Below are 111,217 nucleotides of genomic sequence, written 5' to 3'. Positions count from 1 at the left end.
CCGGTCATTTCAAGAGACTTCTCATGCATTCATTCTTCTCGCGCCTTTTCGGCGCGGCGGCGCCCGTGCGCGAAGCCAAATACTCGCGCGCGGCGAAGCTGCTCGCCATGCATTCCATCGGCCTGCCGCAATGGACCTCGCGCAACAGCGCCGCCATGACGCGCGAAGGCTATGAGCGCAACGCCGTTTGCCACCGTTGCGTGCGCATGGTCGCGGAAGCCGCTGCTTCGGTCCCCTGGCTCATGTATCAGGGCCGCGAGGAGCTGATCGACCATCCGCTGCTTGCTTTGATCGAACGGCCCAATCCGCTCGACACCAGCGTCTCCTTCATCGAGGCGATCTGCGCCAATCTGCTGCTCTACGGCAACGCCTATATCGAATCCGTGCAGATCGACGGGCAATTGCGCGAACTCTACGCGCTGCGGCCCGATCGCATGAGCGTCGAACCGGGACGCAACGGCTGGCCCTCGGCTTACGTCTATCGCGCGCTCGGCGACGAGATCCGCTACGACATGCGGGGCGAAGGGATCGAGCCCATTCTGCATATACGCTTCTTCAACGCGCTCGACGATTATTACGGCTTCGCGCCGCTGGCCGCCGCGCAAGTCGCGCTCGACACGCATAACGCCGCGAGCTTTTGGAACAAGGCGCTGCTCGACAATTCTGCGCGACCTTCCGGCGCGCTCGTTTATGCAGGGCCGGAAGGCGCGCATCTCACGGACGACCAATTCAACCGGCTGAAGGAGGAGCTGGAGGAAAATTTCTCCGGCGCCGAAAACGCCGGAAGGCCGCTACTGTTGGAGGGCGGGCTCGATTGGAAGGCGTTGTCGCTGTCGCCAAAAGACATGGATTTTTCCGAGTCGAAAGCTTCCGCCGCGCGCGAGATTGCGCTCGCCTTCGGCGTGCCGCCGCTGATCCTCGGCCTGCCCGGCGACAACACTTTTTCCAACTACAGCGAAGCGCATCGCGCCTTCTGGCGCCAGACCGTGCTGCCGCTTGTGACCCGCGTGCAGAAGAGTTTTCAAGTGTGGCTGCAGCCGGGCTATGGGCCGTTCCGCTTCGACTACAACGCCGATCGGCTGGAAGCTTTGGCGAGCGAGCGCGCCGCCGAATGGGACCGCATCGGCAAGGCGAATTTCCTGACGCTCGGCGAGCAGCGTGAGGCGGTGGGCTACGGCCCGGCGCCGAAGGAGGCGCTCTTCGGCAAGGACGCTGGCGAAGGATGATGCCGAGACGCGGCGCGGTAAAATTAGAGGAAATGAATCAGCTGATATTCTTTCGCTCAACGGGCACAATGTCGAGCAGCTCCATCAGCGCTCCAACGCTCAAGGCGTCAAGCAACCTGACTATCGGATCGATAGCGAAATCTTCGACGCATTCGCACCGCGAACGGATCGGGCCCGGAATGTGTGGAGCTCCGCAAGATACAAAGTGACTACAGATCAGTCTGAGAATGTTGTAATTAACCTTATGGACTCGCCGCTGACGATTGAGGAGATCATCGCGCAGTTCCGAGCTTTTCCGATTCCGGGGCTGAGGCGCCTTTGGCTTATCGACCGGTATGGCAAGCGTTACTACCTTTTTTGAGGCCACAATGTCTATTTGCTTTGCTCTCAACAGTGCGCTATCGCCCGATCAGACGAAGGAACGAATCTCACAGGCCCAGGAAAAATATGGAGACATCCTCCGCTACTTCTGGATTTCAAAAGTCGGAGAAGCGGAGTCCTACAATCGCGAAGACGACGCCGAATTCGGTTTCGAACCGAAAAGCACATTCCTGATTCAATGGAATAAGGAGCGTTCGGAACTGATCCGGCTAATTCCCGTCATCTTTTACGACATCTTCGGAAAGGACAACGTCCTCATCCGTGACAATAACTACGACGTCGTCCCGCCTCCGTAAGCCTTAGAAGCTCCGGCGCGGAAAACGCGGGGCGTCCCTCGCTGCTCGAAGGCGGGCTCGATTGGAAAGCGTTGTCGCTGTCGCCAAAAGACATGGATTTCGCCGAGTCGAAAGCTTCCGCCGCGAGAAGCGATCGCTTCGAGCAATTGATTGCGATTAAAGGCCTCGATGGCCGTACCGTGACCGTAAAGTTCATATGGTCACGCTGATAACGGGGAAGCCGCCATGAAGACAAAATTCAACGAACTCGAACTCGTCCGGACGACATGCGCCGTCGAAGCTCAGCTTATCAGGGACGAGACGACAAATATCACGTTGCCTGAAGGTTCTGTTGGCACGGTTGTTGGCGTGCACGACGCTGACCCGACCAATGTCGGCTATACGATCGAGTTTCCCGCGCCGGACGTATACACGGCCGTCTTGGCCACGCTTGCAGAAAAATATATTGCCTCAGCGTAACAATCTCAGCGCCCCGCAAAGCAGCGACACCAAAAGGAGAACAGCAAAGGCTAGATGCGGCGATAAGGGAGTCTCTGTCGTATTTCGAGCTTCCTGGCCTCGAAAAATTGCAGACCTTCATTTCTGTTGCCCTCGAGAGCCAGAACGCCGCACCCGAGATCGAGAACCTCTGGCTTGGTCTCAAGCCAAATAAGGTGTTTTTCAGTCTCTCGGAAGATTGGTGATTGGGGTCCTGCATACATTTTCATCGTTAAGAGGATTGCAACTCCTAGTGGTCCGAAAATATCTTGATCAATCTGATGGACACGCCCGTGACGATTGAAGAGGTTATCGCGCAATTTCGGACGTATCCAATCCCGGGCTTGAAGCGTCTCTGGGTGATCGACCAAAGCGGCAGACTCCACTATCTCTTCTGAGGCTCATGATGTCGATTTCATTCTCTATCGCTAGCGCGTTACCAGTCGAGCAGACAATCGAACGCATCGCGCTGGCCCAGTCAAAATACGCCGAAATTCTCCATTATTTCTGGATTTCCGACGTCGGCGAGCCGTCTGCTCGCGGGATCGAAATCGACGCAGACTACGGATTTCATCCCAAAGCCAACTTCATGGTCCAGTGGAACAAGGACCGCTCGGAATTCATTCGGATGATCCCGGAGATTTTCTGGGAGGTTTTCGGAGAAGAGAATCTCCTGATCCGCGATGACACCTGCGACGTCATCACGCGGCCTTATATACGGTAACGCCGCGCCGCGTCGGGACCGGCGTCCCGCCGCCGATCCTCGGCCTGCCCGGCGACAACACTTTTTCCAACTACAGTGAAGCGCATCGCGCCTTCTGGCGCCAGATCGTGCTGCCGCACGCGCGTGCAGATTCACGTGTGACTGCAGCCGGGCTATGGCCCCCTCCCCTTCGATTACAACGCCGGTCGGCTAGTTACCTTTTCTAATGATACGCCTTCCCTGCTGGAAACCACGCTTTCATGTCCGACATACTCGACGCCATACTCGAGCGCGGCGATCTTGCTCATCTCGCGCTCTTTCTGTGGGCCTGCGTCGCGACGGCCCAGGCCCATCTCGCCCTGCGCGAGCTGGGCGAGGCGACACGGCGGATCGACGCCTTCGTGCGCGAACTCGCCAGATTCAACCGACGCTGTGGGAGCGACTCATGACGCATCTCAAACGACTTCTTTTCGCCAACCGCGTCAAACGACGCATGACGCGCCGCGCCGACGATCCCTCGGACGTGTTCAAGACCTTCGTGCAAGTGCTGATGCGCATGCATGCGCGCGGCTCGGCAGCTCATCCCGCGTCGGGAGAGAAAGCTTGAAGGCTCCGCCAGAAACCAAACGCGCCGACACGCCGCTCGCGCGCACGAGCGCGGCGGGGACTATCGAAGGCTATGCCTCGCTCTTCGGCGTCGCCGACACGGGCGGCGACATTGTGATGAAAGGCGCCTTCGCGCGCTCTCTCGCCAAACGCGGCGCCGCCGGCGTGAAAATGCTTTGGCAGCATAACGCGGCCGAGCCGATTGGCGTCTGGACCACGATTGTCGAGGACGCCAAAGGCTTGAAGGTCACGGGCCGCCTCGATCTCTCCGTGGCGCGCGCCCGCGAAGCGCTGTCGCTTCTGCGCGCCGGCGCCGTCGACGGGCTCTCGATCGGCTTCAAGACCGAGCGCGCGACGACGGATAAGGCGAGCGGCCTGCGACGGTTGCAGGCGATCGACCTTTGGGAAATCTCGATCGTGACATTTCCCATGCTCACACAGGCCCGCATCGAGGCCGTGAAACGCATCGCCGCGCGTACGCCCGACGATATGCGCGCGGCGCTGGCCCGCTTGCGAGCGCAGGAGGCGGCGCTGCGCTTTCAGCATAGGCTGCAAAGCGCGCGGCTTTGACCGCCATAACCGCGACGCGCCGTCGGTCGTGGGAAGAGAGTGCAAGACGGTTTTTTCAACATGCGCAGAACATTTTCACGCTGGCCGCCGCCGGCGCGATTTTCTGTGCGCTGCTCGAGGCCCCAATGTCATCCATCGAAATAAAATCCGCCGGCGCGCCAATCGTCGACGATCTCAACCGCGCCTTCTCCACCTTCAAGGAAGCCAATGACGAACGTCTGGCGCAAATCGAAACGCGCATGAGCGCGGATGTCGTCACCGAGGAAAAACTCGCACGCATCGACCAGGCGCTGGATGAAACCAAAAGCCGTCTCGATCGGCTGGCGCTCGACCTCGCGCGACCGCGCATCGGCGGCGCGGCTCCGGAGGAGCATGGCGCGCGAGAACACAAATCGGCCTTCAACCATTATATGCGCTCGGGCGAAGCTGGGGGCTTGAAGGCGCTCGAAGCCAAGGCGATGTCCGGCGCCTCTGGCCCTGACGGCGGCTATCTCGTGCCGGTTCCGGCCGAACGCGAAATCCTGCGCCGCCTTGCGAAACTGTCGCCGATCCGCGCCATCGCCAGCGTGCGCGAGATTTCGACGCAGACGCTACGCCGCGCCTATTCGACGACCGGACCGGCCGCCGGCTGGGTGGCGGAAACCGACGCGCGTCCACAGACCGCAAACCAGCAAATCGCCGACATGACCTTTCCGGCGATGGAGCTTTACGCCATGCCCGCAGCGACCCAGGCGCTGCTCGACGATTCAGTCGTCGATATCGAGCAATGGATCGCCGACGAAGTGCAAGTGGCTTTTTCCGAGCAGGAAGGCGCCGCCTTCGTCAGCGGCGACGGCGTGAACAAGCCGAAAGGCTTCCTCTCCTACACCACCGTCGCCGATACGAGCTGGTCGTGGGGCAATATCGGTTATGTCGCCACCGGCGTCTCAGGCGCCTTTCCGGCGACCAATCCTTCCGACGTGCTGTTCAATCTGGTTTACGCGCTGCGCGCCGGATACCGCCAGAACGGCAAATGGGTGATGGGCCGGCGCACGCAGTCGCTGATCCGCCAGTTCAAGACAACGACGGGCGACTATATCTGGGCGCCGCCGGAAAACGCGAATGGCCTGGCGTCGCTGATCAATTTCCCGATTGTCGAAGCCGAGGACATGCCGGACCCCGGCGCGAACAGCCTCTCCATCGCCTTTGGCGATTTCGAGCGCGGCTATATCGTCGTGGATCGCGTCGGCATCCGCGTGCTGCGCGATCCCTATTCCGCAAAGCCCTATGTGCTCTTCTACACCACGAAACGCGTCGGCGGCGGCGTGCAGAATTTCGAGGCGATCAAGCTTTTGAAGCTCGGCGTTTCATGATCCCGCGACCCGCGGCGCCGGCGCCGCGGGTCTCTCTCCCATTATTCAACAGGAGCCGGCATGCGACCGATGCTCATTGGCGCGCCCGCGATCGAACCGGTCGCGCTCGCGGAGGCGAAGTCATGGCTTCGCGAAGACGCCAGCGACGAAGACCCGCTCATTCAGGCGCTGATCGTTTCAGCCCGGATGACTCTCGAAGCCTATACGCGGCGACTTTTCGTTACCCAAAGCTGGCGGCTCGTCTATGACGCTTGGCCCAAAAGCGTCGCGACCGCATCGCGCCTCATCATTCCTTTTGCGCCGTTCCGGTCGGTCGGCGCCATCCGAATTTATGACGCCAGCGGCGTAGCGAAAGCAATCGAACCGCAAAGCTATCGCGCGTCGGCGGCAAATGACGAGGGACGCGTGATCTTTTCCGTCACGCCGCCGGCTGCAGAACGCGGCGCCGATGCGATCGAAATCGACTTCACGGTTGGCTATGGCGACCTTGCAAATGAGACGCCCGAGCCGCTGCGGCGCGCCATCCTGACTCTCGTCGCACATTGGTGGGAAAAACGTGGCGACGAAGCCGACGATGCGCTTCCGAGTTCTGTCCTGCAGCTTGCGGCTCCGTTTCGGCGCAGGCGGCTGTCATGAGCGCGCGCCCCACAATTGGAGCCATGCGTCAGCGCGTGACGCTGGAGGCGCCTACGGACGCTCGAGACGACGTCGGCGGCTTCATGCGCCTTTATACGCCGCTCGCCCGGCTGTGGGCGCAGATCGAAACGCAGGGCGCGGAAGAGCAATTTATCGAACAGCGCCTCGAACAATCGCGCAAAGTTACCGTGACGATCCGTTGGCGCGCCGACGTGCAGAGCCAGATGCGTTTCGATTTCCGCGGCCGCAAGCTCATCATCAAGAGCGTCGCCGACATCGACGAGAAGCGACGCTTTTTGAGATGTCTTTGCGAAGAATTCTCATGAGGAAAAGCCCATGAGCGGCTCTCCCATCCTTGCGCTGCGCAAGGCAATCATCGCGCGGCTTGCGGCAAATGCGGCGCTCGTCGACGCACTTGGCGGCGCGAAAATATACGACGAGGCGCCACGCGGCGTAGAGACGCCTTATGCGCTCTTTGCCGACGCCCAGATGCGAGATCGGTCCGCGCAATCGTCGCGCGGCGCCGAACACTATTTCACGCTCGCAATTGTAACGACGCAACGCGGGACGAGCGCCGCGCTCGGCGCGGCTCAGCAGATCATCGACCTGCTCGATGATGCGCCGCTGGCGCTCGACGGCCATGCGCTCGTCGATCTGCGCTTCGTCTCGCTGGAGACGAAGCGCGATCAGAACGGGCGCTTCGCGCGCGTTGCAATGACATTTCGCGCTGTAACGGAATATCTCGAACCCGAGGGACCATGATGGCCGCCCAGAAAGGCAAGGACCTTCTTCTCAAAATTGGCGACGGCGCCGGCGTCTTCGTCACCATCGCCGGGCTTCGCACGCGGCGCATTGCGCTCAACGCTGATACAGTCGACGTCACCGACGCGGAATCCACCGGGCGTTGGCGGGAGCTGTTGGACGGCGCCGGCGTCAAGCGCGCCAGCGTCTCCGGAACCGGCATCTTCAAGGACCAATCGTCGGACTTGATGCTCCGCCAGACATTCTTCGACGGCCTGCTGCGCGACTGGCAGATCATTATTCCAAATTTCGGGATTTTGCAGGGTCCGTTCCAGATCTCCAATCTCGACTATCGCGGCGAGCATGCGGCAGAGATCACCTTCGACATCGCCCTCGATTCCGCGGGCGCGCTTACCTTCAGCGCGATGTGAGGCTTGCGATGGCGAATGCGAAACGCGGCGAGATCGACGCGCTGCTCGACGGCAAAGTCTATACCCTCTGCCTGACCCTCGGCGCGCTCGCGGAGCTCGAAAGCGGCTTCGGCGCGCAAGACCTGGTCGCGCTCGCGGAACGCTTCGAGGCGAACAGGCTCTCGGCGAGAGACATTCTGCGCATCATCGGCTGCGGTCTGCGCGGCGCCGGCCATGCGCTGACCGACGATCAGGTCTCACTCATGAAAGCTTCCGACGGGCTTGCAGGCTATGTGCGGATCGCAGCCGACCTGCTGGCTGCGACATTCGGCGATGCGCCGGAGCCGCCGCCCGCAAACCCTCGGACGCCGCAGGACGCCCGATAGCGAAAAGCGACGTAGCGGCGCACTCGTCCTCCCCGCGCGCGCCCTTTCCGTTTTCGCGCGCCATGGCCTTCGGCCTGGGCGTCCTGCGGCTTGCGCCAAGAGATTTTTGGTCGATGACGCCGCATGAGCTGTTTCACGCGACGGAAGGCGTTTATGGGCGCGCGGCGGGACCGCCGAGCCGCGCAATGCTCGACGCGATGATGCGGGAGTTCCCCGACCGGAGCCGAGATGAACAACGGCAATAATTTTCCCGACGTCTTCAACCAGCCGGACGCCGCTTTACCGTTCGCAACGCAGAATCTCGAGTCGACGAAGCTGCTCCTCGACCAGATCAACGCCTCGAGCGACAAGGCCGCAAAGACGCTGACAAACGGCCTGATGGCTGCGGCGGCGAGTGGAAAAAGCCTCAACGATACGCTCGCCACCGTCGCGCTGTCTGTGGCGCGCCTGGCCTTGCGCGATGGAACGCGCGCGCTGACGAACGGGCTCGTCGGCAATCTCTCGAGCCTACTGGCCAGTTCGTTCGGCAATCAGCAAATAACGCCTTTCGCAGAGGGCGGCGTGATCGCAAGCCCCGCCTATTTCGCCAATGGCGCCTCGACCGGGTTGATGGGCGAGCGCGGGGCGGAAGCCGTCATGCCGCTCGCGCGCGGCTCCGACGGACGGTTGGGCGTCGTCGCGCCGCAGGGAAATGGGCGGCCTGTTTCGGTGACAGTGAACATCGCGGCTCAGGACATGGAAAGCTTTCGCCGCTCCGAAGGACAAATCACCGGCGCGCTTGCGCGAGCCGTCGCGCGCGGCCAACGCAATCTTTGAGAGACGGCATGAACGACTTTCATGAAATTCGATTTCCTCTCGACGTCTCCCTCGACGGACGCGGCGGGCCGGAGCGGCGCACGGAGATCGTAACGCTGGGCTCGAACCGCGAGTCGCGCAATGCGCGATGGGCGCATTCGCGACGTCGTTACGAGGCCGGCTATGGCGTGAAGACCTTGGCGCAGCTCGCGCAGGTGATCGATTTCTTCGAAGAACGGCGAGGCCGCCTCTATGGCTTTCGCTGGCGCGACCGCGCCGATTACGCCTCTTGCGCGCCCGGCGTCGCGCCGGCGCCGATTGACCAGAAACTCGGGACAGGCGATGGCGCGCGTGCGTCGTTCCCGCTGGTGAAAACATATGGCGGCGCCTTTTCGGCCTATGTGCGCGACATCGCCAAGCCTGTCGCTGGAAGCGTGCGCGTGGCGGTGAATGGTGTGGAAAAAACGGCCGCCAATTTTTCGGTCGATCATACGACGGGAGTCGTCGCTTTTACGGCCGCCGCTATTCCGCCGCCGGGCGCCGTCGTGACCGCCGGTTATCTCTTCGACGTGCCCGTGCGCTTCGACGCCGACTTTCTCGAGATCGACATGCAGGCCTTCGAGGCCGGCGCGATTCCGAGAATCCCCATCATTGAAATCGCTGTTTGAGTAACCGACGATGCTGACGCTTTCCGCCGCCATGCAGGCAAAATTAGACGCCGTCGCCACGACCTTCTGCCAGTGCTGGCGCCTCACGAGGAACGACGGCGCCGTCCTCGGCTTTACGGATCATGATCGCGACCTGATTTTCAACGGCGTGACCTTTCGCGCCGATACGGGACTTTCAGCCTCGCAGCTCGAAACAAATCTGGGGCTCGCCGCTGGAACCGCCGAGGCATCCGGCGCCTTGCGGGACGATGGCCTGACCGAAAGCGATCTGCTCGATGGTCTCTATGATGGCTCTTCGATCGAAACATGGCTCGTCGATTGGTCGAATGTGAGTGATCGCGTGCTGCTCGACGTGGCGACGATGGGAGACGTCCGGCGCGGCGAACGCGCTTTCGCGGCGGAGCTGCGCTCCAACGCCCATGTCTTCGACCAGCAGCAGGGCCGCGCCTTCCAGCGCGGGTGCGCCGCTGATCTCGGCGATCCGCAGTGCGGAGTAGACCTCGCCGCCTTCGAGACGGCGGCGACTGTCATGGGCTTCTCAGGGGGCATATTGACGCTCGATCTCGCGAGCGTTTTCGATAGCGCATATTTCTCCGGCGGCGCGCTCACCTTCACGAGTGGCGCAAACGACGGCGCCAGATTCACAATCAAATCGCACGGACAGGACGGTCTGCGCGCCTCGGTCGCTCTCTGGACTCCGCCGGGCGGCGCAATCGCCGCAGGCGATAGGGTCTCGCTTGTTGCAGGCTGCGACAAATCCGCGGCGACCTGTCAGCAGAAGTTCGACAATATCGTCAATTTTCGAGGCTTCCCGCATATGCCCGGCAATTACCGCGTGATCGCCTATCCGAGCGCTCTCGCGCCCGCGATGGACGGGGGGAGCTTTTTTCGATGAACCGCCAACGCTCGATGATTATCGCGGCGGCGCGGCGCTGGATCGGCACGCCTTACCGCTATCAAGCGTCGCTCATTCATGTCGGCTGCGATTGTCTGGGCCTCGTGCGCGGCGTCTGGCGCGAAGTGGTCGGCGACGAGCCGGAAGCCGCCCCGCCCTATACGCCCGATTGGGCGGAAAGCCTGGGCGGCGAAACATTGCTCGACGCCGCGCATCGCCATTTCAGCGCCGTCCCGGTTCGCGATTTGCGTCCCGGCGACGTTCTCGCATTTCGTTTTCGCGACCACCTCCCCGCCAAGCATCTCGGCGTCGCGACCTCCGCCACGCATATGGTCCACGCCCACAGCGGCGCTTGCGTGACCGAAGTCGCAATCGGCGCGCATTGGGGCAAGCGCATCGCTGGCGCATTCGCTTTCCCCGGCGTCGAAGACTGACATTTGCCGTTCCGCTTGAACGACTGGCAACGGGCTTGGTCTGGATTCCCGATCACTCGCTGCGCGAGCGTCGCGAATGACACCAGTCCGAGCGGATTTCACATAAGAACACACAGAGATCTGCATGGCGACGCTCGTTCTACAAACCGTCGGCTCCGTCGTCGGCGGCGCGGTTGGCGGACCCGTCGGTTCGATCGCCGGCCGTCTTGCGGGCGGTCTGGGCGGCTCGCTCATCGATCGGGCGCTCGCGCCGCATGCGTCGCCGCGCTACAGCGTCGGCCCGCGTCTCGAGTCGATGGATGGGATCGCGTCTACGGAGGGCGCCGGCGTGCCGCGCGTCTATGGCCGCGCGCGGATCGGCGGGCAGATGATCTGGGCGACGCGGTTTCTCGAACGCGTCAACGCCACTTTTGAAAGCGCGCCGCGCAGCGGCAAGGGCAGCAGCAGCGGCACGCAAAGCGTCACCTTCACTTATGTCTATTCCGCAAGTTTTGCGATCGGCCTCTGTGAGGGCCCGATCGCTTTCGTGAGGCGCATCTGGGCCGATGGCGTGGAGCTCGACATGTCGACTCTCCCCATCCGCATCTACGCGGGAACACAGGAGCAGGAGCCCGATCCGCTCATCGTCGCCAAGGAAGGCGCGGGCAATGTGCCCGCCTATCGCGGGCTCGCTTATATTGTTTTCGATGGATTGGCGCTGGCGTCTTTCGGCAATCGGATTCCGCAGTTCACCTTCGAGGTGGTGAAACCCGTCGCCGGCGTCGGCGAGATGATCCGCGGCGTCGACGTCATTCCCGGCGCGACGGAGGCCGGCTACCTTCCCACGCTGAAACTCAACTTCTGGACGTCCGGCGTCACCAACGCCGAGAACCGCCACCAACTGACCGCGCAGACGGATTGGCAGGCCTCGATCGATGCGCTGCAGGCGCTTTGCCCCAATCTCGAGAGCGTCGCGCTCGTCGTGACATGGTTCGGCGACGATCTGCGCGCGCAATATTGCAACATCGAGCCGCGCGTCGACTCGCGCTTCAAGACCATCGGAGAGTTCGACTTCATTTTCGGGCCTTTTTGGCCGCCGGATTGGAGCGTCGCCGGCAAGTGGCGCGCCACCGCGACGCTCGTCTCGCAGATCGACGGACGTTCGGCCTATGGCGGCACGCCGAGCGACGCCTCCGTGTCGGCGGCGATCGCGGACTTGAAGGCGCGCGGGCTCTCGGTCGTCTTCTATCCGTTCTTGATGATGGACGTTCCGCCCGGAAACGCGCTGCCGAACCCCTATACGGGCCTCAACGGACAGCCGGTCTTTCCCTGGCGCGGCCGCATCACCTGCGATCCTGCGCCGGGCCAGCCGGGGACGCCGGATGCAACGCCCGCGGCGGCGACGCAGATCAGCGCCTTTGTCGCGCGTTACCGCGACTTTGCGCTGCACTACGCTGCTCTTTGTAAAGCGGCCGGCGGCGTCGACGCGTTTCTGATCGGCTCGGAGCTGATCGGGCTGACGCGCGTGCGCTCAAGCGCGGGGCAGTATCCTTTCGTGAGCGCGCTCACGACATTGGCCGCCGATGCGAAAGCTATTCTCGGCGCCGCAACCAAAGTGTCATACGCGGCCGACTGGACAGAATATGGCGCGCATGTTCCCGTCGCTGGCGAGCTGCGCTTTCCGCTCGATCCCTTGTGGGCGTCGCCTTCCGTCGATTTTATCGGCGTGGATGTCTATTGGCCGCTCTCCGATTGGCGCGATGGGGACGCGCATCTCGACGCGCAGATTGCGACGTCCGTCACCGACCTCGACTATCTCGCTTCCCGCGTTGCGGCTGGCGAAGGGTACGACTGGTATTATGCGCATAGCGACGCGCGGCGCGCGCAAATCCGCACGCCGATCACCGATGGCCTCGGCAAGCCCTGGGTCTATCGGCAGAAGGATTTCCGCTCCTTCTGGTCACTCCCGCACTATGAGCGCGTCGGCGGCGCCGAGCTCGCGCAATCGACCGCATGGGTTCCACAATCGAAGCCGATCTGGATCACGGAGACCGGCTGCCCGGCGGTGGACCGCGGCGCGAACGCCCCCAATGTTTTCCCAGACGCGCGATCGAGCGAAGGGGGCCTGCCTTATTTCTCCCGCGACGGGCGCGACGATCTCATGCAGGCGCGCTTCATCGAGGCGACGATTTCGCATTTCGATCCGTCACGGCCCGGCGGCGCAGCGGCCAACCCTACGTCGAGCATCTATGGCGGGCCGATGGTCGATCCGGCGCGCATCCATATCTGGTGCTGGGACGCGCGTCCCTTCCCAGCGTTTCCCACGCAGAGCGCGGCATGGAGCGACGGTCCCAATTGGGAGACCGGCCATTGGCTCAACGGACGCCTGGAAGGCGCTCCGCTCGACCGTCTCCTGACGACGCTCGCGGGCGCCGTCTCGCCCCCGGCGCTGGAGATCGAGCGCCCCAACATCGGCGGCTTCATCGACGGCTATACGCTCGACCGGCCGATGTCGCCGCGCGACGCGATGGAGTCGCTCGCGGCGCTTTATGGCTTCGACCCGATCGTCGCGGGCGGCAAGCTGCGCTTCGTCGATCGGCGTGCGAGTCCCGCGCGGGACATTGGCGAAGACGATCTTGTCCCCGGGAAGGATATGTCGCTCGTCACGCTGACGCGCACGCAGGAAAGCGATTTGCCGCACGAGATTGCGCTTTCCTACGGTGACTCGGAAAACGACTATCAGACCGCGCGCGTTCTCTCGCGTCGGCTCGAAGGCCGCTCGGCGCGGCAGAGCGAAGCCCAGGCGGCGGTGATGATCCATCGCTCCGAGGCGCAAAGGCTTGCCGACATATGGCTGCAAGATCTTTGGGTGGGCCGCGATACGGCGGAATTTACCTTGCGCCCCGGCCTCGTCGGCCTGCAGCCGGGCGACATCGTGCGCCTCGGCGCCGCTGGCGGCGGGCGGCTGTTCCAGATCCAACGGATCACGGACGGCGCTGCGCGCAGCGTCAGCGCGCGGGCTGTCGATCCCACCGTTTACGATGTCCCTCCGCCAAAACTATATCGTAACGCGGTGGCCTCTCCACAGATCATCGGCCCGCCGCGCGTGGTCGTTCTCGACCTCGCCCTTGTGCGCGACTCCTCGGCGCTGTCTTATGTCGCCGCCTTCGCCGATCCCTGGCCGGGCCCGCTCGCCATTGTGAAAGGCGCAAACAGCGGCGCCTCGCAGGTGATCGGAACCATCGAAAAGCGAGCGACGATCGGCGACACGCTGGACGCGCTGCCGCCGGGGCCTGTCGGGCGCTTCGACAATGGGTCAAGCGTTACGGTGCGGCTTGGCGGCGGCGCGCTCGCTTCCGTAGACGATCTCGTGGCGCTCAGCGGCCGCACGTCAATGGCTATTCGCGGCGCCGATGGCGCGTGGGAGATTTTCGCCTTCGCGCGCGCGGAGCTCGTCGCCGAAAAAACCTATCGTCTCTCCAGACTCATTCGCGGCATCGGCGGCGAGGAGAATCTTGCGGCGCGCGTTGCGCCGGCAGGCTCGACAGTCGTCCTGCTCGACGACGCGCTCGCGCCGCTGGCGCGCAACACATCGGACATCGGCGCGCCGATAACTTATGCAGTCGGCCCCGCTGATCGCGACATGGCCGACCCGCTCTATGTGCGCGCCACTGTGACGGCGACGGGAAAGGCGCTCCGGCCCTATGCGCCGACACAGGTCCGGGCCACTCGGACCCCGGCGGGGATTGTCATCGACTTCAAGCGGCGCTCGCGCATCGACTCGGATGCGTGGGAAGCGGTCGACATACCACTCAGCGAAGCGAATGAAGCCTATGAGGCGGAGATCGTCCTGCCGACAGGCGTCCGCAGGCTTTCCGCCACGGCGCCCTCGATTGTCTATCCGACCGCGCAGGAGCTTGCCGATTTCGGCGCGCCGCAAAGCACGCTCACCCTCTCGCTCTATCAGATGAGCGCCACGGTCGGCCGCGGCTTTCCTTTCATTGGCGCGCTCGCCGTTCAATAGGATTTGCAGCACATGCAGACGACCCATCTGGCGCTACCGCTCATCGATGCGGCGCAGGCGCAAAAACACGTCACGCATAATGAATCGCTGGCGCTCGTCGACGCGCTGACGCATCTCGCCGTTTCGGCGCGCGGCGTTGCTGTCCCGCCGGCGACGCCGAGTGAAGGCGAGCGGCTTCTGATCGGCGCGGGCGCTGCGGGCGCTTTCGCTGGCAAGAGCGGGCAGATCGCGACATTTCTGGCGGGCGGCTGGAGCTTTCTGACGCCGCGGCCGGGCTGGCGCCTTTATGTCGCCGCCGAGTCGCTCCTGCTGCTCTATGACGGCGCGAATTGGGTCGACCTCGGCTCCAGCCTGCGAGATTTGGGGAATCTCTCGCGGCTCGGCGTCGGCACGAGCGCCGACGCCGGCAACCCGCTCGCCGCCAAGCTCAATGCGGCGCTCTTCACCGCAAAATCCACGGGCGAAAGCGGCTCGGGCGATCTGCGGCTGACACTCAACAAAGAAGCCGCCTCCAACACGGCGTCTCTCGTCTATCAAGATGCTTATTCCGGACGCGCCGAGATGGGACTCTCGGGCGACGATGATTTCCGCGTGAAGGTCTCGCCCGATGGCTCCGCTTGGAAAAGCGCGATCGTCGTCGACCGAACAACCGGCGCCGTCGCCTTTCCGAGCGGCGGCCCCACGAAGATCGTGGCCTTCTCGTCGAGCGGAACCTACACGCCCTCGCCCGGCGTGACGCTGGTCGATGTCATTCTTTTTGGCGCCGGCGGGGGCGGCGGTTCAGGCGCGCGACAGGCGGCGGGAGCAATTGCATCGGGCGGCGGAGGCGGCGGGGGTGGCGGCGTTGCGCGGGGTCGATTTACGGCCGCGCAAATTGGCGCCTCCCGGGCCGTCACGATTGGCGCCGGCGGAGCGGGCGGCGCGACGCAAACGACGAACAGCGCCGCAGGCAATAACGGGGCTTCCGGCGGCGATACGTCATTCGGGGCGCTGTTGCGCGCAACAGGCGGCGGCGCAGGCTCCGGCGGCGGCCTGGCGGCTGGTTCAGGGGGCGGCGGCGGGGGCGGATTGGCGCCTGCCGGAAACGCCTCCGGCGCGACGGGCGGCGCTGGCGGCGCGACCGGCGTCAGCGGTGGATCGGCTGCGGCCGGCGCTGGCTCCTTCTATCCCGGCGGCGGCTCGGGCGGCGGCGGGAGCCCCGCGACAGGCGACGCCGGGCTGCAAGGCGGCGCATGCCCTGGCGCTTCATCAGGCGGCGGCGCCGGGGGCGGAATTACCGCAGCGAATGCCGCGAGCAATGGCGGGCAAGGCGGAAGCGTGTATGTCGCCGGCAACGCCTCGAACGCCCAGGGCGGCGTCGCTGGCGGCGCGATAAACGGCGCCAATGGCCTCGGCGGCTGGGCGAACGGCGCCGGTCCCTTGGAGCAGGCGGCAGCGGGCGGCGGCGGCGGCGCGTCCGGCCTTGCGACCGCAGGCGATGGCGGCCCCGGGGGCTTCCCCGGCGGCGGCGGGGGCGGCGGCGGCGCACATCAGAACGGCGGGAGCGGCGGCGCAGGCGGCGCAGGCGGATCGGGTTACGCGATCATCGTCGAATATTTCTGAAGCGGCCCTGCCTCCCCAAACAATTCGAAAACGCCATTCGGCGCGCCTCTCGCGAGAAAGGATATTTTCTATGCAATGGCCCAGTGAACGATCGCCTTCCGAGCTCATCGACTTCTATGGCGATCCGGTGCTTCACAGCTCGATCAACACGACATGGGAGCGCGACAATATCGTCGATCTCGTCCCGCCTTTCGCCATGCGCTATTCCTGGGGCCCGCCGGTGACGACGCTGCGCTTCCATAAAAAATGCCGCGACGCTTTTGGCGAGGCGTTGCTCGCCGTCAAGAAGCTTTACGGAACGCAAGGCGAGATCGAAGCGCATCGCCTGCATTTGACCGGCGGCTCGCTGATGGTGCGGCTCAAGCGCGGCTCGACCAAAAGCTGGTCGACGCATAGCTTCGGCGCGGCCCTCGACATCGACCCGCAACATAATCCCTTCCGCTCGAAATGGCGGCCGGGGTTCATCCCGCTCGAGGCCGCCCGCGCCTTCGAGGATTGCGGCCTCATCTGGCGCGGTGCCAATGGCGATTGCGATCCCATGCATTTTCAGGCTGTCAGCCGCTAGAGCGCATTCCGCAAAAGTTGACAGACTTTTGCGATAAGAATGCGCTCCAGCTTTTTGAATCTGCGCGCTTTCTCATCGCTCGCGCGTAATTTCACACGAGCGGAAAGCGCGCTAAGGAGAACCAAAATGCCCGCACTCGATAATCTCGCAGCGGCTTTCAACGATGTGCGAACGGTCGCCGCCGCCGCTGTGGAGCGAATCCACTATCTCGCCCACGACCTCGCCTATGCCCGCGCGTCGGCGGTGGACGCCGCCGCCGTCGACCAGATGGCCGCCGATCTTCACGCGACCGCCGATCAGCTACGCGCCGCAATCGCCGCGGCGGACCAGTCCCTGCCCCAAGCCTGAGGCCTCGACAGGCCTGTATCCTACGAAGGAAATACGATGACCGGATATCGCACCTATCTCGCCGCCGCGCTTGTCGCCATGTTCGGCGTGCTCGCATCGACCGACTGGATCACCTTTCTCGACGATCCCAAGGCGGGCGCCGTCGCCGTCGGCGCGGCGACTCTCATGGCGGCGATGCGGGCCTTCACCTCGACGCCGCCGGGGAAAATCTCCACGCTGCTTCGCGCGCCCCGCTAAACTTGCAATATGCCTCCGAAGGCCGGCAAAATGCTGAAAAGCGAGCCAGGCCACGGCCTTCGGCGGCGTTCATTCGCGGTTCATCGCCGATGGAGAAGGATAGGTTCAGGAGAACGAATGCCCGTCGCCTTTTTCAGGTTTCGCTGCGCTTTGGCCGCCGCCGCGATCGCGGCGACGCTTGGGCCGGCGCGCGCCGAAGAAGCTCCCGAACGGATAGCCGAGCGCCTGCCCGTCCGCCGCCAGTGCTTTTCCACGAGCCAGACGCGAGAAAAAATCGAGGCGCACAAACTGACCGAGCCTCTCGCCTGCATGCGCGCCGCCGCCCTTGAACTCAGCGGCGAAGCGCTGGGCGCGCGGCTATGCTGGCTGGAAGAGCTCTTCATCTACGAGATCAGCGTGCTGCGGCCCGACGGACGCATCGTCAAACTTTTGTTCGACGCCGCGACGGGAAAGCCGCATTCCAGCCGCACGAATAATTGAGACAAGACCGGGGTTTCATGGGGAGGGCGAAAGGGTGCGGCTGCTCGTCATCGAAGACGATAAGGATTTGAACCGCCAGATCGCGCAGGCTCTGGAGCAGTCCGGCTACGCCGTGGACCGTGCGTTCGACGGCGAAGAAGGGCATTTTCTGGGCGAAACGGAAACCTATGACGCGGTTGTGCTCGACGTCGGCCTGCCCAAAAAGGACGGCATCACCGTTTTGGAGCAATGGCGCGCAAATGGGCGCGTCATGCCGGTTCTGATTCTGACGGCGCGCGACCGCTGGAGCGAAAAGGTTCAGGGTTTCGACGCCGGCGCCGACGATTATGTCGCCAAGCCCTTCCATATGGAGGAGGTGCTGGCGCGCATGCGCGCTTTGCTGCGCCGCGCGGCCGGGCATGCGACCAATGAGATCGTCTGCGGCCCCGTGCGGCTCGACACCAAGGCGGGCCGCGTGGTGGTCGACGGCGCGCCGGTGAAGCTCACCTCGCATGAATATCGTCTGCTCGCCTATCTCATGCATCACAGCGGGCGCGTTGTCTCGCGCAGCGAGATCATCGAGCATATTTACGATCAAGACTTCGACCGGGACTCCAACACGATCGAAGTCTTTGTCGGGCGTCTGCGCAAGAAGCTCGGCGTGGAGCTGATTCACACCATTCGCGGACTCGGCTATATGGCCGTGTCCGGCCCAGAGGACGCCGGCGGGAAACGCTAAAGAACCATGCGCCTGCCGAGCTTGACGACACGCTCCATCGCAACGCGACTGTTTTTGACCGCAGCCGCGCTGAGTTCGGTGGTGCTGCTCGTCGCCAGCCTTTTCTTCACCGCCTATTACCGACGGGTCGCGGAGGAAATTTTCGAACGCCGCCTCGACGTCTACCTTCGCGCCATTGTCGCCGACGTCTCGGAGTCGGGCCAGGAGGGACGAACGGGACCGAGCCAGTTCGGCGATCCGCAGTTCGAGCTTCCTGGCTCGGGCTGGTATTGGCAGATCACGCGCATGGACAATGCGGCGCATGAGATAAAGGCGTCGCGTTCGCTCTTCGCCGATCGCCTCCCCAAGCTCTCCGACCTCGGCGTGCCGGCGGGAGTGGGCGGCTCCCGGCGCGGTCTTGCCTGGGGGCCGGACGGCCGCAAGCTGCGAATCGTCGAGCGCGTCATCGACGCGGAAGACACAGGCATTTATCTCGTCCAGGTCGCCGCGAGCGTCGAAGAAATGGAAGAGCAGATCACGCGCTTTCGTTTCGCTTTGATCATCGCCTTCGCCGCGCTCGCCATTGCGCTCGCGATCGTCGCCGCCTTTCAGGTGCGTTTCGGCCTGCGGCCGCTGCGTCTTTTGCAGCGCGAGCTGGCCGCCATTCGGCGCGCGGAGCGCGACCGCATCACGGGCGCCTATCCCAACGAGATCGCGCCGCTCGCCGACGAGCTCAATCTGCTCATCGGCGCCAATCGCGACATTCTCGAACGCGCCCGCACTCAGGTCGGCAATCTGGCCCATGCGTTGAAGACGCCGCTCAGCGTCATGGTCAATGAAGCGGACGCCGCGCCCTCGCCTTTGGCCGACAAGGTCGGCGAACAGGCCCGCATCATGCGCGACCAGATTTCCTTTTATCTCGACCGCGCGCGCGCGGCGGCCCGCGGCGGCGCGCTCGGCGCCGCGACGCCCATTGCGCCCTGCGTCGAAGCGCTGCTGCGCGCTTTCACGAAGATCTATAGCGAGCGCAGCATCGCCTTTTCGGGCGACGTCCGCCCGGAGCTGCGTTTCCTCGGCGAACGCCAGGATCTCGAGGAGATGGTCGGCAATCTTCTCGATAATGCCGGGAAATGGGCGGAGAGCGCTGTCACGATCTGCGTCGCGGTCGACTCTCAAACCAGCGGCGCGAGCCGCAGCGCGTTGATCGTCACGATCGACGACGACGGCCCCGGCCTCGCGCCGCATTTGCGCGCGCAGGCCACAGAGCGCGGACGCCGGTTGGACGAAACCAAGCCGGGCTCGGGATTGGGCCTCTCGATCGTGGTCGATCTCGCCGTCGCCTATGGCGGCGCGCTGGAATTGGACGACAGCCCGACAGGCGGCCTGCGGGCGCGGCTGCGCCTGCCGGGGTTTTGACAGCCGCCTGCCGATCCTGCATGAGGGGCGCGATTGCGACCACCGAGGGAGAACGGATTTTGTCGACGACGTGCGCGAAAGCGACCTTGGCGATGAGCCTCCTCTGCGCGGCCTCTGGCCTCTCCGCCTGCAATTCGACGCCGGCGCCGACGCCCGTCGTGGCGGAGGCGCCTGTCGTCACAGCGCCGCCGCCTCCTGCGCCGGGCGTCATTGGCGGCTCTATCGGCCTGTCGCTCGGAGAAAAGGACCGCGCCACGGCCATTGCCGCGCAGCAGGAAGCGGTCTCCAGTGGCGCCCGCAAGAGCTGGCGGGGCGAAAAGGGCGCCTATGGCTTCGTCACGCCCGGCTCCGAGAACGGCGCGTGCCGGGATTACACGCATAAGATCTTCATCAACGGCCGGCCGCAGGAAGCGAAGGGCCAGGCCTGCCGCGAGAATGGCGAATGGCGGGTGACGAGCTGATTTGGGCGTCGTCGCTTCGATGCGGCTCCTCATCGCATTCGTCCTGCTGGCGCTCTGCATCGCTGTTGGAACTGTCTTGCTGTTCTCGGCCCGGGGGAATGCGCCGAATGAAACGATCCATGCGGAAGTCGCGGGCGTAAGCTTTTCCTACGCGCGCGCCTATGCGCGCGACGAGACGACCGGCGTCGGCGGAATGGCGGACAGATTGAGCTTCATCGTCTCCTACCCCGGCTTCGCGCCCGTGAAAGCGAAACCGCGCGTTGGCGAGTCGGTGACTTTTACGGTCACTTCAAAGGACGACGGGCTCGATCCCGGCGAGCGCCCCGCGAAGCTCTACGCCCGCTTCCTGGCGCCCGAGACGCTGGATGGCCCGGGCGGCCTCGTGCTGCGTCGCTTCGAGCCGGGTTCGCCTTACGATTCCGAAGAGCTTTTCATCGCGCCGCCCGACGGAAGCGCGTTTTTCGCGCGCTGCCCGAAACCGGAGACGGGCGCACCTGGCGAGGGCTGCATCTCCGTCTTTCGCAAAGGCGCCCTCGATGTCGAGCTGCGTTATGCGCCGGCGCTTCTCGAAAATTGGGATGCGCTCTATGAGGGCGCGCAGACGCTGCTCGCCAGAATGACCGCGCCGCAAACAAAGAAGCGGTGATTACAGGCTGCTGCAAAAGTGGCGTTGACGCCCCTCGTGCTTCGAGACGCCTGCTGCGCAGGCTCCTCAGCATGAGGAGCTTCTGCAATTTCGTCACACACTTAGGCCTCATCCTGAGGAGCGAGCGACGCTCGCGTCTCGAAGGACGAGGCCGCCTCGGAGGTTTGTCGTGTGATTACTCTTCTTCCTCGAGATCGAAATCGAGAATGGCGATCTGCAGCGTGAAGCTCGAGAGCTTCGCATCGTCAGCGGAGATCACTCCGAGAAACTCGCCGTCGCTGTTGAGTTCGACGGAATCGGTTTTGCGGCCGCGCGCGACAATCGTCAGCCGGTCGTTTTCGAAAAGCTTCCGCAGATAAGACTGCAGCACTTCGCGGCCGACAGGAATTTTCATCTCGAAAGCGAAGGAGCGGTCGCCGTCCTCGTCGTCGACAGAGATGGTCGCGATTTTGCGCTCGCCGAGATGAACGGCGGCGTTTTCCGTGTTCTTCGGATCGAGGGTGACGCGGATGTCGTCATTGCCGAAGGAGCGACGCAGAAACGCCTGCAGCTTTCGCAATTCGCCTTTTTCCACCCGCGCCTCCCGAGATGCCTAATCTTTTCAGTCCTGTGACATGATCCCGCGACCCGGGCAAGATGTGTTTTTCGCAAAAAAACGCCCGGCGAAATCGCCGGGCGCTTGCATTGGAATCGAGCCGGATTATTCGCCGGCCTCTTTGAGACGCTTGTTGCACTGGCTCCAATATTTCGGCCAGGTGATCTTCTTGTCGGCCTTGAGAAGCTCGGCCTTCTTTTGCTTCCACTCGGCGGCGCATTTCTTCTGGCGCGACTGCGTGGCGGCCTTGGTGTCGGCGGCGGGCTTGGCGGCCTCGGCAGGCTTGGCGGCTTCCGCCGGCTTAGCGGGTTCGGCGGGCTTGGCGGCCTCAGCGGCCGGCGCAGGCGTCGGCGCCGCGGCTTCGGCGGGCTTCGCCGGCTCGGCGGCGGGTTTCGCAGCTTCCGCCGGGGCGGCGGCGGCCGGCTCGGCGAGGCTCGCGCGGCATTCCTTCAGAAAATCCTGCCAGCTCTGGCCGGCGAGTTCATTGGCGGCCTTCTTGGCCTGATAACGAGATCCGCATTCCTTCAGCACATTGGCCTGGGCGAGGGCTTCGCCCGAGACGGCCATGCCGAGGCCCATGGCGACGAGGCCGACCGCAGCGCGGGAAACAACGAGACGGATCACCATATAAATTCTCCCTTATGGAAGCCGCTTGGATGTTCGGCAGCGACTTGCGACGGCGCGGTCAAGCACAGGACGCGCCATTTTTGTCAGCGGCGACTCGTCTTACGGCAGCGCAACGATAGTCTGATTGATGTTGTGAACGCAATCTGATCAGGCGATAAAGCGAATAGCCTCGATGCCGCACCTGTACTGACGGAGAAACGCCTTTTGCCGCCCGCCCGCGAACAACCGGCAAGCTGGGGGAAGAGCGTCATCCTACACGACGACGGGCGCGCCCGCTGCCCCTGGCCGGGTCAGGATCCGCTTTATATCGCCTATCATGACGACGAGTGGGGACAACCCGAGAGGGACAGCAGGGCCCTGTTCGAGAAACTCATTCTGGACGGGTTCCAGGCGGGCCTGTCGTGGATCACGATCCTGAGGAAGCGCGCGGCCTTCCGCAAAGCCTTCGAAGGCTTCGATCCCGAGGCGATCGCCCGTTTCGACGACAAGCGCGTGCATGAATTGATGCAGGATGATGGGATTGTTCGCAACCGCGCCAAAATTGAGGGCGCCGTCCTGTCGGCGCGCGCCTGGCTGGAGATCGAGGCCGAGCAAGGCTTCTCCGCCTATCTCTGGGGCTTCGTCGACGGCGCGCCGGTCGTCAATCATCCCAAGCTTATCAGCGACGTTCCGACGCAGAGCGCCGTCTCCTTGCGCCTCTCGAAGGATCTGAAAGCGCGGGGCTTCAAATTCTGCGGCCCGACGATCGTCTACGCCTTCATGCAGGCGGTCGGGATGGTGAACGACCATCTCGTTGATTGTCATGTTCGGAAATTAGACTGAATGACGCAGGCGCCGATCAAAAAACGCGCGGTCAAGGAGGCCGCGCCCCGCGCCTGGCAGCGCATGCTTTCCGGGCGGCGGCTCGACCTGCTCGACCCCTCTCCCCTCGACATAGAGATAGAAGACATCGCCCACGGCCTCGCCCGGGTCGCGCGCTGGAACGGGCAAACTTTCGGCCCCCACATCTTCTCCGTCGCCCAGCACAGCCTGCTTGTCGAACGGATCGCGGCCGAGCTCGAGCCCTCGATCAGCCGCGCCGAACGGCTGTTCATGCTGCTCCACGACGCCCCCGAATATGTGATCGGCGATATGATCTCGCCCTTCAAAGTCGTGATCGGCGACGCTTACAAATCCGTCGAAAACAGGATTCTCTCGGCGATCCTGCTGCGTTTTTCTCTGCCGGCGACGCCCTCGCCGTCTCTGCTCAAGCTCGCGAAGCAGGCCGACCGGGCGGCGGCTTTTTTCGAGGCGGTGTCGCTCGCCGGCTTTACACGGGGAGAAGCCGAGCGCATCTTCGGTCGCCCTGCGATCTCGCCGCAGGAGTTGAAGGACGAGATTGCGCCTGCCCCCGTCGATGCTGTACAGGCGCGGTTCCTCGCCCGGTTTCAGGAGATCGACCGAGGCTAGCGCAAGGCCAAGAGGGTTCCGATGTCGTGCGGGCGGCTTTACGTCTGTTCCATGACCAAGGTGGTCGACACCGTGCGCGCCAGCGGCGCCCGCTCGCTCGTCACGATTCTGACCGCCGGCGCCTCCCTGGTGCGGCCTTGCGAAATCTCACGCGACCGTCATTTGCGCATCGCCGTCTCGGACATCGATAAAGCGGTCGACGGGCATGTGCTGCCGGGCGAAGAGCACATCGACAGGCTGCTGGCCTTCATCGAGGAATGGGACCAGGCTGATCCCTTGGTCATCCATTGTTACGCTGGCGTGAGCCGTTCGCCGGCGGCCGCCTATGTCGCCGCCTGCGCGCTGGCGCCGCATCGCTGCGAGTTCGAGCTCGCCCAGGAATTACGCCGCCTCTCGCCGACCGCGACCCCGAACCGCCGGCTCGTCGCCCTCGCCGACCGACGCATGGGGCGGGAGGGGCGGATGGTGGCCGCCATCGCCGCGATCGGCAGAGGGGCGGATTGCTTCGAGGGGGCGCCTTTCGCGCTTGAACTCGCCTGACCGACACGAGCCTGGAAATAGACGTTGCGACGCTTTCCCCGCCGGTCGAGATCGGGCTGACGGCGGCGATTGTCGCCGTGCGCGGCGATGAGCCGCTGATCCTCACCACCGGCGCCGATGACGAGAGCGGCGTCGCCGCCCTGCCCTCCGGCCCCTTCGACCCGGTGCGCCATCGCACCTTCGAGATCGGCCTGCGCGCCTGGGTGGCGGAACAGACCGGCGCGCCGCTCGGCTATGTGGAGCAGCTCTACACTTTCGGGGATCGTGGCCGCCACGCCCGCGCCGGCGACCGCGATCCTCATGTCGTCTCGATCGGCTATCTGGCGCTGACCCGCATCGGCGACGACAGCAGGCGTACGGCTGTCGGGGCCTGGCGGAGCTGGCATGATTTCTTCCCCTGGGAGGATTGGCGCAAGGCCCGGCCCGAGATCATCGAAACCACGATCCTCCCCGGCCTGCGCGACTGGGTGGCGGAAGCGCCCAACGCTGTCTCCGCGCCAACCCTTTCGCGCCGCCATCGCGTCGATTTGCTGTTCGGCGCGCGCGGCTTCAACGAGGAGAATGTGCTCGAGCGATACGAGCTTCTCTATGAGGCCGGAATGGTCGAGGAGGCGCTGCGCGACGGGCGCGAAGCGGCGGCGCGGCGGCGCCGGCTCGAACCGCTCGGCCTTCCCATGCGCCACGATCACCGCCGCATCCTCGCGACCGCCATGGGCCGGCTGCGCGCCAAGATGAAATACCGGCCCGTCATCTTCGAGTTGATGCCGGAGGCTTTTACGCTCACCGAATTGCAGAGAACAGTGGAAGCGATCGCCGGACGCCATCTCCACAAGCAGAATTTCCGCCGGCTGGTTGAAACATCGGCAATCGTGGAGCCGACCGGAGAGATGTCGCTGAAAACTGGCGGACGCCCGGCGGCTCTATTCCATTTTCGCCGCAATGTTCTGCAAGAACGACCCTCGCCGGGCCTGCGCGTGGGCATCAGGAGCTGATTTGCTCTTTAAGATATTGTTCACCCTAACATGGTGAACATTCCCTTGAACGCGTCGCGTCCGTAGAGCGTAGAGGTGCGTCTTGGGCTATCTTTTGCCGCCGCCGTCACCGGCGCCGGTCATCGTCTATAAGGACGTCGGCGGGCTCGTCTCGGACTATGAGGCCCAGACCGAGCAATATCGCCGCGAAAATCGCGACGTGCGGCTCCACGAGTGCCGCTCCGCCTGCACGCTGGCGCTCAGCCTGCCCAATGTCTGCGTCTATCCCGACGCTCAGGTAAAATTCCACCAGGCCTATAATGCGATCACGCGAGAGGTCGATCTCGACATTTCGTCCAGGCTTTTCGCCTCCTATCCGGCGGCGGTGCAGGCGCGCCTGGGCTATTTGACGCGCGAATACAGGGTGTTGAGCGGCCGGGAGCTGATCGCTCTCGGCATGCGCAATTGCGAAGGCGACAATCCTGTGCTGATCGCGAGCCGCCGGCAACGGCAGGCGCCGACGGCGATTGCCAGCGCCGCGCCGAGTGCGGCTTCGAGTGGGGCCCCGAGCGCCTGGGGAGACATCGCCAACAAGGTGCAGAGCGCCGTCGCCAGCGCGCTTTCTGGCCCGGAGCAGCCGTCCAGCGGCTCGATTCGCATCGCCGTCGCCGATCGCGAACGCCTGACGTCGGACGCTGTGGCGCGTTCCGAGGCGCCGATCGGCGCCCTGCGCGTCGATGTGCCGCTTCCGCCCCGGCGCCCGCCGTCCGAAGCCTTCACGGCGAGCGACGCCCGGTTGTATGTCTCGCAGATCCCGGGGTCGCAGCCCATTCTCAGCGCCAAATTCGTCCGCGCCGAAACGCGTTAACGATATGGCGCAAGCCTGAGGTCCGCTGTTGAGCAATTTTTGGCCATGATGTTAACATAGCCGTCGTAGCGTCTGGGGAGGTCCGGTTTGGCGAACCGATCCTCCGGAAGGCCGAACCCCGGGCTAACCGGAAGGAGGTCTTTTGCAGGCGCCGAGCAAAGACAAAGCATGGTTCGCGCCGCCCGTAAGGCGCGGCCACGAGCCAAGACGGGGAAGCGATCCTTTTGACGACGCCGCGCGATAGCGACAAACGCCACCCCAATTCGCCGCGCTCGATCGCACTCGGCTTTTTCGCCTCTTGCATGGCCTTCGTCACGCCGAACATGACGGAAACCGCTGTCGCGAACGGCGACACGCGCACGATCTATCTCCATCACGCCCATACGGGCGAGGACATCGCCGCGACCTATCTCGTCAACGGCCAATATGACACCCGCGTTCTCGAGCAGTTGAACTGGTTCCTGCGCGACTGGCGCAGAGACGAACCGACGACCATGGACCCCCGCCTCTTCGACGTGGTGTGGGAGGCTTATCGCTCCGCCGGCGCGAGCAATCAGGTCATCAATGTCGTCTCCGCCTATCGCTCGCCGGAGACCAACGCCATGCTGCGCGCCCGTTCGCGCGCCGTCGCCAAATTTTCCCAGCATATGCTCGGCAAGGCGATGGACACCACCATGCCGGGCATGCCGATGTCGGACGTCCGCGAGATCGGCATGCGCATGCAGCGCGGCGGGGTCGGCTATTACCCCAACGCCAACACGCCCTTCGTCCATCTCGACGTCGGCAATGTGCGCTCCTGGCCGCGCATGAGCTACGATCAGCTCGTGCGACTCTTCCCGGACGGCAAAACAGTCCATTTGCCGACCAACGGCCAGCCGCTCCCCGGCTATGACGTCGCGAAAGCGGAGATCGAAGCGCGCGGCAACGGCGCCTATGTCACAGCGCCGCGCCGGACCTTCGGCGGCTTCTTCGCGGCCTTGTTCGGTATGAGCAGCGGCGAGGACGAGGACGCCGAGATCGCCGCCCCGCCGCCGAGCACGCGCAAGCAATGGGCCGCGCTCGCCCCGCGCAATGCCCGCGGCGCCGCGGCGGATTCCGAGGGCGGCGAAGAAGGCGGCGTAGCCGAACAACCGGCCAGCCGACGCGGGCGCAACCAGCTCGCCCGCGCCGAGGCAGACCTCCCACGCGGCGAAACCGCCATGACCGCGACAGGCGTCGTCGCCGTCGCGCCGGACTCAAATCGCGCCCCGCTGACGGCGGCTCCGCCCGCGCCTAACGAGCCTGCCGCCGAGATCCCGCAAGAAGAAGAGAAAAAGCCGAAATACGCCCGCGTGCCGCTGCCGCCGGCAGGTCGGCCGGCCTCTCTGGATAGACCCGCGCCGCTCGACGAGAAGCCAACCGCGGTCGCGGCGGTCGAGCCGAATGGGCCGCGGGAGCTACGCTCTTCCGTCGACGCGCAGGAAAGCGAAGCTGTCGATGCTGGAACGTCTCGGCGCTTCGTAAACGCGCCGAAGCCTCCTCGACGCCCTGCGACGTTGGCCCTCGCCGCGCAAGAAGCTGACGCGCCGACAACGCCCGGGCGCCCGCAGCAGCGCCGCAACGGCGCCTCCCACGCCATCGCGAAAATGGTCGAGCCTGAAGATCAGGCCGGCGCGGACGATCCGGCCCTCGCCTATGCGCCGGATGGCGACACGAAGCCGAACGCCGCGAAACACGACGCAGAGGACGCAAAACCAAAGCCCGCGCAAAAGACGGTCGCAGAGAAGGCCGACCTTGTCCCCGCCCGCCTCGACCGCTCGAATTTCAACGCGCTGACAGCGACGACGCCCGCCGCGCATGTCTCCGCGCGCCCTGTGCTGGGCGCGCCGATTACCGCCGTCCGCTCAGCCGCCCGCGCTACCGCGCCGAGCCTGTTGCTGCCGCCTGCCCGTCCGACGAATATCGTCGGCTTCGCGGCTCCCGGCGCGCCGCCCCCAGCCGACAAATTCGCCCCCGGCGGAACCCGCGCGCGCTCGGCAGGGCAGAAGAACGAAGCCGGTTCGAAAAACTGAGGGCGGGAGCGGGCTCCCCTTGCTCGTTAGACGCCACACGAACTTCAGCGCGTTTTTTAATGACCGTATGTAGGACGAGCGACGCTCGGCAGCCCTTAACAAGCGGGGATCGTGGCAACAGTGCCTTCGCAAAGGAACCATGGGCTCGCTGCGCGAACATCTCAGCGCGCAACGCCGATGGGGTCTAATACGAGATCCGCTTGATTGGTTCGGTGTCATTCCCGACGCTCGCGCAGCGAGCGATCGGGAATGACAAGCCTCAATCCGAGCTATTCAAACGGAAATGGTATAAGTAGCAAGCCGTTTTGGGGCTATAAATGAACCGCACAGGACTGACACATGTAATTCTGGTGTCTTTTTATTCGCACGTTTCCCAAGCCGTGAGAGAAGAAACGCTGTTTAATTTTCGCCGGCTTGGAAATGATTGCGGTGGCTTTGGCGCCGGCATTCTCTTTTGGAGAGCGGACTGGAATCTAGATCAGCGTAAAAATTACCACCTGATCGCCGTTTCTGTTTTCGAAAACGAAGATGCTTTGCGGAGCTACGTGGCGCACCCCAAACATAAGGGTTTTGCATCAGGTTTGAGTAAGATTGCAGACTGGATCGTCGGCGATATCGCCGTCGGTTTGCCTGTCGTCGATCGTTGATAGCGCCCGCTAGCTGGCGTCGCCCTTGCCGCGTCACGTCGTTTTCGCAGAACCAGGCTATCTGCCCGAATGATGATGGTGGGGGAAGTAGGACTCGAACCTACGAAGGCTTAGCCAGCGGATTTACAGTCCGCCCCCTTTGCCGCTCGGGACATTCCCCCATCTCTCTCGCTTGCGCGAGAGTGTTGGCCGCCAGAGGCGGCCAATCGGTAGCGGCATATGCGTTGCTCGCGCCCTGCCTGTCAACCTCAAAATCCCGCCGTCAACACTTGCCGCCCACACGCTCTGCGAGCTTGGCTGTCAGGCGGCGCAGGGCGGGCGATTTATCGTCGCGGTCCAGTATCACCTGAATCAGCGACCACCCGGCCTCATTGGCGCGCGCGCGGGCCAGAGCAGCCGCCATCTCGCGCTCGGTCTCGACCCTGATCCCCAGCCCGCCGCCGATCACCTGCTCCAGGCCGGCATAATTCCAGCGCTTGATGTCGTTGAAACCGCCGTCGAGCATGGGCCGCTCCGTGCCATAGCCGTCATTATCGAGAAGAATGACGATCGGGTTCATGCCGAATCGGGCCGCCGTAGAAATCTCCAATCCGGTCATCTGGAAGGCGCCGTCGCCCACGAGCACGAGCGGGCGCAGCTTGGGAGCCGCCGCCTTGACGCCGAGCGAGGCCGGCACGGCGAAGCCGAGCGAAGTGTAATAAGCCGAAGCAAGAAAATGCGCGCCATCGCTGATGAAGAGGTCCGAAGCGCCGAGCAACGCGTCGCCCGTGTCGGCGATCACGATCATGTCTTTCTCCAGAAAGGCGTTGATCTGCCGGAACAGAGCGTCGACCGTCATCTTTCGATCGCGGGCCACGAACGGCCCCGGATGCAAGGGATGGGTGAAGGGCGGGAATGCGCGCTGCGCCCAGTGGCGCTCGGAAAGCGCCGTGATGAAATCCTCCATCCGCACGCCGTCATAGGCGTGAAGCCCGATGGCGACGCGATCCTTGCCGGCGTAGATCGCCGACCGGCGGTCGATATGGGCCGTATAGATGCCGAGGTTGACGTCGGTCATCATGGCGCCGAGCAGAATGAGGCAATCGCTGCTCTCGACATAGTCGCGAAGATCCTCGCGGCCCATCGCCCCCTCATAGACGCCCATGTAAGCCGGATGCGATTCGGGAAACCCAGACTTGCCCATAATGCTGGCCGCAACGGGAATGCCCGAGTTCTCGACGAGCGCCATGAGGCGATCCTGCAGGCGGAAGCGATGCAGCTCCTCTCCTGCGAGAATGACCGGGTGTTTCGAAGCCGCAATCTTGTCCGCAGCCTCGGCGGTCGCATAGGCGAGCGCCTCCGGATCGCTCGTCTCGGCGGGCAATGACCGGACCGGCGCCGGCGCGATCTCGGCAAGCGTCATGTCGCGCGGCAATTCGATATAGACGGGACGGCTATGGCGCCTCGCCAGCGCGATCACGCGATCGATCTCGCTTGCGGCTGTGGTCGCGTCGTCGAGCACGGCGGTGGCGACGGTCAGCTCGCGAAACACCTTGAGCTGCGTATCGAAGTCTCGAACCCGGTGGTGAAGGAGCGGATTGCGCGCCTGCTCGCGCGCGCCCGGCGCCCCACTGATGAGAATGACCGGCGAGCGCTCGGCATAGGCCTGGGCGATCGTATTGGCGGCCTTCAGACCGCCGACGCAATAAGTGATCGCCACAACCCCGAGCCCTTTGATGCGCGCATAGGCGTCTGCAGCGAAGCCTGCGCCCTGCTCATCGCAGGTATTGACGACTTGCAACGGGCTTTTTTCCAGCAGGGAAAAGAAAGTGAGACAATAATCGCCGGGCACGCCGAAGACATGGCCGACGCCTTCCTCGCCAAGGCGTCGAATAAGGTAGCCGCCGATCGTCTCCGCCATAATCCCCTCCTCCACAATGGCGCCGCGCGCTGATGGCCAAGTGGGGAACACGGGCTCACGCGCAAGCGTTCTCTCCGGAGATTAGCGCGAAAAGGACTGGGAAAAAATGACGGCGCAGACGAGGGTGACGGCCGATCGGGCGTTTGAACCAGCTTTCTCCCTCGATGAATTCCAGGACCTCGACGCCGCCCAGCTTTATGAGCAGGCGCTGAAGCGCAACGAAGGGCTCATCGCCAGAAGCGGCGCGCTCGTCGTCGAAACGGCGCCGCATACAGGACGCTCCCCCAACGACAAATTCATCATCCGCGACGCGCTCACCGATAAAGCTGTCTGGTGGGACAATAATCAGTCGATGAGCCCGGCGCAATTCGACCGGCTTTACGGCGATATGTCGCAGCATGTGCGCGAACGCGACATTTTCACGCAGAATTTGCACTGTTGCGCGGACCCCGAGCATCAATTGCGCATTCGCGTGCATTCAGAATTCGCCTGGCACTCACTGTTCATCCGCAATCTTCTCATCAGGCCGGCTCGCGCAGAGATGCGCACGGCGCCCGACCTCACCATCCTCGTCCTGCCGTCCTTCAAGGCAAATCCAAACCGTCACGGATGCCGTTCGCAGACGGTCATCGCGCTCGACTTCACGCGCCGCGTCGCGCTCATCGGCGGCACGCGCTACGCCGGCGAGATCAAAAAGGCGGTTTTCACTTTTCTCAATTTTTTCCTGCCGGCGCGCGGCGTGTTGCCGATGCATTGCGCGGCGAATGACCATGCGAGCGGCGCAGCCGTCTTTTTCGGCCTCTCGGGCACAGGAAAAACCACTCTCTCGGCCGATCCTCAGCGCGCGCTCGTCGGCGACGACGAACATGGCTGGGGCGAAAACGGCGTCTTCAATTTCGAAGGCGGCTGCTACGCGAAAGCGATCCGCCTGTCGCGCGAGTTCGAGCCCGAAATCCATGCAGCCTCGCAACGCTTCGGCGCGATACTCGAAAACGTCGGGATCGATCCCGAAACGCGACGCGTCGATTTCGACGACGACAGCAAAACCGAGAATACGCGGATCGCCTATCCGCTCGAGTTCATCTCCAACGCCTCGAGCGAAGGGCGCGCCGATCATCCCAAAAACATCATCATGCTGACCTGCGACGCCTTCGGCGTGCTGCCGCCGATCGCGCGGCTCGACCCGGCCCAGGCGATGTATCACTTCCTCTCCGGCTATACCGCGCGCGTCGCCGGCACCGAGAACGGCCTACGCGAGCCTCAGGCGGTGTTCTCGACCTGTTTCGGCGCGCCCTTCATGCCGCGCCATCCGTCCGAATATGGCAATCTGCTGCGCGAGCGCATCGCGCGCCACGGCGCCAATTGCTGGCTCCTCAACACCGGATGGACGGGCGGCCGGTTCGGCGAAGGAAAGCGCATGCCGATCGCAACGACGCGCGCGCTGCTGCGCGCCGCGCTCGATGGCGCGCTCGCGCGCGGGGCCTTTCGCCGCGATCCCTATTTCGGATTGGAGGCACCGCTTGCTGCGCCGGGCGTCGATGCGTCCCTACTCGATCCCGCCGCCACCTGGTCGTCGCGCGAAGACTATGGGAAGACAGCGCGCAGGCTCGTCGACATGTTCCACGCCAATTTCGAGCCTTTCGCACCCTTTGTGGATCGGGCGGTTCAAGCAGCCGCGCCGCGCTGCGACTCTGCGTGATATGAGATCCCTTCCCGACGCTCGCGTAGCGAGCGATCGGGAATCCAAAGCAAGACAAGCGCTCTCTTGGCCCGCCGTCCTTGCGAGGAGCGTAAGCGACGAAGCAATCCAGGGCAGCTATAGCGGCTCTGGACTGCTTTACGTCGCTCGCAATGACGGGAGGCTCTGGATTCCCGGTCGGGCTCTCAGCCCGCCGGGAATGACATGCCCAATGCGAGGGTCACGCAGATTCGAGCTTGGTCGGCTCCACCGCGGGCGTGGTCTCTGATTTCTTCGCGGCCATGGCGACGAGCGCATCGAACAGGACCGTCGCGGTCGGGTCCGCGCCGGCGGGATCGCGCAGCAGCCGGAAGGTCGAGATCACAATATGGCCTTCGCCATAGAAACGCTCGACCGCCAGGCCCACTGGCTTGTGAATCCAACCGACCGCCAGCGCGGCATGCACGCGCGCGTGGAAGTCGAGAAGGTTGCAGCCTGAGATCACATGCGTGGGGATCACGCGATCGAAAGTCTGATCGATCATGGGGCCGCCGGGCAGGCCGCGGAACGGCCCCCGCCGCCGCAGCCAGGCGAAGGACGACGCCCAGTCGCCGCGCCACAGCGTGCCGTCGCGCGCCACGACTTTCACATTTTGCCAATGCGGGAAAAACGGCGTGAGCGTCCCTTCGTCCTCGGGCAGAAGCACGGCGCGTCCGCCTGTGCGCACATGATCGGCAAGGTCGCTCGTGTTGCGTAGAGCAACGACGACATCCGCGTCATTCATCCCCGTGGCGAGGCGATAGCCAAAGGCCTGAAGGCGCACCCGCACATCCGGCTCGGGCGACCACAGGGACAGCGCCGGCGGCGTCGCGCGCACGGGATGCAACGCGACCTCGATGTCGTTCGATGCGACGATCTCGCCGTTGGCGGCGCGCAGATGAAATGAGACCCGGCGCATCGAGGACTTGTCGACCTGGGGCAGCTCGAAGGAAATCACCCCCATGTCCGCCACCGTACCCGCTTCGATACGCGGCGTCGGCATGGTCTGCGACCAGTCCGAAAGTATCTCCAGCGTGCCGGGGTCGAGCGCGTCCGAACCGCCATGCGCGATGCGCACCGGGACCTGCAGCGTCTCCCCCGACCAAAAGGCCGCGCGCTCGAGACGCGGCACGATCACCGTATCGGCGTTGATCGTGTGGAAGACATCGTGAAAGGCGCGCGTGTTGGAGCGCATGTCGAGAAGGCCGTTCGACTCCCAATGACAGTCAGTCAGCTCGGTGATCACATAGCCCGAGATCTCGGCGCGACGCCGCATTGCCTCGATCTCATATTTGAGCGCGCGAAACTGCTGCCATTGCGTCGCTTCGATGAAGCCTTCGAAACTGCCGAAGACGCGGTCGAGGCTCCAATCATGGAAACGGTTGAGCACGCCATGCGGATACATGACGCCCTCGCCCCAGTCGTGGCCGGTCTCGAACCACCAGGGCTCGCGCCCAAGGGCGTCATTGAGCTTCTCGGGATCGGGAAGCCCCCAATTGCCGAACTCGGAACAGAGCAGCGGCTCCTTGCCCGTCGTCACGGCGTCGCCCTCGGGACTGAACAGCCAATCGCCGCGATCGGCGAGCGCGTCGACGAAACGGTCCCAATCATGGCGGCTGTCGGGAATCGCCGCGTAGAAGTGGTAGTCCGCAAGATCGCTCTGCACGTGGAAGCTCGGCGCGAGCGGCGAATTATCCACGACGAGGCGCGTCGGATCATAGGCCTTCAGCCACAGATAGAGCCGCCGCAGCCAGGCGCGATGCTTGGCGTCGTGCACCAGATCGACGCCCCAATTCTCGTTGATCAGCGTCCAGCAGAAGATCGATGGATGGTTGCCGTCGCGGTCGATGATGCCCTTGAGCGTCGTCTCCTTGCGCTCGCGCGAGCGCTCGGTCGAATATCCGCCGTTCGGCAACTCGGCCCAGACCAGCAGCCCCAGCCTGTCGGCCGCTTCGTAATAACGCGGGTCCGGCGCCTTGATGTGACAGCGCAGCGCATTGAGCCCGAGGGCCTTGGCTTTACGGAAGCGATCCTCGATGAACGCCAGCGACGGCGGCGTGCAGATGGTGTCGGGATAGTAATCCTGATCGAGCGCGGCGCGCAGATAGAAGGGCTTGTCGTTGAGATAAAGCTTGCCGTCCCGCGTCTCGATCTTGCGAAAGCCGAAGGTCGTCTCCTTCTCGTCGATTATTACGCCGTCGCGCATGAGCTGCACGCGCAAGCGATAAAGATTGGGCGCGTCCGGCGACCAGGCTTGCGGGTTCGGCGCCTGGGCGCGCAACGTCGTATGCTCGGCGCCGCAGGCGAGTTCCGTCTTTGTCGAGGCCACGCATTCTCCCTGCGGGCCGAACACTTCCAATAGGGCTTCCGTCCTCGCGCACAGTGCGCGCTCGTAATGAAGCAGAGCGGCGATGTCGCCGGAGTCGAGATCGGCGCGCACGCGCAAACAGGTCAGCCGATCCGGGATGTTACGCTCCAGATAGACAGACTGCCATATGCCAGAAAGCGGGCCATACCAGCTCTGCTTGCCGAACGGCATTTCTGCGAAGGGCGTATGGGGGAATTCAGCAGGGTCGTCGGTCGGGCTTTCGACGCGCACTTCGATCTCGGCGCGCCCCTCCACGAGGCGGTCGGTAATGTCGAAGTAGAAGGGCAGGAAGCCGCCGACATGGCTACCGACCAAGGCGCCATTCACGAACACATGCGCTATATGGAAAACGGCGCCGAAGTGGACGAAAATGCGTTGCGACAACCAATCCGCCGGGACGTCGACGCTGCGGCGATAAACGCCGACGCCGCCGCGCATGCTCAAGTCGGGGAACTGAGCTTGCCAGGGACTAGGAACGACAATGCTCCGCCGCTCGGCGCGCGCAGAGGCGCCGCCGCCGAGATATTGGAACTCCCACATGCCATCGAGGCTGATACGCGCTTTGTTCACCGAGTTCTTCCCTGGCCAGAAACCTGGCCCGTCCGAGGGACGAATAGAAGATGATGTTGAACTGCGAATATGCGATCTGCGCGATGAGAAAAATCCCTACGCGAATATACGTAAAAAGGCCAGAAGTTTTCCCGCGGCGCCTTGGACGTGACGGGATATTTTTGCAAGGTGGAGCTGAGCTATCACAAGGCTGACGACATCGACATGCAGACTCTCGACGCCAAGGATTTGCCGCTTCTGTTCCGGCGCCGCTACGGGGCGGAGCCGCTTGTTTTCCGCGCGCCCGGGCGCGTCAATCTGATTGGTGAGCACACGGACTACAACGACGGCTTCGTGCTGCCGGCCGCGCTCGACCTTTCGACTTATGCGGCGATTGCGGCGCGGTCGGATCGCATGATCCGCGTTCACTCAGTGAATTTGAACAGCGATTTTGCGTTCGATCTCGACGAGCCGCAGAGCCGCGCCGGCGCGTGGAGCGATTATATCTGCGGCGTTGCGCTCGAGCTCGAAAAGTCCGGCTATAGGCTACGCGGCGCCGACATCATGGTCTTCAGCACATTGTCGATGGGCTCCGGACTCTCGGCCTCTGCGGCGCTCGAAGTCGCGGTCGGCTATGCGCTGCTGAGCGTCTCCGGCGAGGAGATCGACCTTCTCGATCTCGCGAAGATCTGCCAGCGCGCCGAGAATGATTTCGTCGGCATGCGCTGCGGGATCATGGACCAGTTCATTTCCTGCCACGGCGTCGAAGGCGCGGCCTTGCTGCTCGATTGCCGCAGCCTCGAACACCGGACCGTGCCCATCGACCCGTCTGTGCGGATCGTGATCTGCAACACGATGGTTCACCACGAACTCGCCGGCAGCGCGTTCAACGAGCGTCGCCGCGAGTGTGAGGAAGCGGTCGCGCTTCTGTCTTCTTCGATCAAAGGCGTAATGGCGCTGCGCGATGTCGGCGTCGAGCAGCTCGAGGCGCATGCGGCGCGTCTTCCAGCGACGATCTTCAAGCGCGCGCGGCATGTCGTCTCCGAGAACGCCCGTGCGCTCGCCGCGGTGGCTGCGCTCGAGACGCGCGATTTCACCGAATTCGGCCGGCTGATGAACGCCTCTCACGAGAGCTTGCGCAACGATTATAAGGTGAGCTGCGCAGAGCTCGATCTGATGGCCGAGCTTGCGCGTGGGGTCCCCGGCGTCTACGGCGCGCGCATGACCGGCGGCGGCTTCGGCGGCTGTGTGGTGGCGCTCGTCGAAGCGTTCGCAACGGCGCATTTTGCCGACGCTGTCGGTCCAGCTTACGAAAAGGCGACGAATTTATCGCCGATGATCTTCACCTGCTTTCCCGGCCCCGGAGCCGGGCCCGCCATTTTTTGACGGATGCCCCTATGCTGCGATTGCAACACGACTCACACCGCCGCCTCAACGCCCTCACCGGCGAGTGGGTGCTCGTCTCCCCGCATCGCACGAACCGGCCCTGGCAGGGCCAGACCGAGGCCAAAGCCGAGGCCGCCATCCCGTCTTACGATCCCGGCTGCTATCTTTGCCCGGGCAACGCGCGCGCAAATGGCGAACGCAACCCGGCGTATGAAGACGTCTTCGCCTTCGACAATGACTTCGCCGCGCTCCTGGCTGACGCGCCACGAGAGGAGATCAATGAGAAGGGGCTGATCGTCGCGCAAGGCGAACCTGGCTTCTGCCGCGTCGTGTGTTTCTCGCCTCGACATGATCTCACTCTGTCGCGCATGAGCGTCGGCGACATTACAAAGGTCGTGGAGCTATGGCGCGAGGAGTTTGCCCGCCTCGACGCCAATCCCTTGGTCGGCTTTGTTCAGATTTTCGAGAATCGCGGCGCGATGATGGGCGCGAGCAATCCGCATCCACACTGCCAGATTTGGGCGACGCAGAGCGAGCCGAACGAAATCTTGAAAGAATCGGTCCGCCAGCGCGATTATTTCGAAAGCCGCAGAACGTGCCTTCTATGCGACTATCTGGCGCTCGAACTCGAGAAGCGCGAGCGCGTCGTTTGCGAGAATGACGGTTTTGTCGCGCTTGTTCCGTTTTGGGCGACCTGGCCTTTCGAGACCGTGCTGCTGCCGCGCCGCCACATGGTCGCCCTCGACGAATTCGGCGAAAGCGACTCGCGCGCGCTGGCCGATATTTTGAGCCAACTCACCAAATGCTACGATAATCTCTTCTCCACGCCCTTTCCTTATTCGATGGGTTTCCATCAGCGTCCGAGCGACGGCGCCGCGCATCCGCACTGGCATTTTCACGGCCATTTCTATCCGCCGCTGCTGCGTTCGGCGACGATCCGAAAGTTCATGGTCGGCTTCGAGTTGCTGGGGTCGCCGCAGAGGGACATTACGCCGGAGAGCGCGGCCGAGCGGCTGAGGGCTTCATTGTCGCGCTGACGCGCCAGCGAAGCGTTATACGAGATCCGCTTAATCGGGCCCGTGTCATTCCCGACGCGCAGCGAGCGATCGGGAAACCAGAGCCCGCGCTTTTGTGGCTCTGGATGCCCGGTCGGGCTTTCAGCCCGCCGGGAATGACAAGCCCCATGCGAGCTGTTCAAACGGAAATAGTATTATTCGCGCCTCAGAAGAGCGTGAATCTCATCGCGCACGTGCATCGCGACCTCTTCGATCGCGCGAGTGACAGCGGCGGAAACGGGCTTGCTTATCTCAAAAGATTCGCCCTCTATCGCGTAAACGATGCAACGCAGCGGCAATGCGCCGAGCGCCTTCGCCAACTCCACCGCTTCGGCGAGGCCGAAGCCGTGGGATGAAAGGCTGAAGTTCGTATGTGCTGGAAGGCCCTCGGCGGCGTCGAAGCGATGAATGGCTCCGGCCGGCGCGCCGGAAAAGCAGGCGTCGACGAGGAACGCTGTCTCAGCTTTTTCGAGCGCAGCGAGGATGCCTGTCGCTTCCCCTTCGAGCTCTAGGATTTCGGCGTGGCGCTCGCCTGCCGCCCGCAGACGTCTTGCAACCTCACGGCCTGCAGCGTCATCGCCTCGATCGAGATTGCCGACGCCGATGACGACCACCCGGCCTTGCGTCACGCGCGCTACCCCCTGTCGATCTCCAGCTTGAGAAAATGCGTCGCGCAGGAAATGCAGGGGTCGTAATTGCGCACGGTTTGCTCGCAGCGGTACTGCAATTCTTTGTGAGGCAAATCGGAGAAGCCGCCGATGATGTCTATGAGGTCCTCTTCGAGACAGGCCTGGTTCTGTGATGTCGGCGGCACAATCTGCGCGTCGGCGATCGTGCCCGCGTCGTCGATTTGGTAGCGATGATAGAGCATGCCGCGCGGCGCCTCTGTCGCTGCATGGCCGACGCCGGCGCGGGGCTCCACGGGGACGAAAGGCCGGTCGGGCTGCTCGTAGTTCTCGATCACGCGCAGCGCTTCGTCGCAGGCGTAGATCGTCTCGACCGCCCGCACCATGATGCTGCGATAGGGATTGCGGCAGCTTTCGCCGAGGCCGATCTCTCGCGCGGTCTCTTTCGCCAACGCGGATAGCTGCTCGAAGGCGAGATTGTAGCGGGCCATCGGTCCCGTGAGATAGGCGCCGCCGCCATCGCGCAGATGCGAATGCAGCGCAGTCGAATGGGCGACATGCGTCTCCTCGAAATGCGCGTCATATTCAGCGGCCGAAATATCGAGGCCCTTGTTGGAGACGATACGGCCTTCGTTGAAGGGGTATTCGTCAGGATGGCGCAGCGTGACGAAAGTGTAGTCGCGCTCACGCTCAGGAAAGTCGAAGGTCGCGACCCAGCGCGCCGTCTCCAGCGCCGCCTCGCGCGCCCATTTCAGCTTCTCGGCGAGCGGCGCCAGCTCGCGCTTGCGCGGCGCCCGATGGAAACCGCCGACGCGCACGTTAACGGGATGGATTTCGCGGCCGCCAAGCAGCTGTAGAATTTCGTTACCCACCTTCTTGAGCTGCAGGCCGCGCTTGACGGCGTCGCCATGGTCGCGCGCCATTTGCACGCCGCCGTCATAGCCCAAAAAGTCGGGCGCATGCAGCATGTAGATATGCAGCACGTGCGACTCGATCCATTCGCCGCAATAGATCAACCGGCGCAGATCGCGCAGCGGCCCCTCGACCTTCACCCCCAACAAATTTTCGAGCGCATGAACGCCGCTCATCTGATAAGCGATCGGACAAATGCCGCAGATACGCGCGACGATGTCCGGCGTCTCGACGAAGTGACGGCCGCGCAGAAAGGCCTCGAAAAAGCGCGGCGGCTCGAAGATGTTGAACTCGGCGCTCTCGACCTTGCCGTCGCGCAGGACGACCTTCAGCGCCCCTTCGCCCTCGACGCGGGCAAGAACGTCAACCTTTACGGTCTTGCGCGTCATGGCGTTCGCTCTCCTTGCGGAAGGGTTCGGCATTGGCGTTGAAGGTGCGGTAGATGCGTTCGAGCCCCTTCGAGTCCATGCCCATGCCGGCGAACCAGCCGCTCAGGGAGGGAGCGTTGGGCGTCTCCTTGGGGCCGAAGCAGCCATAGCAGCCGCGATCATAAGAAGGACAGAGCGCGCCGCAGCCCTCATGCGTCACCGGCCCCAGGCAAGGCATCGCCTTCGCAACCATCACGCAGACATTGCCCTTGAGCTTGCACTGGATGCAGACGCTGTGCGCCTGCGTGTTCGGGCGCCGGCCAGCGAGAAAGGCCGAGACGACGTCGACGAGCTGTCCCTTGTTGATTGGGCAGCCGCGCAGCTCGAAATCGACGGGCACATGCTCGGAGATGGCGGTCGAGGTTTCGAGCGTGTGGATATATTCGGGATGTGCGTAGACGATGGAGATATATTCGCGCACGTCGGCAAAATTGCGCAGCGCCTGAATGCCGCCAGAGGTCGCGCAGGCGCCGATGGTGATCAGCGTTTTCGAACGGCGGCGCACTTCGTGGATACGCTCGACGTCATGGGCCGTGGTGACCGAGCCTTCGACCAGCGAGAGATCGTAGACGCCTTTGACCTCGCCGCGCGTCGCCTCGGGAAAATAGCCGATGTCGATCGCGCCGGCGATGGCGAGAAGCTCATCCTCGCAATCGAGCAGGCTCAATTGGCATCCGTCGCAGGAGGCGAATTTCCAGACCGCCAGACGCGGCTTCCTGGCCTCCATGTCAAAGCTCCTTGATCGCGAGAAGGGGTTTCAGCCGCGCATAAGTGAAGACCGGCCCGTCTCGGCAGATGAAGGTGGGCCCGAGCTGGCAGTGGCCGCACTGGCCGATGGCGCATTTCATATTGCGCTCCATCGAGAGATAGATCGCCTCTTCGCCGACGCCCTTATCGACGAGCGCCATCGAGACGAAGCGCATCATCACCTCCGGGCCGCACACCATGGCGAGGGTTTTCGCAGGGTCGATGTCGAGGCGCGAGAGCAGATTGGTGACGACGCCGACATTGCCATGCCAGTCGCCCGTCGCATGATCGACCGTGACTTCGACGTCCATGTCGAGACGGCCGCGCCAGTGCTCGACCTCGCGTCGAAAGACGATCTCCTCCGGCCGCCGCGCGCCGAAGAGCAGCGTCACCTTGCCGAAACGATCGCGCGCGCCGAGCAGGCTGTAAAGCGCCGGCCGCAAAGGCGCGACGCCCAATCCGCCGGCGACCACGACAACGTCCCTGCCCTCGGCCTGCGCCATGGGCCAACCGACGCCGAAAGGCCCACGAACGCCGATCGGATCGCCGGGGCCGAGCTGCGTCAGCGCTTTGGAGACGGGACCGACGGCGCGGATCGTATGGATGAGCGGGCCGTCGGCCGGGTCGCCGCTGACGCTGATCGCCGCCTCGCCGACGCCGAAGGCCGTGAGCATGTTGAATTGGCCCGGCGCGTAATGAAAACGCGCGCCGCCCGCCATTTCCAGCTCCAGCGTCCAGGCGTCCGGCGCGTCATGGCGGCGCCGGCGCACATGGGCGATCTGCGGAACCATCGGCCTTGCGTGCAGGAGAGCCGCTGTCTCGGACATCATCGTCTCAGCCGTGGGAGCCATAGAGGTCGAGGAATTGCAGCCGCGTCTCGTGCAGACGGTCGATCAGCACCGGCATGAGGCGTTTCATGATGTCATAACCGAGGCTGTGGTCGGCTTCGCATTTGCCGCGCAGACATTTGGCGTCCATGGCGATGAGGCGGCAGCGTTCGAGCGCCTTGGCGTCATAGACCCAGCGATAGGGCGGCACGAGCCAATTGACGCCGAAAACCTCTCCGGCGCCGAGCGTGAGAAAGGTCGCCGCTCCGCGCCCCGGAGCCGCGACTTGCAAGGCCACGCGCCCCTCCCGGACAAGGTAAAATTGGTCGGCCGCCTCGCCTTCATGGAAGATGAAATCGCCGGCTTCGAAGCGCGCATTTTTGGCGCAGCCCGCGGCAAGCGCGACGAAACCCTCGTTCACCCCGTGGAAAAACGGATGATCGGAGAGGATGCGCTCTAGATTCTCCATTAGGATTGCCTCGCGCTTTTCTCGCTGTCGGAGATGGCCTGCGTTTCCTCGGTGATGTCGATGCCGACGGGACACCAGGTGATGCAACGCCCGCAGCCGACGCAGCCGGTCGTGCCGAACTGCTCGTGCCAGGTCGCGAGCTTATGCGTCATCCACTGCCGATAGCGCGACGAGACGCTCGGCCGCACCGACCCGCCGTGGATGTAGGAATAATCCATGGTGAAGCAGGAATCCCAGCGCCGGCTGCGCGAAGACTCGACGCCCGCAAGATCATTGTGGTCCTCGACCGAGGTGCAAAAGCACGTCGGGCAGACCATGGTGCAATTGGCGCAGGAAAGGCAGCGCTGCGCGACCTCCTGCCAGCGCGGATGCTGGAGATTGCGCATCAGCAGCGCCGGCACGTCTTCATCCGGCATGCGCCGCCCCATCGAAGCGGCGGTTTGCGCGACGACTTCGTCAGCGGCGTCGACGTCTTGCTGTGTCGCTGGGCGGCGCGGCAATTCGGCGAGAATCTCGGCGCCGGCGGGCGAGCCGGCCTCGACGAGAAATTCATGCGCGTCGGCGGACATCAGCTCCGTGAGCGCGAGATCGAAACCATCCGTGACCTTCGGGCCGGTTTTCATCGAGACGCAGAAGCACGTCCCGCCGGCCTTGCCACAATTCAGCGCGACGATAAACGCGCCTTCCCGCTGCGCCTTGTAATGCGGATCGACATAGTCGCCCCCCATCAGCACGCGGTCCTGTATGGCGATTGCGTTCAGCTCGCAGGCGCGCACGCCGAGGAATGCGTAGTTCTGCGGATCGAGCGGCTCCGCTTCGACCTCGATCTCACTACCTTGCCGCTTGGCGCGCCACAAATTCAGCAGAGGCTTGTGGAGAAACTTCTTCCAAGAGTGCGGGCCGACCGCATAGCCGAAAAAGGCGCCGTCGTCGCGTTGGGCAAGCTTGTAGCGGCCGGGCTCCTGCTCGTCCGTGACGCCGCGCGGCAAATCGTCGAGACTGTCGATGTCGTCGTAGATGATCGCGTCGTCGCCGATCGTGGGCGCAACGACGCGCTTCCCGCGGCCCCGGAGGGCCTCGATCAAAGCACGCAGCCCGTCGACCGACATCACGTAACGCTCAGGGACGGCGCCGCTCGCTGCTTCCGACATCGCTCATTCTTGCGCTTGGCTATTCGGGGAGATTGTACTCCCAATATGAAGCAGGCGCGACGCCCGCCTGAAATGATTTTAGTGAGAATGAGACCCAGTGATGGCGGAGCGCCGAAGCGATCCGTCATTCCCGGCGCCCGCAAAGCGAGCGATCGGGAATCCAGAGCAAAACCGGCGCTTTTGCGGCTCTGGATTCCCGGTCGGGCTTTCAGCCCGCCGGGAGCGACATCCCCCAATGCGAGCTGTTCAAACAGAAATGGCGTTACTTGGTCGCCGCCGTCTTCAGCTTGGAAAGCGCGCGGATCTTGACGCGCACGCTCGCGGGCTTGGCTGCGGCCTTCACCATTTCGCCGGTGGCCGGATTGCGCACCAGCGTGCCCGCCTTGCGCGCCGGCACCTTGCGCAGCGTCACCTTCAGAAGGCCCGGCAGCGTGAATTCGCCGACGCCCTTGGGGTGAACCGAACCCAGAAACACGCCTTCCAGCGTGGCGTAGACCGCCGCCGCCGTCTTGCGCGGCAGCTCATTCTGCTCAGCGATATAGTTGATCAGCGCCGCCTTCGTCATGGTCTCCTTGACCGGACGAACAGTGGGAGCTTCCCTGCCGCTGACCTTGGCGGTCGCGGCAGCCTTGGTGGTTTTTGCCTTGGCCATAAGCTTTTCTCCTCGTCGCGATTGGCCGCCAAATGCCGCGTGCCCGCGCCGACAATGCAAATTGCTAACGATTTACAAGGTGATTCGCAATCGCGCCCTTGCATTCATTGCTTATCCGACGCGTTTTCTCTTCCGCGCCGCGAAACGCGCATCCCTCGCGGCGGATCGCCATCGCCCTAAATGAGCGCGCAAATCTTGCGAGCGGCTTGGCGAAACCCTTCTCATTTGGTAGGATTTCGGAAACGAAATCGAGCGGCGGGGGAAGATGCAATGACGGCTCTATTCGTCAATGGCGCGAAGATCGACGTGGATGTCGAGCCGGATACGCCGCTGCTCTGGGCGTTGCGTGAGAATGCGGGCCTCACGGGCACGAAATATGGCTGCGGCATCGCGCAATGCGGCGCCTGCACGGTCCATATCGACGGACAGGCCGTGCGCTCCTGCAGCGTGACGGTCGGCGACGCCGTCGGCAAGAAAATCACGACGATCGAGGGTCTTGCTCAAAACGGCGTGTTGCATCGCGTGCAGCAGGCCTGGATCGATCACGACGTCCCGCAATGCGGCTATTGCCAGAGCGGCATGATCATGGCGGTCGCGGCGCTTCTTTCCGAGAAGCCGAATCCGAGCGACCATGACATCGACAACGCCATCACCAATATCTGCCGCTGCGGCACCTTCCAGCAGGTGCGTGAGGCCATCCACGCCGCCGCCAAGGCCTAAGGGACGATCGATATGAGCAACAGCATCGACATCGGCCGCCGCGGCTTTCTCATCGGCGCCGCCTCGCTCGGCGGCGGCCTGGCGCTCGGCCTCGACATTCCCTTCGGCGCCGAGACGGCGACAGCCGCGCCGCTGATAAAGCCCGAGGTCAACGCCTGGGTCGTCGTGAAGCCGGACGACACGGTGATTATCCGCATCGCGCGGTCGGAAATGGGCCAGGGCTCGCTCACGGGGCTCGCGCAGCTCGTCGCCGAGGAGCTCGACTGTGACTGGACCAAGGTGACGACGGAATATCCCACGCCCGGCGAGAGCGCGGCGCGTAGCCGCGTGTGGGGCGATTTCTCGACCGGCGGCAGCCGCGGCATTCGCTCCTCGCAGGATTATGTGCGTAAGGGCGGCGCCGTGGCGCGCGCCATGCTGATCCAGGCCGCAGCCAATGAGTGGAGCGTTCCCGCGAAGGAATGCCGGGCCGAAAAAGGCGTGATCACCCACGCCGCCTCTGGCCGCTCTACGAGCTATGGCAAGGTCGCCGACGCGGCCGCGAAGCTCACCCCGCCGACCGACGTGACGCTCAAGGACCCGCGCGACTGGAAAATCGCCGGCAAGGGCTTGCTGCGGCTCGACACCGCCGACAAGACCACCGGCAAAATGATCTATGGCGCCGACGTCAAGCTGCCGGGCATGCTCAACGCCGCGATCAAAGCCTGCCCCGTCTTCGGCGGCAAGCTTGCGAGCTATGATGAAAGCAAGATCGCCAATTTCAAGGGGGTGAAGAAGGTCGTGCGCGTCGGCGACAATGCCGTGGCGGTTGTCGCCGACACCTGGTGGCATGCGAAGACGGCGCTCGACACGCTTCCCATCGTTTGGGACGAAGGCCCGAACGCCAAGACCTCCAGCGCCGACACGGCGAAATGGCTCGCGGAAGGGTTGAACGATTCGCAGCCCGCCGTCACCGGCAATGAGAACGGCAGCGCGCATGCGGCGATCGCCAAGGCGCCCAAGGTCGTCGAGGCTGTCTATAGCTATCCGCACCAGAACCACGCGGCGATGGAGCCCTTGAACGCGACGGCGCTCTATACGCCTGATAGATGCGAGGTCTGGACCGGCACGCAGAATGGCGAGGCGGCTTTCGATGCGGTCGTTCACGCCTCGGGCCTGCCGGCTGAAAAATGTGACGTGCACAAGACCATTCTCGGCGGCGGCTTCGGTCGCAAAGGATTTACAGACTATGTGACGCAGGCGGTGCTGATCGCGAAGCAGCTTCCGGGCACGCCCGTGAAGCTGCTCTGGTCGCGCGAAGAGGATATGACGCAGGGCAAATATCACCCCGTCACGCAGTGCAAGCTCACCGGCGCCTTCGACGCCGACAATAAGCTCACTGCCCTGCATATACGCATTTCCGGCCAGTCGATTCTTTCGACCGTGCGGCCGCAGGCGGTGAAGAACGGCGTCGATCCGGCGGTGTTCCAAGGGCTGGTTTCGACCGGCGACGCACAGATCGGTTACGACGTTCCCAATCTTCTCGTCGAGCATTCGATGCGCAACCCGCCCGTCCCGCCGGGCTTCTGGCGCGGGGTGAACATCAACCAAAACGCCATCTATCTCGAGTGTTTCATGGACGAGCTCGCCCATGCGACGGGCGAGGACCCGTTGGCCTTCCGGCGCAAGCTGATGGCGAACCATCCCAAGCACCTCGGCGTGCTCGAGGCCGTCGCCGCGCGCGCCGGCTGGGACAAGCCAGCGCCGGATGGCGTTCATCGCGGAATCGCCGGCTATATGGGCTACGGCAGCTATGTCGCGGCGGTCGCGGAAATCTCCGTCGCGCAGGACGACAAGATCAAGATCCACCGCATCGTCGCGGCGACGGACCCCGGCTACGCGGTCAATCCGGCGCAGATCGAGCGGCAGATCGCGGGCTCATTCGTCTATGGCCTCTCGGCGCTCTTTCACGGCGCGATCACCACCAAGGACGGCCGCGTGGAGCAGGAGAATTTCGACAGCTACGAGTCGATGCGCCTCAAGGACATGCCGAAGGTCGAATGCATCGTCATGCCGAGCGGCGGTTTCTGGGGCGGCGTCGGCGAGCCGACCATCTGCGTCGCGGCGCCCGCTGTGCTGAACGCCTATTTCGCGGCGACGGGCAAGCGCATCCGATCGGTCCCGCTCAAGAACGCAAATATCGGCTTCGTGTAAGCCTGACGAGGTCGGCGGGCGTGTCCACATCGGCCAATATGCGGGCGTCGTCGATCGAAAGCTCGACGACGCCGTCGACCCTGCGCAGCAGGCGCCGCGCGCCTTCGTCGCCTCGAAGCTGCGCCAGTTGCGGGAAGAGCCCGCGCGCGAGCAAAACCGGATTTCCGCGCTCGCCGTGGCAGACGGGGACGACGGCGGCGCAATGCGGCGTGGCTTCGAACGCCGTGATGAGCGCGTCGAGAACCGGCGCCGAGACGTCGGGCATGTCGCCGAGAAGGATCAGCGCGCCGTCGACTTGGTCGGCGGCGGCAAGGCCAATGCGAAGCGACGAGGCGAGGCCGCTCGAGAAATCCATATTGTGCGCATAGCTGACCGGCAGGCCGGCGAGCGCCGCCGCGACCTCGCGCTGCTCATGTCCTGTCACGACGACCACGCGGCATGCGCGCGAGGCAAGCGCCGTCTCGGCGACATGGCGTAACAAAGGCTGGCCGTCGAGCGGCGCGAGCAGCTTATTCTCATCGGCGCCGAAACGCGCGCCGCGCCCAGCCGCGAGAATAATGGCGGCGACGACCGGCGCCCTGCGCATCAGCCCACGACGCAGCTTGTCGAAGAAGCGTCCTGCACCAGCCGGCGCAAAGGCTTCTGGCCCCGGGCAAGAATGATTTCCGCCAGGATCGACACCGCGATCTCGGCCGGGCTGATGGCGGCGATGTCGAGGCCGATCGGCGCCCGCAGGCGCTCCAGCGCGAAGGGCGTGACGCCGCTCGCCTTCAGCCGCTCGACGCGCCGCGCATGCGTGGCGCGCGATCCGAGGGCGCCGACATAGAAGCAATCCGATGCGAGCGCGAGGCGCAGCGCGGGGTCGTCGATCTTCGGGTCATGGGTGAGGACGACGACCGCCGTGGCGGCGTCGAGCCCGATGTCCGGCAGGGCCTCGTCGGGCCAGCGCATATCGAGCCGGGCCTGCGGGAAGCGCTCGGCGGAGGCATAGGCGCCGCGCGGATCGACGATCGTCACATCGAAACCGGCAAGGGCCGCCATGACCGCCAGCGCCTGCGCGACATGCACCGCGCCGACGACGAGTAGACGCGGCCCCGGTCGGTAGTGATTGACGAAGAGCCGCCGCCCTTCGTGCCGGACGAGCCCGCTTTTGCCGTCGCGCAGTTGCGCATTCAGCGCCGCAAAATCATCCGCGCGAAGCAATTGCGCCGCGCCGCCCTCGAGCGGCGTGATGACGGCGCAGGGCCGTCGGGCGGCGATTTCGCGGTTCAGGGCCGAAAGCAGGACGAGGCGGTCCGCGTCTATCCTTTCAATGTGAACCGCAATGCGCCCGCCGCAGGAGAGACCGACGCGCCAGGCGACCTCGTCGGCGACGCCGAACTCCAGAAATCGCGGCGCGCCGTCGGCGATGGCGTCCTGCGCCGCGGTGATCACCTCTCCCTCGACGCAACCTGCCGAAACCGAGCCGCAGAAGGCTCCCGCTTCGTCGACGGCAAGATGAGAGCCGATCGGACGCGGCGCCGATCCGAAAGTTTCGACGACCGTCGCGAGAGCGACGCCCCGCCCCATCCGACGCCAGCTTTCGGCCTGACGCAACACGCCGGCGTCGTCGACGGGAGCGGAAAGCCTGGTCTCGTTCACGCGCGCGGCCTCCGCCATCCAGCGGACGGGTCGCCCGCTCATCTTAATTATAGCAAAAGCGTAGGATTTAAAGCCTCAATCGCGCAGCGACACGCCGACGACCATGCCGTCCTCGAACCAGCTCGCGAGAAATTGCGCAAGCCGCTCGGGTTCGATGTCGCCGGATTGCTGAAAAGCCGCCATTTGGCAGATGTCGCCGAAGGCGCGGCCGGCCCTGGCTTCGCAGAGCGCGACATATTCGGCGGGCTCCAGCTCGCGATAGGCTGTCTCTTCATTGCAGCGCCAGACCGCGACGGCTTCGGCCTCCTCTGCGCTCTGAGGCTCGGCGTCCCCTTCGTCCGCCTCCGCCTCCTCCGGCTCCTCGTCATCCTCCGCCGCCGCGGCCTGATAAGCCGCCAGAACGCCCACCGGCTGCTCCAGCAGAATGAGGCTCGGATGGAAGTCGAAAACGAAGCGCGGCGAATCCTCGGGCGCAAAGCCCGCGAGCGCCTGTATCGTCAGCGGCTCGGCGTTCGGCGCGTCGAAAGCGTCGACCATGGCGCGTTCCAGAAAGGCCATGGCGATCGCGCGCGCATCGTCGCGCCAGGACGCATGTTGGCGCATATAGTCCGGCAGGCCGGTCGTGTACCACCGGGCGTTGCGGCACTGTGGCGGATTGGCGGCCACATAGCCGCCGACCAACGTCTCGAAGGCCTCGTCCCCGATCAGCGCGCGCAGGCCGGGGTAATCTTCATAGAGGAAGCTCTCCAGGCGAATGCGGTAGCCCGACTGATAGACATGCAGAAGCTCGGCCCGCTCGGCGCCGCGCTGCGACTCACGCAGCTCCTTCAAAAGCGGCGCATCCGCGTCCCCTGGACCGCCGAGTATGCGCGCCTGAAACAGCGCCTGAAAGTCGGCGAGCTTCATGCCGCGCTCAACGCCTTTTCCGCGGCGATGCGGGCGTCGATGTCGCGCATGCGCTGCAATTCTTCCAGAAGCTCCGAGAAGGGCGGGAAATTGTCGTCGCGTTCGATCATCGCCGAGACGTCGCCGAAGCGGCGGCGGGCATGTTCGTATAGCGCCCAAACCTCCTCGCAGATCGGCTGGTCGTGGGTGTCGACGCGATGCGTCTCGTGATTCGTGTGGCCAGCCATGTGGAATTGCACCACGCGCTCGACCGGGACGGCGTCGATGAAGGCCACCGGATCATAGCCGTGATTGAAGCAGGACACGAAGACATTATTGACGTCGAGCAGCAACAAACAGTCGGCGCGCTCGGCCATCTCCTTCACGAATTCCTGCTCGCTCATATCGGAGGACACGAAAGAAACATAGGTCGACGCGTTTTCGACGACGAGCTGGCGCTTGAGATAGTCCTGCACCCGGCAGATGCGCTCGACGATGTGGTCGAGCGACTCTTTTGTATAGGGGATCGGCAGAAGGTCGTGCAGCGAGAGGCCGTGGACGCCGGTCCAGGCGACATGGTCCGAGACCCAGGCCGGCTGCACGCGCTCGATCAGCGCTTTCAATTCAGCGAGATAGTCGAAATCCAGCGGATCGGTCGAGGCGAGCGACATGGCGACGCCATGCATCACGATCGGATAATCGGCGCGAATCGCGTCGAGCATCGAGAGCGGGCGCCCGCCCGCGACCATGTAATTTTCGGAGATGATCTCGAACCAGTCGACGGGCGGCCGGTTCGACATAATCTCCTCGTAATAGATCGGGCGGAGGCCAAGACCATAGCCGAGCGGGGCTGGCTTCTGCATGCGAACATCCCCTGCCTAAAATGGGCGCCGGCCCCGAGGGAGCCGGCGCCAAAACCTTACTTCGTGTGGCACTTGCTCTTCATGTTGCAAGCGCCCTTGCTGTGATGACAGGACGACTTGTGGTGGCAGCCATGGCGGCAGGAAGCCTTGCTCTTACCCACGTTATGCTTGCAGACGCCGGTCTTGGTCATGCAGGCGGTCTTGCCGCCGCACTGGCCCTTGGACATGTTGCACAGATGCGAACCATGGGCGGCGGCGGGGGTGACGACGGCGCCGCTCAGCGCCAGGCCGACAGCCGCCGCGGCGAGCGCCGCGCCGGAAACGATTTTCGTCTTCATACACTATCCTCCTTTGAAAACCCCCATTGGGGGGTGATAATCGGCGCGCCAAATTGGCCTCATGCGCCGAAACCGAATTATTTGCCTTCTCCCGGCTTGATCTCGGCGGGTTTCGCCTCGCCCGCCGGCGCGTCCTTGCTCTCGGCCTTGGCCGGGCAGCCGTTCTTGTTGCTGCATTTGTTCTTCTCGACCGCCGCCTTGGGAGCGCGCTGGTGAGCCTTGTGCTTGGCCAGGGCAGGACCCGCGCCAGCAATTGCGATGGACAGCGCGGCGGCGGAAAGGGCAGCGCCGGAAAGGATATTCCGCTTCATAAGCTTCGATCTCCAACTGGCCTCGCGCCCCGTCGCTCGCCCCGCAAGCATAGGCGTGAATATTGACCTCCTGCCTAGCTAGCAGGAATCGGCCCAGATTGCGACAGTGAGTGAGAACTTGCTCATACAACGCCGCCGCCGCCGGTCTTGACGCAGCGCATCAACTCTCTCCGCGAGCGCGCGCATGGCGGCGCTTGCGGGGGCGGCGGCGCGCTGTTAAATAGACCCTCGCGCGTCGAACCTTTCGCTTGGCGCGCGTGTCACTCGGTTTTCGTCCATCGGGCCGCGCCGGCCAGTTCGTTGCTACGAACTTTTCGTCTTCGAGAGCGTTTTGCCGCGCCCGAGACGTTCCGATTGTCGAAAACCCTCCGCAACGCCAAACCCAAGCCGGCGCCGCCCGACCAGGGCCCTCAGGAGAACAAATGTCCGCCACGACCGATCGCGCCCCCACGCGCGAAGACTTTGCCGCCCTGCTCGAGCAGAGCTACGGCGATAACGAGGCTTTCGAAGGTTCCGTCATCAAGGGGCGCGTCGTCGCCATCGAGAAGGACGTCGCCGTCATCGACATCGGTCTGAAGACCGAAGGCCGCGTCGCCCTCAAGGAATTCACCGGCTACGGCCGCGACCCCGCTCCCGCCGTGGGCGAAGAGGTCGAGGTCTATCTGGAGCGCGTCGAGAACGCTCTGGGCGAAGCCGTCATCTCGCGCGACAAAGCGCGCCGCGAGGAGAGCTGGGTCAAGCTCGAAAAGGCCTTCGAGACCAATGAGAAGGTCGAGGGCGTCATCTTCAATCAGGTCAAGGGCGGCTTCACCGTCGATCTCGACGGCGCCGTGGCCTTCCTGCCGCGCTCGCAGGTGGACATTCGTCCGATCCGCGACGTCGGCCCGCTGATGAACGTGCCGCAGCCGTTCCATATCCTGAAGATGGACCGCCGCCGCGGCAACATCGTCGTCTCGCGCCGCACGGTGCTGGAGGAGAGCCGCGCCGAGCAGCGTCACGAGATCGTCGCCAACCTCGAAGAGGGGCAGGTGATCGACGGCGTCGTGAAGAACATCACGGATTACGGCGCCTTCGTGGATCTGGGCGGCATCGACGGCCTGCTGCATGTCACCGACATCGCGTGGCGCCGCGTCAACCATCCGTCCGAGGTGCTGACCATCGGTCAGACCGTCAAGGTGAAGATCATCAAGATCAATCACGAGACGCACCGCATCTCGCTCGGCATGAAGCAGCTCCTCGAGGATCCGTGGCAGGGCATCGAGGCCAAATATCCGATCGGCGCGAAGTTCCATGGCCGCGTGACCAACATCACCGACTACGGCGCCTTCGTGGAGCTGGAGCCGGGCATCGAGGGCCTGGTCCACGTCTCCGAAATGAGCTGGACCAAGAAGAACGTGCACCCCGGCAAGATCGTCTCGACGAGCCAGGAAGTCGACGTTCAGGTGCTCGAGGTCGATCCGGTCAAGCGCCGCATTTCTCTCGGCCTCAAGCAGACCCTGCAGAATCCGTGGGAAGCCTTCGCCGAGAAGCACCCCGTTGGTTCGACCGTCTCGGGCGAGGTCAAGAACAAGACCGAGTTCGGCCTCTTCATCGGCCTCGATGGCGACGTGGACGGCATGGTCCATCTCTCCGACCTCGACTGGAACCGTCCGGGCGAGCAGGTCATCGAAGAGTATAAGAAGGGCGACGTCATCAACGCTCAGGTTCTCGACGTCGACGTCGAGAAGGAGCGCATCTCGCTCGGCGTCAAGCAGCTTGCGGGCGATCCCTTCGCCACCGTGGGCGGCGGCGAGGACGGCGGCGAGGTCAAGAAGGGCGCCGTGGTCACCTGCGAGGTGATCGAGGTCAAGGACTCCGGCATCGACGTCAAGATCACCGGCGCGGATCTGACGACCTTCATCAAGCGCAGCGAGCTGGCGCGCGATCGCGCCGACCAGCGCCCCGAGCGCTTCGCCGTCGGCGAGAAGGTCGACGCCCGCGTCACCCTGTTCGACCGCAAGGCCCGCAAGGTCGCCGTCTCGATCAAGGCGCTGGAAGTCGCCGAAGAGAAGGAGGCGATCGCCCAATACGGCTCGGCCGACTCGGGCGCGTCGCTCGGCGACATCCTCGGCGCGGCGCTCAAGGCCCGCGAAGAGGGTCCGAAGAAGTAATCTTCGGAACGATCCGAGGTTCGAAAAAATCGGAAGGCCTGCGCGATTCGTTCGCGCAGGCCTTTTTCGTTGGATCGACTTTCATTCGACCGCCGATTTACCGCCCATTAACCATGCCGGCAGGCGCTATCGTACCGTTAACCTTAGTTTTTCCTAGATTTGCGCAACATGCGGCAAATGTTGACGCGCCTTGAGCGCGCGAGCGCCGGAGTTGAGTGATGCGTGCGACCTCTTTCGACCGTGACCCTGCCGAAACCGCCTATCGCGGCCCGCTACGCGCGCGGCCGGAGGGCGTCCAAGCCGCTCTGGGGATGGGCGTCGTCTCCTCGGTTATCCTCGCCGGCGCCGCGCTGCTGATTCGCCTGCCTGCTCCGGCCCCCGAGATTGCGGATGCAGCGCCTGTCGCCATCGAGACTCCGGCGAAGATCACAGCCAAGGCTGCAACGGCGGTCGATAACCCGGCCGCCGCGGCGCTCGATATCGCCTCGCCGGAATTCAAGCACGAGAAGAAAATTGTCGCGGTCGGAGAGAAGAAAGACGGAACGCCGCGCGTCGATAGTCTGACGATCGGCCAATTCGTCGCCGGCGCCACATTCCTGCGCATCGACGTCCACCCGAATCTCGATCCCCGGGCGACCAACGCCGATTTCTATCTGGACATGAAGAATCACGCCGCGGCGGCCGGCCTCACCGCCGCAAAGATCGCCCAGCGCTCGATGGTCCCGACCCGCTTCGGCGCCTTCGAAACGGCGGATATCCGCCTCTCCCGGACAGGCGGCGAAGGCGCCGAGGCGAGCGAACGCGCCTGCCTCGCCACGCGCCTCGTCGAACCCAAGGCCTCGCTCGAAATCGCCGGCATCGCCTGCGGCGCGGCGGGCAAGCCGATAGATCGCGTGGCCCTCGCCTGCGCTCTGGACAAATTGAGCTATTCGGCTGGCGCCGACAACAAGGCGCTCAACGACTTCTTCCTCAACGCAGAGCTCGCGCGCGGCCCGGGCTGCGCCAATGTCTCGCGCGACGATCTCACAGCCTCCATCCCGCCGCAAAAGAACGCCCACGCCAAGCCGACCCCCGGCAAGCCGAGCGTCGTCAAGCCGGTCGTCAAAGCGAAGAAAAAAACCCATGTGGCGGCGCAACCGGCGGCCGTCGTGCAGCAGGCGGGCGAAACGGAACAATAGGTCAGCTTCGTCTCGCTTTTGCGGTGCGATACTATATATGATGTAGCCGAAGCGTCGAGCTCAAGAGGTTGGAGATGCGCAAAGGACTGAATTTCTCGGTGGGCCTCGCCTGCCTGATTGCGATCGCCGCGGGCGGCGACGCCCTCGCCAAATCGCATCGCCGGCCCGCCTACGCCATTTCGCAGAACCAGCTCGCCGACAATGGCCGCGCGCCGGTCGAGGTCGAGCGCCGAAGCTGGCTCGATCCGGGCACCAAGGTGCCTGTCGGCAGCACCAACCGCTACATGCTGCAGCAGACCTATTTCAATCGCGATCCGATCGAGTCCAATCAGCGTAGCTGGTATATGCAGGAGACCGCCCCGCAGCGGCCGCCCTACAACACGGACATGATCGTGCCTTATGACGAGGGCCTGCCGTTCGACTGGCCGTAACGCTGTCGCGAAAGCGACTTGACTCGGGGAGCGACTTTCTTTAGCTCCCCATGATCCTGAGGCGGGAACGCCGCTTCAGGCCAGCACCCGTGGCGTTCGATCGAACGCCTGTCGGCCGGTGATCTTCCGGCAGAGGAGGGCGCGTTCTTCATCCCCGGCGCCGCCGGGCGCGTGTGAAGAGGCGCGGTTTTGAAGGCGTTGCGCCCCGGGCGATCGGCTCCGGGCGCTTTATCGTCTTTTTCGCCTCTCGCATGTTGGACGCGACCATGAGAGGACGAAAGTAAAGTGACGAAGCGCGCAGAAGCCAAGTATAAGCTCGACCGCCGCCTGGGCCAGAACATCTGGGGCCGCCCGAAGAGCCCCGTGAACCGCCGCGAATATGGCCCCGGCCAGCATGGTCAGCGCCGCAAGGGCAAGCTCTCCGACTACGGCACGCAGCTCAAGGCCAAGCAAAAGCTCAAGGGCTATTACGGCAACATCTCCGAGAAGCAGTTCCGTAAGTATTACGCCGAAGCCATCCGCATGAAGGGCGACTCGGGCGACAATCTGATCGGCCTGCTGGAGCGCCGTCTCGACGCGGTCGTCTATCGCGCCAAATTCGTGCCGACGGTCTTCGCCGCGCGCCAGTTCGTCAACCACGGCCATATCCGGGTCAACGGTCGCCGCGTGAACATCCCGTCCTATCTCGTGAAGGTCGGCGATGTGATCGAGGTGAAGGAATCCTCGAAGCAGGCCGTGACGGTTCTGGAAGCGGTCGGCCTCGCCGAGCGCGACGTGCCGGAATATTACGACGTCGATCACTCCAAGATGACCGCCAAGCTCTCGCGCGTCCCGCATGCGACGGAAGTGCCCTACCCGGTCCAGATGGAGCCGAACCTCGTCATCGAATTCTATTCGCGCTGATCGACGCGCGGACATACGCCTGCGGGCGACAAGTTTGCGGGCCCCGTTTCGGGGCCCGCTTTTTTTTGAAGGCGGCGGAAATGCTCGTTTTCGACCGCCTGCCTCTCGGCTCACGCCAGACGCTTTATCGCATGCCCCGCAAAGGCGTAGGCGATCCATAAAAAGCCCACGGAAGACACGGTAAAGCTGAGGGCCGTGTAGGCGCGCCAAATCTTTTTGTTCCAGAAATTCGGGTCGAAAGCGGCAATCGTGAAGACCGTTGGATTAGAGAAACCGCCAACCGCCACGCACCAGCAAGCAATCACCGGCAAGTCCACTCCCGCGCCATAAAAGGCGGCGCCGAAGAGCGCCATCAGCGCATAGTCGATATGGGCCCGGATCATCGTCTTGTAATCGACGACGAAACGATCGACCGCTTCGATCGGGAACCATTTTGCCAATGTCATGAGCCAGGCGGTGGTGATGAGGGCGGTGAGGCAGGCGGCGGAGCCGATGAGCAAAACTTCCAAGACGCTCTCCTTTTGATTTTCGAGCTTGGGTTGATCCATGCCCGACTCATCGCTCACGCTTTGGACATTTTCTTCGGAATATGGCCCCGAACGCCTTGGGAAATTTGCCCGATCTCGGCTCTGACGCCGCAGCGTCGTTGAAGGCAGCCGGGCCATCGCTTACTTTTGCGCCCACGCGCAGTCCGCCTTTCCGTCCGGAGCCTATGATGCAACTGATGTTTCGTCTCATCCTGCGCCTCATCGGGGTCGTTCTGCTGTGCCTCGCGGTCACGGCGGGCTGGGTGATGGCCGACGCCCACCACAGGATCGGCGCGGAGACGGCGGCCTCGGCCGAACGCGCCTCGAAAGGCCTGGAAAATCTGTTCTGGCGCGAGATCCTCTGGCGCAGAAGCCTGCGCGACGATCGGCTGCTTTTGCCCCCGACCGAATGGGAGACGCTGGAGACCCTCAAGCTGATCGCGCCGGGCGTTTGCATCTCTTTCCGCTCCGGCGCCAATCAGGAGCCGCGCCGGCTCTGCAGCCAGATCGACAGCGTGGGAACCCCCGCGCCGAAATGGTTCGCCGCCGCCTACGAAAGCCTTTTTGGCGGGCAGGCGCCGGTCTCGCGTCGCGTTTCGGTTCGTGATCCCGGCGCTCTCGTCGTCGCGACGGCCGATCCCGGAGCGGCCGTTCGTCAGGCGTGGAGCCAGATTTCGGTGGTCCTGACGGTCGCAGCGGCGATGGCCGTCGGCATTTGTCTCCTGGCGGCCTTTGTCATCGCCCATGCCCTGGCGCCGACCGGGCGGATCGTGGACGGCCTGCACGATTTGGAGGCGGGAAACTATCGGCGCCGCATCGACGTCGAGGGCGCCGGCGAATTCGGTCTGATCGCCCGCGCCGTGAACGATCTGGCGGCGCGTCTGGCGCAAATCACCGCCGAGCGCATGGCCCTGACGAAACGCCTGTTCGAAGTTCAGGAGGATGAGCGCCGCGCGCTCGCCCGCGACCTTCATGACGAGTTCGGCCAATGTCTCACCGCGACCATCGCCTTCGCCGCGGCGATCGAGGCCGGCGCGCCCGATCGCCCGGACCTCGCGCAAGATGCGCGCGCCATTGGCCGAACGGCCAAGCGCATGATGGCCACGCTGCGTCAAACCCTCGCGCGGCTTCGCTCCCAGGATCTCGAGGAATTGGGCCTCGAAGCCTGCCTCATTCAACTCGTGGCGGGCTGGAACGCGCAGACATCGCCCAAGGCCGTCGTTCATCTGGACGTGTTGGGGAACCTCGCCGCCGTTCCCGCCGCTGTTTCGACGAGCCTGTATCGCATCGCGCAGGAGTGCCTGACGAACGCCATGCGCCATGGCGATCCCCACGACGTCTATCTGCGCGTCGAGCGCCTCGCCGCCAATGACGGACTCGTCGCGCTGACGGTCGAAGACGATGGCGGCGGCGATCCGGCCAGTCTCGACCAGTCGACCGGGCATGGGGTTTTGGGCATGCGCGAGCGCGTCGCCGCATTTGGCGGAAGGCTGACGGTCGGCCAGGCCGCGAGAGGCGTCAAAATCGCGGCGCAAATCCCCCTTGCCGCTTTGAGCGCGCCTGCCCCGATGGAGCTGCCGAGCGCAGCGTGATCGAAAAGGCGGAAGCCTGATTGGAGCGCAAGCGGAGCCCTAAGCGGCCCGCTCCCTCCTTCCGCCCCCAGCCCGCGACGCTGTATGCTCCCCCCAAAAAATCTCACAAAGGGGGAAACGACAATGTCTCAATTTCAAAACCGCCCGCAGCCCAAGGAAGAGCGCAGCCAGACGCCATTGTGGTTCGCCATCGCGGGCCTTCTCATCAGCGTCGCGAGCTTCAGCATGAAAGACCTGATGATCGGCGACGTCGTCTTTTGGGCGGGCGGCGTCTTCGCGGCGATCTCGCTCGTCTATTATTTCTTCCGCCCCACCCATGGCATTCCGACCAAGCGCAAATAGCGCGCTCCCCTTCCGCCAAAGAATCTTTGCCCGAAGCAGCGGAGCGATTATGTTCGCTGCGCCCTCTCCCAAGGAACAGGCCAACATGTCCTTTTCGTTTTTCTCGCTTTCCCGCCGCCGCCTCATTGTCGCCGCCGGCGCGATGCTCCTCGCCGGTCCGGCGCTGGCCGACAAAGCCGCCGCCGGAAAGGTGTCAGTCGAGGAGCTGATGGCGCCGAACGCCCTGCCCGACATTGTCGAGGGCGACGCCAATGCGCCGGTGACCATCGTTGAATACGCCTCCATGACCTGCAGCCATTGCGCGGCCTTTCACCATGAGGTCTATCCGGCGCTGAAGAAGAATTACATCGACGCGGGCAAGGCGAAATTCATTCTGCGCGAATTCCCCCTCGATCCGCTCGCCACCGCCGCTTTCATGCTGGCGCGCGAACTGGGCGACAAGCGCGACGCCGTGGTCGATCTGCTCTTCGCGCAGCAGAAGAACTGGGCTTTCGTCGACAAGCCGCTGGATGGTCTCGCCAGCGTGCTCAAGCAGGCCGGTCTCAGCCAGGATAAGTTCGAAGCGGTCCTCAAGGATCAGGCGCTTTACGAGAAGGTGAACGCCGTGCGCACCCGCGCCAATGAGAAGTTCGGCGTCAACTCCACGCCCACCTTCTTCATCAACGGCGACAAATATACCGGCGAAATCACCATCGACGATTTCGGCAAGATCATCGCTGCGAAGACGCCAGCGAAGTAACGGACCGCGAGCCTTCGGGCTCGGTTTGTTGATGAATCTCCGAGGCGGCCTCGTCCTTCGAGACGCGAGCTTCGCTCGCTCCTCAGGATGAGGCCTAAGTGTTTGGCGAAGTTGCAGAAGCCCTTGAAGCTGAGGAGCCTGCACAGCAGGCTTCTCGAAGCACGAGGGGCGATACCGCCACTTTGTCACACCATTTCCGTTTGATTAGCTCGCATTGGCGCGTGTCATTCCCGACGGGCCGAAGGCCCGATCGGGAATCCAGAGCCAAAATAGCCAGCGTTGCTCTGGATTCCCGATCGCTCGCTGCGCGAGCGTCGGGAATGACACCGAACCGATCAAGCGGATCTCGTATCCGTAGTCTGTGCGAGCCTCAGGCTCGCTTTCCAGGCTGCGCGCCTGAAAGCGCGCGGTCCTTAAAATACTGTCCGCCGCTCCAGCGCCGCCGCCAGCGTGCCTTCGTCGAGATAATCGAGCTCGCCGCCGACCGGCACGCCATGGGCGAGGCGCGTTACTTTCACGCCCGTCGGCGCCAAAAGATCGGCGATGTAATGCGCCGTCGTCTGGCCGTCGACGGTGGCGTTGACCGCGAGCACGATCTCGCGAACCTCCCCGGCGCGCGCGCGCTCGATCAGGCTCGCGATCGTCAAATCTTCCGGCCCGACGCCATCGAGCGGCGAGAGCACGCCGCCGAGCACGTGATAGCGCGCATTGAGCAGCCCCGCCCGCTCCAACGCCCAGAGATCGGCGACCGTCTCGACGACGACGAGAATCGAGGGGTCGCGCCGCGCGTCGCGGCAGATGGTGCAGGGATCGCTCGTATCGATATTGCCGCAGACCGAACAAGCGACGATCCTCTCCTGCGCGACGCGCATGGCGTCGGCAAGCGGGCTCAGCAGCTCCTCCCGCTTGCGGATGAGATGCAGCACGGCGCGCCGCGCCGAGCGCGGGCCGAGGCCCGGCAGCCGCGCGAGAAGCTGCACGAGCCTCTCTATTTCAGGACCTGCGACGCGTTCAGCCATCGAGCGCTTCCGTCATTGCGAGGAGCGGCAGCGACGAAGCAATCTAGGAGCGCCATCACGGCTCTGGATTGCTTCGCTCCGCTCGCAATGACGGTCCATGATTTGGCTCAGAACGGCAGCTTGAAGCCCGGCGGCAGTTGCAGCCCGCCGGTCATCGCCTTCATCTTCTCGGCCATTACCTCATCCGCCTTGGCGCGCGCCTGCATATGGGCGGTCAGGATCAGGTCTTCGAGGATTTCCTTCTCCTGCGGCTTCACGAGGCTCTCGTCGATGAAGATCGACTTCATCGCGCCCTTGGCGGAGAGCGTCACCCGCACCAGTCCGCCGCCGGCCTCGCCCTCGACTTCGATGTTTTCAAGTTCGAGCTGCGCTTCGGCCATTTTGGCCTGCATCTGCTGCGCCTGTTTCATCAGGCCCATGAAGTCCATCATCGACGCTTCTCCTCAATCTTCCTCGGGCGGCGACATGTCGTCATATTGCACATCCGCCGCCTCCTCCGCGCCAGCGCGCGAGGCTTGGTCGTCCTTGCTGCGCACGGCGATAATCTGCGCCCCTGGGAAATGCGCCAGCACGCTGGCCACAACCGGATCGGCCTCCAGCCCCGAGCGGCGCTCGGCCTCTTGCGCCTCGCGCTTTTCCTTCAGCGTCGGCGCGCCGCCGGCGGCGACGATCGACACCATCCAGCGCTCATTGGTCCAAAGCTGCAATTTCTGCATGAGCGCGGACGCCAGCTCGCGCGAGCCGCCCGGCGCGAGCTCGAATTCGATACGCCCCTGCTCGAAGCGCACCAGCCGCACGTCGGATTCGAGCGAAATCTTCAGCCGAATCTCGCGTTTTTCCTCGGCGAGGGCGACAAGCGCCTCGAAGCTCGCGATGGCCACTCCGGGCGCGGCGGGCGCAGGCTGCGCCACGGCGGGTCTGGCGGCGACGGGCCCGCGTGCGACTGGCGCCGAAACGCTCGCCGCAAAGGGCGCGCCGCGCGGCGCGCTCGCGGGTGTGGCGGAGGCGGCCGCAGCGCCGGGCGCGCCATAGCCCAATTGCTTGAGCACATCGCCCGGCGTCGGCAGGTCGGCGGCGTAGGCCAGCCGCACCAGCACCATATCGGCCGCCTGCAAGGGCCGCTGCGAGCCGCGCAGCTCGTCGACGCCCTTCATCAAAATCTGCCAGGCGCGGGTGAGCGCCGGCACGGAGAGCCGTTCGGCCGCCTCCTGCCCGCGCCGCTTTTCCTCCGGCGTCAGCGCGGCGGATTGCGCCGTCTCCGGAGCGAGCTTCAGGCGCGTCGCAAGATGGGCGAACTCCGCCATTTCCAGAAGCGCCTGCGCGGGATCGGCGCCGCCGTTATATTGGTCTTCGAGCAAGGCGATGGCCTTGGCCACGTCGCCCGCCATCACGGCCTCGAAAAGGTCGATCACCCGCGACTTGTCGGCGACGCCGAGCATCAGCCGCAGATCGTCGGCCTTGATCGCCCCATTGGCGCTATGCGCCGAGCCATAGGCGATCGCCTGATCGAGCAGAGAGAGCGAATCGCGGACAGACCCCTCCGCCGCGCGGGCGATCATGGCGAGCGCGTCGGGCTCGATCTCGACGCTCTCCTTCTCGCAAATTTTGCGCAGATGCTCGGCCAAAAGCCCCGCGTCGATGCGGCGCAGATCGAAGCGCTGGCAGCGCGAGCGCACGGTGACCGGCACCTTGTCGATCTCGGTCGTGGCGAAGATGAATTTCACATGCTCCGGCGGCTCTTCCAGCGTCTTCAGCAGGCCGTTGAAGGCGGCCTTGGAGAGCATGTGCACTTCGTCGATGATATAGACCTTGGTGCGCGCCATCACCGGGCGGTAGCGGGCGTTGTCGATGATCTCGCGGACGTCGTCGATGCCGGTGTGGGAGGCGGCGTCCATCTCCAGCACGTCGACGTGGCGGGAGTCGATGATCGCCTGACAATGCACGCCGAGCGTATCCATATGGATGGTCGGCTGGTTGACCGCCGCGCGGCCGTCCGTGGCCGGCAGCTCGTAATTGAAGGCGCGGGCGAGAATGCGGGCGGTCGTGGTCTTGCCGACGCCGCGCACGCCGGTCAGCAGATAGGCCTGATGGATGCGGCCGAGATCGAAGGCGTTCTCCAGCGTGCGCACCATCGGCTCCTGGCCGATGAGGTCGGCGAAGCTCGAAGGCCGATATTTGCGCGCAAGGACGCGATAGGCGGCGGGAGGCGCGCCGGCGCCTTGCGGATCAGGAAACAGCGCGTCGTCCATGACGAAGTACTAAAGGCTTGCGAACGCCTTTTCTACCGCCCCGCGGCAAAAATCTACCGGCTTCGCCCATCGTAATGCGCCGATTTCAGCGCCCGGGGGTCGACGCCATCGAGACAATTGACGTTGACCGCGACCGTCGGCGCGCCGTCCGGCGTCTCGCCATAAGCGAAAGGCTCGATCCCGCAGATTTTGCAGAACTGGTGACCGATCTTCTTCGTGTTGAAGCGATATTCGGTCAGGGCGTCAGCGCCCTTTTGCAGGTGGAACTTATCCGCGGGCGCGAAGCTCAACACGGAGCCCAGCCGCTGGCATCGCGAGCAATTGCAGGTGATGGTGTGGTCGAGGTCGAGCGTCGCATCGAAGACGACGGCTTGGCACTGGCAGGAGCCGCGGTAAGACGCCTCGCTCATCAGCAGCTCCTCGCGCGGATCAAAGGTAGGAGGCTGGACGAAGACCCGCTCAAGCTCGTTAGGGCTGCTTCCTTCCGGATCTGACCCGGTTGGCGAGTGAAACGTCCAACGCCAACCTCCCGGGCCCTATGTGGCAGAGGTCGCGCGGCGATGCAAGGGGGCTAATTCTACCCGCGCATCAATGACACGCCGCCGTGATCACCTTTCTCAAAGCGTCGGCGCTCACGGGCTTCGTCAGGTGCTGGTCGAAACCCGCCGCCATGGCGCGCGCTCGATCTTCGTCTCGCCCCCACCCGCTCAGAGCAATCATGCAGAGGCCCGCCCCTTCGCGCATGGCGCGTATCCGCCGCGCAGCTTCATAGCCGTCGATCGCCGGCATCCCGATATCGAGAAAGGCGACATCGGGCTTGAATTCGACCACGCAGGAAAGCGCCTCGATCCCGCTGAAGACGACCCGAACCTCGGCTCCCAAAGATTCGAGCAACAGACCCAGGCTCTCCGCGACGTCGACCTCGTCGTCGACAACCAGGACCCGTCGGTGGAGCCGCATGGGCGCGGCGCCGTCGAAGGTTTCGCAATCGTCGCTCTGCGTGGCAGCCAAAGGCAGGCTCACCACAAATTCGCTGCCCCGGTCGGCGCCGCCGCTGTAAGCGACGACGCTGCCGCCGTGCATTTCGACAAGGCTCTTCACAAGCGCGAGCCCAATGCCGAGGCCACCCTGCATGCGGCCTGCGGTCCCGTCGGATTGCGAGAAGAGACCGAAGATGTGGGACAGCATTCCCTGGGGAATGCCAATCCCGTCGTCAGCCACGCGGACAATCGCAAGCGCCCCATCGCGCTCGAGCGTGACCTGGATACGGCCGCCGGGCGGCGTGTATTTCGCGGCGTTATTGAGGAGATTTGCGAAGATTTGCGTGAGGCGCACCGGATCGCCGTCGACGACCAGCGGCTCCTCATCCAGCGAGATGCTCAATTTGTGGCGCGCGCTGGCGATCAGAGGCTCGCTGATCTCGGACGCCCGATGGATTGTTTCGGCAAGAGAGACAGGGCGTCGCTTGAGCGCGATCTTGCCGGTCGTGATGCGGGACGCCTCCAAAAGGTCGTCGACGAGCTGGACGAGATGGTCCGTTTGCCGTTCGATCATCGCGAGCAATCGGCTTGCCTTGTCCTTAGACGCCTCGTCGTCGTCCAACCGTCTCAAGACATGAACCGCGCTCCGGATGGGCGCCAGCGGGTTACGCAGCTCATGCGACAGCGTGGCGATAAACTCGTCCTTCTTGCGATTGGCGGCCTTCTGCTCATCGAGCGCGTCGCGGATTTGATACTGCAGGCGGCGCGCCTCTAGGGCGGAGCGAAGCGCGCTGATCAGCGTGCGCCGTGGGACGGGCCGCTCCAGGAAGCTGACATTGGGTCGAATTTCGAGCGCACGCAGCAACGGGAAATTATGGGAGGAGGCGCCTCTCCCCAGCAGGACGACAATCGGCATGGAAGACCAAGGGGGCTCGGCGCCAAACAGCGAACCCCACTCACCCGGGTGAGCGCGCGGCAGCGCCTCCTCCGAAACCATTACCGCGCCCGCTCCGCCGGCAATCTCCAAACGGAGTTGCTCCACTCCGGCACAGACGCAACTGGGCAGGCCCGTGCGGCTGAGCGTCTGCTGGGCGAGAACAGCGTCGCGGCCGTGCGGCGTGAGGATCAGAATGCGAAAATCCTTCCCGTCGCCGCCGACTCCGCAGGAGTCGCGCCAAGTCATTCACATCCCCTTCGGGCTGGCCTCACCCGCGAAGACAGGCGTGCCGGTGAGCACGCCGCTAAACCCCTCGAGAGGTTCGCTGACATCTATGCGACCGTGCCCCACCACGAGTTCACGGATTGTGTGCTCGTGCCCCCCGGTCCGCTTTTTGACGACCGACAGAGCCTTATGAGCGCGCCCTTCATCTCGAAGTAACGCAGCAGGAAGACATTGTCGGCGAGAAAGCTGAGATCGATCGGCGTCGCCGTCTCGGGGCCGAGAATGCCATGCTGGGTGAGGGTCAGCAGGGTCACGACCTGGCGGCGGCTCAAATAGGAGATGAGCTCCCGTATGTGCAGGTACACGCTCGGCTCCTCCATCGCGGACTGAAGGTAGCCGTTCAAAGTGTCGACGACCACCACCTTCGCGCCATTCGCTTCGACGTGGCGGATGAGAAGGCTGGCGACCTGGCCCGCGCTGAGCTCCGCCGGATCGAGATGTATGACGCTGACAAGCCCTGCCTCTTTTGCGGCCTGGATTTTGAGTCCCAGGCCCTCGCTTCGCGCTATATAGGTGGGGATGTTCTCGTCGAAGAGAAGCACGCAACTTTTTTCGCCGCGCGCCGCCGCCGCCATCACGTAAAGCGTCGATATTGTGGACTTGCCGATACCGGCGGGCCCAACGACGAGCGTGCTGGACCCGCGCGCAACGCCGCCGCCGGTCAGTGCGTCGATCTCCGGAACGGCGCTTTCGAGCGGCTCAAAACTCGGCGTGGCCGCATAGCTCTGTGCGACGAGGCGGGGATAGACCTCGAGTCCCCCGGTCGTGATCGTGAAATCATGCGCGCCACTGAGATATCGGCAACCTCGAAGCTTTCGAACTCTGAGGCGACGCCGATCGGCGCCATAATGGAAATCGACTTGCTGCAGCTCGATAAGGCCGTCGGAAAGCGTTTGGCTGCGTAGATCCTTTTCGGTCATCGAGGCTTCGTCCAGCATCACTGTCGTGCAGCCGCGCGCGGCCATGAAATCCCGAATGCGCTTGAGCTGGCGCCGATGGAAGGCTGGCGTGGGCGCAACAACCCTCAGGCTGGAAATCGTGTCGAGGACCAACAGCGTCGGTTTTAGTCTTTCGACTTCCGAGAAGAGGTGCTGGAGGGTTTCGTCGATCTCCACCTCTGCTTCTGGAAAGAGGGTGTAATCCGACGTTGGAAGCTCCTCTCCGCCGCTCGCCTCCGACAAGGAGGTCATATGAACGCCTTCCAGGCTCCAGCCGTGGGATGCGACGATGCGTTCGAGCTGTTCGGGCGTCTCGGCGTTGGACGCCAGCAGACAGCTCTCGCCCCTCTGGGCGGCGGCAAGCAGAAACTGCAATGCGACGGTCGTCTTCCCGCTGCCGGGAGGCCCTTCGACCAAGATCAGCGCGCCGCGTGGAAGCCCTCCCTGCAAGACCTCGTCGAGGCCCGGAACGCCAGTCGGAAAGCGGGGCATTTCGATCATCGTTTGGGGCATCGCTGCGAAGAACCCTGCTTTCGGGAAACTGAGGACCAATCAAACCACTCCTGCAGCCCGCCAACAAGCGGGCTACGGCCGCCCGTTTTCAGCGGCTTGCCGTTCGGCGCCCGCCATCTTACCCAAGAGGCCAGGTTTTCGGCTCGGGAGGGGATCGTGGAGAACGTGACGTTTATTCACTGGTGGATGTCCCAGACGACCACAGTCATGGCGCTGACGCTGAGCGGGACCATGATCGCGCTGGCGCTCTTCCTCTGCTGGTTGAGCTTCGCCTCCCCTTTGTCGACGCGTATGCATAATTGGAAAGGCGTCGTTCCGCCCTTCGTCGGCGTGCCGGCGACGCTCTTCGGTCTCCTCATGACCTTTCTCTCGCAGGACGTCTGGGACGCCAACCGCCGCGCCTATAGCGCCCTCGCGTTGGAGCGCGAGGAATTGATGACCCTCATGACCCTGAGTGGCAATGGCGTCGGCGCCGACGATCTGCCGACAGCCCTGCGCAACTACATCGAGTCCGTGGTCGCCCTCGAGTGGAAGGCCATGGAAAACGGCGAGCCCGCGCCCGAGGCGGAAGCGGCGCTCAATGCGCTGACGCGGGTCGTGAGCACCGCGAAGGTCGAGCCCGCCTTCCAGCGCGCGCTGATCGACACGGTGTTGAAGCTGCGCTTGGCGCGCGAGCAGCGCCTCGCCATCGCCGGCGCCTATCCGGACGACCGCAAATGGGCGGCGGTGATCATCATCGCCTTCATCACGCAGATCGCCCTCGCCGTCGTGCATCTGGAGCGCGCCGGGTCGCAGTTGCTGGCGCAGGCGATTTTCAGCGCGGCGGCCGTCGTCGCCCTCTCCCTCGTCGCCTCCGTGGAGGAACCTTTTGCGCCGCCTAAGGGAGTGAGTTCGCTGCCGCTGGAGCAACTGCTGGAGCGGGCGGGAAAATGACGTTGGCCCGGGGCTGCCCCTCAATTCGCAGCGAAGCCGCCCTGCCCGCAAGCCCATATCTTGGCGAGATCAGCTTCCCCGTCTCTGTCCGGCAGAGTCGGAGCGGCTGGCTAATAGCTTTCTCCCACGGGTAATGATGTTTTCGAGATCAAAATCCTTGGTTCTCCCGGCTGCAACGTCAGCCAAGCCTTCTTTAATATCGCCTTTGACGGCCACAAGCTCCTGAGACTGCGGCAGGGTGACGGTGAGCCGTTCATGGTCCGCCATTTCGCTCTCCAATTTTGCCCAGCATACCGGGGCGGCGCGCGCCAAGAAAGCCATTGCGCCCGCGCCCCGCCCCGCCGCCGCTCAATTGGAACAGCCCAAGCACGCTCCGCGTTACGCGCTTCGAACGGCTGAAAGGGGCGTTTCAGTCAAGCGCGTCGAGGAAACCCATGGCGAAGCAGATGGACGAATGGGACGAAAAGGGTTCCGGGAAGGGAATGCAGGAGAAAACCAGCGGAAACGGCGAAAGGCAGAAAGCCGACGCCATCGAAATGCTGAAGGCGGACCACCGCCGCGTCGAGGGGCTTTTCGACAAATTTGAGCAGGCGAAGCGGCGCGCCGAGAAATCGAAGCTCGCACAGCAGATCTGCCTCGAGCTCACCATCCATGCGGAGCTGGAGGAGGAAATCTTCTACCCGGCCTGCCGCGAGCATGTCGACGACCCGCTGCTCGACGAGGCCCAGGTCGAGCATGACACCGCGAAAATCCTGACTGCCGAGATCGCCATGGGCACGCCGCAGAGCGACCCGTTCTTCGACGCGAAGGTGACGGTGCTCGGGGAATATGTACGCCGGCATATCCAGGAGGAGGAAAAGAGCCCCGACAGCATCTTCGCCAAGGCGCTGGAAGGCGGCGTCGATACGGCGGCGCTCGGCAAGCGGATGATGGCGCGGCGCGACGAGCTGATGGAGCAGTTCTCCGAGGAGCTGCTGCTGCCGCAACCCAAGACCCTGCATATTCAGTTGGCGCAGGAGGAGGAAGTCTGGGCCGAGCCGCCCGGCCGGGAAGCGCCGCGCGGCGGCCGCGGACGCGAAAGCTGGGAAAGCCGGCGCGGCGAGGAAGGACGCGGCTGGGAGGAAGAAGAGCGCCCGTCGCCCTGGGGCGGCCGCGAGGAGGAAGGACGCCGGCGGGGAGAGGAGGAGCCTCGCGGGGCCCGCGGCGGCTGGGAGGAGCGCCGGGGCGGGCAGGCGCAGGCGCGCGGCCGCGAAGAAGAGCGCGGCGGCCAATCTTCTCAGCATCGAGGCTGGCACGGCGATCCCAAACGCCACTCCGAGGCCTCGCGCCGCGGCTGGGAGCATCGTCGCTGAGCTGATCCAGTCACATTCGGATCGTAATCGAGCCGCGGCGTCCCCGCGGCTCTTTCTTTGAGCCGGGCCCGGCCATTCACCTTTCGCGCCGAAAGCGGGTGCGCGCGGGCGGGGCAATTGCTAAAGAAAACGCAAAATCGAGAGGAAAATTCCCGCGTGACCGCCGATAAAGCCCCCGACCGCCAAGCCCCGGAGAGAATCGCCGCCGACAGGCTCGCGGCCATTCTTGCGCATTTCGAACGGGCCGGCTTCACGCGCCACGAGCCCCGGCTTCTGCAGCCCGCTGGCGTTTTTCTCGATCGCTCGGGCGAAGATTTTCGCGGTCATCTCTATCTGACGACCAACGCCTCCGGCGCCGAGCTCTGCCTACGGCCGGAATATACGATCCCCGTGTGCCTCGATTATCTCGCGACGCCGCAAGCGGGAGAGGCCGCCGCCTTCGCCTATGGCGGCTCGATCTTCCGCGCGCCTTTGCACGGGGCGTCGGGCGAAGGGGAATTTCTGCAAGCTGGCATAGAGAGCTTCGGCCGCGACGATCGCGAGGCTGCTGACGCCGAAATTCTCGGCGCCGCGCTTGACGCCGCCGCCGCTGGCGGAGCCAAAGGGCTTTCGGTGCGCATCGGCGACGCCGGGTTGGTGTCGGCCTTTCTCGACGGGCTCGACCTGCCGCCGGTGTGGCGCCGACGCGTCGAGTCGGGCCATGCGCGCGCCCAGTCGATCGCTGAAATTTTCACGCCGCCCAACCGCCGCGGCGCCGAGCAGTCGGGCGTGCTCGCCGCGCTCGCCAAGGTCGACTCGGCCGACGCGCGGCGGCTGGTGGAAGACCTCCTCGCCATCGCCGGCATCACGCCAGTCGGCGGCCGCAGCGCGGCGGAGATCGCCGAGCGCTTCCTCGATCAGGCGACGCTCACCGAGGGCGCCGGCGTCTCGCCTGAGAAACGGGCCTTGGCGGAAGCCTTTTTCGCCATAGAAGGCGCGCCGGACATCGCTTCCGCGGCCCTGCGCAAGCTTGCCGAGGACGCCAAGCTCGACCTCACGGCGGCGCTCGATTCCTTCGACACCCGCGCGAGCTTCATCGCCGCTCGCGGCTTGAACCTCGACGACATGGTCTTCTCGGCGAGCTTCGCCCGTCACCTCGACTATTACTCGGGCTTCGTCTTCGAAGCGCGCCGCGCGGACGAGAGTGCGCCCGTCATCGGCGGCGGCCGCTACGACCGGCTTTTGAAGACGCTCGGCGCCAAGGCCGATATTCCGGCCGTGGGCGCCGCCATCTGGATCGATAGACTAGCCGGCGCCGCGCGCGCGGGAGAGGCGGCATGACGCAGAAGCTCATCGTGGCGACGCCCTCGAAGGGCCGCCTGCAGGAAAACGCCAACGCCTTCTTCGCCCGCGCCGGCCTGGAACTGACGCAGGGACGCGGCGCCCGCGATTATCGCGGCGCCATCGCCGGCCTCGACGGCGTCGAAGTGGCCTATCTCTCCGCCTCCGAGATCACCGGGCGCCTCGCGCGCGGCGACGTGCATTTCGGCATTACCGGCGAGGACCTCGTGCGCGAGGAGATTGCCGATCCCGAGAGCAAAGTGGAGCTGCTTGCGCCGCTGGGCTTCGGCCACGCCAATGTCGTCGTCGCGGTTCCGCAGGCCTGGATCGACGTGCGCGCCATGGCCGATCTCGCGGACGTCGCCGACGGCTTCCGCGCGCGCCATGGCCGCGGCCTGCGCGTCGCGACGAAATATCTCAACACCACGCGCCGCTTCTTCGCCCAGCATGGCGTCGGCGACTATCGCATCGTCGAAAGCTCCGGCGCCACCGAAGGCGCCCCGGCCGCCGGCTCCGCCGATCTCATCGTGGACATCACCACCACCGGCGCGACGCTCGCCGCCAATGCGCTCAAGATTCTCGACGATGGCGTGATCCTGCGCTCGCAGGCCAATCTGGTCGCGTCGCTCTCGGCGCCCTGGAGCGAGACGGCGAAGGAGGCCGCGCGCATCATCCTCTCGCGCATCGCGGCGGAAGAGGAAGCGCGGACGACGCGCGAGGTGCGGGCGGCGGTCGCGCTGAACGATGCGGCTTTGAGCGAGGCGCAGGCCAATTTCGGCGCCACGCTGCGCGAGCGCAATGGCGACACGACGACCTTCGCCTGTCCGACGAAGCAGGTCGCGGCCCTCGCGGACTGGCTGATCGGCAAGGGCGCCCAGAGCGTGACGAGCGCCAAGCTCGATTATGTCTTCAAAGCCGGCAATGCGCTGTGGGGAAGACTGGCTGGTCGACTGTAGGACGGGCGGTCATACCATTTCCGTTTGAACAGCTCGCATGGGGACTTGTCATTCCCGGCGAGCTGAAAGCCCGACCGGGAATCCAGAGCTATAAGAGCGCTGGTTCTGCTCAGAGCCCGTCATTGCGAGCGAAGCGAAGCAATCCAGGGCGGCGATGCGGTCCTGGATCGCTTCGTCGGCTCCGCCTCCTTGCAATGACGGCGCTGAGTGGACGAGGGAGGGGATAAGATTGTGATAGCCGGACCTACCGCTATCCGTCGGCCAGCTCGATTCCGTTGAACTCGCACCACGCCCGCAGAGCGTTTTCTTCCGCTTTCGCTTCGAACGCATACCAATGATCGAGCGCGCCCCGTCGCTCCAACAGTCCCTTGAAGCGAGCGTAAGCGCCCTTTTTGCCGAAAAACTGTCGGACATCCTCGAAATCGTCGGCCAGGAATTCGCGAGCGAAGTCCAATACGAGTGGCTTGCCGAGATCGAACGCTCGCTTGTCCGGTATCTGGAGGAACTTGTCGCTGTCGCCAACGTCGTCTGGCAATTCGTCCAGATCATCAACGAGCTCGGAGTGGAAATAAATTTTGCCGCTCTTCTTACATAAAAATGCTTCGTGTTCACCTGCCCCAACGGACACGAATTCGAAGGCGTCCTGTAAGTCTCTAAAGCTGACGCGCAAAGCTTCCTCTCGTATCCAGCGCGCCCACCGTACCGTTGTTTAAGCTCGTGGGCAATTCTCAACTGGCGGGATTGATCAGCCTAATGCGTCTGCGTCAACAGCAAATAAGCCGCGACCGGATTGGTCGTCAGATAGCGCTTGAACAGCCGCCGCGGCTCTAGCTTCAGCCGAAACGCCCATTCGAGGCCGATGAGCTGCATCCATTTTGGCGCGCGCTTCTTGGCGCCGGCGACAAAGTCGAACAGGCCGCCGGAGGTCTTGATCATCTTCACATTTTTCAGCCGATGCGCGTAGTCGCGCACGAATTGCTGTTCGAGCGGCACGCCCATGGCCAGCCAGAGAATATCCGGCGCGAGCGCGTTGATCTCGTCGAGCTTGGCTTCGAGCGCCGCGCCTTTCAGGAACCCATGCGATCTGCCGACGATATTGAGGCGCGGCGCGATGCGCCTGGTCGCTTCATAGGCGGCGCGATTGACCTCCTCGGACGCGCCGAGGAGATAGAAGCTCGCGCCGGTATCCTGCGCCAGGCGCGCGACGAGCGGATAGAGGTCCGTTGTGGCGACGCGCTCCGGCAACGGCTTCTTCTGTGAAAAGAGCTTGGAGGCCACGACGAGCGGCTGGCCGTCGGCGGCGATCGAGTCGGCGCAGTCGATCAACTTCGCGAAATCCCGGTCGAAGAAGCGGCGCGCCAGCACTTCGCCGTTGACGGAGGTCAAGTAATAAGGACCTTCCTTGCGGGCGGGCGCGCGTGCGAGGTCCAACATCAATTGCGCTGTTGCCTCGAGATTCAGGCAAGCCACCGAACAGCCGCCCACAACCGTCGCACCGATGTTCTGGATACCCACGGAACAATCCTCGTTTCGCGTCTCGACTTTGGAAACCTACGCGAAGTCCGAGGAAAATCAGCAAGTAGCTGGGAACGCCCTGAACCGGATGCTTATGCGATGCTCGAAATTCAATTAACGGACGCTAACGATTTGGGATAAGCCAGTGAAAGCCAAGACTTGGCGTTATACAGGCTTGCCGGGCGGGATGGGGTCCGTCTCCAGAAGCGCGAATAGCAGATGGTCGCGCCATTGGCCGTTGATGTTCAGATAGGATCGGGCATAGCCCTCATGTTTGAAGCCGACGCGCTCAAGGAGCCGCTTGGAGGGCTCATTCGTCGGCAAGCACGCGGCCTCGATGCGATGCAGGCCCTGTTTCTCGAAAATATAGGCGCAGGAGGCGCGCACGGCGCGAGTCATATAGCCCTTGCCGGCGTAGGGCTCGCCCATCCAATAGCCGAGCGTCGCCGCCTGCGAGACGCCGCGTCGCACGTGGCCGAAGGAGAGCCCGCCCAGCAAAACGTCGTCCTCCTCGCGGAAAACAAAAAACGAATAGGCCTCGTCGCGCGCCATCTCCTCCGCATGGCGGCGGACCCGATAGCGAAAGCTCGCCCGCGTGAGATCGTCGACGGGCCAGATCGGCTCCCAGGGCGTGAGGAAGGTGCGGCTTCTCTCACGCAGCGACGACCACTCCAGATAGTCGCGCATCTCGGAAGGCCGCAGATAGACCCCCTCGCCTCTGATAGGCATGTCGCGACGGCCAAGAACGCCAAAAAGAGCCATGGAGGTCAAGCTCGCGCCGCGCGGGCGCGCTCCGCAATGAAGCTGGCAATGCGCGCTTCGTCATTTTCCAGGATGGTGAAGCGCTCGGGTCCTTCGAGCCGCGCGGCAATCGATTCGGGGAGAAGCGGGCGCTTGCCGATGGCGCGTTCGATCGCCTCGGGAAATTTGGCCGGATGAGCCGTCGAGAGCGCGACGACGGGCGTCGCGGGGTCCTGCGCCAGCCGCGCCCGCGCCGCGCGCACGCCGGTCGCCGTGTGCGGGTCGAGCACATAGCCGGCGTCCCGCCAGGTGCGCGCGATCTCATCGGTCGTCTCGGCTTCGCCGACGGACGCCGCGTCGAACTCGGCGCGAATGGCGGCGAGCGCGGCGGCGGGGATGTCAAAAGCGCCGGATTGCTCGAGCGAGGCGAAGGCGGCGCGAATCGCCGCATGGTCGCGCCCGGTGGCGTCGAACAGCAGACGCTCGAAATTCGACGAGACTTGTATGTCCATCGAGGGCGATTGCGTCGGGGTCACGCCGCGCGGCTCATAGCGCCCGGTCGCAATCGCGCGGGCGAGAATGTCGTTGGCGTTGGTGGCGACGATCAGGCGCTCGATCGGCAGGCCCATATGTTTGGCGATATAGCCCGCGAGCACGTCGCCGAAATTTCCCGTCGGAACGGCGAAGGAAACACGCCGATGCGGCGCGCCGACGGAGACGGCGCTGGTGAAATAGTAGACCATTTGCGCGACGACGCGCGCCCAATTGATGGAATTCACGCCGGCGAGGCTGACGCGTTCACGAAACGGCTGATTGCGGAACAGACGCTTGAGAATATTCTGCGCGTCGTCGAACGTGCCCTCCAGCGCGATCGTGTGAATATTTTCATCCGCGACGCAGGTCATCTGCTTGCGCTGCACGTCCGAGACCCGGCCGTGCGGATAGAGGATGAAAACATCGACGCGCGGCAGGCCGCGAAACGCTTCAATCGCCGCAGCGCCCGTATCGCCCGAGGTGGCGCCGACGATTGTGGCGCGCAGATTCCGCTTCTCCAGCACGTCATTCATCATGCGGCCGAGAAGCTGCATGGCCAGATCCTTGAACGCGAGGGTCGGGCCGTGGAAAAGCTCCAGCACGAAGAGATTGTCGGCAATCTGGGTCAGCGGCGCGATGGCGCGATGCCGGAAGGTGGCGTAGGCCGACTTTGTCTGCTCGCGTAGCGCCTCCCGCGCCGCTTCCTCCGTCAGAAACGGCGCGATCAATTGGGCGGCTGTGTCGGCGTAGGATTGCCCCGCAAGCGCCGCGATGTCCTTCGGCGAGACATGCGGATAGGCGAGTGGCGTGTAGAGGCCGCCGTCCGTTGCGAGGCCGGCGAGCAAAACGTCGTCGAAAGCAAGCTGCGCGGCTTCACCGCGCGTCGAAAGGTAGCGCAATTTCAGATCCATCTCGCAAGCGGCGCGATGCGTCGCGCATCGACGCCTTTTCATACCATATCCACGCTGGCCGCAAGGCTCGTCGCCTCTTTATGCGGCGCCTCTCAGCCGCCCGCGCGCATATAGGACGAAAATGATCAGCAGCGCGGTGGCGAGTGAGAACCAGGTAAAGGCGTAGGAGAGGTGATTATTCACGAATTCTGGCGCGGCCGCGACGAGGCGCGGGAAGCCGTTCGGGCCGGCGCTCTGCGGGCTGGTCAGGGCCAGCGTGAAGGGAGCCGCGCCGCCGGCGCCAAGCGCGGCGGCGATCGCCGCCGGGTCGCGCGTATACCAGATCGCGCGGCTGGGGGCGTCCGCCGGGGTGAAGGGGTTTCGCGTTTGCGGGGCCCGCAGCAGACCAGCGATCTCCGTCTCGCCCGCGGGCGGCGCGCGACCTTCGGCGTCGTCGATCTTGGAGGCGGGGGTAAATCCGCGCTCGATAAGAACAACGCCGCCCGCCGAGAGCGCGAAGGGCGTCACGACCATATAGCCGGGCTCGAGGCCAAAGCCCTCGGGCGGCTTCATGAAGATCAAGGCGTCGCGGCCAGCGAGGTAATGTCCGCGGGCAAGCGCATGGGTGAATTCATAATCGGCGGGCGACAACGTCGCCCAGGCCCCCTGCGGCGGAAGCGCTTTGGGCGCGAGATGCGCGCGCGTCTCAACACGCGCGATCAGCGCCTCTTTCTCCCCGAGGCGCCTCACCTGCCAGAATCCGAGGCTGGCGAGCAGCGCGCAGGCCAGCGCTGTTGCGACTGCGGGCCAGAGCAGCGCCCGCGCGCCCGCTGTCATGATTCGCGCTGGCCCTCTTCGGCCTTGTTGAAATATTGGAGCGCGATCAACAGGCCCTTTGCCGGCCGCAGCAGGCCGATACAAACAATTGCCGAGAACGGCAGGAAGATCAGCGCATGCACCCAATAGGGCGGCTGATAAACCACCTCGATGTACCAGGCGAGGCCGACGATGAGAAAGCCTGCGATCATCATCACGAAAATGGCCGGTCCGTCGCCGGTGTCGGCGAAAGAGAAATCGAGCCCGCAGACCTCGCATTTCGGCGCGACCTGCAGCAGACCTTTGATCATATGGCCCTTGCTGCAACGGGGGCACCTGCCGAGCAGACCGTCGATATAGACTCGCGCCGGCGGGTAAATCTGCTCTTCAGCCATTTTCATCTCGCTTCCATAAGAAAACGGCCACGGCGGCGCCGTGACCGTCAATTTCAGCAATGAGGCGGGCGCGTGGGCTACGCGCCGCGCAATTACTCCATCGCGCCGCCCCAGTTCCCCCACACATATATGCAGCAGAACAGGAACAACCAGACCACGTCAACGAAGTGCCAATACCAGGCGGCGAACTCGAAGCCGAGGTGCTGACCCGACGTGAAATGCCCCTTGAAAGCGCGCGCCAGGCAGACAGTCAGGAAGATCGTGCCGACGATGACGTGGAAACCATGGAAGCCGGTCGCCATGAAGAAGGTCGAGCCGTAATTGGTCGCCGCCGGATGCGCCGGATCGAAGGAGAAGGCGAAGGGGGCGTGCGCATATTCGTAGCCCTGGATCAGGCTGAAGAGCAGGCCCAGGCCGATCGTCGCCATCAAGCCCTTCTTGAGCTGATCGCGGTTGTCGTGCAGCAGGCCGTGATGCGCCCAGGTCAGCGTCACGCCGGAGGTCAGCAGGATGACCGTGTTGAGCAGCGGCAGCTTCCAGGGGCTCAGCACTTCGACGCCTTGCGGCGGCCAAACGCCATGGAACAACTCGGTGCGCGTCACCTGCCAGATGTCGCCGGGGAAGATGCTGGAATTGAAGAAGGCCCAGAACCAAGCGACGAAGAACATCACCTCGGAGAGGATGAACAGGATCATCCCGTAGCGGTGATGAAGCTGGACGACCGGCGTGTGATGGCCTTCGACCTGCGCTTCGCGAACAACGTCGCTCCACCAAGCGTACATGACAGCGAGAATCAGCGCGAAGCCGATGAAGAAGAGCACGCCGCCCCAGGTCTGGCCGTAGATCGGCGCGCCCTTGTGCTGCGCCATCCACATGATCGCGCCGATGGCCGTGAAGAGCGCTGAAAACGCGCCGGCGATCGGCCACGGACTCGGATCGACAAGATGATAGTCATGCTGCGGTTTGGCGTGTCCGTCGGCCATTTCTTCTTTTCCTCGTCATTCGCCGGTCGCCCGGCGTGTTCCAGGTTGAAATCCCCCCGGCGCCGCCGGCGGTCAGGACTTGGGCTTCTGCCCGGCTTCGGCGCTGGTTTTGGGTGTCGCCGGCGCTTTGGTCGGGAAGAAGGAATAGGAAAGCGTGATCTCCTCGACGCGGCGCATCGTCTCTTCCTTCTCGAGCGCGGGGTCGAGATAGAAGACGACGGGCCACTCGGCGGTCTCGCCGGGGCCGAGCCTTTGTTCGTCGAAGCAGAAACAGGCGACCTTCACGAAGAATGCGCCGGCCTGATCGGGACTGACGTTATAGGCCGCCTGTCCACGCGTCTCCTTATCGGAGAGATTCGTGGCCTTGTAATAGACGGTCGTCGTCTCGCCGGTGCGCAGCGAAATTTTAGGGACCTCGGGCTCGAAACGCCACGGGAGCTCGCGCGACACATTGGCGTCGAAGCGGACGGCCAGCGAACGGCTGCCCTGCTCCGTCGAATTCGCTTTGGCGACCTGCGGCGTGCCGCCGAATCCGGTCGCGGCGCAGAAGGCCCGATAGAGCGGGACGGAAGCGAACGACAGCCCAAGCATGCCCAAAGAGCCGACGACAAGCGCCGCGGCGATCGCGCCGGGTCTTTTGAGCGTCTTGCGGGCGGGCTCGGACATGTCAGATATGCCGATTGGCGACGGCGCCGCCGAGCTTGACGAGGGTCAGCGCATAGAACAGCACCGCCAGCAAGGCGACAGTCACGGCGATGGCGATATTGCGGGCGCGACGGCTACGCGCCTGCTCCGGGGTGAGGACGACGCCCTCTTCGATATTCGGGTTGTGCTCGACGTTCATCTCGTCTCCCTTCAGATAATGCCGGCGATCGTCAGCAGGCGCTCGCCGACGATGATCAGGAACAGCAGGAAGAGATAGGAGATAGAGAAAAAGAACAGCTTCATCGCGGCTCGGCGGGCAATGTCGCCCTCGCGCCTGCGATAGACCTGAACAGCGAGCCAAGCGAGATAGAGGCCCGCAGCAATCGCAACAGCGCCATAGACAGCGCCGGCGAAGCCCAGCGCCCAGGGGACGGCGCCCAGGGGCGCCAGCACGAGCGAATAGACGAGGATCTCGAGACGCGTGCGATCGGCGCCGAGCGCATTCGGCATCATCGGCACGCCGGCGCGGCTGTAATCGTCATGCTTCACCAGCGCCAACGCCCAGAAGTGAGGGGGCGTCCAGACGAAGATGACGGCGAAGAGGACAATGCTGGCGAGGCTGATGTCGCCCGTTGCGGCGGCGTAGCCGACGATGGGCGGCAGGGCGCCCGCCGCGCCGCCGATCACGATGTTCTGCGGCGTCGAACGCTTCAGCCACATCGTATAGATGACGACATAGAAAAAGATGGTGAAGGCCAGAAGCGAGGCGGCGAGCCAGTTGGTCGCAAAACCCAGCGTGAAAACCGACAGCATCGAGAGCACGAGGCCAAAGGCCAGCGCCGATTCGGGCTCCATACGGCCGGCGGGAATCGGGCGGCGCGCCGTGCGCGTCATGACCGCGTCAATGTCGGCGTCGTACCACATGTTGAGCGCGCCGGAGGCGCCGGCGCCGACGGCGATGGAGAGAAGCGCCGCGAAAGCGACGAGCGGATGCGGCGGAACCGGCGCAATGAGAATGCCGGCGAGCGCAGTCAGCACGACGAGCGACATCACGCGCGGCTTCAGCAGCTGGAAATAATCCGAAGGGGCAGCGACCGGAAGTTGCGGAACGCTGCGCGCCGCTTCGGCGCCGTCGAGATAGGAAGCGTCGCTCATCGCTTGGTTCGCTCTTGATCGGATAAAACGCGAGCTTGATCGTCTATTGGGGTAACTGGCGCGGCCGAAGAGCCGCGCCAGTCTAGCGTTCGATTACTGATGACCCGGGCCGGAGATGCGCGGCAGGACCTCGAACTGATGGAACGGCGGCGGCGAGGGCAGCGTCCATTCCAGCGTCGTGGCGCCGACGCCCCACGGATTGGCGCCCGCTTCACGCTTCTTCGCAAAGGCCTCGTAGACCGCATAGAAGAAGATCAGCATGCTCAGACCGCCGATGAACGCGCCCACCGAGGAGATGTAGTTCCAGAGCGCGAAAGCGTCCGGATAGTCGATGTAGCGGCGCGGCATGCCGGCGAGGCCGAGGAAATGCTGCGGGAAGAAGGTCATGTTGATGCCGATGAAGAGCACGATGAAGTGCGCCTTCGAGAGCGTCTCATTGTAGAGATAGCCCGTCATCTTCGGGAACCAGTAATAGAAGCCCGCGAAGACGGCGAACACCGCGCCCAGCGACATGGTGTAGTGGAAGTGCGCTACCACGAAATAGGTCTCGTGGAGCTGGCGGTCGGCCGAGGCGTTCGCCAGAACGACGCCGGTGACGCCGCCCATGGTGAACACGAAGATGAAGCCGATCGCCCAGATCATCGGCGCGCGGAAGCTGATCGAGCCGCCCCACATCGTCGCGATCCAGGAGAAGATCTTGATGCCGGTCGGCACCGCGATCACCATCGTGGCGAAGACGAAGTAACGCTGGGCGTTCAGCGACAGACCGACCGTATACATGTGGTGCGCCCACACGATGCAGCCGAGGAAGCCGATGGCGACCATGGCGTAGGCCATGCCGAGATAACCGAACACCGGCTTCTTGGAGAAGGTCGACACGATGTGGCTGATGAGGCCGAAGGCCGGCAGGATCAGCACATAGACTTCCGGATGGCCGAAGAACCAGAACAGATGCTGGAACAGCAGCGGGTCGCCGCCGCCGGCCGGATCATAGAACATGGTGCCGAAGTTGCGGTCCGTCAGCAGCATGGTGATCGCGCCGGCGAGAACCGGGAGCGTGAGCACCAGCAGGAAGGCCGTGACCAGCATGGCCCAGGCGAACAGCGGCATCTTGTGCAGCGTCATGCCGGGCGCGCGCATGTTGAAGATCGTGGTGATGAAGTTGATCGAGCCCAGGATCGACGACGCGCCCGCAAGATGCAGCGACAGGATGACGAAATCCATCGCCGGACCGGGATGGCCGGTGTTCGACGAGAGCGGCGGATAGAACACCCAACCGCCGCCGAAGCCGAGCATGCCCGGCGCGCCTTCGACGAACATCGAGAGCACCAGAAGGATCAGCGAAACGGCGAGGAACCAGAAGGAAATATTGTTGAGGCGCGGAAACGCCATATCCGGAGCGCCAATCATGATCGGCACGAACCAGTTGGCGTAGCCGCCCATCAGCGCCGGCATGACCATGAAGAAGATCATGAGCACGCCATGGGCGGTGATGAACACATTGTAGAGGTTCTTCGCCGGATCGAGGCCCATCGACGGATCGGCGCCGTTGATCAGCTTGGCGAGGCCCGGGAACACATTGATGCCCGGATACATCAGCTCGGCGCGGATGCCCATCGACATGAGCAGACCCACGAGCCCGCCGATGACGGCGAGGATCAGATAGAGAGTGCCAATGTCTTTATGGTTGGTGGAGAAGAGAAAGCGGCGCAGGCCTCTCGGATGGTCATGCGCTCCGGCAGTCGAACTCGCCATCGTTTGTTCCTCGATGTCTTATGTTGTCTTGCGTCTGATTCAGCGAGCCTGCTCGCTCGAGGCGATGCGGGTGCGCGACTCGGCCGCCGCGAATTTCTTCTTGGCCTCGACCAGCCACTCGTCGTACTTCTCGCGGCTGACGACGCGGATCGCCATCGGCATGAAGGCGTGGTCCTTGCCGCAAATCTTCGAACACTGGCCGTAATAGACGCCTTCCTTCTCGGCCCGGAACCAAGTCTCGTTGAGACGGCCCGGCACCGCGTCCATGCGAACGCCGAACGCCGGAATAACGAAGGAATGAATGACGTCCGCCGCGGTGATCTGCAGCTTCACGACCTCATTGACAGGAACATAGGCTTCATTGTCCACGGCGAGGAGGCGCGGCTCGCCTTCCTTCAGCTCGTTCTCCGGCTTCATGAGCTGGTCGAAACCGAAGCCGCCGCCCTGATCCTCGGGATATTTGTAGGACCAGTACCACTGATTGCCAGTCACCTTTATGGTGATCTTCGACTCGGGGATTTCGACCTGATGCGCGAGAATGCGGAAGGACGGAATGGCGATGAAGACCAGAATGAGGATCGGCAGCAGCGTCCAGGCGATCTCGAGGCCCGTGTGATGGGTCAGCTTCGACGGCACCGGGTTCGCCTGCTCGTTGTAGCGCCAGGAGACGTAAAGCAGCAGACCGAGCACCGCGAGGGCGATGAAGGTGATGACCGGCAGAAGGATGCCGTTATAGAAAAACTGCGTCTCATGACCGACGTCGGTAACCGTCGCCGGGAGGCCGATGCCGCCCGGCGTGGGCTGCCCCTCGACTTGAGCATAGGCGAAGCCTGCAAAGAGGACGACCGGAAGCGCAACTAGCGCAGCGAGCGCTCCCCCAGACATGAATTTTCGATTGCCCTTGGACATGCAGGTCGCCTTTCGCACCTTATTCGTCAGCCAGATTCGATGTTTTTCATGCAATTTTCGGACGCGCTTCCGCCGCCAAAAGCTCTCGCCCGACCCGGCCCGGTTCAACCACAAACGGCAGCCTCGCGCAATTACTGCGACGCCACATTTTAAATGACAAAACGTCGCGCTAACCGCAAAAGCCGCGAGGATTTCGCGTCTGCTTGACAGGACGGGACCATTTGCTAGGCAACGGCGGCTCTCATCGCGGTTCGCCGCTATGCGGCCGAGATTGGATCCCAGGATCGGCGAAGAAGAGCAATTGCTGCTGGAGCCACCATGAATCCTTTGCGCGCCGCGTCATACATGGCCCCATACCTGACCCCATTGCGACAATCAGTCGCAGGTCTTGCCGGAATTCTCCTGACAATCGGCTGTGTCGACGCGGCGCAAGCGCAAGGCGTCGTGAAATCCAAATTCGGCGATTGGGAGATTCGGTGCGAGACGCCCGTGGGCGCCGCCTCCGAGCAATGCGCCTTGATCCAGAGCGTCGTCGCCGAGGACAAAAGCAACGTCAATCTGGTCGTCATCGTCCTGAAAACCAGCGACGGAAAGAGTCGTTTGCTCAGAGTGATCGCGCCGCTCGGGGTTCTGCTGCCGAATGGCCTCGGTCTCAAAATCGACGAAACCGACATCGGTCGCGCCGGATTTGTCAAATGTCTGCCAACGGGTTGCGTCGCAGAAGTCGTCATGGACGACAAGCTGATCGATCAGCTCAAAAATGGTAAGACCGCGACCTTCATCATCCATCAGGTTCCAGAAGAGGGAATCGGGCTTCCGCTGACGCTCCAGGGCTTCAAAGAAGGCTTCGCAAAGCTTCCATAGGGATGGGCGCGTTATATGAAAGCTGGCTTTACTGGTTTAGGAGCGCTGGCCGTCGCCGCGGGGCTCTCCACATTCGGCGTGGCGGCATTCGAGCTTCCCAAGGTTGGCGTCCCCGAGTGGTTCGGGGGCGGCGCGAATGGGGAGTCCCTGGCCCCGGGGGCCACGGCCGATTGCCCTGTCATCGTCAATGAGGACGGATCGCAGATGATTCGTTCGCCTGCCGGCGCCGATTCGGCGGCCGTGCATCATCAGCTATCGATCAAATCGACCGCGCGGGAATGCATCGTCGAAGGCGATCATCTGACGATCAGGGTTGGGGTCGAGGGCGACGCTATGCTGGGCCCTGTCGGCGCCGCTGGTTCTTATGGCGGCGTGGTCCGCGTAGCGCTGCGTCGAACCAAGGACGATTCGATCGTGTCGTCGAAGACCTACCGAGTGAGCGCGACCGTTCCATCGGGCGCAGCGCGCGCGGATTTTCGATTTCTTGCCGATCCGCTCATCGCGCCGACGGTCGCGAAGGCGCAGGAGGATTACGAAATCCTCGTCGGCTTCACAGATGGCGCCGCCGCCGGCGAGGCCCCGGTCCATAAAAAGAAGAAGGGCCGGCGCTAAAAGCGCCAGCCCGTTCAAAAACACTCGTTCTCTTGTAAGAAGCGCTCGATCAGTTCGAAACGTAGCGCGCCGGCTCGGCGAGCGACTTCACGTCATTGATGCCCGCCATCACGAAGTCCTTGCCAGCGGCGCCGCTGGCAAGAACGCGCTCGGCGACCTTCACAGCGGCATCGGCGGCGGCGGCGCGCACTTCGGCGGCGGCCTGCGCTTCGGCCTGAGCGATCTTCTGCTCGACCTGCTTCACGCTGCGCGCCGTGAATTCCTCGATGCGGCGCTTGCCTTCAGCGGCGATCAGCTCGGCTTCTTCCTTCGCCGCCGCGACGATCGCCTTGGCTTCGGCCTCGGCTTCCTCGCGCTTCTTTTCAAAGGACGCCAGCAGCGTCTCGGCCTCCGAGCGCAGACGCTCGGCTTCCGCAAGCTCGCTCTTGATGCGGTTGATGCGCGCGTCGATCAGCGCGGCGAATTTCGAATGAGCGCCGACCCAGAGCAGCACGAGCACGAAGATCGTGAAGCCGACGGCGACGTAGAATTCCGCGTCGAAATGCATGGAACGCGTCTCCTCAGTTCACGGATTTGTATTCGGCGGCAAGGCGGGCGCGATCCGCCGGCGCGCCGGTCAGCTTCTCGACGATCGAAGCGGCGGCGTCGAGCGCGATGGCTTCGACATTGGCGAGCGCGGCAGATTTGGCGGCGGCGATACGCTCCTCGGCGGCGCGAATCTTTTCGCCGGCGTCCGATTCGGCGCGCGTGCGCTGCGCAGCCGTCTCATTGGCGATCTTCTGCTGGGCTTCGCGGCCGATGGCCTGGGCCTCTTCGCGACGCAGGCGCAGAATTTCGTCATTGGCGGCGGCGGCGGCCTGCGCCTTGGCCTGCATCTCGCGCGAGGCGTCGAGATCGGAGACGATCTTCTGTTCGCGATTCTCGATAATGCCGCCGACGCGCGGCAGCGCGATGCGCGACATGAGAATGTAGAGGAAGCCAAAGATCAGGACGAGCCAAACGAGCTGCGGCGCGAAATTCTCGGTCTGGAAGGGCGGAAAGCCGCCTTCGTGATGGGCTTCGCCGCCCGTCGCGCCCACCGACTCATGCGTCGCGTGGGTTTCCTGCTCGGCCTCGGCGGCGTGGGCGGAAGAGATGATCGCCATGGACATGATCCAAAGTCTTCGACGCGGCGCGCGCTTTGGACGCGGTGCGCCTCTACGGGGCGTAAGACGCGAGGCGCGCAATGAAAGCGCGCCTCGCAAAGAGATCAGGAAAGCCTTAGGCCTTCAGATACAGCAGCAGCGCGATAACGAAGGCGAAGATGCCCAGGCCTTCCGCGAGCGCCGCGCCGATGATGGCGTTGGTGAACTGGGAAGCGGCCGCCGACGGATTGCGCAGAGCGCCGTTGACGAAATTGCCGAAGATGATGCCGACGCCGATCGCCGCAGCGCCGGTGCCGATCGCGGCGAGACCCGCGCCAACCAGTTGCATTTCGGTAGCCATAATACTCTCCTGTTTCTATGGACCAGCTTTTATTGTTGGATGTTTATCAGTGGCCCGGATGGATCGCGTCGTTGAGATAGACGCAAGTGAGGACGCTGAAGACGAAGGCCTGCAGGCAGGCGACAAGCAGCTCCAGCGCATAGAGCGCGACGATGGCGAGCAGCGGCACCGGCGCGAGCGCCTGATAGACGCCGCCGGCCGCAAGCAGCAGCACAACGAAGCCGCCGAACACTGCGAGCGTCACGTGGCCCGCGAGGATGTTGGCGAAAAGACGAATGGAGAGCGACACCGGGCGCGACAGGAAGGAGATCACCTCGATCGGCACGAGGATCACCAGCACCGGCAGCGGCACGCCATGCGGCACGAAGAGATTGAGGAAGCCGAAGCCGTGGCGATAGAAGCCGTAGGCGGTCACCAGCGAGATGACCAGCAGCGCAAAGGCGCCCGTCACGACGATCTGGCTCGTCACCGAATAGGTGTAGGGGATGAGCCCGATCAGATTGGAGATGAGGATGAAGGAAAACAGCGAGAAGACGAAGGGGAAGAACTTCATCCCCTCCTTGCCCGCCGTCGAGCGCACCGTGTTGGCGACGAACTCGTAGAGCATTTCCGCCAGCGCCTGGAAGCGGCCCGGCACGATCGCCTTGCGCGAGGTGGCGAGAAGCATCAGGAACACCACGCCGAGCGCGGCGAGCAGCATGTAGAGCGAGGCGTTGGTGAAGGAGGTTTCGACGCCCGCCATCTGATGCGGGAAGTAGCGGTGCAGTTCGAATTGTTCGATCGGATTCGGCGCGGCCGCTGCTTCTGTGCTCATCGTCCCTGCCCGGGCGTCTCCGCCCGGCCCTCGATTGATCGCGCGACAACCGCGCCCTAGGTCTCGTCCCGATCGCGACGGCGTTAAGCCTGCGGCTTCGCCACGCGATAAATATTCCAAAAGCCAGCCGCTATGCCGAGACCGAGCAAGACGATCATCAGCCAGGGCTTGGTCCCGAGCCATTCGTCGACTTTCCAGCCGACCAGCCCGCCAACCAGCACTGCGCCCACGAATTCGGAAAACGCATTGAGCCCGACGCTCAACGCCCGTGACAGGCCCCTTCTCTCGGGCGGCGGCGCCTCTTTGGCGAGCTGCTCTTCCTCGCGCTGACGCAGCGCCGCGTTGAGCTTCTCGAGCCGCGCGTTGAGCGCGTCCATTTCGGCGTCCCGCTTGTCGTCTTCGTTCATCGGCTCTCTCCGTCGCGCCGGATTGGCGCGCAAAATTGAACCATGGCCGAGGGCGGCTTGTTCGGGGGAATTATCCGGTTCCGGGAGCGGCTTGATCGAAAAAGCCCGGCCTTTCGGCCGTCCCCTTTCGAGCCGCGCGCAACATATTGACGGGCCACGGTGAAGTCAAGGCGGCGGGGATTTACGCAAGTAGATTGAAACAAAAGGGAAAACACCGGAATAAGACAATTCGCCCCGGCTGAAAGTTTGTGCATTTGCGAAGGGAAGAGGATGCTTGAGAGTTGGAGCCACTCTCGGAGCATTCGCAGCCAACGTCGGCGGCAGGCCAGATGTCATTCGAAGGCGGTCTCGAAATCCTGCCCGCCGTAAAATACGCCTTCGATGAGCAGGGCGTCCTCGCCAACAACAAAGGCGACCGTCACGCGTCGCTCGAAGCCGATCGTGCGTAACCCGGGCAGGAGGTCATCGCGCTTACGACCGCGTTGCGGAAAAGTCGCGAGTCCAAGGCAGTAATTGACGAGCCGCTCGGCATAGGCGTCTGCTGTTTTTTCGCCGGCAGCCTCGCAAATCCAGGCATGTAGGGAATCGAGTTGGCGCTCTGCGAGAGGCGTAAAAATAACCGGCGCGTCGCGCTTCATTTCACAGCGGCGCGGCGAGCCTTGATCCTCTCCAGCACAGCTTGCGCCGGGACGCCTTTCGAGGGGTCGGAAAGATATTCCTCATGGCCCCTGACCACCTCGTCGCGCAGCCATTTTTCAAGCGCCGCCTCACGCTCCAAGAGCGCAACGACGCCTTCGCGCATCACCTCGCTTGCCGAAGCGTAAGCTCCCGACTTCACTTTTGCGTCCACGAAATCCGCCAACTCCTGCGGAAGCGAGACGCTGAACAATTGCGCGCTTCTCATTGGCCTGCGTCCGATGCCTAAGGGTCAAATATAGCAAGTCGCGAGCTCAATTCCTATGGAGTCTGAAGCCGTGGCTTCAGCTCGCCAGCGCGAACTTCTCCGCCTGCTCCAGATCCACCGACACGAGCTGCGAAATGCCGCGTTCGGCCTGGGTCACGCCGAAGAGCCGGTCCATGCGCGCCATGGTGATCGGGTTGTGGGTGATCGTCACGAAGCGCGTGTCGGTCTTCTTGCGCATTTCGTCGATGAGGTCGCAAAAGCGCTCGACGTTATAGTCGTCCAGCGGCGCGTCGACTTCGTCGAGCACGCAGATCGGCGAGGGATTTGTCAAAAACACCGCGAAAATCAGCGACATGGCGGTCAGCGCCTGCTCGCCGCCGGAGAGCAGCGACATGGCCGCGGGCTTCTTGCCCGGCGGGCGGGCGAGAATGTCGAGGCCGGCCTCCAGCGGATCGTCGCTCTCGACGAGCTGCAGCTCCGCCGAACCGCCGCCGAAGAGGATCGTAAACAGCTCCTTGAAATGCGCATTGACCTTGTCGAAAGCGGCGAGCAGGCGCTCGCGGCCTTCCTTGTTAAGGCTCGCGATGGCGGCGCGCAGCTTCTTGATGGCTTCCGCGAGGTCATCGCGTTCGGCGATCATCTTCTCGCGGGTCGAATCGATCTCGGAAAGCTCTTCCTCGGCGCGCAGGTTGACGGCGCCGAGCCGCTCGCGATCGGCGCGCAAAATTTCGAGCCGCTTTTCGACCTCGGCAATCTCCGGAAGCTCATCGCCCTCTTTCACCTCGGCAAGGCCTGCCAGCGCGGCGGGGGTCGTTTCGAGATCGTGCTGGATCGCGCGTTCGATGTCGGCGGCGCGCTGTTTGGCCGCCTCCAATTGCGCTTCGCTGCGCGCCTTGGCCTCGCGGGCGGCGCTCATCGCGTCGAGCGCGGCGCGGGCGGCGCGGTCCGATTCGGCGAGGCGGGTTTCGGCCTCGGCGCGCGCGTCCGAGGCGGCGCGGCGGGCGGCCTCGGCCTCTTCCAGCGCGTTCATCAGCGCGCGGCGCTGTTCGAGGAAGGCGTCGGGCGATTCGGCGAGGCGCTCCTGCTCCTCGCGCGCCGATTCGAGCCGCTCCTCCAATTCGCCGAGGCGATCCTGGGCGCGGTCGCGCCGCTCGGCCCAGGAGGCGATCTCGCGGAGGATAGCGTTGATGCGGGAGGCGCGGGCGCTCGCTTCGTTACGCAGGCTCGTCAGCGCGGCGCGGGCCTCGCCCGCCTGGGCGCGCTCGACCATGGCGCGAGCGCGCAGGCTCTCCAGCATGCCGGCGAGCGAGGCGGGCTCCTCCAGCGCGTCGAGCTGGGCCGAAAGCGTGTCACGCTTTTGCGCGGCTTCATCCCGATTGGCGAGCGTCTGGGCCTTGGCCTCCTCCAGCGCGGAGAGGCGCTGGCCGATCTGCGCGAGGCGCCGCTCCGCCGCGCTGTGGCGTTCGCGCGCCTCCTCGAGCTGGGCGCGAGAACGACGCTGGGCTTCGCGGGCCTGGGCGTCGGCCATGGCGGCGAGCCGGGTGGCCTCGCGCGCGGCGTCGAGCTCCTCGGCGAGGGCGTCGGCCTGGGCGCGGGCGCGTTCGGCCTCAGCGCGCAGATCTTCCAGCCGGTTCTTTTCGGCGAGACGGCGGGCGGCCGGCGTCGGGGCCTCGGCCGCCTGGGTGAAGCCGTCCCAGCGCCACAGATCGCCCTCCTTGGAGACGAGCCGCTGGCCGGGCTTTAAGAGCTTGCGCAGGCTTTCGCCCTCGGCGCGCAGCACGACGCCGATCTGCGCCAGACGACGGCGCAACGCCGGCGGCGCCTCGACCATCTCGCCGAGTGAGCGGACCCCGGGCGGCAGCGCCGGATCGCCGGCGTCGGGCGTGACTGCCCAATGGGCGGGCGCGGAGGTTTCGGCGGAGGCGTCGAGATCGTCGCCGAGCGCCGCGCCGAGCGCGGTCTCATAGCCTTTCTCGACAGTCATGCTCTCAACGACCGGCGCCCAGAGCCCGCCCGAGCCCGACTGCAGCAGATTTTCGAGCGTGCGGACTTCCGTCTCCAGCCGCTGCGCCTTCAGCGCCGCCTGCTCCACCGGCTGGCGGGCCGCGGCCTCGGCGTCGCGCGCCGCGCGCTGGGCCTCTTCCGCCATTTGGGCGGCCTCGTCGGCGGCATTGGCCGCTTCGACCGCCATCTCGAAGGCTTCGGCGAGCCGTTCAGCCTCTTCGGCGCCGCCGCCCTGCCCGGCGATAAGGGCGAATTCCGTATCGAGGCGCGTCAGCTCCGCTTCGAAGCGGGCGACGCGCTGATTTTCGTCGCGCAACGCCGATTCGATCGCCGCCCGGCGAGCGTTGACACCGGCGAGCTGCTGCTGAGCATCGGAAAGCTCCGACTCGGTCTCCGCCAGCGCCGCCTCAATCTCGGCGAGGCGCGCCTTCGCTTCGGCTTCGCGCTCGCCGTCGAAAGTGTCGGCGCCGAGCAGCTCGGCGCGCTCCTCCTCCAGCCGCTCGGCGACCTCGGCGGCGTCCTCGATCAGCGCGCGCTCGCGCTCGAGGTCGCGCATGAATTGCTCGATCTGGCGGGCAAGCTCCGAGATGCGCTGCTTGGCGCGCTCTTCATCGACCTCCAGAGACTGGCGCGCGGCGACGAGACGGTGCACGGCGGCGCCGGCTTCGGCCTCCTTCTCGCGCAGCTTCGGCAGCTCATGCGCCGCAATGGCTTGAAACTTCGCGCTCTCCGCCTGCTCCAGCGTGCGTTGCTGGACATTGGCGATGTCGGCTTCGAGCTTTGCCGCGGCGTCGCGCAGGCTGTCGGCGGCGATCTGATAGGACACCAAAGCGACGAGCGCCTCGTTCTGGCGGATTTTGGCGGCGATCTCGCGGTAGCGGGCGGCCTGGCGCGCCTGACGGCGCAGGCTGTCGCCCTGGCTCTCGACCTGTTTCAGGACGTCCTCGAGGCGCGTGAGATTTTCGGACGCCGCATTGAGCCGCAGCTCGGCCTCGTGGCGGCGGGTATGGAGACCGGCGACGCCGGCGGCGTCCTCCAGAATGCGGCGGCGGGCCTGCGGCTTGGCCGAGATGATCTCGCCAATCTGGCCCTGGCGCACGAGCGAGGGCGAGCGCGCGCCCGTCGCGGCGTCGGCGAAGAGAAGCTGCACGTCGCGGGCGCGGACTTCCTTGCCATTGACGCGATAGGTCGACCCCTGCTCGCGCTCGATGCGGCGGCTGACCTCGATCGTGTCGGCGTCGTTGAAGGCCGCGGGCGCAAGGCGGGCGGTATTGTCGAGGACGAGGCCCACTTCAGCGAAATTGCGCGCCGGGCGGGAGCCGCCGCCCGAGAAGATCACGTCGTCCATGCCGGACGCGCGCATGTTTTTATAGGAGTTTTCGCCCATGACCCAGCGCAGGGCCTCGACGAGATTCGACTTGCCGCAACCGTTCGGCCCGACCACGCCGGTGAGGCCCGGCTGGATCAGGAAGTCGGTCGACTCGCAGAAGCTCTTGAAGCCAAGAAGTCTGAGGCGCTCGAATTTCATAGGCAAAAATGCGCCACAAAAGAATGACGAATGCAAGGAAGCGCCCGCAATATCTTGTGGGAAGAACGGCGCGCGACGAAAGCGCCGAATCGCGAGCTTCCCTATTTTCCTATTGCGCTGGAGGGATTCAGCCGAAAAGATGGGACCGAACGGTGAATCGCGACGGCCTTCCGGCCTTAACTCTCGTTCGAGGATGAGCTTGGCGGCGACGGTATCCTGCAGCGACGATCTTTGGGTTTTCGGCTATGGCTCGCTGATGTGGCGTCCGGGCTTCGACTATGTCGAAAGCGCGCTCGCCTGGGTCCATGGCTACCACCGCTCTCTCTGCATTTTCTCCCATGTGCATCGCGGCACGCCGGAGCGTCCTGGTCTCGTGCTCGGCCTCGACAAGGGCGGCTCCTGCCAGGGGGTGGCCTTTCGCGTGGCGGCGAAAGAGCGTGAAAAAACCGTTCAATATTTGCGTGAGCGGGAGCTCGTGACCGCCGTCTATCTCGAAAAGACGGTGGGGGTCCGCTTCGCCGAGGGCGGGTGCGCCAACGCTTTGGCCTATGTGGTCGACCGTAGTCACTGCCAATATGCGGGCCGTCTCCCCTATGATGAGATGACAAAGCTCATTGCCGAAGGGTGCGGGCTTGCCGGCGACAATCCGGCCTATGTCCGCAACACATATGAACATCTGCTCCAGCTCGATATTCACGACGCCGAGCTGGCGGAGGTCGTCCGGCGGTTGGACCAATGCTCCTGCCGCACGGCCCCCGCACAAAAAAAGGCCGGGGCGAACCCCGGCCATTGAGGAAACACGAAGTTACGCCGACTGGGCGCGCTTACGAACAAGCAGCACGAACGCTCACGCAACGCCTCATTACGGCCAAGCACGCGACAAACGCCACCAACGCCACACGCACTCAATTCAGCAGCGATCCGGCCAGATCGCGAACCGCTTCTATGTCCGGGCAGAAATGCACATGCCATTCAACGACGACGAGCTCACGTCCGACCTTGCGCAGTGCATCGCGTGAGCGGCGCTCCGCAGCAGCAAAGACGCAGACCGGGCGCAGGACGCCGCCGTCGGAGGCGACGCCGATGATCGCGCCTCTCTCAACGTCGGAGACAAAGCCTTCCTCGCCGCGCTGGAAAACGGAACAGACAAAACGCCGCCCGCTCGCGCCCCGCCAGGAGAAGAAACGGCCGCGCAGCGCCTCCGAATCCGCAAGAGAATCGAGTTCCTGCCCGCGCGGCGTAAAAGCGCGGATCGAGCGGGACCTGGGGGAAGCGAAGCGTTGCATGACGACCCTGCCAAAAGCGGGAGCAGAACAAGAACACAACTAGAACAAACACTGCACGCTGTCAAGGCGCGCGACCGCCGAAACCTCGGGTTCCTGAACAAGGCCCGGCGGGCGCGCGCCGCGTTGCGCCGACCGCACAACGCAAGACGGCAACCCGTCTCGCCGCGTTTATGCCCCGCTCAGCATCGCCCGGATGTGCGCCAGCGCGCATGGCGAAAAGCGTCTTGTCGTGAAAATGGGGAGGCCAAGCTTCTGTTTCAAGCTGAGACAGAGGCGCACGACTACGCGGGAGACAGAGCCGGAATTCCTGGCGCAAGCGCCGCGCTGGCTGCTCCCGCCGCGGTTTTAAGCGTTGGCCCCGCCCCCGGCGGTCTTCAGCCAAGCGGCGCCGCAGGCCTTGGCCAGCTCGCGCACGCGCAGAATGTAGCTCTGACGCTCGGTGACCGAGATCACGCCGCGCGCATCGAGCAGGTTGAAGGCGTGGCTCGCCTTGATGCATTGGTCATAGGCGGGCAGCGCCATGCGGTGCATCTCGTCGCCCGAGCCTGCGCCGAAATCGAGAAGGCGCCGGCACTCGGCCTCGGCGTCCTTGAAATCCTCGAAAAGCTTCGCCGTGTCGGCGGCTTCGAAATTATGGCGGGAATATTCCTGCTCAGCCTGCAGGAAGACGTCGCGATACGTGACCTTCTCGTCGCCGTCGCGGCCGTTGAAATTCAGCTCCATAATGCTGTCGACGCCCTGCAGATAGCAGGCGAGACGCTCGAGCCCATAGGTCAATTCGCCCGCGACCGGCGCGCATTCGAAGCCGGCGACTTGCTGGAAATAGGTGAATTGCGAGACTTCCATGCCGTCGCACCAGCACTCCCAGCCGAGGCCCCAGGCGCCGAGCGTCGGGCTCTCCCAGTCGTCCTCGACGAAACGAATGTCATGCAGCCGGGCGTCGAGGCCGATGGCGGCGAGCGAGCCGAGATACAGCTCCTGGAGATTGGGCGGCGACGGCTTCAGGATCACCTGGAACTGATAATAATGCTGCACCCGGTTGGGGTTCTCGCCATAGCGCCCATCCTTGGGCCGCCGGCACGGCTGCGCATAAGCGGCGCGCCAGGGCTTGGGGCCGAGGGCGCGCAGCGTCGTCCCCGGATGGAAGGTCGCCGCGCCCATCTCCATGTCGTAAGGCTGCAAAATGACGCACCCCTGCGCCGCCCAGTAATTTTGCAGCGTGAGAATCAAGCCCTGGAAGGAGCGCGTGGGGGAGAGATAGTCGACAGCCCCGCGCGACGCATTGGCGGCAACCGCTTCCTTGCTTTGATCGACGCTCATATCTCGAACCCCTGGCCGCGCCTTCGCGGATCTTGCGACGAAGCAGTTACGGTTGTCGCGGCGCGCGGTCAATGGGGCGCGTCCGCCTCAGAAGTCGTCTCAATTTAAGCCAAATCCGTCGTTCGGCGGAAAGGGCTTGGCAACCATTCCGAAAGCACCCCGCGCTAGCGTCGAACCATGCGTAACATGGTTCTGTATCCTCGCGTTTTTTCATCCCGAGAGCTTCGCCGGATCATCCCGGCGCTCGGGGCGCTGAGCATCTGCCTCTTGACAGGCGCCTTGCTCTTCCCGCGCTCGCCCCTCGACCCGGCGCCTGACGCCGAGGCCGCGGGCGTCAAGGACCTTGGCCTGCGCGGCTCCTATCTCTCCGACATCGGCCCCCATGCGGCGAGCGCCTTTGCGCCGCGCGAGGCGCGCGCGAAGCCGCCGTTCCGTTTTGTGGCGGAGGCCGAGGCGGCGACGCCCGCGCCGCTGGCGAAGGCTCCCGAGCCGCCGGCGCCTCCAACGCGCCCGGTCGAATTGCGCACCGTCAGCGCCGCTCTCGTCGAGCCGCCCCATGTCACGGCCGATGCGCCCACCCCGCCGCGCCGGCCCGCCGAGCTCTCGGCCGCGCTGCGGCCCGAGGCGCCAAAGGAGCTGCCGCTCGCCGCGCGGCACGAACCGGCGTCGCGCCGGATTTCGCGCCTCGAGGGTGCCACCGCCGTTCCGGCGACCCCGTCCGACAATCCGGGCTTCTTCGAGCGACTGTTCGGCGGCGCGCCCCAGGCCGCCGCGCCGCGGGCGGCCCACCGTCAGGAAGCCATGGCCTACGCCAACCCTTCCGATCCAGTCGGGCTTTTCGGCGGGCTGCACAGCGCCGTGGCGCCGGCGAATCCGAGCGCGCGCTTCGACCGCTACACGGCGGTCTACGACATCTCCGCCCGCACGGTTTACATGCCGAACGGCCAGCGGCTCGAGGCCCATTCCGGGCTGCGCGAGCATCTCGACGACCCGCGCTATGTGCATTTGCGCATGCGGGGTCCGACCCCGCCGCATGTTTACGATCTGAGGCCGCGTGAGGCGCTGTTCCATGGCGTCGAGGCGCTGCGGCTCAATCCTGTCGGCGGCGGCGGGGCGATCTACAATCGCGCGGGATTGCTGGCGCATACTTATATGCTCGGCCCCAACGGCGACTCGAACGGATGCGTCTCCTTCCGCGACTACGACGCCTTCCTCAACGCCTATAAGCGAGGCGAAATCCGGCGCCTCGCGGTGGTTTCCCACCTGTAAACGACTGAGCAGGCGGGACCTTCCCGCCCTGCCTGCTCCGGCGCCGTTCCCCGAAGCGCCTGTTTACAGCCAAGAATTCGCCCGAATTGAGCCCAAGCAAGGCCGCGATGCTTTTCCAGAGTGTTGCCGTGACGCTATTGCGCGCGCCACTCCGGGTCCGGAGCATCGATTCGTCGAAGCCCTAAGGCACAAATGGCGCGCCCCAGCGATGCTTTCGGGGGCGGACGTTGAAGAAAACCCATCTACACGGCTTATTGTCGCGCGATCACGGCCGGCCGCTTGCCTATGCCGTGCTGGGCGCGGGCGTATTGTCCTTGGGCTTGCTGGCCGCTTGGCAAGGGCTTCATCAGCGCCCGGCGCCGGCCCCAGTCCTCGCCGGGGCCGCGCAGCCAACCCAGGGCCCACATCCCTATGGGCCGATGGTCGTCGGGCTCGGCCCCTGGGCGCGCAGCGCCGTCGCGACGGCGCCTGCCCCTCAACAGAGCGCCGCGCTGGAGGCCAGGGTCGAGTCGACCGCGCCAAACGAGAGCGTCGAGCCGCCGCCCGCCGACATTGCCGAGGAGACGGGCGCGCCGCTGCCGCCGCATCGCCCGGCCGAGCTGAAAAATTCCGTGAGCCGCGCGCCTGAAGCGCCCATACGCCAGGCGGCGCTGCCGAGCGAGCCGGCGCCCGCCCCGGCGGACAACCGCGGTTTCTTCGAGAAGATTTTCGGCGGCGCCGGCGCCGAACAGCAACAGCAAGCCGGCCAGCCTCAGCCCGCCCCCCTCGGCCGCGGCCGCCGACAGCAGCAGGCCGTCGCGGCGCAGGGCCAAACCCAGGCCTTGGCTTATGCGCCGCAGGAATCGACCGGCGGGCTCTTTGGCGGCCTGACCAGCGCAGTTGCGCCTTCCGTCCCCGCTCAATCGACCGCAACGGCCCGCGCTGGCGCCGGCACGGCCGTCTACGACATCTCCGCCCACACGGTTTACATGCCGGACGGAACGAGGCTCGAGGCGCATTCCGGCCTCGGCCCGCATCTCGACGACCCGCGTTTCGTCCATGTGCGGATGAAGGGCCCGACCCCGCCGACGGTCTATGCGCTTACGCCGCGCGAGGCGCTGTTCCATGGCGTCGAGGCGCTTCGGCTCACGCCCATCGGCGGAGACAACATCTACGGGCGCGCCGGTCTCCTCGCCCACACCTTCATGCTGGGCCCGAACGGAGATTCCAACGGCTGCGTCTCGTTCCGAAACTATAGCGCCTTCCTGCAAGCCTATAAGCGCGGCGAGGTGCGCCGGCTGGTCGTCGTCGCGCGGATGTAACGGCTCTTAAAAAACGCCGCCGAGGGTGCGTCCCTCGGCGGCGTTTGTGTCGCGCAGCTTGCTATCAGGTGGGCGCGTGCGCGTGACCGTGTGTCCCTCCGCGCTCCGGCCCCGCGACGCGATGCGACTCGCTTTCGAGCTCGGAGCGCGCCTCGGCGACGAGATCGCCCGTCGCTTCGGCGATGGTGGCGACGGTCCTCTCATAGACGGAGATACCGGTCTTGATCGCCCCCTTGGCTACCGGCCGCAGCGCGCGCCCGACCGAGGGGAACAACGCCGGAACGACAAGAAGCGCCCCGATGCCGATCGCCACGGGTCCCAATGCTTCTTCCATGAGGTCTTCGAACAGCGCCATTGCCGTGCTCCTTCAGGATGTGATCGAACGATCCCTTTCCGGTTGAATGGCTCGCACTGGGGGATGTCATTCCCGGCGGGCTGAAAGCCCGACCGGGAATCCAGAGCCGCAGAAGCGCTGGTTTTGCTCTGGATTCCCGATCGCTCGCTATGCAAGCGTCGGGAATGACGCCGAACCAATCAACGGATCTCACACCAGTCATGTGCGCATCCGCGTTGCGCCTTCAAGGCGCGTCAGCGCCTAAAACATTTAAAATCTTTTAGTTAGGCAGAGCTACGCACAGCCGACGACGCGATCTCACCTGCCGCCGGCGGGCGGCGGAAACTGCCGCAAAGGCACGGCGGCGCGCTGCCCCTCCTGATAGGAAACCCACCAGCGTTGCGCCGCCCGACCGCCATAGAGCAGGACCATAGCCGCCGCGGCCACACTATTGCCGCGCGCCAGTTTGAGTGCGACGCTCGCGCCCACAATAGCGAAGACGGAAATCCGCGCCACATTGACCCGGCCGGGGCTCCGGCGCTGGAGATGCGCCTGGGGCTTGGCGCTCGGCTGTTTCGGCTGGGGCGCTTCGTTCCTCCCGTCGCGCACAGGGGCTTCCATAGCCCGCAGCATGCCACTCGATTCCAGCAGATCGAGAATGGCTTCGGCGTCGGGAGCATGAATCACGACGCTCGTGGAAAGCGGATTGACGTCGACGCGCTCGACGTCCGGCCATTGTGACAACTGGTCTTGCACAGACCTAAAAAATTCACGGTCACCGCGTTTGTGCGGCGCCTGGAGTCGCAGCCGCCGAGGCGTGGCGTGCGCAACATGGAATCCGTGATGTCTCGTCATCGGGCTTTTCCCGCATAGGGCCGGGCTCTTTGACGAAACGATAGTTCCAGGGAAAGCGCATTCAAGCGCGCGTGAGCGCGGGACGCGCGAATAGTTTTGAGGATCGGACACGTCATGTGAGGTTGGACGTCCCGCCGCTCGCGCAGCGAACGGGAATCCAGAGCCAAACCAGCGCTTTTATTGGCTCTGGATTCCCGATCGGGCCTTTGGCCCGTCGGGAATGACAAGCGCCCAATACGCGCTGTTCAAACGGAAACGGTATCAGGTCAGCAATTTGACCAGGGAAAGCGCCGAGCGGTCGAACAGGCTCTTCACCAGCGCCGAAGCCAGGGCCTGGCCAAGCCCGGAAGCCGCACTCGTCGCAACAGAGTCGGCGCTGTGTGACGGGGCGGGCTCGCCGGCCTGATCGCTGAGGCAGCCCTGCCGCCGCAGCGTCGCCCAGAAGGCCTCCAAATCGAAGTCGGCCCGGTGATAGAGCACCGTGACGCTGCCCGTGTGGGCGTTGATCGAGGCGGATCTCACGCCGGGAACAGCAAGCAGCGCCGAATGGAGGGGGATAATCGCGCGCGAATCGCCCACAAGATTTGCGAGGCAGACCCGCAGTCGCCCGGGAACATGGTGCAGGTGAAGGACCATCTGACAGCCGACGTTTAGTGTTGCTGGTACAACTACTTAGCCTGATCGAATTACAACTGCATGACATTTCTGGGGCGTCGTGCGCGAGGGTCGCAGACGATCAGGCCGCCGCCTGCGCCTGTCCCGAGGACGGGATATAGCGCAAGCAAAGGCCCGGCAGCGGATTGGCGAGGCCCGAAACGACGCTGACGTCGCGCCAGCGCGGATAGGCCGGGGGCAGGAGCTCCAGCACCAGGCCCACGCCGGCGAGGAAAGCGCCTTCATCGGCGAAATCCTGCGCCCCGAAATCATGGGAGGCGTCGGCCCCGCTATCGGCGCCGTCGAGCAACGTCTCGAGCATCCGAAAGGCCCAGGGCGCCTGCTCCACGATGCGGCGCACGTCCTCTAAATCGGGCCGCGACACCCGCCAGCGGAGCGGCGACTCGTTCAGCCGCGCGACCGCGTCTTCGCTCGCCAGATCAGGCAGCGCCCGCAGATCATGCGCGGCGATGGAGAGGCAGCCAGCAGGGTTGCGCCGGAAGGCCTCGAAGGCGCCGACCAGAATCGCCGACTGCTGATGCAGGCGTCCGTCGCCGCGCTCGCCATCCTCGGGCCGGAATCGGGCGCGCATGAAAATGATGCTATCGCCGACCGCCCGCGCAATCAGGCAACCGGCGCCACGCGCGCCAACCGCGATGGCGTCCGGCTCGAAGCGGCGCAGTCCCGCGAGACGCAAGGGCGACAGATAAGGGTCCCAGGCGCGATCAAGGCCCGCGGAACGGCGCGTGACGGCATAGCCCGCCGAGGCGGGCACGCGCCGCTCGTCACCCTCGCCGAGCTTGCCGTAATGCAGGCGGTGAAAGGTGATGATCTCGTCGCCGCCAGACGGCGTTCCGCTCGCCATAAACCCGCCCCTCACAAAGTGTTTTGGTTTACGACAAATAGGAACGTTTCATTAAGCAAGAATTGCAGTCGCCGGAATTTCCTCTTCCAGCGCGTCGATCTGCGCGTGGGAGAATGTGAAGGCGCTGTCGAGCCCCAAAGCGGCGTAGAGAATGGGCTCGGCCGTCAGAAACGGCCGCCAATATTCGCTATGGACGCGCGCGCCCTCCAAGCCGGCGCGGCGGAACCGGCGCTCGCCCGGCTGATGCGGGTCCATATTCGGGTTCTGGAAGCGTTTGACGAAGCCATAGGCCGAGCAGACGGTGTAGCGCACCGAGACGCCGACGGCGTCCAGCGCCCTGAGCCGCGAGAGCCATTGCGCCGAGCGCAGCGACTTGCGCAACACATGCAGCGCCACGGCAGGATCGCAGGCATAGGTGAAGGCGCTCGGCCCCAGCCGGGTGAACAGCCGCTCATATTGCGAGAAGACGACGACGAGGCGCTTGAGCTTCTTCTCGCGCGCGAGCGCAAGGCGGTCGATGAGCCGCGCCAGCGCGCCCATCCAGGCGGAGTCGTCGAGCCGCACCAGCGGCAGCACCAGCACCAGCGCATCCGCCTCCAGCATCTGGCGCGCGAGCTTGGCTTTCACGTCGTTGAGGATCGCGACCTCCGCGCCATCCGGCGGCGCGGCGATTTCGCCGGCCGAGTCGACGATCTCCAGCAGCCAGGGCCCGCGCGTCACGACCTCGGGCGGCGCCTCGCCATTCACCGAGAGCCGGAAATAATATTCGTAGGTATTGAGCGTGTCGGTGGCGACGCCGCCGTCCGAGAATTCCTGTTTCAGGCGCTCATAGTCGCCCTTCTCGGCCGCGAAGAAATCGGCGCGGCGCAAATCCGCCGGCCCGGCGGCAAACTCGGCCTGCGAGATCGGCTGCAGCGCCGGCCGCAAGCGGGGCGAATAGCCGAAGGCGCTCTGCGCGACGCAGTCGACGAGCGACGCCAGAAGCGAGGACTTGCCGCCCTTCTTGGGCCCAACGAGACAAACCGTTAGTTTTTCGGTCATTTCCGCTCCCTTACGAGCGCGACCATACAGGGCGGGAGCGATGCGGGAAAGGAGGGTGGGGGCACCGGTGGGCCATAACGATTTCGCCCCCAAAAGGTGACGCGCCCCGGCTCGCCGTGCTAAGCGCGCCTCATGCTCGAAGGCCTTCCCCCCAATGGCGCCAGCCATGTGCTGCGCCTCTCCACGGACGAGCGGCGCGCCCGCGCCGTCGCGGACATCATCGTCGAGACGTTCGACCCCACCGAGACCGCCGCCGGCGCCTTCGAGGTCGACGGCGGCCCGGTCTGGACGGTCGAGGTCTATTTCGCCGAGGCGCCCGACGAAGATGACATCCGCGGGCTGATCGAGGTGGTGACCGACGCCGAGACCGCCGCCCGCGCGGAATTTTCGGAGATTGCCAAGGAAGACTGGGTCCAGAAGTCGCTCGCCGGGCTGGAGCCGGTGCGCGCCGGCCGCGTGCTGGTGCATGGCTCGCACGATCGCGACCGGGTGCGGGCGAATGACATCGGCGTCGAGATCGAGGCGGCGCTCGCCTTCGGCACCGGCCACCACGGCACGACGCTGGGCTGCCTGCGCGCGCTGGATCGCGTCTTGAAACGCCGCCGTCCCCGCCGCGTGCTCGACGTCGGCACCGGAACCGGCGTGCTGGCGATCGCGGCGGCGAAGCTCCTTCATCAGCCTGTGGCCTGCGGCGACATCGACCCTGTCGCCGTCGAAACCGCCCGCGCCAACGCCGTGGCCAATGACGCCGGCGCCTATGTGCGGCCGGTCGTGGCCGTGGGGCTGCGCCATGAAGCCATTGTCGGCAAATACGATCTCATCCTCGCGAATATCCTGGCCAAACCCTTGCGGCTGCTCGCGCCCTCCATCGCCGCGGCCGCCGGGCCGGGCGCGGAGCTGGTGCTTTCGGGCCTCCTCGCCCGCGACGTGGCCGGCGTGCTCTCCGCCTATCGCGCCCAGGGCTTTTCGCTCGCCGAGCGCGGCGACATCGACGGCTGGGCCACGCTCGTATTGAGACGCGGCGGCGCGCGGTGACGATCCGCCGCCTCCTCGCTGCGGATGCGGAGGCGTTCCATCATCTGCGGCTGGAGGCCTTTCGCCTCGAGCCGCGCTGCTTTCGCTATGCGCCGCAGGACGAGGCGGGAGTCGGCGCCGCGGAGAGGGCCGCGCGGCTGGAGCGGGATTTCGTCGCCGGCTATTTTGCCGATGACGCGCTTGCGGGCGCCGCCGGGCTCGCCTTTTTCTCGGGCGCGAAACTGGGTCACAAGGCGCTGCTCTGGGGCATGTATCTGCGCGCCGCGCATCGCGGCTCCGGCGCCGCCGACCGGCTGATGGACGCGCTGCTCGAACAGGCCCGCCTTCGGGCGGAGATCGTCACGCTGACCGTCGTCGATGAGAACGCACGGGCGAAGCGCTTCTACGAACGCTGGGGTTTTACGACCTATGGCGTGGAGCCCCATGCGGCGAAGCTCGGCGACGGCGATTATCTCGACGAAGCGCTGATGGCGCTGCGGCTGCGATAGCCCCCTCCCCAACCCTCCCCCGCTAACGCGCGCTAACGCGGGAGAGGGAGCAGATTGTGGCCTTAATCGAGTACGCTGATCGCGAGCGTCCCCTCTCCCGCGAAGCGGGGGAGGGACAGGGAGGGGGCGCTTGTCGCGGCGACAAACCATTGCTCATGATCCCTTCTCGAACTAGCTTTGCTTCATGTTCGAAGCAAAATTCCAATCCTTCGCCGACGCCTCCTCCTCCCACGACAGCGCCACGCGGATCGCCGCGCTGCGCGAGGAACTCGCGCGCCAGAACCTCGACGGCTTTCTCGTTCCCCGCGCAGATGCGCATCAGAACGAATATGTGCCCAAAAGCGCCGAGCGCCTCGCTTGGCTTACAGGCTTCACCGGCTCCGCCGGCTTTGCCGTGGTTCTCGCGCAGGAAGCCGCGATCTTCGTCGATGGCCGCTATGTGATCCAGGTGCGCCAGGAGATCGACGGCAAGATCCTCACGCCGATCGACATCTCGGAAACCGCGCCCTCTAAGTGGCTTGCAGAACATGCGCGCGAGGGCGCGCGCATCGGCTATGACCCCTGGGTTCATACGAGCGGCCAGATCGAACGCTTCGCCAAGGCGGTCGAAGGCAAGAAGATCGCGCTCGTTCCGCTAGACGCCAATCCGATCGACGCGCTTTGGGCTGATCGCCCGAGCGAACCCATGGGGCCCGTCGCCATCCATCCTGCCCGCTACGCCGGCGAGACCGCCGCCTCCAAGATCAAGAAGCTGCGCGAGGCACTGAAAGACGCCGACGCGACGTTGATGTCCGACCCGCACGCCATCTGCTGGGCCTTCAACATCCGCGGCGCCGATGTGGCGCATACGCCGATCGTTCTCGCCTTTGCGCTTCTGCCCAAGGAAGGCGCGCCGACGCTTTATCTCGACGACGCCAAGCTCGACGCAAAGACGCGCGCCGCATTGGAAAAATTCCTCACGCTGCGCGCCCCCGCCGAGCTGATTGGCGATCTGACCGAGGCCGGCAAGCGCGGCGAGACGGTGATGTTCGACGCCGCCACTGCGCCCGTGAAGCTCGTCGAGACGCTACGCGCCGCCGGCGGCAAGCCGCGCGTGGCCGAAGACCCCGCGGCGCTGCCCAAGGCCATCAAGAACAAGGCCGAGCTTGCCGGCGCGCGCGAAGCGCATATCCGCGACGGCGCCGCGCTGACGCGCTTTCTCGCCTGGTTCGCAGAAGCGGCCCCAAAGGGCGCGCTCACCGAAATCACGGCGGCCGAAGCCGCGGAGACCTTCCGCCGCGAGAGCGGCGATCTGCGCGACATTTCCTTCCCGACCATCTCCGCCTTCGGCGAGCATGCGGCGATTCCGCATTATCGCGTGACCGAGAAAAGCAACCTCAAGATCGGCAAGGGCGTCTATCTCATCGACAGCGGCGCGCAATATATCGACGGCACGACGGATGTGACGCGCACGGTCGTCGTCGGCCGCGCCTCCAAACAATTGAAGGATCACTTCACGCGCGTGCTCAAGGGCCATATCGCTATTGCGCGGGCGGTGTTTCCCAAAGGCGTCACCGGCGCGCAGCTCGACGCTTTCGCGCGGCGTTATTTATGGGAGGCGGGGCTCGATTTCGATCATGGCGTCGGCCATGGCGTCGGCTCTTATCTTTCCGTGCACGAGGGGCCGCAGCGCATTTCCAAGATGGGCGCGACGCCTTTGCAGCGGGGCATGATTCTCTCGAACGAGCCCGGCTATTACCGCGCCGGCGAATATGGAATCAGGCTGGAAAATCTCATCATTGTCGAAAAGCGCGAAATCGCCGGCGCCGAACGCGAAATGCATGGCTTCGAGAGCATCACGCTCGCGCCTTTCGATTTGAACTGCGTCGAACCGAAGTTGATGAACGCCGAAGAGATTGCGTGGCTCAACGCCTATCACGCTCATGTGCGCAAGACGCTTTCGCCGCTTGTCGACGCGAAGACGCGGAAGTGGCTGCGTGAGGCGACGCAGGCGATCTGACAGGACTGCTTAAACCGTCATTGCGAGCGGAACGAAGCAATCCAGAGCCACATCACGGCCCTGGATTGCTTCGTCGCTTTCGCTCCTCGCAATGACGGGGTGATACGGCCACGCTGTCACCGAACCATCACAGCACCGTCATGCAAGCTCAATCCAACCGTCACGCAAACGCAGTCGCAACGTCGCGAAAACGCAGCGCAATTTCCCTAGCCTTGCGTCATGGCGTTTACGACGGACCTGGCGGCGAAGCTGACGCGCGACGCGTCATCCCTCCCGCAAACCGGCCTCTCCGGCCAATGGCTGCAACGTCTCCTCGACGCTGATCTAGCCGCCGTTCACCTCTTCTCCCGCTCGGCGCGGCCCAAGGCCATCCGCTTCCTCGCTATCGGCGTGAGCAAGCTCGGCAATGGCTGGATCTATCCGATCCTCCTGACCATCGTCTTCCTTGGCCTCGGCTGGCAGGGCTGGCATGTCGTGCTGCTCGCCGCCGCCAATGCGGCGCTGCTGCATATTCTCTATCCGATCATCAAGCGCCGCTTCTGCCGCAAGCGCCCCTTCCATGTCGATCAGCGCCTGCCCTCGCTGCTCAAGACGCTGGACGAGCACTCCTTCCCGAGCGGCCACGCCATGACGCTGACCGGCGTGCTGGCGCCGATCGTCCTCGCCTGGCCGGCGATGAGCATTTCCGCGGTGGTCCTCGTGATCTCCATGGCGTGGTCGCGAATCGCCACGGCGCACCACTATCCAAGCGACGTCATCGCCGGCATAGCGCTCGGCCTCGGCCTCGCCTTCCCGCTGTCGACCTACGCGCTCGCGCTTTTCTAGGCCGCGCGCGGCAACGCCAGCGACGCCTCGGCAGGCGCCGCGCTCACGCGGCCCTTGGCGCCGTCAAGCGCGCCCGCGACGAGCTCCAGCCCCAGAAAGCGCGCGCGCTCCACCGGGCCGGGCAGCGACAGGCCCTCAGTGAAGCGGCGCTGGAAGCCGAAGCGGCGATAATAGGGTTCGTCGCCGACAAGCAGCACCGCGGCATGGCCGAGCGCCGATGCGCGATCGAGAGACGCGCGCATCATTTGCGCGCCCAGCCCCAGCGAGCGGGCGTGCTCGGCGACCGCCAGCGGGCCGAGCAGCAACGCCGGGCGGCGCCCGCCGGCGAAGACCGGCCACAGGCGAATCGTCGCGAGCAGCTCGCCCTCATCGTCCTTGGCGACAAGCGCCAGCCCCTCTGCGGGCACATGGCCCTCGCGCAGCCTCTCGCAAGTCTTGAGGAAACGCGCGGGCCCGAAAGCGGCGTCCAGCAGCGCCTCGCGCGCGCCGACATCCGCCGCCGTCTCTTCGCGAATCGCGAAGGACGCGCGCGATAGGGCCGCGGGGGCTGCGATGGGCGCGAAAAGGTCGGTGTGAAGTTCAAAGGCCATCTGTTCCTCCTTCAGAGGACAAGCGACCCTCGCGCCTGGCGCGTTTAAGCGCCCGCCGGACGGGACTGGTTTACTGGGATTTTGCTCTCACGCCGCCGGCGCCTGCCGGAGGGGGATCAAGTTTTTTCAAGCGTCATGCCCGCGCGCGCACCATCCACGCGATGCAAGATCGCGCTGGCGTGAATGGCCGGGGACGCGCCCGGCCACGACGTTGCTAGTCGAGCGACGATTCGCTCAGATGATGAAGGTCTCGAGCGGCGGGAAGCCATTGAAGCCGACCGCCGAATAAGTGGTCGTATAGGCTCCCGTTCCCTCGATCAGCACCTTCGTGCCGATCTCGAGCGAAATCGGCAGCGCATAGGGCGCCTTCTCGTAGAGCACGTCCACCGAATCGCAGCTCGGGCCCGCGATGACGCAAGGCTCGGTCGGCGCGCCGTCCGCTTCCGTGCGAATCGGATAGCGGATCATCTCGTCGATCGTCTCGGCCAAGCCGTTGAACTTGCCAATGTCGAGATAGACCCAGCGCAGTTCGCCCTCGGCCTCCGACTTCTTCGAGATCAGCACGACTTCCGCCTCGATGATCCCGGCGTTGCCCACCATGCCGCGGCCCGGCTCGATGATCGTCTCCGGAATGCGGTTGCCGAAATGCTTCGACAGCGCGCGGAAGATGGCGTTGCCATACTGCTTCACCGCCGGCACGTTCTTCAGATATTTCGTCGGGAAACCGCCGCCGAGATTGACCATCTGGAGATTGATGCCGCGCTCCGCGAGATCGCGGAAGATGTCGGCGGCCGACTTCAGCGCGCCGTCCCACTTGCGCGGGTCGGTCTGCTGCGAGCCGACATGGAAGGAGACGCCATAGGCCTGCAGGCCCAGACGATGCGCATGCTCCAGCACGCGCGTCGCCATCTCCGGGACGCAGCCGAATTTGCGCGACAGCGGCCATTCGGCGCCAGAGCCGTCGCAGAGGATGCGGCAGAACACTTTCGAGCCCGGCGCGGCGCGCGCGATCTTCTCGACTTCGTCGACGCAATCGACCGCAAAGAGGCGGATGCCGAACTCGAAGGCGCGCGCAATGTCGCGCTCCTTCTTGATCGTGTTGCCGAAGGAGATGCGATCGGGCGTGGCGCCGGCGGCGAGCGCCTGCTCGATCTCGACCAGCGAGGCCGTGTCGAAGCAGGAGCCCAGCGACGCGAGCAGCGAGAGCACTTCCGGCGCCGGATTGGCCTTCACGGCGTAGAAGACGCGCGTGTCGGGCAGCGACTTGGCGAAGCCGAGATAGTTCTCGCGCACGACATCGAGATCGACGACGAGGCAGGGACCCGTGTCGCGGCCGGCGCGGCGGCGCTCGGCGAGGAATTCTTGGATACGGTCGGTCATTGCGGCATCCCCTTCGAAGGGCGCGGGTCGAGCCGCGCCAGGAACCAGTTTGCTTCGGCGGATGCACGACGCAGTTCCCTCGCGCGCGTGGTGGAGACGCGACGACGGTTGAATGCGCCAGCAATCCAGGATCGCCACGCTTGCGCGCGAACAATCCGGTGATGCGCCGTCGGCCAGTCGGACAACGAAAAACATGCGAAGACGCATGTCGCTCGGTATCAGAACAGCCTCGATTGGAAGGGGAAGAACCCTTTCCGCACGCCCGGCAAGAAAGACAAGCCTCTTCGGTAAGCCAGCCTTTGGAGGGCTGACAGAGACCAAAAAAGCCCGGTCCGTCGTTGCTTTAAGTCGCGATCCTCCGCTGAGAGCGGAGTTCGCCGGTTCGCCTCCGGCTGCCGGTTTTTTTACGGTGGTTAACCGGCCTCTTGTCCGGATCCCCGCCGACCGACACACGACCACAGGCACGTGCGATTTGGGCAAGGCTGTAGATACGCCCTTTTCGATCCGACACAAGCCTTTTTTGACCTTTGTTGGGAATTTTTTCGGCCCTTGCGCAGCGTGGGCGCGGCGGCGCCCCAAGAGCGCCGCAAGCAGCCGCGGCTTGCGTAACCGGAGCGTTGTCGCTACAGCAGCGTCAGCCGCGCCCTGCGATGACACGAGCAGAAAACACGCGCCGCTCCGGTAATTGAGAGATGATCGACATCACCCGGCGCCAGATGATTGGCGCCTTGGCCGCGTCAGGGGCGCAGATCGCCTTTCCTGGCAATGGGCTGAGCCAGAGCCTCACGCCGAAATTCGGCTTCGACGAAGTCGTGGCGCGCGCGCGCGATCTCGCCCGGGCGCCCTTCGAAGACGCGGCGCCGCGCCTGCCCGACCCTTTCGATGCGCTCGACTTCGATACGTGGCGCGACATCCGCTACAAGCCGGACCACGCGCTGTTTTCCAATCTCGCCGGCGGCTTCCGGCTCCACACTTTTCACCTGGGCTTCCTCTACCGCCGCGCCGTCACGATCAACACGATTCGCGACGGCATCGCCGCGCCGATCCCCTATTCGCCGGCCATGTTCGATTATGGCAGGCTGAAGCTCGATAAGGCGCCGGCCGTCAACACCGGCTTCGCCGGCTTCCGGCTGCATTTCCCGGTCAATGATCCCCATGTCCAGGACGAGGCGATCTCGTTTCTGGGCGCGAGCTATTTCCGCTTTCTGGGCCGCGATCAGCAATATGGCCTCTCGGCCCGCGCGCTCTGCGTCGAAGCGGGCACGAGCCGGGAGACCTTCCCCTTCTTCCGCGAATTCTGGGTCGAGACGCCGGTTTCGGGCAACAACCACATCACGATCTACGCTTTGCTGGACGGCGAAGCGGCGACGGGGGCCTATCGTTTCGATCTCACGGTCGGACAAGAGAGCACGCTCGACGTGCAGGCGACGTTGTTTCCGCGGCGCTCGGGCGTGAAGTTCGGCCTCGCGCCGCTCACCTCGATGTATCTCACGGGCGAAAACGACCGCCGCGTGCGCGACGGTTTCCGCGACGAGCTGCATGATTCCGACGGCCTGCTGGTTCGCACCGGCTCGGACGAATGGCTGTGGCGCCCGCTCGGCAATCCGGCGCGCGAACGCATGTCGTCGTTTCTCGATCGCAATCCGCGCGGCTTCGGCCTGCTGCAACGCGACCGCACCTTCGAATCCTATCAGGACCTCGACCTCGCTTATCAGAACCGGCCGAGCTATTTCGTCGAGCCCGTCGGCGATTGGGGCGAGGGCCGCGTCGAGCTCATCGAGCTGCCGACCCCAGACGAAACCAATGACAATATCGTGGCGAGCTGGGCGCCCGCGACGCCGCCCGAGCCCGACAAGGCCTTTTCCTTCGCCTATCGCGTCACCGCCGGGCTCGACATGCCGCGGCTCGCGCCGAACGGACGCGTCGTCCATACGTTCGAAGCGCCGGCGCGGGCGCTCGGCTCATCCGAGCCGAACAATCCCGGCGCGCGCCGCTTCCTCGTGGATTTTGCCGGCGGCGACCTCAGCTACTATGTTTCCGATCCGGCGCAGGTCGAAGCGATCGCTTCCACCTCTTCCGGCCGTGTGCTGCGCGCGAGCGTGACGGCCAATCAACATATCGACGGGCTGCGGGCGCTGTTCGACGTCTCGGTGAAGCCCGGCGACACCGCTGATCTGCGGCTCTTTTTGCGCGCCAATGGGCGCACGCTGACAGAGACCTGGACCTACCCCTGGACGGCGCCGTCGGGAACCTGAGGCGCAGGCCAGGAGCCGCGTCATGCCCGCGCTTGTCGCGGGCATCCACGCCAGGACATTGCGACACGCGGGGAGAAGAAGCGGCGTTCTTCCGCTCATGTTCCCAGCTTTTTCGTGTCGGCGCGGCGTGGATGGCCGCGACAAGCGCGGCCATGACGGTGTTCGCCCGAATTCGAAGCCCCGGCTGGCGGACGCCCCGAACGCCGCCCCCTCAACTTAGCCAAGCTCGAAAGCGCCGACCGGCTTCATCGCGCCGTCGCCGTTGAGCGTCGGCGTTTTCTTTTCGGGGCGGCCCGTTCTACCCCACGCGAATTCGATGTCATGCGCGACAAAGGCGGCTTGAATCGCCGCGAGCAAGGCGCTTTTCGCCGGTGCGTCGCTCTTCAGCCCGAAGTGGACGTAGAAGCGCAGGATATATTGAATCTGGCCTTCCTTGCTGTCGTAGACGTCGACGCGGGGCGCTCTCTCACGGCTGATGTTGTCGATATGGGGAAGCGCGGCTGCGATCGCCTCTTCCAGCGCCTTGCGAACATGAGCGGTCGGAACGCCGGCGAAGGTCGAGATAATGATGGTCGACTCCGACCAGGAGGCCGGACGGGAGCGATTGACGATCGTCGCCCCGGCGAGCACCGAGTTGGGCACCATCACATAGTCCGGCGCGGTCGTGCGGATCGTGGTGGTGCGCCAAGTCATCTCCGTGACCATGCCGCGAATCTCACCTTTCGAGAGCTCGATCCAGTCGCCGAGCACGAAAGGTTTCTCCATGCCGATCATGACGCCGGCGAAGAAGTCGAGAATGAGTTTCTGGATCGCGAGACCAACCACGATCCCGACGACCCCGGAGGTAAGCCCCACGCCTTGCAGATCTAGGCCGAACAAAAAATGACCCGCCCAGAGGAGGGCGACGCCATAGATCAGGAAGGAAACGATCGACCTCAGGATCGCCGGCGCGCGCTGCGGATCGGCGGCGTCGGCGACCTGTTTCCAGACATGGCCCTCGAGCCAGGAATTAAAGGTGTAGGCGCAAGAAAAGGCGATCCAGGCGACGATGCTCGGCCAGACAGCCTTCTCGACGCCGAGCCCTGTCGACCGCACCAGCGATTCGATGTCGGGCGCGAGATAAGCCAGAATATTGCCGCCGGCGACGGCCGCTAATCCGACCAAGACGCGCAAGCTCGCCTCCGGCCAGCGGGCAAAGACGAACAGCAACCCGCCGGCGGATGCGAAGGCGAAGGGGATCGCCAGAGTCCAGATCAGCCAGCGGCGGTCGGCGCCGCCCGACCAGCCCTCGAACGGAACGGCGGCGATGTCGATTTGCGCGCCCGGCAGGCGCACTGCCGTCGCCAGCGCGTCCGACCCCTCGTCGAAGAGCTTCTGATCGCCCTGGAAAGCCGGTTGCGGCGCGCCGTCCTGCTCCAGGCGCATGGCGAAGCGGTATTTCTGCGCATCGGCGCAAATCCCCAGATGGCAGACGAGCGCCTTGCGGTCGATCAGCACCGTGGAGAAGCCCCAGAAATTGTCGGCGGACGGCCGCTGATCTCCCAGGAACACGGGCCGCCGATAGAGGAACGCCTGATCGCCATTGGGCATGTTCACCGGGCCTGAGAACACGGGGATTCCCGTCTCTATGGCGCGCTGATTGGCGGCGGCGTCGGCGGCGGAATGCGCCAGATCATGGCCGATCAGCGCCTGGTCGATCGAGTCCGCGGGTTCGACCTGGCTGATCTTGCCGCCGCGCGCCAGACGAATCGACATGAGGTCGGGGTTCGCGCGCCGGAGCCGCTGGGCGAACTGGCGGAACTCGGCCTCGGAGAAGTCCGGATGCGCCGAGACAAAGGCCGACAGATTGCTGCTGACCGACAATTCTTCCGTCACGTCGCGCGTCGCACGGCTGGTGACGAGCGCGAGCTCTTTCTGCATGGCGTCGCGCGAGGCGCCGGCTGCGCGGCTCACTTCCAGCCGATCGAGGATCGTGGCGAGCCCGAGGAGAACCAGAAAGACGGAAGCCGACGCCCCGAAGGCCCAAAGGCGGCTGCCGAGCGGCAAGCCCGTCGCGCCGCGCAGCCAGACGAAGGCCACCGTTCCACAAAACAGGGAAAGAAGAAGCGCGAGCCCACGGATCATCCAGCGATTTGGCGAGTCCTGGCTCCATCCGTCCGACGGCAGCGCGGCAAGCTCGATCCGCACGCCGGGGAAACGTATGGCGCCGAGCGCCGGCTGCGCGGCGGCGTCGAAGAGGTTCGGATCGCCGCGCAACATCCCGCGATATTGCTGATCGACGAAAATCTTCATCGCCATGCGGTATTTCGGGCGGGGCTCGCACAGCCCGAGCTTGCATTCGATGTTGGGGCCCGCCTCGACGGTCAAGCCGACGAAAGCGGGCTTGGCGCCGGGGCCCGGCGATCCTTCCGTGAAAACCGGACGCGTGTAGAGCAAGCCCGGCTCGCCGTCGCGCAGCGCGAAGGGACCGACCAGCGCCGGCGCCCCTTTCTCGATCGCCCGCGCGATGGCGGGTTCGGAGGCCAGAATATGCGTCTCGATGCGATCGATCGCCGCGCGGTTTTCGGTATAGGGCTCGATCCGCGCGACTTTCCCGTTCTTGACCAGGAACACCCGGCGCAGGTCGGGATTCTCGCGGATGAACGGGCGGATGTAATTGGCGAAGGCTTGCTGGTCGATATTCGGATTAGCCCCGACCAATGCGCTGAGGCCCTGCACGACGGCGACCTTTTGCGTGAGGTCGCGCGTCGCGCCGCTGCTCATCGCCTCCAGCTCGACGACCGCATCCTCGCGCTGTTTTTCCAGCCAATTATTGCGGTCGATCCTTTCGGCGACGACCGCCGCGACGATCACCGCCAGCGCCACCGCCAGAGCCGCTAACGCCGGCTGCCAGAGCGAAGTCGTCCGGGATTGCCGAACGACATTTTGTTTATCCATTTTTTCCCTCGTCGGGCCAAACTTAGGCTTTGGCCTAGCTTAGGAGAGTTTGAAGCTCAAGCAGCTCGACTAATGTGCGGCACGGCGCTTTCCAGTTAGAGCCACACATCTCGGGGACCGTCATGGCCGGGCTCGTCCCGGCCACCCACGCCGAGGGGCACGGCAAAACTTGGGGTGTCGTCGCTATGGATTAAGTTCTTGCGGGGTTTGCGATCTTGGAAGTCCTGTTGCCTCTCGTCGACGCAAACATTCCCATGAATGCCCAGCGTTTGCTGTCATTCGCTCGGCGTGGATAGCCGGGACAAGCCCGGCCATGACGAGGACATTGCTAGGAGCGCGGCTTCCGCTCGAAGAGGACGCGCGCCAGGAAGCCGACCCCCGCAGCGGCGAAAAGCGCCGCAATGCGCCAGGAAAATAGATTGGCCAGCAGCAGCGCGATCGCCGCTAGAACCGCCGCGATCACCATGCCGCGCAGGGCCGTTGGGGAAAGAATTGGCGTATCGGACGGCCGCACGATGGGGCGCGGAATCACTTGCTCCATGACGCTGGCGAGAACGAGCCCCGCGCCGGGGTCGATGAGCAGGCGATAGGTGTCGATCGTGGGCGCCTGATAGGGAAAGGCCGCCCCGCCTCTGGCCGGCTCATGCGCAAATGCAGTCGCCTCCCACCGGTCGGCGTCGACGCGCGCCAGATAGAGATCGAACAAGCGCACGCCGCCGCCGGTGTCATAGGCGGGCACGCGCGCCTTCAGCGCATAGGCGGACTGAGGCGAATTTTGCGACGGCAGCCGATCGGGCGAAATCTGGCTCGCGGTCTCGATCAGCCGGCGGACGGGGACGCCGCGCTCCTCCGCCGCGCCCCGCAGCAAGAACTCGACTTCGCGCAGGATCGACTCTTCGGTCAGCCGGCCGTCGCGCAGCTCCGCATTCATCGGCCGAGCCGCCTCCTGCGCATAGGAGGCCTTGGCGACAGCGGCCGACAGCAAGCGGTCCTCGCCGCTGTCTATATCCGGCAGAGGAAGGACGAGGCTGTCGAAAAGATGCGACATGCCCTCGGCCAGGGCGCCGGCGGTTATCGGCGCAAGCGCGGCGGGGGCCGTCGTCGGCGTGACCGGCGGGCGATGGGCGACGCGCAAGCTTTGCGTATCTGTCGCCACGGGCGGCAGCGGCGCGATCTTCTCGACGCTCATCGGAAGCCTCCTTTCGGCGCGCGCGCCGCCTGCATTGCTCCATACGCCAGGGGCGCTATTCGCTCTTCAAGCGCGCGAGGTCGAAAGCCTCCACGTCGCGCAGCAATTCGATGAAAGCCGTCGCCCAATAATCCGCCGTCGCCTCGCCCTTTTCGGCCGTCGCCTTGGAGGCGTCGCCCATGGCGCCCGAGGGCGACAGATCCTGCGTCAGCCACCCGAAGCCCGCCGGCCGATCGGCGCGCAGCCAGGCGAAGTCGCGCTCGAAATCGAGCGTCGCCGGCGGGAAATTCTTGGCGCGCCCCATGTCGACCAGCTCCGGTCGGAAGGCGAGCATCAGCGAAGTCTCGATCTCGCCGCCATGAATGCCGTGGCGCTCCTCCTGCGCCGAGAAGAGCCCGTCGGGATAACCGAAACGCGCCCAGGAGCAGGTGACGGCGAGAAGACCGAAACGCGCCCGCAGTTCGAGCGCGACCGTGGAGATCAGCGCGGAATTGCCGCCGTGCGAATTCATCAGCACGAGCTTCTTCACGCCGGCGCGCGCGACGCCTTCGGCGATGTCGAGGAGCATACGAGAAGCCGTCTCCTGCGACAGCCATAAGGTGCCGGGGAAGTCGCGGTGTTCGAGCGAGACGCCGACGCTCTGCATCGGCAGGAAGACGGCGTCGAGGTCTTCGGGCAGGCGCGCCGCGACGCGCTCGATGCACCCCTCCATGATCATGGCGTCGACGCCGAGCGGCAGATGCGGGCCATGCTGCTCGACGGCGGCGATGGGCAGCA

119 protein-coding genes, 1 tRNA gene and 1 other RNA gene (1 of these 121 running past the window's edge) are annotated in these 111,217 nt (G+C 64.5%); 62 read left to right on the top strand and 59 right to left on the bottom strand.

Features of this window, described 5'->3' with window-relative positions; all coding sequences use genetic code 11:
* Positions 1-23: 23 nt before the first annotated feature.
* The 29 genes from QMG84_RS04515 to QMG84_RS04380 all read left to right on the top strand — a co-directional run bounded on the left by QMG84_RS04515 (position 24) and on the right by QMG84_RS04380 (position 21,031).
* Entirely contained in the window at positions 24-1,226 is a 1,203-nt protein-coding gene (locus QMG84_RS04515; RefSeq protein ID WP_281930752.1) for a phage portal protein, read from the top strand.
* Positions 1,159-1,587 carry a CdiA C-terminal domain-containing protein gene (locus QMG84_RS21370; RefSeq protein WP_350356504.1) on the top strand — a complete coding sequence of 143 codons (429 nt, stop codon included), beginning with the start codon at positions 1,159-1,161 and terminating at the stop codon, positions 1,585-1,587. The genes QMG84_RS04515 and QMG84_RS21370 overlap by 68 nt, the downstream gene beginning before the upstream one ends.
* A gap of 7 nt (positions 1,588-1,594) precedes the next feature.
* The gene (locus QMG84_RS04510) at positions 1,595-1,903 is read left to right on the top strand and encodes a hypothetical protein (protein WP_202072918.1); all 309 of its coding nucleotides are present in this window, start codon (positions 1,595-1,597) and stop codon (positions 1,901-1,903) included.
* 225 nt (positions 1,904-2,128) lie between these two features.
* Positions 2,129-2,362 (top strand): hypothetical protein, encoded by a 234-nt coding sequence (locus tag QMG84_RS04505; protein WP_202072919.1) that lies wholly within the window; start codon positions 2,129-2,131, stop codon positions 2,360-2,362.
* A gap of 421 nt (positions 2,363-2,783) precedes the next feature.
* Complete coding sequence (locus QMG84_RS04500; RefSeq protein WP_281930749.1) at positions 2,784-3,104, top strand: hypothetical protein; 321 nt, start codon at positions 2,784-2,786, stop codon at positions 3,102-3,104.
* A 239-nt stretch (positions 3,105-3,343) separates the two neighbouring features.
* On the top strand, positions 3,344-3,532 hold the full coding sequence (locus QMG84_RS04495; protein ID WP_202072921.1) for a hypothetical protein: 189 nt from the start codon (positions 3,344-3,346) through the stop codon (positions 3,530-3,532).
* Positions 3,529-3,690: a histidine kinase gene (locus QMG84_RS04490; RefSeq protein ID WP_281930747.1), complete on the top strand. Its 162-nt coding sequence runs from the start codon at positions 3,529-3,531 to the stop codon at positions 3,688-3,690. The genes QMG84_RS04495 and QMG84_RS04490 overlap by 4 nt, the downstream gene beginning before the upstream one ends.
* On the top strand, positions 3,687-4,259 hold the full coding sequence (locus QMG84_RS04485) for an HK97 family phage prohead protease (protein ID WP_281930745.1): 573 nt from the start codon (positions 3,687-3,689) through the stop codon (positions 4,257-4,259). The genes QMG84_RS04490 and QMG84_RS04485 overlap by 4 nt, the downstream gene beginning before the upstream one ends.
* Before the next feature lie 125 nt (positions 4,260-4,384).
* The gene (locus tag QMG84_RS04480) at positions 4,385-5,611 is read left to right on the top strand and encodes a phage major capsid protein (protein WP_281930744.1); all 1,227 of its coding nucleotides are present in this window, start codon (positions 4,385-4,387) and stop codon (positions 5,609-5,611) included.
* Between the two features lie 60 nt (positions 5,612-5,671).
* Entirely contained in the window at positions 5,672-6,247 is a 576-nt protein-coding gene (locus tag QMG84_RS04475) for a head-tail connector protein (RefSeq protein ID WP_281930741.1), read from the top strand.
* On the top strand, positions 6,244-6,573 hold the full coding sequence (locus tag QMG84_RS04470; RefSeq protein WP_281930739.1) for a phage head closure protein: 330 nt from the start codon (positions 6,244-6,246) through the stop codon (positions 6,571-6,573). Before QMG84_RS04475 ends, QMG84_RS04470 begins: the two co-directional genes overlap by 4 nt.
* Positions 6,574-6,583: 10 nt before the next feature.
* A complete protein-coding gene (locus QMG84_RS04465; protein ID WP_281930738.1) occupies positions 6,584-7,009 on the top strand; it encodes a DUF3168 domain-containing protein in 426 nt (141 codons plus the stop codon).
* Positions 7,009-7,419: a phage major tail protein, TP901-1 family gene (locus tag QMG84_RS04460; RefSeq protein WP_281931900.1), complete on the top strand. Its 411-nt coding sequence runs from the start codon at positions 7,009-7,011 to the stop codon at positions 7,417-7,419. The genes QMG84_RS04465 and QMG84_RS04460 overlap by 1 nt, the downstream gene beginning before the upstream one ends.
* 8 nt (positions 7,420-7,427) lie before the next feature.
* A complete protein-coding gene (locus tag QMG84_RS04455) occupies positions 7,428-7,784 on the top strand; it encodes a gene transfer agent family protein (RefSeq protein ID WP_281930737.1) in 357 nt (118 codons plus the stop codon).
* 62 nt (positions 7,785-7,846) lie between these two features.
* Positions 7,847-8,029 carry a rcc01693 family protein gene (locus QMG84_RS04450; protein WP_281930736.1) on the top strand — a complete coding sequence of 61 codons (183 nt, stop codon included), beginning with the start codon at positions 7,847-7,849 and terminating at the stop codon, positions 8,027-8,029.
* Complete coding sequence (locus tag QMG84_RS04445) at positions 8,013-8,600, top strand: phage tail tape measure protein (protein WP_281930734.1); 588 nt, start codon at positions 8,013-8,015, stop codon at positions 8,598-8,600. Before QMG84_RS04450 ends, QMG84_RS04445 begins: the two co-directional genes overlap by 17 nt.
* An 8-nt stretch (positions 8,601-8,608) precedes the next feature.
* Complete coding sequence (locus QMG84_RS04440; RefSeq protein ID WP_281930733.1) at positions 8,609-9,247, top strand: DUF2460 domain-containing protein; 639 nt, start codon at positions 8,609-8,611, stop codon at positions 9,245-9,247.
* A 10-nt stretch (positions 9,248-9,257) separates the two neighbouring features.
* Positions 9,258-10,142, top strand: a complete 885-nt coding sequence (locus tag QMG84_RS04435; RefSeq protein WP_281930732.1) for a phage/gene transfer agent baseplate hub protein — start codon at positions 9,258-9,260, stop codon at positions 10,140-10,142.
* Positions 10,139-10,576 (top strand): NlpC/P60 family protein, encoded by a 438-nt coding sequence (locus QMG84_RS04430; RefSeq protein WP_281930731.1) that lies wholly within the window; start codon positions 10,139-10,141, stop codon positions 10,574-10,576. The genes QMG84_RS04435 and QMG84_RS04430 overlap by 4 nt, the downstream gene beginning before the upstream one ends.
* Positions 10,577-10,700: 124 nt before the next feature.
* The gene (locus QMG84_RS04425) at positions 10,701-14,579 is read left to right on the top strand and encodes a baseplate multidomain protein megatron (protein WP_281930729.1); all 3,879 of its coding nucleotides are present in this window, start codon (positions 10,701-10,703) and stop codon (positions 14,577-14,579) included.
* A 12-nt stretch (positions 14,580-14,591) separates the two neighbouring features.
* Positions 14,592-16,181: a DUF2793 domain-containing protein gene (locus tag QMG84_RS04420; RefSeq protein WP_281930727.1), complete on the top strand. Its 1,590-nt coding sequence runs from the start codon at positions 14,592-14,594 to the stop codon at positions 16,179-16,181.
* A 70-nt stretch (positions 16,182-16,251) separates the two neighbouring features.
* Positions 16,252-16,746: a M15 family metallopeptidase gene (locus QMG84_RS04415; RefSeq protein WP_281930725.1), complete on the top strand. Its 495-nt coding sequence runs from the start codon at positions 16,252-16,254 to the stop codon at positions 16,744-16,746.
* Positions 16,747-16,872: 126 nt separating this feature from the next.
* Entirely contained in the window at positions 16,873-17,094 is a 222-nt protein-coding gene (locus tag QMG84_RS04410; RefSeq protein WP_202072937.1) for a hypothetical protein, read from the top strand.
* A gap of 36 nt (positions 17,095-17,130) precedes the next feature.
* A complete protein-coding gene (locus QMG84_RS04405) occupies positions 17,131-17,331 on the top strand; it encodes a hypothetical protein (RefSeq protein ID WP_202072938.1) in 201 nt (66 codons plus the stop codon).
* Positions 17,332-17,448: 117 nt separating this feature from the next.
* On the top strand, positions 17,449-17,811 hold the full coding sequence (locus tag QMG84_RS04400; protein WP_202072939.1) for a PepSY domain-containing protein: 363 nt from the start codon (positions 17,449-17,451) through the stop codon (positions 17,809-17,811).
* A 34-nt stretch (positions 17,812-17,845) separates the two neighbouring features.
* Positions 17,846-18,529: a response regulator transcription factor gene (locus QMG84_RS04395; RefSeq protein ID WP_202072940.1), complete on the top strand. Its 684-nt coding sequence runs from the start codon at positions 17,846-17,848 to the stop codon at positions 18,527-18,529.
* Between the two features lie 6 nt (positions 18,530-18,535).
* Entirely contained in the window at positions 18,536-19,924 is a 1,389-nt protein-coding gene (locus tag QMG84_RS04390) for a sensor histidine kinase (RefSeq protein WP_202072941.1), read from the top strand.
* 92 nt (positions 19,925-20,016) lie between these two features.
* Positions 20,017-20,385: a hypothetical protein gene (locus QMG84_RS04385; protein WP_281930721.1), complete on the top strand. Its 369-nt coding sequence runs from the start codon at positions 20,017-20,019 to the stop codon at positions 20,383-20,385.
* 1 nt (position 20,386) lies between these two features.
* A complete protein-coding gene (locus QMG84_RS04380; RefSeq protein WP_281930719.1) occupies positions 20,387-21,031 on the top strand; it encodes a hypothetical protein in 645 nt (214 codons plus the stop codon).
* A 175-nt stretch (positions 21,032-21,206) separates the two neighbouring features.
* Here the strand turns inward: QMG84_RS04380 and QMG84_RS04375 are convergent, their stop codons facing one another.
* Together QMG84_RS04375 and QMG84_RS04370 are read right to left on the bottom strand one after the other, a co-directional pair.
* Positions 21,207-21,605 carry a DUF3126 family protein gene (locus QMG84_RS04375; RefSeq protein ID WP_202072943.1) on the bottom strand — a complete coding sequence of 133 codons (399 nt, stop codon included), beginning with the start codon at positions 21,603-21,605 and terminating at the stop codon, positions 21,207-21,209.
* A 126-nt stretch (positions 21,606-21,731) separates the two neighbouring features.
* Positions 21,732-22,253, bottom strand: a complete 522-nt coding sequence (locus tag QMG84_RS04370; protein ID WP_202072944.1) for a hypothetical protein — start codon at positions 22,251-22,253, stop codon at positions 21,732-21,734.
* A gap of 204 nt (positions 22,254-22,457) precedes the next feature.
* Here QMG84_RS04370 and QMG84_RS04365 point away from each other — a divergent pair, with 204 nt between their 5' ends.
* The 7 genes from QMG84_RS04365 to QMG84_RS04335 all read left to right on the top strand — a co-directional run bounded on the left by QMG84_RS04365 (position 22,458) and on the right by QMG84_RS04335 (position 28,779).
* Complete coding sequence (locus QMG84_RS04365) at positions 22,458-23,075, top strand: DNA-3-methyladenine glycosylase I (RefSeq protein WP_281930718.1); 618 nt, start codon at positions 22,458-22,460, stop codon at positions 23,073-23,075.
* On the top strand, positions 23,076-23,702 hold the full coding sequence (locus QMG84_RS04360) for an HD domain-containing protein (protein WP_281930717.1): 627 nt from the start codon (positions 23,076-23,078) through the stop codon (positions 23,700-23,702).
* Between the two features lie 21 nt (positions 23,703-23,723).
* The gene (locus tag QMG84_RS04355; protein ID WP_281930716.1) at positions 23,724-24,242 is read left to right on the top strand and encodes a tyrosine phosphatase family protein; all 519 of its coding nucleotides are present in this window, start codon (positions 23,724-23,726) and stop codon (positions 24,240-24,242) included.
* A 77-nt stretch (positions 24,243-24,319) separates the two neighbouring features.
* Positions 24,320-25,234: an NUDIX hydrolase gene (locus QMG84_RS04350; RefSeq protein WP_434085973.1), complete on the top strand. Its 915-nt coding sequence runs from the start codon at positions 24,320-24,322 to the stop codon at positions 25,232-25,234.
* A gap of 82 nt (positions 25,235-25,316) precedes the next feature.
* The gene (locus tag QMG84_RS04345) at positions 25,317-26,081 is read left to right on the top strand and encodes a hypothetical protein (protein WP_281930714.1); all 765 of its coding nucleotides are present in this window, start codon (positions 25,317-25,319) and stop codon (positions 26,079-26,081) included.
* Between the two features lie 224 nt (positions 26,082-26,305).
* Positions 26,306-28,132, top strand: coding sequence for a peptidoglycan L,D-endopeptidase MepK (locus tag QMG84_RS04340; RefSeq protein WP_281930713.1), 1,827 nt, complete (start codon positions 26,306-26,308; stop codon positions 28,130-28,132).
* Between the two features lie 317 nt (positions 28,133-28,449).
* Positions 28,450-28,779 (top strand): Dabb family protein, encoded by a 330-nt coding sequence (locus QMG84_RS04335; RefSeq protein ID WP_281930711.1) that lies wholly within the window; start codon positions 28,450-28,452, stop codon positions 28,777-28,779.
* Positions 28,780-28,855: 76 nt separating this feature from the next.
* On the opposite strand, the gene QMG84_RS04330 is transcribed toward QMG84_RS04335, so the two are convergent.
* Positions 28,856-28,940, bottom strand: a tRNA-Tyr gene (locus QMG84_RS04330).
* A 101-nt stretch (positions 28,941-29,041) separates the two neighbouring features.
* Complete coding sequence (locus tag QMG84_RS04325) at positions 29,042-30,679, bottom strand: alpha-keto acid decarboxylase family protein (protein WP_281930709.1); 1,638 nt, start codon at positions 30,677-30,679, stop codon at positions 29,042-29,044.
* Between the two features lie 106 nt (positions 30,680-30,785).
* On the opposite strand from QMG84_RS04325, the gene QMG84_RS04320 reads away from it, so the two are divergent.
* Entirely contained in the window at positions 30,786-32,378 is a 1,593-nt protein-coding gene (locus QMG84_RS04320) for a phosphoenolpyruvate carboxykinase (protein ID WP_434085972.1), read from the top strand.
* A 220-nt stretch (positions 32,379-32,598) separates the two neighbouring features.
* Here the strand turns inward: QMG84_RS04320 and QMG84_RS04315 are convergent, their stop codons facing one another.
* Entirely contained in the window at positions 32,599-35,334 is a 2,736-nt protein-coding gene (locus QMG84_RS04315; RefSeq protein ID WP_281930708.1) for a glycoside hydrolase family 2 protein, read from the bottom strand.
* Between the two features lie 147 nt (positions 35,335-35,481).
* On the opposite strand from QMG84_RS04315, the gene galK reads away from it, so the two are divergent.
* Positions 35,482-36,699: a galactokinase gene (galK, locus tag QMG84_RS04310; RefSeq protein WP_281930707.1), complete on the top strand. Its 1,218-nt coding sequence runs from the start codon at positions 35,482-35,484 to the stop codon at positions 36,697-36,699.
* An 11-nt stretch (positions 36,700-36,710) separates the two neighbouring features.
* Positions 36,711-37,736 carry a UDP-glucose--hexose-1-phosphate uridylyltransferase gene (locus QMG84_RS04305; RefSeq protein ID WP_281930706.1) on the top strand — a complete coding sequence of 342 codons (1,026 nt, stop codon included), beginning with the start codon at positions 36,711-36,713 and terminating at the stop codon, positions 37,734-37,736.
* A 173-nt stretch (positions 37,737-37,909) separates the two neighbouring features.
* Here QMG84_RS04305 and QMG84_RS04300 read toward each other — a convergent pair whose 3' ends face one another.
* From QMG84_RS04300 to QMG84_RS04270, 7 genes are all read right to left on the bottom strand, one after another.
* Positions 37,910-38,383: a hydrogenase maturation protease gene (locus QMG84_RS04300; RefSeq protein ID WP_281930704.1), complete on the bottom strand. Its 474-nt coding sequence runs from the start codon at positions 38,381-38,383 to the stop codon at positions 37,910-37,912.
* Between the two features lie 5 nt (positions 38,384-38,388).
* A complete protein-coding gene (locus QMG84_RS04295; protein ID WP_281930702.1) occupies positions 38,389-39,681 on the bottom strand; it encodes a Ni/Fe hydrogenase subunit alpha in 1,293 nt (430 codons plus the stop codon).
* A complete protein-coding gene (locus QMG84_RS04290) occupies positions 39,656-40,447 on the bottom strand; it encodes an NADH-quinone oxidoreductase subunit B family protein (protein WP_281930701.1) in 792 nt (263 codons plus the stop codon). Before QMG84_RS04290 ends, QMG84_RS04295 begins: the two co-directional genes overlap by 26 nt.
* Position 40,448: 1 nt before the next feature.
* Entirely contained in the window at positions 40,449-41,297 is an 849-nt protein-coding gene (locus tag QMG84_RS04285; RefSeq protein ID WP_281930699.1) for an FAD/NAD(P)-binding protein, read from the bottom strand.
* A gap of 4 nt (positions 41,298-41,301) precedes the next feature.
* Positions 41,302-41,763 (bottom strand): cyclic nucleotide-binding domain-containing protein, encoded by a 462-nt coding sequence (locus QMG84_RS04280; protein WP_281930697.1) that lies wholly within the window; start codon positions 41,761-41,763, stop codon positions 41,302-41,304.
* A complete protein-coding gene (locus QMG84_RS04275; RefSeq protein ID WP_281930696.1) occupies positions 41,763-42,914 on the bottom strand; it encodes a 4Fe-4S dicluster domain-containing protein in 1,152 nt (383 codons plus the stop codon). The genes QMG84_RS04280 and QMG84_RS04275 overlap by 1 nt, the downstream gene beginning before the upstream one ends.
* Before the next feature lie 262 nt (positions 42,915-43,176).
* Positions 43,177-43,566, bottom strand: a complete 390-nt coding sequence (locus QMG84_RS04270) for an HU family DNA-binding protein (protein WP_165051247.1) — start codon at positions 43,564-43,566, stop codon at positions 43,177-43,179.
* A gap of 270 nt (positions 43,567-43,836) precedes the next feature.
* Between QMG84_RS04270 and QMG84_RS04265 the strand changes: the two genes are divergently transcribed.
* Both QMG84_RS04265 and QMG84_RS04260 read left to right on the top strand, forming a co-directional pair.
* Positions 43,837-44,286, top strand: a complete 450-nt coding sequence (locus QMG84_RS04265; RefSeq protein WP_281930693.1) for a (2Fe-2S)-binding protein — start codon at positions 43,837-43,839, stop codon at positions 44,284-44,286.
* 12 nt (positions 44,287-44,298) lie between these two features.
* Complete coding sequence (locus tag QMG84_RS04260; RefSeq protein WP_281930691.1) at positions 44,299-46,479, top strand: xanthine dehydrogenase family protein molybdopterin-binding subunit; 2,181 nt, start codon at positions 44,299-44,301, stop codon at positions 46,477-46,479.
* Here QMG84_RS04260 and QMG84_RS04255 read toward each other — a convergent pair.
* The 6 genes from QMG84_RS04255 to QMG84_RS04230 form a co-directional block, all read right to left on the bottom strand.
* Positions 46,451-47,065, bottom strand: a complete 615-nt coding sequence (locus QMG84_RS04255) for a nucleotidyltransferase family protein (RefSeq protein WP_281930689.1) — start codon at positions 47,063-47,065, stop codon at positions 46,451-46,453. The genes QMG84_RS04260 and QMG84_RS04255 overlap by 29 nt on opposite strands.
* Complete coding sequence (locus tag QMG84_RS04250; protein WP_281930687.1) at positions 47,065-48,120, bottom strand: XdhC family protein; 1,056 nt, start codon at positions 48,118-48,120, stop codon at positions 47,065-47,067. The genes QMG84_RS04255 and QMG84_RS04250 overlap by 1 nt, the downstream gene beginning before the upstream one ends.
* A gap of 75 nt (positions 48,121-48,195) precedes the next feature.
* A complete protein-coding gene (locus tag QMG84_RS04245; protein WP_281930686.1) occupies positions 48,196-49,026 on the bottom strand; it encodes an HvfC/BufC N-terminal domain-containing protein in 831 nt (276 codons plus the stop codon).
* On the bottom strand, positions 49,023-49,868 hold the full coding sequence (bufB, locus tag QMG84_RS04240; RefSeq protein WP_281930684.1) for an MNIO family bufferin maturase: 846 nt from the start codon (positions 49,866-49,868) through the stop codon (positions 49,023-49,025). Before bufB ends, QMG84_RS04245 begins: the two co-directional genes overlap by 4 nt.
* Before the next feature lie 56 nt (positions 49,869-49,924).
* A complete protein-coding gene (locus QMG84_RS04235; RefSeq protein ID WP_202072969.1) occupies positions 49,925-50,206 on the bottom strand; it encodes a hypothetical protein in 282 nt (93 codons plus the stop codon).
* Positions 50,207-50,283: 77 nt separating this feature from the next.
* Positions 50,284-50,517, bottom strand: coding sequence for a hypothetical protein (locus tag QMG84_RS04230; protein ID WP_281930682.1), 234 nt, complete (start codon positions 50,515-50,517; stop codon positions 50,284-50,286).
* Between the two features lie 422 nt (positions 50,518-50,939).
* Here QMG84_RS04230 and rpsA point away from each other — a divergent pair, with 422 nt between their 5' ends.
* From rpsA to rpsD, 4 genes are all read left to right on the top strand, one after another.
* Positions 50,940-52,667, top strand: coding sequence for a 30S ribosomal protein S1 (gene rpsA, locus QMG84_RS04225; RefSeq protein WP_281930681.1), 1,728 nt, complete (start codon positions 50,940-50,942; stop codon positions 52,665-52,667).
* A 218-nt stretch (positions 52,668-52,885) separates the two neighbouring features.
* Positions 52,886-53,845, top strand: coding sequence for a hypothetical protein (locus QMG84_RS04220; protein WP_281930680.1), 960 nt, complete (start codon positions 52,886-52,888; stop codon positions 53,843-53,845).
* Between the two features lie 74 nt (positions 53,846-53,919).
* Positions 53,920-54,276: a hypothetical protein gene (locus tag QMG84_RS04215; RefSeq protein ID WP_202072973.1), complete on the top strand. Its 357-nt coding sequence runs from the start codon at positions 53,920-53,922 to the stop codon at positions 54,274-54,276.
* Positions 54,277-54,561: 285 nt separating this feature from the next.
* Positions 54,562-55,179 carry a 30S ribosomal protein S4 gene (gene rpsD, locus QMG84_RS04210; RefSeq protein WP_202072974.1) on the top strand — a complete coding sequence of 206 codons (618 nt, stop codon included), beginning with the start codon at positions 54,562-54,564 and terminating at the stop codon, positions 55,177-55,179.
* 110 nt (positions 55,180-55,289) lie between these two features.
* On the opposite strand, the gene QMG84_RS04205 is transcribed toward rpsD, so the two are convergent.
* Positions 55,290-55,688, bottom strand: coding sequence for a hypothetical protein (locus QMG84_RS04205; RefSeq protein WP_281930677.1), 399 nt, complete (start codon positions 55,686-55,688; stop codon positions 55,290-55,292).
* Positions 55,689-55,903: 215 nt separating this feature from the next.
* On the opposite strand from QMG84_RS04205, the gene QMG84_RS04200 reads away from it, so the two are divergent.
* The 3 genes from QMG84_RS04200 (at position 55,904) to QMG84_RS04190 (ending at position 58,379) form a co-directional block, all read left to right on the top strand.
* Entirely contained in the window at positions 55,904-57,298 is a 1,395-nt protein-coding gene (locus QMG84_RS04200) for a sensor histidine kinase (protein ID WP_434085971.1), read from the top strand.
* Between the two features lie 123 nt (positions 57,299-57,421).
* Positions 57,422-57,640, top strand: a complete 219-nt coding sequence (locus QMG84_RS04195) for a hypothetical protein (RefSeq protein WP_202072976.1) — start codon at positions 57,422-57,424, stop codon at positions 57,638-57,640.
* Between the two features lie 85 nt (positions 57,641-57,725).
* Positions 57,726-58,379: a DsbA family protein gene (locus tag QMG84_RS04190; RefSeq protein ID WP_281930673.1), complete on the top strand. Its 654-nt coding sequence runs from the start codon at positions 57,726-57,728 to the stop codon at positions 58,377-58,379.
* Between the two features lie 413 nt (positions 58,380-58,792).
* Here the strand turns inward: QMG84_RS04190 and recR are convergent, their stop codons facing one another.
* The 7 genes from recR to QMG84_RS04155 all read right to left on the bottom strand — a co-directional run bounded on the left by recR (position 58,793) and on the right by QMG84_RS04155 (position 65,279).
* Positions 58,793-59,398 (bottom strand): recombination mediator RecR, encoded by a 606-nt coding sequence (gene recR / locus QMG84_RS04185; RefSeq protein ID WP_202072978.1) that lies wholly within the window; start codon positions 59,396-59,398, stop codon positions 58,793-58,795.
* A gap of 107 nt (positions 59,399-59,505) precedes the next feature.
* Positions 59,506-59,829 (bottom strand): YbaB/EbfC family nucleoid-associated protein, encoded by a 324-nt coding sequence (locus tag QMG84_RS04180; RefSeq protein WP_281930670.1) that lies wholly within the window; start codon positions 59,827-59,829, stop codon positions 59,506-59,508.
* Between the two features lie 12 nt (positions 59,830-59,841).
* On the bottom strand, positions 59,842-61,647 hold the full coding sequence (locus tag QMG84_RS04175; RefSeq protein WP_281930669.1) for a DNA polymerase III subunit gamma/tau: 1,806 nt from the start codon (positions 61,645-61,647) through the stop codon (positions 59,842-59,844).
* A gap of 53 nt (positions 61,648-61,700) precedes the next feature.
* On the bottom strand, positions 61,701-62,057 hold the full coding sequence (locus QMG84_RS04170) for a GFA family protein (RefSeq protein ID WP_281930668.1): 357 nt from the start codon (positions 62,055-62,057) through the stop codon (positions 61,701-61,703).
* Positions 62,058-62,081: 24 nt separating this feature from the next.
* Positions 62,082-62,178, bottom strand: an RNA gene (gene ffs / locus QMG84_RS04165) — signal recognition particle sRNA small type.
* A 57-nt stretch (positions 62,179-62,235) separates the two neighbouring features.
* Positions 62,236-63,810 (bottom strand): hybrid sensor histidine kinase/response regulator, encoded by a 1,575-nt coding sequence (locus QMG84_RS04160; RefSeq protein WP_281930666.1) that lies wholly within the window; start codon positions 63,808-63,810, stop codon positions 62,236-62,238.
* A gap of 86 nt (positions 63,811-63,896) precedes the next feature.
* On the bottom strand, positions 63,897-65,279 hold the full coding sequence (locus tag QMG84_RS04155; RefSeq protein ID WP_281930664.1) for a DUF7125 family protein: 1,383 nt from the start codon (positions 65,277-65,279) through the stop codon (positions 63,897-63,899).
* Between the two features lie 177 nt (positions 65,280-65,456).
* On the opposite strand from QMG84_RS04155, the gene QMG84_RS04150 reads away from it, so the two are divergent.
* Entirely contained in the window at positions 65,457-66,233 is a 777-nt protein-coding gene (locus QMG84_RS04150; protein ID WP_281930663.1) for a bestrophin-like domain, read from the top strand.
* Between the two features lie 69 nt (positions 66,234-66,302).
* Here the strand turns inward: QMG84_RS04150 and QMG84_RS04145 are convergent, their stop codons facing one another.
* Positions 66,303-66,500, bottom strand: a complete 198-nt coding sequence (locus tag QMG84_RS04145) for a hypothetical protein (RefSeq protein ID WP_281930662.1) — start codon at positions 66,498-66,500, stop codon at positions 66,303-66,305.
* A 167-nt stretch (positions 66,501-66,667) separates the two neighbouring features.
* Between QMG84_RS04145 and QMG84_RS04140 the strand changes: the two genes are divergently transcribed.
* The 3 genes from QMG84_RS04140 to hisG all read left to right on the top strand — a co-directional run bounded on the left by QMG84_RS04140 (position 66,668) and on the right by hisG (position 69,861).
* On the top strand, positions 66,668-67,585 hold the full coding sequence (locus QMG84_RS04140; protein WP_281930660.1) for a hemerythrin domain-containing protein: 918 nt from the start codon (positions 66,668-66,670) through the stop codon (positions 67,583-67,585).
* A 156-nt stretch (positions 67,586-67,741) separates the two neighbouring features.
* Positions 67,742-68,905, top strand: a complete 1,164-nt coding sequence (locus tag QMG84_RS04135; RefSeq protein WP_281930658.1) for an ATP phosphoribosyltransferase regulatory subunit — start codon at positions 67,742-67,744, stop codon at positions 68,903-68,905.
* Positions 68,902-69,861 (top strand): ATP phosphoribosyltransferase, encoded by a 960-nt coding sequence (hisG, locus tag QMG84_RS04130; protein WP_281930657.1) that lies wholly within the window; start codon positions 68,902-68,904, stop codon positions 69,859-69,861. The genes QMG84_RS04135 and hisG overlap by 4 nt, the downstream gene beginning before the upstream one ends.
* Positions 69,862-70,111: 250 nt before the next feature.
* Here the strand turns inward: hisG and QMG84_RS04125 are convergent, their stop codons facing one another.
* From QMG84_RS04125 to coxB, 12 genes are all read right to left on the bottom strand, one after another.
* The gene (locus QMG84_RS04125) at positions 70,112-70,531 is read right to left on the bottom strand and encodes a hypothetical protein (RefSeq protein WP_281930655.1); all 420 of its coding nucleotides are present in this window, start codon (positions 70,529-70,531) and stop codon (positions 70,112-70,114) included.
* 80 nt (positions 70,532-70,611) lie between these two features.
* Complete coding sequence (locus QMG84_RS04120; RefSeq protein WP_281930653.1) at positions 70,612-71,295, bottom strand: WecB/TagA/CpsF family glycosyltransferase; 684 nt, start codon at positions 71,293-71,295, stop codon at positions 70,612-70,614.
* Between the two features lie 246 nt (positions 71,296-71,541).
* Positions 71,542-72,138 carry a GNAT family N-acetyltransferase gene (locus QMG84_RS04115; RefSeq protein WP_202072989.1) on the bottom strand — a complete coding sequence of 199 codons (597 nt, stop codon included), beginning with the start codon at positions 72,136-72,138 and terminating at the stop codon, positions 71,542-71,544.
* Between the two features lie 5 nt (positions 72,139-72,143).
* Positions 72,144-73,550 carry a threonine synthase gene (gene thrC, locus QMG84_RS04110; RefSeq protein WP_281931898.1) on the bottom strand — a complete coding sequence of 469 codons (1,407 nt, stop codon included), beginning with the start codon at positions 73,548-73,550 and terminating at the stop codon, positions 72,144-72,146.
* A gap of 90 nt (positions 73,551-73,640) precedes the next feature.
* On the bottom strand, positions 73,641-74,378 hold the full coding sequence (locus tag QMG84_RS04105; protein WP_281930652.1) for an SURF1 family protein: 738 nt from the start codon (positions 74,376-74,378) through the stop codon (positions 73,641-73,643).
* Complete coding sequence (locus QMG84_RS04100) at positions 74,375-74,752, bottom strand: DUF983 domain-containing protein (protein WP_202072991.1); 378 nt, start codon at positions 74,750-74,752, stop codon at positions 74,375-74,377. Before QMG84_RS04100 ends, QMG84_RS04105 begins: the two co-directional genes overlap by 4 nt.
* 92 nt (positions 74,753-74,844) lie before the next feature.
* Positions 74,845-75,735: a cytochrome c oxidase subunit 3 gene (locus QMG84_RS04095; protein WP_202072992.1), complete on the bottom strand. Its 891-nt coding sequence runs from the start codon at positions 75,733-75,735 to the stop codon at positions 74,845-74,847.
* Positions 75,736-75,807: 72 nt separating this feature from the next.
* Positions 75,808-76,401, bottom strand: coding sequence for a cytochrome c oxidase assembly protein (locus QMG84_RS04090; protein WP_281930651.1), 594 nt, complete (start codon positions 76,399-76,401; stop codon positions 75,808-75,810).
* 1 nt (position 76,402) lies between these two features.
* Positions 76,403-76,579: a cytochrome c oxidase system small membrane protein gene (locus QMG84_RS04085; RefSeq protein ID WP_202072994.1), complete on the bottom strand. Its 177-nt coding sequence runs from the start codon at positions 76,577-76,579 to the stop codon at positions 76,403-76,405.
* Positions 76,580-76,590: 11 nt separating this feature from the next.
* A complete protein-coding gene (locus tag QMG84_RS04080) occupies positions 76,591-77,535 on the bottom strand; it encodes a heme o synthase (RefSeq protein ID WP_281930650.1) in 945 nt (314 codons plus the stop codon).
* Positions 77,536-77,628: 93 nt separating this feature from the next.
* Positions 77,629-79,290 carry a cytochrome c oxidase subunit I gene (gene ctaD, locus QMG84_RS04075; RefSeq protein WP_202072996.1) on the bottom strand — a complete coding sequence of 554 codons (1,662 nt, stop codon included), beginning with the start codon at positions 79,288-79,290 and terminating at the stop codon, positions 77,629-77,631.
* 39 nt (positions 79,291-79,329) lie between these two features.
* Positions 79,330-80,175: a cytochrome c oxidase subunit II gene (gene coxB, locus QMG84_RS04070; protein WP_281930649.1), complete on the bottom strand. Its 846-nt coding sequence runs from the start codon at positions 80,173-80,175 to the stop codon at positions 79,330-79,332.
* A 342-nt stretch (positions 80,176-80,517) separates the two neighbouring features.
* On the opposite strand from coxB, the gene QMG84_RS04065 reads away from it, so the two are divergent.
* Both QMG84_RS04065 and QMG84_RS04060 read left to right on the top strand, forming a co-directional pair.
* Entirely contained in the window at positions 80,518-81,063 is a 546-nt protein-coding gene (locus QMG84_RS04065; protein ID WP_281930647.1) for an invasion associated locus B family protein, read from the top strand.
* A gap of 15 nt (positions 81,064-81,078) precedes the next feature.
* Positions 81,079-81,675 carry a hypothetical protein gene (locus tag QMG84_RS04060; protein ID WP_281930646.1) on the top strand — a complete coding sequence of 199 codons (597 nt, stop codon included), beginning with the start codon at positions 81,079-81,081 and terminating at the stop codon, positions 81,673-81,675.
* A 49-nt stretch (positions 81,676-81,724) separates the two neighbouring features.
* Here the strand turns inward: QMG84_RS04060 and QMG84_RS04055 are convergent, their stop codons facing one another.
* From QMG84_RS04055 to QMG84_RS04020, 8 genes are all read right to left on the bottom strand, one after another.
* The gene (locus tag QMG84_RS04055; RefSeq protein WP_281930644.1) at positions 81,725-82,222 is read right to left on the bottom strand and encodes a F0F1 ATP synthase subunit B family protein; all 498 of its coding nucleotides are present in this window, start codon (positions 82,220-82,222) and stop codon (positions 81,725-81,727) included.
* 13 nt (positions 82,223-82,235) lie between these two features.
* The gene (locus tag QMG84_RS04050) at positions 82,236-82,820 is read right to left on the bottom strand and encodes a F0F1 ATP synthase subunit B family protein (protein ID WP_281930642.1); all 585 of its coding nucleotides are present in this window, start codon (positions 82,818-82,820) and stop codon (positions 82,236-82,238) included.
* Between the two features lie 115 nt (positions 82,821-82,935).
* Entirely contained in the window at positions 82,936-83,160 is a 225-nt protein-coding gene (locus QMG84_RS04045) for a F0F1 ATP synthase subunit C (RefSeq protein WP_016920243.1), read from the bottom strand.
* A gap of 46 nt (positions 83,161-83,206) precedes the next feature.
* Complete coding sequence (locus QMG84_RS04040; RefSeq protein ID WP_202073001.1) at positions 83,207-83,974, bottom strand: F0F1 ATP synthase subunit A; 768 nt, start codon at positions 83,972-83,974, stop codon at positions 83,207-83,209.
* A gap of 83 nt (positions 83,975-84,057) precedes the next feature.
* Positions 84,058-84,381, bottom strand: a complete 324-nt coding sequence (locus tag QMG84_RS04035; protein ID WP_202073002.1) for an AtpZ/AtpI family protein — start codon at positions 84,379-84,381, stop codon at positions 84,058-84,060.
* A 332-nt stretch (positions 84,382-84,713) separates the two neighbouring features.
* Positions 84,714-85,019, bottom strand: coding sequence for a type II toxin-antitoxin system RelE/ParE family toxin (locus QMG84_RS04030; protein WP_202073003.1), 306 nt, complete (start codon positions 85,017-85,019; stop codon positions 84,714-84,716).
* Positions 85,016-85,285, bottom strand: coding sequence for a type II toxin-antitoxin system ParD family antitoxin (locus tag QMG84_RS04025; protein ID WP_202073004.1), 270 nt, complete (start codon positions 85,283-85,285; stop codon positions 85,016-85,018). Before QMG84_RS04025 ends, QMG84_RS04030 begins: the two co-directional genes overlap by 4 nt.
* Positions 85,286-85,361: 76 nt before the next feature.
* Positions 85,362-88,817 carry a chromosome segregation SMC family protein gene (locus QMG84_RS04020; RefSeq protein ID WP_281930639.1) on the bottom strand — a complete coding sequence of 1,152 codons (3,456 nt, stop codon included), beginning with the start codon at positions 88,815-88,817 and terminating at the stop codon, positions 85,362-85,364.
* 193 nt (positions 88,818-89,010) lie between these two features.
* Here QMG84_RS04020 and QMG84_RS04015 point away from each other — a divergent pair, with 193 nt between their 5' ends.
* Entirely contained in the window at positions 89,011-89,610 is a 600-nt protein-coding gene (locus QMG84_RS04015; RefSeq protein ID WP_281930636.1) for a gamma-glutamylcyclotransferase, read from the top strand.
* Positions 89,611-89,722: 112 nt separating this feature from the next.
* On the opposite strand, the gene QMG84_RS04010 is transcribed toward QMG84_RS04015, so the two are convergent.
* Together QMG84_RS04010 and QMG84_RS04005 are read right to left on the bottom strand one after the other, a co-directional pair.
* Positions 89,723-90,103 carry a hypothetical protein gene (locus QMG84_RS04010; protein ID WP_281930635.1) on the bottom strand — a complete coding sequence of 127 codons (381 nt, stop codon included), beginning with the start codon at positions 90,101-90,103 and terminating at the stop codon, positions 89,723-89,725.
* 345 nt (positions 90,104-90,448) lie between these two features.
* Entirely contained in the window at positions 90,449-91,423 is a 975-nt protein-coding gene (locus QMG84_RS04005; protein ID WP_281930633.1) for a glycine--tRNA ligase subunit alpha, read from the bottom strand.
* A 177-nt stretch (positions 91,424-91,600) separates the two neighbouring features.
* Between QMG84_RS04005 and QMG84_RS04000 the strand changes: the two genes are divergently transcribed.
* Together QMG84_RS04000 and QMG84_RS03995 are read left to right on the top strand one after the other, a co-directional pair.
* Positions 91,601-92,692: a DUF2778 domain-containing protein gene (locus QMG84_RS04000; protein WP_281930632.1), complete on the top strand. Its 1,092-nt coding sequence runs from the start codon at positions 91,601-91,603 to the stop codon at positions 92,690-92,692.
* A 227-nt stretch (positions 92,693-92,919) separates the two neighbouring features.
* Positions 92,920-93,993, top strand: coding sequence for a DUF2778 domain-containing protein (locus QMG84_RS03995; protein WP_281930630.1), 1,074 nt, complete (start codon positions 92,920-92,922; stop codon positions 93,991-93,993).
* Between the two features lie 64 nt (positions 93,994-94,057).
* On the opposite strand, the gene QMG84_RS03990 is transcribed toward QMG84_RS03995, so the two are convergent.
* The 5 genes from QMG84_RS03990 to QMG84_RS03970 form a co-directional block, all read right to left on the bottom strand.
* Positions 94,058-94,348, bottom strand: a complete 291-nt coding sequence (locus tag QMG84_RS03990; RefSeq protein ID WP_202073010.1) for a DUF5132 domain-containing protein — start codon at positions 94,346-94,348, stop codon at positions 94,058-94,060.
* A gap of 297 nt (positions 94,349-94,645) precedes the next feature.
* On the bottom strand, positions 94,646-95,083 hold the full coding sequence (locus QMG84_RS03985) for a hypothetical protein (protein WP_281930626.1): 438 nt from the start codon (positions 95,081-95,083) through the stop codon (positions 94,646-94,648).
* Positions 95,084-95,443: 360 nt separating this feature from the next.
* A complete protein-coding gene (locus tag QMG84_RS03980; RefSeq protein WP_281930624.1) occupies positions 95,444-95,818 on the bottom strand; it encodes an HMA2 domain-containing protein in 375 nt (124 codons plus the stop codon).
* Positions 95,819-95,918: 100 nt separating this feature from the next.
* Positions 95,919-96,701 (bottom strand): hypothetical protein, encoded by a 783-nt coding sequence (locus QMG84_RS03975; protein WP_281930623.1) that lies wholly within the window; start codon positions 96,699-96,701, stop codon positions 95,919-95,921.
* A gap of 51 nt (positions 96,702-96,752) precedes the next feature.
* The gene (locus QMG84_RS03970; RefSeq protein ID WP_281930621.1) at positions 96,753-97,742 is read right to left on the bottom strand and encodes a hypothetical protein; all 990 of its coding nucleotides are present in this window, start codon (positions 97,740-97,742) and stop codon (positions 96,753-96,755) included.
* A 132-nt stretch (positions 97,743-97,874) separates the two neighbouring features.
* Between QMG84_RS03970 and QMG84_RS03965 the strand changes: the two genes are divergently transcribed.
* The 4 genes from QMG84_RS03965 (at position 97,875) to QMG84_RS03950 (ending at position 102,089) form a co-directional block, all read left to right on the top strand.
* Positions 97,875-98,777 carry a 50S ribosomal protein L11 methyltransferase gene (locus tag QMG84_RS03965; protein WP_281930620.1) on the top strand — a complete coding sequence of 301 codons (903 nt, stop codon included), beginning with the start codon at positions 97,875-97,877 and terminating at the stop codon, positions 98,775-98,777.
* Positions 98,774-99,265 carry a GNAT family N-acetyltransferase gene (locus tag QMG84_RS03960; protein ID WP_281930618.1) on the top strand — a complete coding sequence of 164 codons (492 nt, stop codon included), beginning with the start codon at positions 98,774-98,776 and terminating at the stop codon, positions 99,263-99,265. The genes QMG84_RS03965 and QMG84_RS03960 overlap by 4 nt, the downstream gene beginning before the upstream one ends.
* A gap of 184 nt (positions 99,266-99,449) precedes the next feature.
* On the top strand, positions 99,450-101,264 hold the full coding sequence (locus QMG84_RS03955; RefSeq protein ID WP_281930617.1) for an aminopeptidase P family protein: 1,815 nt from the start codon (positions 99,450-99,452) through the stop codon (positions 101,262-101,264).
* Positions 101,265-101,483: 219 nt separating this feature from the next.
* Entirely contained in the window at positions 101,484-102,089 is a 606-nt protein-coding gene (locus QMG84_RS03950) for a phosphatase PAP2 family protein (RefSeq protein WP_281930615.1), read from the top strand.
* Here QMG84_RS03950 and QMG84_RS03945 read toward each other — a convergent pair.
* Both QMG84_RS03945 and QMG84_RS03940 read right to left on the bottom strand, forming a co-directional pair.
* On the bottom strand, positions 102,086-102,679 hold the full coding sequence (locus tag QMG84_RS03945) for a GNAT family N-acetyltransferase (protein ID WP_281930614.1): 594 nt from the start codon (positions 102,677-102,679) through the stop codon (positions 102,086-102,088). The two genes, QMG84_RS03950 and QMG84_RS03945, sit on opposite strands and share 4 nt — an antisense overlap.
* 234 nt (positions 102,680-102,913) lie before the next feature.
* Positions 102,914-104,059, bottom strand: coding sequence for a type III PLP-dependent enzyme (locus tag QMG84_RS03940; protein WP_281930613.1), 1,146 nt, complete (start codon positions 104,057-104,059; stop codon positions 102,914-102,916).
* A 692-nt stretch (positions 104,060-104,751) separates the two neighbouring features.
* Between QMG84_RS03940 and QMG84_RS03935 the strand changes: the two genes are divergently transcribed.
* Entirely contained in the window at positions 104,752-106,314 is a 1,563-nt protein-coding gene (locus QMG84_RS03935) for an OpgD/OpgG family glucan biosynthesis protein (protein ID WP_281930611.1), read from the top strand.
* A gap of 216 nt (positions 106,315-106,530) precedes the next feature.
* Here QMG84_RS03935 and QMG84_RS03930 read toward each other — a convergent pair whose 3' ends face one another.
* From QMG84_RS03930 to QMG84_RS03920, 3 genes are all read right to left on the bottom strand, one after another.
* Entirely contained in the window at positions 106,531-109,251 is a 2,721-nt protein-coding gene (locus QMG84_RS03930; protein ID WP_281930609.1) for a mechanosensitive ion channel domain-containing protein, read from the bottom strand.
* 328 nt (positions 109,252-109,579) lie between these two features.
* Positions 109,580-110,440 (bottom strand): hypothetical protein, encoded by an 861-nt coding sequence (locus tag QMG84_RS03925; RefSeq protein ID WP_281930607.1) that lies wholly within the window; start codon positions 110,438-110,440, stop codon positions 109,580-109,582.
* Between the two features lie 55 nt (positions 110,441-110,495).
* Positions 110,496-111,217: the 3' portion of a creatininase family protein gene (locus tag QMG84_RS03920; RefSeq protein ID WP_281930605.1), read on the bottom strand. The gene runs 76 nt beyond the window's last position; the window shows 722 of its 798 coding nt (coding positions 77-798); the start codon falls outside the window, past its right edge; the stop codon is at positions 110,496-110,498.

Origin of the sequence: Methylocystis iwaonis, from assembly GCF_027925385.1 — a bacterium.
Classification (GTDB): domain Bacteria; phylum Pseudomonadota; class Alphaproteobacteria; order Rhizobiales; family Beijerinckiaceae; genus Methylocystis; species Methylocystis iwaonis.
Note: the sequence above shows the minus strand (reverse complement) of the source record. Positions and strands in the feature narration are given on the sequence as shown.

Bases quoted from the DNA above. Each gene is read 5' to 3' on its own strand.
- QMG84_RS04515 (WP_281930752.1), top strand. From the start codon at position 24: ATGCATTCATTCTTCTCGCGCCTTTTCGGCGCGGCGGCGCCCGTGCGC.
- QMG84_RS04510 (WP_202072918.1), top strand. From the start codon at position 1,595: ATGTCTATTTGCTTTGCTCTCAACAGTGCGCTATCGCCCGATCAGACG.
- QMG84_RS04505 (WP_202072919.1), top strand. From the start codon at position 2,129: ATGAAGACAAAATTCAACGAACTCGAACTCGTCCGGACGACATGCGCC.
- QMG84_RS04500 (WP_281930749.1), top strand. From the start codon at position 2,784: ATGATGTCGATTTCATTCTCTATCGCTAGCGCGTTACCAGTCGAGCAG.
- QMG84_RS04495 (WP_202072921.1), top strand. From the start codon at position 3,344: ATGTCCGACATACTCGACGCCATACTCGAGCGCGGCGATCTTGCTCAT.
- QMG84_RS04490 (WP_281930747.1), top strand. From the start codon at position 3,529: ATGACGCATCTCAAACGACTTCTTTTCGCCAACCGCGTCAAACGACGC.
- QMG84_RS04480 (WP_281930744.1), top strand. From the start codon at position 4,385: ATGTCATCCATCGAAATAAAATCCGCCGGCGCGCCAATCGTCGACGAT.
- QMG84_RS04475 (WP_281930741.1), top strand. From the start codon at position 5,672: ATGCGACCGATGCTCATTGGCGCGCCCGCGATCGAACCGGTCGCGCTC.
- QMG84_RS04470 (WP_281930739.1), top strand. From the start codon at position 6,244: ATGAGCGCGCGCCCCACAATTGGAGCCATGCGTCAGCGCGTGACGCTG.
- QMG84_RS04465 (WP_281930738.1), top strand. From the start codon at position 6,584: ATGAGCGGCTCTCCCATCCTTGCGCTGCGCAAGGCAATCATCGCGCGG.
- QMG84_RS04460 (WP_281931900.1), top strand. From the start codon at position 7,009: ATGGCCGCCCAGAAAGGCAAGGACCTTCTTCTCAAAATTGGCGACGGC.
- QMG84_RS04455 (WP_281930737.1), top strand. From the start codon at position 7,428: ATGGCGAATGCGAAACGCGGCGAGATCGACGCGCTGCTCGACGGCAAA.
- QMG84_RS04450 (WP_281930736.1), top strand. From the start codon at position 7,847: ATGGCCTTCGGCCTGGGCGTCCTGCGGCTTGCGCCAAGAGATTTTTGG.
- QMG84_RS04445 (WP_281930734.1), top strand. From the start codon at position 8,013: ATGAACAACGGCAATAATTTTCCCGACGTCTTCAACCAGCCGGACGCC.
- QMG84_RS04440 (WP_281930733.1), top strand. From the start codon at position 8,609: ATGAACGACTTTCATGAAATTCGATTTCCTCTCGACGTCTCCCTCGAC.
- QMG84_RS04435 (WP_281930732.1), top strand. From the start codon at position 9,258: ATGCTGACGCTTTCCGCCGCCATGCAGGCAAAATTAGACGCCGTCGCC.
- QMG84_RS04430 (WP_281930731.1), top strand. From the start codon at position 10,139: ATGAACCGCCAACGCTCGATGATTATCGCGGCGGCGCGGCGCTGGATC.
- QMG84_RS04425 (WP_281930729.1), top strand. From the start codon at position 10,701: ATGGCGACGCTCGTTCTACAAACCGTCGGCTCCGTCGTCGGCGGCGCG.
- QMG84_RS04420 (WP_281930727.1), top strand. From the start codon at position 14,592: ATGCAGACGACCCATCTGGCGCTACCGCTCATCGATGCGGCGCAGGCG.
- QMG84_RS04415 (WP_281930725.1), top strand. From the start codon at position 16,252: ATGCAATGGCCCAGTGAACGATCGCCTTCCGAGCTCATCGACTTCTAT.
- QMG84_RS04410 (WP_202072937.1), top strand. From the start codon at position 16,873: ATGCCCGCACTCGATAATCTCGCAGCGGCTTTCAACGATGTGCGAACG.
- QMG84_RS04405 (WP_202072938.1), top strand. From the start codon at position 17,131: ATGACCGGATATCGCACCTATCTCGCCGCCGCGCTTGTCGCCATGTTC.
- QMG84_RS04400 (WP_202072939.1), top strand. From the start codon at position 17,449: ATGCCCGTCGCCTTTTTCAGGTTTCGCTGCGCTTTGGCCGCCGCCGCG.
- QMG84_RS04390 (WP_202072941.1), top strand. From the start codon at position 18,536: ATGCGCCTGCCGAGCTTGACGACACGCTCCATCGCAACGCGACTGTTT.
- QMG84_RS04385 (WP_281930721.1), top strand. From the start codon at position 20,017: ATGAGCCTCCTCTGCGCGGCCTCTGGCCTCTCCGCCTGCAATTCGACG.
- QMG84_RS04370 (WP_202072944.1), bottom strand. From the start codon at position 22,253: ATGGTGATCCGTCTCGTTGTTTCCCGCGCTGCGGTCGGCCTCGTCGCC.
- QMG84_RS04360 (WP_281930717.1), top strand. From the start codon at position 23,076: ATGACGCAGGCGCCGATCAAAAAACGCGCGGTCAAGGAGGCCGCGCCC.
- QMG84_RS04355 (WP_281930716.1), top strand. From the start codon at position 23,724: ATGTCGTGCGGGCGGCTTTACGTCTGTTCCATGACCAAGGTGGTCGAC.
- QMG84_RS04335 (WP_281930711.1), top strand. From the start codon at position 28,450: ATGAACCGCACAGGACTGACACATGTAATTCTGGTGTCTTTTTATTCG.
- QMG84_RS04325 (WP_281930709.1), bottom strand. From the start codon at position 30,679: ATGGCGGAGACGATCGGCGGCTACCTTATTCGACGCCTTGGCGAGGAA.
- QMG84_RS04320 (WP_434085972.1), top strand. From the start codon at position 30,786: ATGACGGCGCAGACGAGGGTGACGGCCGATCGGGCGTTTGAACCAGCT.
- QMG84_RS04305 (WP_281930706.1), top strand. From the start codon at position 36,711: ATGCTGCGATTGCAACACGACTCACACCGCCGCCTCAACGCCCTCACC.
- QMG84_RS04295 (WP_281930702.1), bottom strand. From the start codon at position 39,681: ATGACGCGCAAGACCGTAAAGGTTGACGTTCTTGCCCGCGTCGAGGGC.
- QMG84_RS04290 (WP_281930701.1), bottom strand. From the start codon at position 40,447: ATGGAGGCCAGGAAGCCGCGTCTGGCGGTCTGGAAATTCGCCTCCTGC.
- QMG84_RS04285 (WP_281930699.1), bottom strand. From the start codon at position 41,297: ATGATGTCCGAGACAGCGGCTCTCCTGCACGCAAGGCCGATGGTTCCG.
- QMG84_RS04280 (WP_281930697.1), bottom strand. From the start codon at position 41,763: ATGGAGAATCTAGAGCGCATCCTCTCCGATCATCCGTTTTTCCACGGG.
- QMG84_RS04275 (WP_281930696.1), bottom strand. From the start codon at position 42,914: ATGTCGGAAGCAGCGAGCGGCGCCGTCCCTGAGCGTTACGTGATGTCG.
- QMG84_RS04270 (WP_165051247.1), bottom strand. From the start codon at position 43,566: ATGGCCAAGGCAAAAACCACCAAGGCTGCCGCGACCGCCAAGGTCAGC.
- QMG84_RS04265 (WP_281930693.1), top strand. From the start codon at position 43,837: ATGACGGCTCTATTCGTCAATGGCGCGAAGATCGACGTGGATGTCGAG.
- QMG84_RS04260 (WP_281930691.1), top strand. From the start codon at position 44,299: ATGAGCAACAGCATCGACATCGGCCGCCGCGGCTTTCTCATCGGCGCC.
- QMG84_RS04255 (WP_281930689.1), bottom strand. From the start codon at position 47,065: ATGCGCAGGGCGCCGGTCGTCGCCGCCATTATTCTCGCGGCTGGGCGC.
- QMG84_RS04245 (WP_281930686.1), bottom strand. From the start codon at position 49,026: ATGAAGCTCGCCGACTTTCAGGCGCTGTTTCAGGCGCGCATACTCGGC.
- bufB (WP_281930684.1), bottom strand. From the start codon at position 49,868: ATGCAGAAGCCAGCCCCGCTCGGCTATGGTCTTGGCCTCCGCCCGATC.
- QMG84_RS04235 (WP_202072969.1), bottom strand. From the start codon at position 50,206: ATGAAGACGAAAATCGTTTCCGGCGCGGCGCTCGCCGCGGCGGCTGTC.
- QMG84_RS04230 (WP_281930682.1), bottom strand. From the start codon at position 50,517: ATGAAGCGGAATATCCTTTCCGGCGCTGCCCTTTCCGCCGCCGCGCTG.
- rpsA (WP_281930681.1), top strand. From the start codon at position 50,940: ATGTCCGCCACGACCGATCGCGCCCCCACGCGCGAAGACTTTGCCGCC.
- QMG84_RS04220 (WP_281930680.1), top strand. From the start codon at position 52,886: ATGCGTGCGACCTCTTTCGACCGTGACCCTGCCGAAACCGCCTATCGC.
- QMG84_RS04215 (WP_202072973.1), top strand. From the start codon at position 53,920: ATGCGCAAAGGACTGAATTTCTCGGTGGGCCTCGCCTGCCTGATTGCG.
- QMG84_RS04200 (WP_434085971.1), top strand. From the start codon at position 55,904: ATGTTTCGTCTCATCCTGCGCCTCATCGGGGTCGTTCTGCTGTGCCTC.
- QMG84_RS04195 (WP_202072976.1), top strand. From the start codon at position 57,422: ATGTCTCAATTTCAAAACCGCCCGCAGCCCAAGGAAGAGCGCAGCCAG.
- QMG84_RS04190 (WP_281930673.1), top strand. From the start codon at position 57,726: ATGTCCTTTTCGTTTTTCTCGCTTTCCCGCCGCCGCCTCATTGTCGCC.
- recR (WP_202072978.1), bottom strand. From the start codon at position 59,398: ATGGCTGAACGCGTCGCAGGTCCTGAAATAGAGAGGCTCGTGCAGCTT.
- QMG84_RS04180 (WP_281930670.1), bottom strand. From the start codon at position 59,829: ATGATGGACTTCATGGGCCTGATGAAACAGGCGCAGCAGATGCAGGCC.
- QMG84_RS04175 (WP_281930669.1), bottom strand. From the start codon at position 61,647: ATGGACGACGCGCTGTTTCCTGATCCGCAAGGCGCCGGCGCGCCTCCC.
- QMG84_RS04170 (WP_281930668.1), bottom strand. From the start codon at position 62,057: ATGAGCGAGGCGTCTTACCGCGGCTCCTGCCAGTGCCAAGCCGTCGTC.
- QMG84_RS04160 (WP_281930666.1), bottom strand. From the start codon at position 63,810: ATGACTTGGCGCGACTCCTGCGGAGTCGGCGGCGACGGGAAGGATTTT.
- QMG84_RS04155 (WP_281930664.1), bottom strand. From the start codon at position 65,279: ATGCCCCGCTTTCCGACTGGCGTTCCGGGCCTCGACGAGGTCTTGCAG.
- QMG84_RS04145 (WP_281930662.1), bottom strand. From the start codon at position 66,500: ATGGCGGACCATGAACGGCTCACCGTCACCCTGCCGCAGTCTCAGGAG.
- QMG84_RS04140 (WP_281930660.1), top strand. From the start codon at position 66,668: ATGGCGAAGCAGATGGACGAATGGGACGAAAAGGGTTCCGGGAAGGGA.
- hisG (WP_281930657.1), top strand. From the start codon at position 68,902: ATGACGCAGAAGCTCATCGTGGCGACGCCCTCGAAGGGCCGCCTGCAG.
- QMG84_RS04120 (WP_281930653.1), bottom strand. From the start codon at position 71,295: ATGTTGGACCTCGCACGCGCGCCCGCCCGCAAGGAAGGTCCTTATTAC.
- QMG84_RS04115 (WP_202072989.1), bottom strand. From the start codon at position 72,138: ATGGCTCTTTTTGGCGTTCTTGGCCGTCGCGACATGCCTATCAGAGGC.
- QMG84_RS04105 (WP_281930652.1), bottom strand. From the start codon at position 74,378: ATGACAGCGGGCGCGCGGGCGCTGCTCTGGCCCGCAGTCGCAACAGCG.
- QMG84_RS04100 (WP_202072991.1), bottom strand. From the start codon at position 74,752: ATGGCTGAAGAGCAGATTTACCCGCCGGCGCGAGTCTATATCGACGGT.
- QMG84_RS04095 (WP_202072992.1), bottom strand. From the start codon at position 75,735: ATGGCCGACGGACACGCCAAACCGCAGCATGACTATCATCTTGTCGAT.
- QMG84_RS04090 (WP_281930651.1), bottom strand. From the start codon at position 76,401: ATGTCCGAGCCCGCCCGCAAGACGCTCAAAAGACCCGGCGCGATCGCC.
- QMG84_RS04085 (WP_202072994.1), bottom strand. From the start codon at position 76,579: ATGAACGTCGAGCACAACCCGAATATCGAAGAGGGCGTCGTCCTCACC.
- QMG84_RS04080 (WP_281930650.1), bottom strand. From the start codon at position 77,535: ATGAGCGACGCTTCCTATCTCGACGGCGCCGAAGCGGCGCGCAGCGTT.
- ctaD (WP_202072996.1), bottom strand. From the start codon at position 79,290: ATGGCGAGTTCGACTGCCGGAGCGCATGACCATCCGAGAGGCCTGCGC.
- coxB (WP_281930649.1), bottom strand. From the start codon at position 80,175: ATGTCTGGGGGAGCGCTCGCTGCGCTAGTTGCGCTTCCGGTCGTCCTC.
- QMG84_RS04065 (WP_281930647.1), top strand. From the start codon at position 80,518: ATGAATCCTTTGCGCGCCGCGTCATACATGGCCCCATACCTGACCCCA.
- QMG84_RS04060 (WP_281930646.1), top strand. From the start codon at position 81,079: ATGAAAGCTGGCTTTACTGGTTTAGGAGCGCTGGCCGTCGCCGCGGGG.
- QMG84_RS04055 (WP_281930644.1), bottom strand. From the start codon at position 82,222: ATGCATTTCGACGCGGAATTCTACGTCGCCGTCGGCTTCACGATCTTC.
- QMG84_RS04050 (WP_281930642.1), bottom strand. From the start codon at position 82,820: ATGGCGATCATCTCTTCCGCCCACGCCGCCGAGGCCGAGCAGGAAACC.
- QMG84_RS04045 (WP_016920243.1), bottom strand. From the start codon at position 83,160: ATGGCTACCGAAATGCAACTGGTTGGCGCGGGTCTCGCCGCGATCGGC.
- QMG84_RS04040 (WP_202073001.1), bottom strand. From the start codon at position 83,974: ATGAGCACAGAAGCAGCGGCCGCGCCGAATCCGATCGAACAATTCGAA.
- QMG84_RS04035 (WP_202073002.1), bottom strand. From the start codon at position 84,381: ATGAACGAAGACGACAAGCGGGACGCCGAAATGGACGCGCTCAACGCG.
- QMG84_RS04030 (WP_202073003.1), bottom strand. From the start codon at position 85,019: ATGAAGCGCGACGCGCCGGTTATTTTTACGCCTCTCGCAGAGCGCCAA.
- QMG84_RS04025 (WP_202073004.1), bottom strand. From the start codon at position 85,285: ATGAGAAGCGCGCAATTGTTCAGCGTCTCGCTTCCGCAGGAGTTGGCG.
- QMG84_RS04020 (WP_281930639.1), bottom strand. From the start codon at position 88,817: ATGAAATTCGAGCGCCTCAGACTTCTTGGCTTCAAGAGCTTCTGCGAG.
- QMG84_RS04015 (WP_281930636.1), top strand. From the start codon at position 89,011: ATGAGCTTGGCGGCGACGGTATCCTGCAGCGACGATCTTTGGGTTTTC.
- QMG84_RS04010 (WP_281930635.1), bottom strand. From the start codon at position 90,103: ATGCAACGCTTCGCTTCCCCCAGGTCCCGCTCGATCCGCGCTTTTACG.
- QMG84_RS04005 (WP_281930633.1), bottom strand. From the start codon at position 91,423: ATGAGCGTCGATCAAAGCAAGGAAGCGGTTGCCGCCAATGCGTCGCGC.
- QMG84_RS04000 (WP_281930632.1), top strand. From the start codon at position 91,601: ATGCGTAACATGGTTCTGTATCCTCGCGTTTTTTCATCCCGAGAGCTT.
- QMG84_RS03990 (WP_202073010.1), bottom strand. From the start codon at position 94,348: ATGGCGCTGTTCGAAGACCTCATGGAAGAAGCATTGGGACCCGTGGCG.
- QMG84_RS03980 (WP_281930624.1), bottom strand. From the start codon at position 95,818: ATGGTCCTTCACCTGCACCATGTTCCCGGGCGACTGCGGGTCTGCCTC.
- QMG84_RS03975 (WP_281930623.1), bottom strand. From the start codon at position 96,701: ATGGCGAGCGGAACGCCGTCTGGCGGCGACGAGATCATCACCTTTCAC.
- QMG84_RS03970 (WP_281930621.1), bottom strand. From the start codon at position 97,742: ATGACCGAAAAACTAACGGTTTGTCTCGTTGGGCCCAAGAAGGGCGGC.
- QMG84_RS03965 (WP_281930620.1), top strand. From the start codon at position 97,875: ATGCTCGAAGGCCTTCCCCCCAATGGCGCCAGCCATGTGCTGCGCCTC.
- QMG84_RS03955 (WP_281930617.1), top strand. From the start codon at position 99,450: ATGTTCGAAGCAAAATTCCAATCCTTCGCCGACGCCTCCTCCTCCCAC.
- QMG84_RS03950 (WP_281930615.1), top strand. From the start codon at position 101,484: ATGGCGTTTACGACGGACCTGGCGGCGAAGCTGACGCGCGACGCGTCA.
- QMG84_RS03945 (WP_281930614.1), bottom strand. From the start codon at position 102,679: ATGGCCTTTGAACTTCACACCGACCTTTTCGCGCCCATCGCAGCCCCC.
- QMG84_RS03940 (WP_281930613.1), bottom strand. From the start codon at position 104,059: ATGACCGACCGTATCCAAGAATTCCTCGCCGAGCGCCGCCGCGCCGGC.
- QMG84_RS03935 (WP_281930611.1), top strand. From the start codon at position 104,752: ATGATCGACATCACCCGGCGCCAGATGATTGGCGCCTTGGCCGCGTCA.
- QMG84_RS03930 (WP_281930609.1), bottom strand. From the start codon at position 109,251: ATGGATAAACAAAATGTCGTTCGGCAATCCCGGACGACTTCGCTCTGG.
- QMG84_RS03925 (WP_281930607.1), bottom strand. From the start codon at position 110,440: ATGAGCGTCGAGAAGATCGCGCCGCTGCCGCCCGTGGCGACAGATACG.